Genomic DNA, 90248 nt, shown 5'->3' with positions numbered 1-90248 from the left:
TAGGAGAGGTGCCAGAGCGGTAATGGAGCAGATTGCTAATCTGTCGACCTTTACGGGTCGCCAGGGTTCGAGTCCCTGTCTCTCCGCAACAGATAACCGAATCGGGGTGTAGCGTAGCCCGGTTATCGCGCCTGCTTTGGGAGCAGGAGGTCGCAGGTTCGAATCCTGCCACCCCGACAAAATAACTTAAGTGTTAGGTTAGGTCCAATAGCTCAGCTGGATAGAGCAACTGCCTTCTAAGCAGTAGGTCTCAGGTTCGAATCCTGATTGGATCACAAATTATTTATTGTAATTAGGAGAGGTGCCAGAGCGGTAATGGAGCAGATTGCTAATCTGTCGACCTTTACGGGTCGCCAGGGTTCGAGTCCCTGTCTCTCCGCAACAGATAACCGAATCGGGGTGTAGCGTAGCCCGGTTATCGCGCCTGCTTTGGGAGCAGGAGGTCGCAGGTTCGAATCCTGCCACCCCGACAAAATAACTTAAGTGTTAGGTTAGGTCCAATAGCTCAGCTGGATAGAGCAACTGCCTTCTAAGCAGTAGGTCTCAGGTTCGAATCCTGATTGGATCACAAATTATTTATTGTAATTAGGAGAGGTGCCAGAGCGGTAATGGAGCAGATTGCTAATCTGTCGACCTTTACGGGTCGCCAGGGTTCGAGTCCCTGTCTCTCCGCAACAGATAACCGAATCGGGGTGTAGCGTAGCCCGGTTATCGCGCCTGCTTTGGGAGCAGGAGGTCGCAGGTTCGAATCCTGCCACCCCGACTTGACGGGACAAAGTAGAAAAATCTACTTTTGTCTCGTTTTTTTTTGCATATAACTTTTTGTTTATCAGGTTGATATGTTGTATAAAATCATTGCGCCGAGCGGTTCGAACTTGGCTTTCTGAAAAAATGATTTTTTCAGGGTAAATTGAACCAATATCTTTTGATATCTCTGCAAGTTCTCCCTTCATTACATTTTTCTCTATCTCAATTATCTTGTTAATTCCTTGTTTTATAAGGTCTTGAATGTTATCTGAATCATAATTAACTCTATTTAGCTTTGCTTCCAGAGCAGAAATCTTTGAACTATAGACTGATTTCATTTCTCTATAGTCTTCAGCTTCAATCTGACGAGTAGCAAGCAGGTCTCGCGTGTGAGATAATCGATCTTCATAATCTTTAATTTCTGCCAAAATCTCCTTTTTTTCTGATTGTACTTCTAGTGTTCCACCTAGGTAGTCTTTCGAAATGGTTTCTTCATAGAAAGATACATTTTGGATTTTAGGAAGAAATTCAATTAAGTCTTCTACAATAGCCGCGTTGACTTTTTCAGCATTCACACGATGCGTACATCCTCCGATACAATGGTAATATGCATAGTAACGGCTTCTACCTTTTGATTTACTTCCAGTCAATAACTTACTGCATTCGGGGCAAACCAAATATCCTCTAACCGGAAACTCATCAATGGTTTTTATCTTGGGGCGATAGTTTCGTCCGCGTCCATCTAATACGTCCTGTACTTCATAGTAGAGCGATTCAGATATGATCCCCTCGTGTTGCCCATCAACGAAACGGCTTTCTTCGTCTTTGAACTGGGGAACGAATATTTTACCACAATACAACGGATTTCGTATAACCTGCCAAAAAGCATTCTTGCTACATTTCAATCCCTTTTCTTTCGCTTGCTTAAACACCTGCTCAGTATTGAAAATACCTTTCGCAATTTCTTTAAATGCGTACCTTAAAACGGAAGCGTCAGGCTCTTTCGGTGCAATAAATTTCTTTCCATTTTCGGAAGTTTTATTTTCATATGCTACAGGGGCTAATCCCATATAGCGACCCTCTTTCTTCGCTCGGCGCATGCCGTAAAATACATTCAATGCACGACGGTCATTTTCTACTTCTGGAGCCGCAAGATAAAATGCCAGCATCATTTTATTTTCAGGGATAGACAGGTCAAGTGGTTGCTCTATCGCCTGCGGTTCTACGCCCAACCCACGAAGAATGTTAATCATTTGATAGGCATCACCAGCATTTCTGCTGAAACGGTCCCATTTCGTGAAAAGGATAAGGTTTACATTATTCTTTTTCTTTTTCAATGTTGTGATAAGGCTTTTCCATTGCGGTCTGTTGAATGTTTTTGCTGAGTGATCTTCATAAATAACATCCCTTATCTCAATTGACTGATTAAGACAATATTTACGTAGCATCTCTTCCTGATTTCTTTGGGAATAACCTTTATCAGCTTGTTCGTCTGTACTAACTCGTATGTATATGTCTGCTATATAACCCATTTCTTTAAATATAAAATTGCACAAAATATGACCTAGGAGTTACCCGATAAAAAACTGCGTTGCAAAGCATTAAACAGTATCTTTCGTATATAGTAGCACTCTTTGGCTTTTATTGGTACTAATTTACTAAATCAATAGCATCTAATCCCTTATTTTTCAGGAATATTGGTATAAAATAGTCGTTTTATTTAAAAATGATTTTCAGGATTGTCAGCGATAAATCTCCTGCAATCCTGTACGGAATAAGCCAAAAAAAATGCCCAAATTGGGCATTTTTGATAAGTGTTTTTTCTACAGTAATTTTTATAGTTGGGATAATCAGATATAACTATAACCTAGTTTAACAGCGGTGCAGAATTTTGATTTTGAAAACGATATCCCATCGAATAGCAACTTTTCTGGAAAGATCAGGTTTAAAAATCCCCTGAAGTCTTCACTGTTGCTTTGTTGCAAAACCTTATCGAGCTTGAGAAATTCTGCGATGTCATTTTTCAATAGCTCGTCTATATCTGGTATTCGCCCACAAACTTCCTGAAACTTTTTATTTAGCTGGTCAATAGACGTACTGTATTGGTTCTTTATCTCATGATATTCCGAAGCGTCTATCTTGTCAGTGGCCAACAAATCCCTAATATGCGATATCCTGTTTGCTAAATCCTTAAGTTGTACAGAAATCTGTTTTTTTGAAGTTTGAATATCCTTGGTCTGTTCTAAATAGCTCTCTAATAAAATATCTTTATAGACTTCTATTACTTCTTTTGAAGGTGCATAGCGTCTTAGCTCATTTTTAAATAATTCAGTTAACTCTTCTGCACCGATTCGCAAAGAACATCCCTTATAGCAATGATAATAATTGTAATATTTGTTTCTACCTTTGGAACGACTTGCTGTTAATAATTTTCCACATTCTGGACAGATCAGAAATCCTCGTAATGGAAATTCATCACGAGTTTCAATCTTTAAGCGGTATTTTCTGCCTCTGCCATCCAAAACGTCTTGCACTTGTTCAAATAGTTCTTCACTTAATATCGCTTCATGTTGCCCTTGTACAAAATAGCTCTCTTCATCTTTAAATGTCGGTATAAAGATTTTTCCGCAATAAAGTGGATTTCTTATTACTTGCCAAAAAGCGTTCTTGCTGCATTTCAGACCTTTTTCCTTTGCTTTCTTCCAAATTTGCTCGGTGTTGTATGTTCCCTTTGCTAATTGCTCAAACGACCACCGCAAGGTGGAAGCATCTGGTTCCTTTGGTGTAATGTATTTAGTTCCGGCCTCATCAATTTTGTTCTTATAACCAACCGGAGCCAACCCCATATACCTTCCTTCTTTCTTCGCCCGTCGCATACCATAAAATACGTTTAATGCCCGCCTGTCATTTTCAACTTCTGGAGCTGCAAGGTAAAATGCGAGCATCATTTTGTTTTCTGGTATTGATAGATCCAATGGTTGCTCAATTGCCTGTGGTTCTACATTGAGATCTCGGAGTTGATTTATCATTTGGTAAGCATCACCGGCATTTCGGCTAAAACGGTCCCATTTTGTGAAAAGGATAAAATCAACGCTGTTCTTTTTCTTTTTGAGGTTCGTGATTAACTTTTTCCATTCTGGCCTATTGAAGGTCTTTGCAGAATGATCTTCGTATATAACATTGCGAATTGATATAGAATAATTCTCACAATATTTGCGTAACATTTCTTCCTGATTGCGCTGCGAATAACCTTTATCAGCTTGCTCATCTGTGCTTACACGTACATATAGATCTGCAATGGGGTCTCTTCCTGCTTTCATTTTTCCAGATATTTTTTTACAGTGATGCGTGCCAGCTTTTTTAAAAAGTCAAGCATTTTGGAGGCATCTTCGTTTGACATTTCAGTTTTATCACCTTTCATAATTTTTCTCAATTTCTCTGCTGTCATTCTAGTTTTCTGCAAATTTTCTTTCATATCAAATCCATTTAGAACATTAATAGAATCTGAAATTATCAATGTTTGTAAGATGAAGGTTTAACAATGTTCTGTTTGTCGCCTAGAGGCAGTATTTGACTAAATGCAACCACAATTATTTTAGCTACAGACTAGGTTGCATAGTCGTATTATTAAAAAGTATTTAAAATTCAGCCTAGATGGCTGCATGCTTTGTTACCACATCAGGCCATTACCCAATGCCATTTTCACCGCCTTCCACATAGTTTTTTATTCAAGAACCGGTATGCTGTTTTTGTTCCATTTCAAGAGCAAAGGTATTTCAGTGTTCTTAACGCAACAGCAAGGTCATGCCCTCCGGGTTTGCAAAATAATCTCCACCCAAGGGTAGTATTTTTTTGCAAAACCTTGCTGTTGCTAAACACTAACCTTTTATGCTCGTGAAACGATACAAAGCATACTCCGGCTCTTTACACGAATAAAAAAAATGTCAGAATTGAAAATTATCAGCATTAGAAATGGAAAAAGTGAAACGAAAACAAGCACCTCCTCTCATTGCCGAATAAATCAAATCAAAAAAAAATCAAACAGGAATTTAACAACGTAAAAATCGAAAATCATGAACATCACAGGAAGACTGACAAGAGATGCGGAAGTACGCACAACGTCACAGGACAAACAAGTAGTAAACTTTTCAGTAGCAACAAACGACAGCTACAAAAACAAGCAGGGCGAACGCATAGAAGAAACAACCTATTTCGACTGCTCGTACTGGATAACTCCCAACGTAGCCAGACTACTCACAAAAGGCACATTGGTAGAACTGAGAGGCAGAGTAAGTACAAGAGCGTGGACAGGAAATGACGGAGAGCCAAAAGCAGGACTGAATTTTCATACCTCGCAAATCAAACTGCACGGAGGTAGCAGGAAAACAGAAACCGCACAGGCTACTGACAATAACAACAAAGGCAAGGCTAAAGCGGAGCAAACCGAAGATGACCTACCATTTTAACAGCTATCAAATATTCATTTTTCAAACTTTTAAAATTTCAACAACATGGCACATAATATCAATTTCAACAGCAGAACAGGACGTTACTCATTTTTTAGTGTAAAGGAAAAAGCGTGGCACGGTTTGGGGCAAATCGTACAGGATTACCCAACAAGCGAACAAGCAATCAGACACGCAGGGTTAGATTATGAAGTGGTAAAATCTCCACTCTTTACAAAAAGCTCAGGCATTATAGAAACTGCTAACGGTATCGAGATTGGAAATAGCGAACTGGAAGTACCTAGTTATTTCGCCAACATACGCACCGATAACAATGCAGTTTTGGGTGTGGTCGGTAAAGACTATCATATCGTACAAAACAGGGATGCTTTTTCATTCTTTGACAGTATTGTAGGCGGTACGGACGGCATTTTATACGAAACAGCAGGAGCTTTGGGTAATGGGGAACGCATTTTTATTACCGCCAAATTACCGAGTTATATCCGTGTGGGCAATGGCGATGATGTGACAGAAAAATACATCTTCCTTACGACTTCGCATGACGGTAGCGGTAGTATTACAGCCGCTTTTACACCTATCCGTATCGTTTGCCAAAATACCTTAAATGCTTCTTTGCGTAATATGAGCAATGTTGTACGCATTAAGCACACCGCAGGAGCAAAACAACGTTTGGACAACGCACATAAAGTTATGGGAATTGCTAACCAGTTCAGTCACCAATTAGAAGGGATTTTCAATGAGTGGACGAAAGTAAAAGTTTCAGACCAAGAAGTTAAAAAGCTAATCCAACTGGCACTTTGCCCAAATAAGGAAACATTGGAACTGCTAAAAAAAGGTGCGGAAGATGAAGTTTCCACAGTATTCAAAAACGTGGTTGAAGATGCTTTTGCATATGCAATGGTAAGCGATACCCAACAGATGGACACCACCAAAGGTACATTGTTCGGAGCATACAATGCGGTGACAGGCTACTATCAGAACGTAAGAAATTACAAAGACGACGAAGCCAAATTGCAGAGTATTGTAATGGGCGGTACTGCTCAACTCAAATCACAGAAAGCATTTGAATTATGTACCTCTTTTCAGAAAGTCGGTGCAGACGTTTTCCAACTCAATTAATTAAACCACAGGCTACCGCCTTGCAAACGGCAGTAGCCTTAAAAACTAAATATTATGGCGAATTGTTGCAGTAATACGGTTGTATTCGAGGGAAAACCCGAAGCAATCTAGACAGATACAACAACTTTTCCAAACCCTAAAAGAAAAGGAAGAACAAGCCGAAGAAGGGCAATTGCCCGACTTTTCAGACAGTACAAACGGTGGGTATTTCTTCAATATCTATTGGAACGAGGGCGATGAAGGAAATTTTCAGTACGAAACAAAATGGTCGCCAAACTCCGAGATACTGCGGAGCATAGCAGACCAATACCAAGTTGATTTTGTACAGGATTATGAGGAAATAAGCAACGGAATATATGGCAGGGCAACTTATCAAAACGGCATATTGGACGATGTATGTTTGAGCGATGAAGATTTGGAAACCTACGAATTTGACGAAGATACAGACACCTACCATTTTGAGGGGGAAACTTATGAAAGTGATAGCGAAATACTGGAAACGCTTTTGGAACGCAAATTATCATTGCTATGAAAGTAATGGATTTAAACGGATGCTCTATCGAAGTCACTGACCTTGATGAAGCCATAAAGATTAGTAAACGGTTCACTGGTTACAGGCACGAGGACGAAAGTTTTTCCGAGTTCGACAAAAGACAGAACGCCTACTGGACGGATATGTACAATAAACTGACAGCAAAGAAAAAACGATTAGAGGACAAACAAAAAAATTAGAACGATGAACACAAATTTTTTCAATCAGATACAGCAGTTGGACTTTACAGGAGTATTGCAACTGAACATTTCAAAGGGAGCAGAAACCAAGCTAATCGTATCGGTTATGCTCAATAACGAACAATGTGGAGATAATGCCAAAAACCTTATTCCGCCCCTTACACTCAACGCTACTGCACAGGAATTTGACGAGGAATTTTTTGAGCAGATAACCGTACCAGTACAAACCGTTTCGGGTTTGATGGTGGATATGGAAAAGTTTCTAAAACAAATGGAGGAAGTCAAAAAACAATCGGCAATGGAAAAGGAAAAAGCCGATAAGGAGAAGAAAGAAAAGGAAGCCAGGGACAAGAAGTATAAAGAAGCTATGGCAAAGGCAGACGAACTGGAAAAAGAGGGCAAATTCCGTGAAGCGTGGATGAAAGTGCCGAACCCTGCCGATTTTCCCGACTATGCAGAAGCCATACGCAAACGCAAAACTTCACTATCGGACAAATTTGCCACACCGAGCCTTTTCGGCACTACGGAAGAAGCAACACCCGAACCGATACAATCGGCAGAAGTTACAGACGATTACCCCATAGATGAAGCAGGAGAAGAAGAATAAAAGTACTAACCCAAAAATCAAATGCTATGTTATTAGCAACGCAATTACAACGAGTTTTCATACTGAATGATAAGGGGCAGGAAATCAAACTCAACGACCCCGAACCGCAATGGAGTGTACAGGCAGTAATGAATTTTTATTCCAATACATACCCCATTCTGACCACCGCAAAAGTATCAGCACCACAGATTAAAGATGATACAATACAGTACCGCTTTGAAAGTGCTATGGGAACAAAAGGTTAAACCAAAACAGTAAAACAATGACTTATGCAACGACATACCGTATCGGGAACATTCCAAATGCCCCAAGAACCCAAGCAAAAGAAATTGCACCGTCAGTTAAGCGAGTTCGCCAACTGGATGCAACGACCGAAAGACGCAAACGAAATCCAAAAGGACAAACAGCAGTCCGTACCAGTAGCCATGTTGCCAATGGTTTTTTAAGGACTTCGTTTCTTCCAAGACTGAACGAAACAGAAACTGTACAGGCTTGCAGGGATAATGCCAAAATGGAAAGGGATTTTTATCGCTCCCTTTCTCAATTGGTAGAGCATTACGGTATCATTCCGAAACCAACGCAATCTTATGGCTATCCCTACAATATTGCATTGGCTTTAAAAGATACCGAAGAACAGCTAAAACTTAAAGCCAGTGATTGGGAAGAAATCAGACTGATACAGGATAGTAAGAAAGTATTTTTTACAAGTGAGGAAAGATATGATACTGGTGCAACCCTGTATTACATTCCCGTAGTACCCCTATTTCGTTGGTTGAAAGACCCAAAGCGAAAACATACCGCTCAACTGCTTTTGTCGGTTTGCAGTTATTTGTACCACATTGCCGATATACCATATTACAGACAACAAAGCAGTTATCTGTACTGGATGTATGAAATGCACAAAGATTGGGTAGCCGAGGATGATTACGGAGAAGATACAGAAGCCTGTCTCCGTGAATTTGCACAAGCAGAATGGATTGGCGACCGTATGGAACAGAAGATTTACAACGAAGCCAATTTAAGGTTCTTTAAAGAACGTTTAAACCGTTTTAAATCGAAAGATAGAATTGATGCTGATTGCTATAAAGTAGCACAGGAAGCCTATGCCATTTACCAGCAATACCCTAATGCTAACGTATTCCGCAATGCCCGATCCAATGGCGAAGCCAACGAAGAAGATATGGAAAATATCATTTCAATGCAGAAGTATGTTTCATTCTGTGCAGATGGTACAGGCTGGCTAATGGATAATATAGTAGAATCCGTAAACAACGAATTACAGGAATACGGACAGATGGAAGAACCCATTATTATCAAACGGTTTGACGGAAGTGATATAACCGCCAATACATTGGAGTTTGAAAACCGTTTGTTGCCGATGATAAACGAATTGACCTACATTTTGAATAATTTTTAAAACAAAAGCTATGAACGATATAACACAGGATTTCGGAACACTGTACTATCCAAAATCGGCATTGGTATTTTATCAGACTACTGGAAAGGGTAACGATACTTATGTAGAGCATTTTGATATGGATAAAAACGGTATGCCCATTAATGCACACCCTCTGACCGTAAAAGAAGCTAACCAACTGGCAAAGGCTTTGAAAACTGCCAAAGAGGAAAAAGAACTGTTATTGAAACCGCAGGGAATATTAAGCAATGAGGTCTTATACTTTGAGCCGACAGGAAACAAAGTGGTTTGGTTTACCAAAGCCACACAAAGGGAAAAGTATTTTACCGAAAGTCTTGGCATACCTAAAGGCAAAGCCAATGTACCGCCTATGTTGTGGGTAGCAAACCGAAACGGTTTAGCCGTTTTTGCCTTACCAAATGGCAGAAGACCTACCATAAAAACAAAGCTGTACAATGCTCCCTTTTTTAACGTGTATGAGGATGGCAATGTATGTATGGGTACAGTTGATGTACGCATAAAGAAAACCGCTTCATTGGAAGAATTTACAAACAAATGGGAAAACTTTTTCTTTGACAGCTATTTCAGTCATTTAATGCACGGTCATAACCCGATAAAGGGAAATTGCGTAAGCCTTTGGGAGAATTTAATCGCCACAGGCGAAGCCTTTCCAATGGAAGTATTGACAAAAAGTAACCTAACCTTAAAAGACATATTGCGATGAATACCGAAAAAATAAAAGTCCATTTTACGGACAATAGCTTAATTAACGCTACCAATCCCATATCGGTAAACCTTATCGGTGCAGGTGGCACAGGCTCAAAGGTTTTGACCGCCTTAATGGAAATGAACCACAGTTTAATTGCGTTAGGACACGCAGGATTGTCTGTTCGCCTTTGGGATGATGATGTTATTACAGAAGCTAATTTGGGTAGACAGCGTTTTGCAGAGTGTGAGGTCGGGCTATATAAATCCGTTGCTCTCATCAATCGAGCCAACCGCTTTACAGGTACAAACTGGAAAGCTGAAACGCAGAGGTTTGAAAAGGACAGTTTCGGAAAAGTTCCCGAAAACGTACTGGCTACAATCTTTATTACCTGTGTAGATAGTGTAAAAGCAAGATTTAGTATTGCCGAAATATTTAAAGCATTGGATAACGGAAAGTATTACCACCATAAACCAAAGTATTGGTTGGATTATGGAAACAGCCAATATACAGGACAGGTATTATTATCAACCATTGGAGAGATAAAACAACCTAATTCCGACAGATACGAAATAGTATCTAATCTTCCAATGATCACAGATGAATTTGGTGATTTGCTGAAGCAGTCCGAACAGGAAGACGACACACCAAGTTGTAGTATAGCTGAAGCATTGGAAAAACAGGATTTGTATATCAATTCGTCATTGGCTCAAATGGGTAGTTCTTTGTTATGGGGTCTATTTCGCCACGGATTGATAGAATACAGAGGCTTTTTTCTCAATTTGAAAGATTTTCGTTCACAACCTATTGCAGTCGCCCGATAGCCGGAATCGGGCGGCAAAAAGACACTCCCTCCCAAAGGTCGGGGCAGTCTTTTTGCATCTAAGCGGACCAACCACTTTGCCAAAATGTAAGGCTACGCACCGTCCTCACTTCACATTTCATCAAACAGGTTGCGATCTGTTTTTGCAGGGATATTCGGTATCCCTTTCGTTGTTTTAGCTAACTTCTTTTCTTTCCACATCTGCGACCAAAGAAAAGAAGCAAAAGAACGTCGCACTATTATTAAACATTTTCATTTATGTCTATCTATCGATAAGTTTATTTATTATAAATTTGATAACTTGTGAACTTAAATAATTTATTCATAACTTATTTAAGTTATTGAATTTTAATCAGCTTAATTACGCTTTTAATGAATTTAGTAGATATATCAACCTTAAATGTCGAGGTTGAATTAGATGTATTGAAACGTGACACTCAACGTAATAGTCTTTTTCTTTATCAGCATAAAGGTGTGTTTTTTGCTGACAATACACGTATTGGAAATAATAACCAAGAAGAAGCAATAACCAAATTTACAAATGTATTAATTAGGGCTAAAGATGATAATACCGCTTTAGTTTTGTCACCAGAGTACTCCTGTCCCAAAAGAGTGATAGAAGAGGTAATTTTAAATGGGAATATATATCCTCCTCAAGGGAAAATATGGGTTTTAGGAGGTGAATCTTTAAGTAAGGTAGAATTAACCGCTTTGAAGGGATTAAATAATGATAATCATTACATATATTTTGAAGATTGTTATACAAATTCAGATAAAAATTATGTAGATCCTTTGTATTACATTTTTAGAGGTATCCATGAAGGTGTTGAGAAACTGATTATTCTAATCCAGTTCAAAAGTCGACATATGGGAGGTTTGCGTTCTAGTCAGTTAGAAGCAGAAAATCTTATTGAAGGAGAAAATGTATATATCATTAAAAATAATCATAATTCAATCCGCTTGATGTCCTTTATATGTTCACAGGCAATAAATTTTGATGCATCTTATAAAGAACAATTAATAAATCATCATAGCTGGACGGATTCGCCATTTTTGGTGCTAAATTTACAGTATAATCCAAATCCATCTCATATTGATTTTATAGCCTTTAAAAAATTTGTTTTAGAGAAGGAGAAAAGAGAATTAATTACTTTAAATTGGGGTATTGAAACAACTTTTATAAATGGTAATAATTTGTATAATGAAACGAATACACCTAGAAGTGCAATTTATTTCAGAACAACTGATGATGATTTAGATTTCAGGACAGTCAATATTGAAGAAAATCACAAAAAAGGGTTATACTTTTTGCAAATTCTTCGAACTAAAAGAGTTTATTTTTTAAACGGAAATGTTGAACTTTTTAAAATTTACAATAAACCTGTTAGTATAGATGACGGACAAGATGTACAACAACGTAGAGAAGGACCAACTATCGGTAATATATTTATTTTTAACGAAGACTTGAACTTATCAGAAATAAATCAAATTGAAGACAATCATATTAATTTTCTAATAGAGAGAGGAATTCAAAATTCTTTTTTGCTTAATACAGATACGTCGATAATAGATAAAGAGAGATTGATAAATATATCTACAGGTAAAGTGAAAAGCAAAGTGAAAGACAATTGGTCAGATGTAATTCATTTAAATAGCTTTATTTTAAATGAATCTGACGAATGTAATAATAGGCTTACTTATATAGAAGATCGATATCCGTCAAGTGAACAAGTAAGAATGATAAATTGCTCTAATATCTTTGAATTAGATCAAAATATAATTCCTACTGCATCACATTACCCTCACAGTATAAAGCATTTAGAAAATAAAAATATTTCCCTAGCTTATGCAGATAACGCTCAAGTTTTTAATTATAAATACAATTTGGTAAGTGATAACAGAACTATTGAAAAGGCCACCGTTTGTTATGTTGGAAGTGCCGTTAGTCCTCGCGAAGTAAATAAAGTTTATGATGCATTACAAAACTTATTCGATGAAGAGTCTCCTGGCAAGTATACAATCGTCGTTTTTTATAAACAAGGTAATACAATTTTAAATAAGTCAAATCCTGAAGCAGGAAGTATTACGGAAACGCCAAACAGTAATAATTCTATTTCATAAAATTTATGATGAATACTCAACAACTTTTAGATCAATCTAGAAAACTTTTTAATGGGTTTTCTGAAGTAGATAGTAACTTATATAAAGGGAATTTATCAATTGATGATAAAATAGCAGGAATATATTACTTGAATTTCAATCAAGAAATTTCTGAAGAAGAATTTGATCAGCTACAGTATAAATATTTAGCAGAAGAGTTTTACAATCAAGATGAAGCACTTCAATGGAATATTTATTTATTATTTATCAATAGCAATATTTCAGATAGTTTAAAAATAAGAATTCTTAAAGATGACAAATATGCCCGAAAATTAATATTTAGTGATAAAGAATTTCTGGATTATTTTGAGTTAGAGAAATCTGAAAAATCAGAATTGCCTGATATTGTTGCTACATGGAAGGACGAACTAAATAAAGTCGGTTTACAAGAAATATATAGTCAAGCATCTTATGATGGTATCGTTAGAAATTTTCTTAACAATACTATACCCAATATTGTAGAAAAGAAAGATAAAAACTTAGATGATGTTCCTGTTATTGAAAATATAAGTTCTATAAGTTTAAAAGATACTTACAGACCATATCCAAAGCTAAGAGACTTTAATTTTGGTTCTGTAAACTTATTTACAGGTTCGAATGGTGTCGGCAAAACAAGTCTATTAGAATCGATAGAATTAATTCTTACTGGAAGAACACAGAGAAATCAAGATAAAACTGAGGACTCAAACTCTATATCGGCTATTTTGAATGAAAATTTAAATGAGACTTATACACACAATAATAGATTATATAAAGAGAGAGGATCTAAATGGTATAACAGAAGAATTTCTGAACAAGGAAACCAAACTTTTAAATCTTTTAATCAATTTAATTTTTTTAATACTGATGCGGCACATCAATTTTCAAATTCAGAAGAAAGAGATGTGATAAATGATTCTCTAAAGCAAATAATATTGGGAGAGGAATACACAACTTTAAAAGATAAAATTCAAAAAATTCAAACTAGATTAAAACCTGAATTAAATAAGACATCAAGATCTATTAAAGAAAAGAACGAGGAGTTTAAAAAAAATTCTGATCGAATAAATGAATTAAGGAGCAATAACAGCTTCGAGGAGGTAAAAGATAATATCAAGTTTAATATTAGCAATCTAAATTACAGAACATCTATTGAAGAGTCTAAATTTTCTGTGACTAATTTATTTATTAACGAAATAAAAAATGAAATAGATTTTATTTTACCAAACAAGTGGCTAACAAATTACAAAAAATTCCTAAGCGTCAAAGAGAACATTTTGACACGAAATAAGCTAGTTGCTGAGGCAAAAGAATCTTACTATGAAAATATTCAAAATTCAAATAAAAGCATTCAAAATAGACTGCAAATAGATGACGTTCTTAGCAAAGCGAATAACTTTTTGAAATACTCTGAAATTGAAGATAATTTTAGAATTGAGTTATTAGAAATCAACAGTAAAAAAAATGATACTCAGCTTTCAATTATAAAAAAGCTTATCGACTTAAATAATTTACAATTAGATATTCTAAAATTAGCAGAAGATTACAAAACCTTGCCTGAAGCTATTTCGTCGAAAGAGTTGATATTAAGTACTAAAGCAAGTTCTCTTAAAGATTTGAAAAATGATGTTCATGTATTACAAGAGAATTTGTCTCAAAATGAGAAATTAATCAATGAGCTCAAACAATTAGGGAAAAAGATATTGAATCAGAATTCTCATTCCAATAGCTGTCCACTTTGTGAGCAACAAATTTCACATTCTAACCTTTTACAAAAACTTGAATCTGAATTTAGAAATGATACTGTAAAAAAAGCCATCAATGATAAGAATGTGTTAATTGACACCTTAGCTTTAGAAGTTGCATTTTTAGAAAAAGAATTAAGTGACTTAAAACATTATGATGTTGTTGTATCAAATTATTTAAGTACGAATGAAGTTATAAGTTTGGATCAAATAGATAAAAATATCCAGGATACGATAAATAAAGAGAAAGAGATCTTGATTGAAAAGGAATCCTATGATAGATTATTTTTTCGATTAGGAACAATTAGTGGGTCAATATCTGAATATTCAAAATTAAAATCTGAACTATTATCGAAGTTTCCAAATCAAGATATTTGCAATGAACAAATATTAAGAAAGATCATTGTTGAGCTAAAGAATCAATTAGCAACATACACAACTGACATAGAAAATTTAAAGTTCACAAATAATAAAATTATTAGTGAACTAAACAGCTCGCTGAAGTTAAAAGAATACACCGATAGATTCGATAAAATAGAAGAAATAGTTAATTCTAATAATACTAAAATCGAATCTCTAAATTTTAGTTTTGAAAATTTAAACCGCTACATTCAGATTCCCGAGGATAGAAATATTGTAGAGATCTCAAAAGATTTAGCTCTCTTGAATGAGAATTTGAACACATTAAGAATTATAGAAAACAGCCAGAATGAAATTAAAAAACTTTTAATTGTTAATGAAGATATAGAGAAATCACTACCTCAAATTAAGGAACTTAGCAGGAGGTTGAATATTGCAGTTGAACTGTTAGAAAAGCTAAACAACAATAGTGAAGACATAATTTTGGAGGATTTTTTTAAAAACAATCTTAATGAAATAAAGGATATCTTTAAAACGATACATTCACCTCAAGAGTTTTCAACGTTGCAATATAAAGACAATAAATTGATTTTATTTAAAGAAGATAAGGCATTTGAAATTTCACAAATTAGTACAGGTCAAAGAGCTGCATTAGTATTGTCAATTTTTATAAGTTTAAATAGAAAACTACAGAATGGACCAAATATTTTAATCTTTGACGATCCAGTAACTTTTATTGACGATTTCAATGCATTATCTTTCTTGGATTTTTTAAGATATTTTATTGTCAAGGAAAAAAAACAAATATTCTTTGCAACCGCCAACAAGAAGTTTTCAAATTTATTTAGAAAGAAATTCGAATTTCTAGGCCAGAATGAATTTAGAGAATTTCAGCTAGAGCGTTAGTGCTTTATATATTAAAAATGATAGCCATTGGCAGTCTTGTCAATGGCTCTTTTAAAATCATCTATGTCACTACCAAGAATTAGATAGTTTGAAAAACCAATATTTAAAAGAGCCTTGCCTACTTTATCATCATCAATATCACTGTGAGCAATTAGTTTTATTGTTGGATAATGTGTTCTCAATTTTTTAATTATTGCTATTATATCCTGACGATGAAAATTCAAATCGATAACACATACTTGGGGAAGAGTGTTTAATTCTGATAATTTATGTAAACAATTTTCGACGGTTTCAGTCCTGAACATAACCTCAATTCCTGAAGCAATGAGATCGTTGCAAATAAGATCTAAAATTGGGCTCTTATCATTGATAAAGGCTAGGGTAAATTTTTGTTGAGCTGTAACGGTTTGCATATCATACTTTTTTAAGATGACGTAGCCCTGCACAAAAAAGAAGCGCAGGCAACTACACTTACCGATACTGAGGCACTGGTATACCCGACAACGAATAAGCGAGCGCCCACGCCTATAGCGTGAGCGTTCTTCCTTATCGTCTTGTTGTCTTAAAAATTACCAGTTTTCAGTACCAAGACTTAAAGCAAAAACACTTTAAGATTTTCTATATTTTACTAAGCAAATATACTAAAGTCGTTTTAATTGATTAGCATACTCTCTATAATTGTAATCCTTTATCAATCATTATCTCTTTTAAAAAACAAAAAATCGGATAACCTTTTAGATATCCGATTCTCCTAAAAATGTAATTAGAAATTATTTTTGATTTGATTGCTCTGTTTTTATTTCTTTTTTTTCACGGGAATAAACCCACAATGACAACAGCCCGAAAATAATTAGTGCATAAGCTATCCATTTACCAATTCGTTCAAGAAACTTAATAGTAACCTGCTTTTCATAAGACGAAAAGCCCTCTGCTCCAGTGTGGCTTCTTCTATAAAACTTTCTCCGGTTAATCCAATAGCGAAGTGCCAAGCCTACGATCAAAAATATTATCCCTATAACCAATGATGAAATCATAACAAAAGCACTTTAAATTCACATTTTAAATTTACAAAATAATTTTCCCACTCATTATCTTAAAAAAGAATTCCTGCTTTTATGGCAGGAATTCTTCTAAGTTTAATCTCTACTATTGAACTGAAAACTCACTTGCTTTTCATTACCAAAACTGTCCGAAATCCAAACGTCAAAGGATTGTGAAACCGCTGAAGTCGAAGTATAATACAATCGAAATTGTTCCGATGTCAAAGGATACAAATCATTCGGAAGATACGGAGGTTCATTATAATACTGCAATGTACCTTGTCCGTCGAATTGGAAGTAGCGTAGGAAATATTGTGTGTTGCTGTAATTTCCTGTACGCTGTATGTTAATGCGGATCTCAACGGTATTTCCATTAGCAATGTCTTTAGGAACTGGCATTACATTGACCTCAAAAGGAAAATCATTCTGTATTTCTAGTTCATCATCTTTGCTACAAGATACCAAAGAAACCGAGGCTGTCAGGATCGCCATCATTACATATATAGGCAGTAATCCTATTCTGAATTTATTAAATATTGCTATCATCATTTTACGTTTTAAAAGTTAAATCTTAATCCCACACCTGCGGACGGTCGGAACTGTCGCAAATTTGTACCCCATAACACCTTTGTACGCCCTTGTAAAACCAATACAAATCTGTCAGACAGGTACGTTTCAAAGGTCAGCCGACCACCGGCACCATAGATGAAATTATCCTCGCTCATTATTTTCGCACCATCATACAGCATCGTTTCGCCACGGTTGATGTTTTCGTAACCAACAACACCTGTTATCCCTGCATTCAGCGTGATATTCTTACGGGCATCACCCAATAAAAAGAAACTGTAACCTCCTTCAGCCGTGTAGGTTTCCTGTGGTATTTGGAGCGATTTATACTTGTGGTATTGGTGTGTGTATTCCAAAGCCCAAATCTGGTAATTGCCATTTTTACCATTCACGGTCATACCCAGACTGATGTAATAATCGTTACCGATTTTATCATCAGACAAAATGCCTGTGCTTATCTCCAAACCTTTTTGTTTAGGTAGCATTCTTTGTGCCTGTGTTACTGTAATGGTCATAAAGAGCAACATCACGGTGTAGATATATTTTTTCATTGTAATTGCTTTAAAAGGTTATTAAAATTTCAGGTGCATATCATTGATTACACGGGCTTTGATCAAGTCCGAATTTTCCACCTGAAGCGTTTGGTGTCGTCCGCCGTTTTTCTCAAAGATTTCAATCAGCAACACCTTATTGTCGGCAATGGTAAACTGGTCTAACAGAAAAACATTTTGCTCGGTAGATTGTCCGTTTATTCCGTCTTCCAAAGGCTTATAAGTGCGAAGCGGTATCATAGGTCGTTCCTGTACTACGGTACGTTTGGCTACCTTTTTGTCTACTACCTTGAAATTGATAAAATCAATATTGAACGGTACATTGCTTTTGTTTCGTAATTCTGTATGGAAATAGTATTTCCCGTTGTGGATATAGATACCTTTCAGGATAAACTGAATACCAAAGCTCTTTGCCCCGATGTGTTTTACAATACGCTTATCTTTCTTGTAAATGGTTTCCAATAACAAGCCAGCCAAAGACGGAGAATTGTTGCCCAATTCTTCAAACAGCACATCGTTTCCATTGGATTTATCTACAGCTTTTTGCATTGTTAGCAGGTCGTAGCTCAACGCTACCGGGTAAGAACTGTAATATACATTGAAAGAGTAAAAACGACCATCATTGGTAATGACGGAAAAGTTGGTTTCGGCTTCAAAATTCCGAACCGATGCTTTTACACGCAATACGTTTTCTGCATCTTCTGCTTTTCCAGCAATCAGGTACTCACTTCCCAAATCCACATAACGAATTGCGGTAGGGAAAATCAAATGTGAAGTTTTATCGTAGGTAACTTCCATACGATAAGGTTCTATCTTGCCCATTGCAAGCGGTGTTTTTGTATTTGCACTATCCTGTGCAAAAGAGGTTACGGCAAAGCCGATAGTCAGGGCAACCGCCCAAAAGGTTTTAAAAAGATTTTTCATTATTTTATTTATTTGAGTTCAACATTATTGTTTGGAAACGAGAAAGACCTGATGACCTGCCTTTAAGGTAACTTTTGGCGTTCGTACTTTCTTGGCGAAATAGCCCGAAATTCCTTGCACTACACCACGGCTCAAATCGGCAGCAACTTGTTGTCCGGCATTCTGCGTGAGCATAAGACTTGTCCCTGATTGCTGACTCATGTTGCCAGCCATTTCAGTAAGGGCGTTCATTTCGGGAGAATATGGAACATACAGGCCTTGTTGTCCGTCTATATCATAGATAGTGATATCAACCGGAATGATATTACCTTCCAGTTCAACAGAGGTAATTTTAAGCTGTAAACGTCCGCTTTGAAACTTGGCATTAGCGGTTACAATCGTTCCCTGCGGAATAGTACGACTTGGTGTTTTTGCTGGTTCTAATAATCGCAAACGAACACCCGTTTCGCCAACCACTGTCTGCGCATCGTGTACACAGGCTTTGATACTGTTTTTGGGCTGTACTACTTGTTCGGTAGTACCTGCGGTATAAAACCCTCTGTTTCGAGTTTCACTCCAATTTTCCAAAAACTCACTATCTGTAGGCTCCCGATATAAAGCAGATACGGTATTCTTCCTTGCAGCAGTAAATGATACAAAATGCTCTTTTTTACTAGCACCCGAAGCCACTGAAGTGGTACCATTTGTTGCGGGTACAGGTTGTTCTGCTGTGTTGGGATTCGTATTTGTCGGGAGATATTTTGCCGCCATCTGGTAAGATTTTTCCATTAATGCAATCTGGTCATCTACGGTTGTAGGCTTTGGCATATCTCTATCGGCTAGTTGTTCTTTCAACTCGTCCAATTGCTTGCGAAGCTCCATTGTTTCCGAATTGTTGTCCTGATAGAAATTGTCCAATGTGCTTTGTGCATTTCGATAGCTGTTTAATGCAAGACTACTGTTTCTTCCCGAATTTCTACTACCACCTCCATAGCCGGTGCTTTCATCATCATCTTCGGTAAATTCATCCGCAGGTTCTTTCTTGTCATCTGTGTTCCAATAATCTGAAAGCGTTGCCAAACCATTACGTTTCTCCTGTTCTTTGCGTTCCAGCATTTCAAGTTCATACGCCTTGCCTTTGTCGGCAGGCATTCCTGCTCCGGTAGCTTGTGGAACGGCATCGTTCAGCCCGATGTTTTCGATTTCCTTTTTGTCTTCCGACGGTTTGAAAATTAAATACATACAACCAACGAAAACAATACCCATCAAACCAAAAATCAAAGGTTTTTTAAGCTTTTTCATTTTATTCTCCTTACCGTTTTGCAGTAAATCGGCGGTTTCTTTCGGGTTACCCTCTGTTACCCGAACAGCCGACTTTTTGTTCTCATTTTCTTTCATAAATCTGATTTTTTAAAATTGTTGATAATGTGTCCTGCAACGTTGCAGGACTTTCGTTCTTTTTAAGGACAGGGTTTTCAATATGCTCTATCTGCATATCATTTTTTGAATTGCTTGTATCGTACCATACTTTGGCAACAACGCCTACAGTAACCAGCAGATAGCCAATAAAGAAGTACAGCGTGTATAGGTGTTGCTTCCTCAATGGTAGAGCCCTCCAACGGTCGTCCAGCTTGTCAAAAAACCTCTCCATATTTTCCCTGATTTTTTTCATATATCCTGTTTTAGCGTTCGATGACCTCTATATCCTTGTTCTCTACCACCGCAAATTTTTCGATGTTAAAACCTTGTGGATTGTTGTCGGAACGAACGGAGTTTACGAGATAGCAGGAAGTAACCAGATTACGACGTGTTACATTACTAGACCTTATGATGAACTGCTTTGCGTAGGTACGCACCGCATATGGATAACTGTCAAAGTTGCACACGACACTATCCACCTCTATGCGTTGCTGTACATTACCCGAAATGATACGGCTGTAGTAACCTTTTTCCGATAGGTCTTTGTAATAATCGAAAGCACTTTTATCGGCAAGATTGAATGCCCTGCTCATATTGCTCTCGATTGCATTCTTATCTGGAGCAAGGGTAAAGAACAGCTCGTGAAAACGCCTTACGTGTTCCCGAGCCTCAACAGGTCGGTTAATATTGGCATCTTGCGACAGGGCAAGCATTAAGGATTTACCGTTATCCAGTACATAGATTTTTTGGCGTTGCTCATCGGCAAAGCTGTAGGATTTCCATACGGCATATCCTACAATACCAATACAGAGAACTGCAAATACTATGGCATACAAACGTATCTGCCTAAAGCTGTTTTCTATATTTCTTAAAGTTTTAAATTCCATTTTTAACTGATTTAATTATTTTATTTTCCCATTAATTTTCCACCGATATTTCCTGCTGCTGAACCAGCTCCTGCACCTGCAATATTTCCAGTTTTCATAGCTGCTTGGTTTACGTTGCGTGTAAAGTTTCCTGCACCTCCGGCTTGGATTACCCATCCTGTAACTGTTGGTATAGTGAAGTATCCGATAATGCCGATAATCATAAAAATGATGTACACTGTATTGCTCGTATCGGGTATATAAGTTGGGTCTACTAGCATAGCTATATCCCGTTCTAATATGAGGGATTGTATTCTTGCCAGCATAGAGCTGAACAAATCCGAAACGGGAAGCCAGAGATATACACTGACATACCTGGTGATCCATTGTGTGAGCGTGGACTGAAAACCGTCCCATACGGAGATGGCAAAAGCAATTGGACCAAGAATGCTTAAAACAATCAGGAAGAACGTTCGGATAGTATCGATGACTAAAGCCGCAGCTTGGAATAGTATTTCAAGTAGGTTACGAAACCAATCTTTGATAGCTTTTTCGATCTTGTAAGCTTGTCTGTCCATATACATTCCTGCCATTGTTCCAATATCCGATGGCGACCAACCCAGTTCCTCCAGCTTTTTATCAAACTCTTCGTCCGATACCATATAGGCTGTTTCGGGGTTTCTGACCATTGCTTCATATTCCAATTGGTCTTTCTGCTGTTGTAGCTTGTTCAGATCAAGTACCTGGTCTTCGATTATTTGATGGGTTCCTGTTACAACAGGACTTAATACCGCATTAATGGTTCCCAACACAATAGTTGGGAAAAACATAATACAGAGTCCTAAGGCAAATGGGCGAAGTAATGGGAAAACATCAATAGGTTCGGCACGACTTAAAGCCTGCCAAACCTTTAATGCTACATAGAACAAAGCTCCCAATCCTGCCAAACCTTTCGCAACCGCAGCCATATCACCTGCAAGAGGCATCATATCATCGTATAGCGAACGCAGAAGTTCGTGAAGATTATCCCATTCCATAATTTACCAGTATTTTTGGTTAGAAGTTCCGTACAGATCAAGCACTCTTTTAGCATCATTTTTCTTTTTTGCTCTCAGGTAACTTACTGATATGTTCTTATTGGTGTAATAGCGTACAAGGCTGTGGTATTCTTTTACTTCTTTGTACACACGATCAATAATATCCATACGCTCTTTGTCATTCAGTGAAAGACTTGATGCACTGATGATCTGTTTCAATTCCTTTAGCAGTTCAGTACTTTCGTTCAGCAGTGCTGAATACCCGTTACCAATGGCTACTAATTCATTTGGTTTGAAATTCGGATCGTTCATCATCTTACCGAAATTGGTCACATACATTTCGGACACATCGCCCACCAGTAAAACTGTTTGTTGCACCTTACGTGCATCTTTTACAAGGTTGTTGATAGCTTGCAGTTTATCGTAGTATTCCTTGCCTTGTTTGTACACTTTTTCAACCTCTTTGAAGTTCTTTACGACATTGCTTACCGTAGAGGAAGTCTGTACAATTTCGTTCGCACTGTTGAGGATACCTGATGCTAAATTTGCGGGGTCAGTCACGACAAATTGAGCTTTTGCTGACGGTGCTACGACAAACATGATTGCCGTGAGCATCATTAAAAATATTTTTTTCATTGTCTTGAAATTTTTGATTGTTAATTACTATTGATTTAAGTTGTCGCGCCTTTGCATAGCGATATGCTTAATTGCGAGTTCCACGTTACCGCCCAGTTCGGAAGCGAGCTGCATCACTTCCATTTTTTCGGTTTCTTCTGTCGTATAAGCGTAGGATAAGGACCCGGCGCCTTGCCATATTGACTATGGTAGGTTTCCAAGAACTCTCCCCCGAACCGTACGTACCTGTCTCCAGGTATACGGCTTTCCATCAATTTATTCAGTCTAACTTGCCTGCGTGTATCTTATCGTGGAATTTTGAGCATACTGCCAAGGTTTTTCTTCTCCTTGCACTCATTCGTTTTTCCCAGTCTTGCTTACCTTTCAGGTCTTTCAATTTGCGTATATGGTGCATTTCCAATTTCTCGTTGGCACCGCATAATTCGCATTTCTGGTTTTGCAACCTTGCTACAAGGCTGTTTCTTCCTCCTGTAATGGTAACTGTGACAGGTAAACTATCCACGTAAGCACCACGGGCAGCTTTTTGGCGTTTGAAACCCTCTTTGTAAAAGCGTCTGTACATTATATCTCCTTTCCTGTTTTTGTAGGGAATGGAAAACACTCCGTTGATACATCTTTTAGTCTTTTCCTGACTGATTGAAGTTTGGTATTTAAGTGCATACGTTTTGTACATACTGTACTCCAAGATGTAAGATAATGACTGGACAAACGAGCTGTTGTTGGCAATTGAGTAATAATTGTAAAAGCCCCGTATTTCAGCGTTGTACTGACTGATGATTTCTAAGTCATCCAAGTCTTTCATGTAATAGCGTGAGCGTGGTTTCCAAACTTCTGTGCCTTTTTCATTTACCAGTTTCATGGCATTATATCTCAGTAGCTTTTTCTTCATCACGTCTGCTGTGACACGGAGTACAATCTTATCTCCGAAACATCTTACGGATCTACCGTGCTTATCTCTCTTGGATTCATCGGAGTTTCGCACGGAGACATCAAAGCCTAAGAATTTGGCTGGTTTCTTAGCATTAGTCACCAAGGTTTTTTCATCAGACAGTTCAAGTTTCAGTTTTTCATCAAGGTAAACCTTGATGTCTTCCTTTATCTTTTTGCAGTCTTCTTTGCTACCTATGACCCCGATAAGAAAATCGTCCGCATACCTAACGTATTTTAACTTTCTGAAACTGCCATCCATCTTGTCATAGGCTGGATATTTGTTTCTTTCCTGTCTCAACTCTTTGATGTACTTAATCATCTGCTCTCTGACAGTTTCGTCTGTCTCACATTTGAGTTTCTTGGCCAAGCGGTATCGTCTCTGTTCGTGTAGCCTGTACTGGCGTGTAGCCGTAGTTCTTTTACCCTTATCGAAGTCCTTGATATAATCCTTGACATATTTATCGAGTTTATCAAGATAAATGTTGGCAAGGATGGGGCTTACAATCCCACCTTGCGGTGTGCCACTGTATGTTTTGTGGTACACCCAATCTTCAATATACCCTGCATTGAGGAACTTTCGTATCAACCGAATGAACCTGTCGTCAGCGATACGCTCCTTTAGGATACCAATCAATATTTCGTGATTGATATTGTCGAAGAAGCCTTTTATATCGCCCTCGATGAACCACCGTACAGCAGTGAATGACTGTTGGACGCTTAATAGGGCTGTGTGACAGCTTCTATTGGGTCGGAACCCATGTGAAGTATGCTCAAAGCTACCCTCATAAATTGCTTCCAATATCATTCTGATAACCTCCTGCACTAATTTGTCATCAAAAGATGGTATACCAAGCGGACGTTTCTTCCCGTTCTTTTTCGGAATGTATGTCCTCTTGGATGGGTTTGGCTGATAGGTCTCGTTTCGCAACGATGCAATCAACCTTTCAATGCGGGATATACTCATTCCGTCGATGGTCTTTCCATCAACTCCTGCCGTCATATTGCCTACTTTACTGTAGATTTTCTGATAGGCGATAAAGTACATCTCTTCATTGAACAGAACCTTGTACAGCCTTTCGAACTTATAGTCCGTGCTTCCGCTGTGCCTTATTAGACTGTTCAATACTTTTTCTGGATTTCTCATAATGTCTCTCACATTTTCCGTTAATCGTATTAAACTAAATTGACTGTCTCCCTTCGCCATGTACAGGGCTTTCCCCTGCTCGGACTACTACGGAGACTCCGTTGCCGTATCGGATATTCAGGAGCTTTTTCCATAGCCACGCCTGTGGCATTCCGACTTAGGCAATCCCCATTTAGACATATAGCAACGATTGGCACGTTAGATTGTCGGATGCGATGTTCGCCCTTTTCTGCTTATTGCAGTTACGTTGTGGTCTGTTTATGCTATCACTACTACCTGTCATTAGGATATTACCACAAAGTGACGTTGGTAACTGTCTTCCGTCACTGCCTAAGAACTGACCGTTCGGACTGTCGTTCAATCAATCAAGACTTCATCCTTATATCTAACTTTTCAACTCGCCATTCAGTCGCAACACGACAATTAGTTGACTTATGGCTTTTCCGACATGCTACACTCCCCGTCGGGTTTCCCGTTCGGATAAGTCGGCTGTTGATGGGCGTTATAAACACTTGCCCAGTGGTTGCCAAACCACATTCACTATATGCCCTTATGGGCGCACCAAATATTCTTCAAGGCTTACTTCCGTTGCGTACACTGCCGAGTGTGTTCCGCCCAATCCAATCCAAACTTCCTTGTACAAGCGACTGGCATCGTTGTTCATATTGATGGAGAGAACCTGTGCTTTTTCTTTCTCAGTAAGCCCCAGCATTGCCTGTATATCATCAAATTTGTTCATATACTTACGCTGGTCGAGCAGGATTTTGCAATCGGAATTGTTGATGATACTCTCTTTCACAATCGGAGATTGGATAATATCATCTACCTCCTGTGTTACGACTATGGCTTCGCCAAAAAACTTTCTAACCGTTTTAAAGAGATACTTTATGTATTCCGCCATTCCTTCCTTTGCGATTGCTTTCCAAGCCTCCTCAATCAGTATCAGTTTGCGAATACCTTTCAGTCTTCGCATCTTGTTGATGAATACCTCCATAATGATAATGGTAACTATTGGAAAGAGGATTTTGTGGTCTTTAATCGCATCAATTTCAAACACGATAAAGCGTTTGGATAAAAGGTCTAACTGCTTGTCCGAGTTCAGCAGATAGTCATACTCGCCACCTTTATAATAAGGTTCTAAAACATTGAGGAAATTGGCTATATCAAAGTCTTTTTCACGAACCTGTTTTTCTTCGAGTACCTTGCGGTAATCTCCTTTCACATATTCGTAAAAGCCATTGAACGATGGGAAAAAGCCCTCGCTTTTTATTCGGTCGATATAACCTGAAACGGCATTGGACAAGGCAACTTCCTCTGACCTTGTAGGTGGTTCATCGTCACGTTTCCAAAGCGTGAGTATCAAAGTTTTGATACTCTCACGCTTTTCAATGTCGAACACACCATCATCGGTGTAAAATGGATTAAAGGCAATCGGGTTATCTTCGGTATAAGTGAAGTAAACACCGTCTTCGCCCTTGGTTTTTCCCTTAATCAATTCACACAATCCTTGATAAGAATTCCCTGTATCTACTAGCAATACGTGAGCACCTTGCTCGTAGTATTGCCTAACCATGTGGTTGGTAAAAAAAGATTTTCCCGAACCTGACGGACCAAGTATGAACTTGTTTCGGTTAGTGATAATCCCTCGTTTCATCGGCAAATCCGATATATCCAAATGGATAGGCTTTCCTGTAAGCCTGTCAGCCATTTTTATCCCGAATGGCGAAGGCGAATTGTGGTAGTTGGTTTCTTCGGTAAAGAAACATAAGGCAGGTTCTATGAATGTGTAAAAACTTTCCTCGCTCGGAAAATCACCTGCATTGCCTGGCATTCCTGCCCAATACAAGGTGGCGACATCCGTTGTATTGTGCCTTGGTTTACATTCCATCAACGCTAACGCACTGCCGCAATCGTTTTTCAACTGTTTAAGCTCTTTCGGGTCTTCCGACCAAGCCATTATGTTATAGTGCGCCCTCACAGATGAAAGCCCGAACGAATGCGCTTCATTAAGGTACTTCTCAATCCACTCTTTGTTGATTTGGTTGGCACGGCTGTACCGAGCCAAAGAGTGCATGTTTCGGGCAGATTTCTCAAACTTTTGCAGGTTGTCTTCGCTGTTATCCAAAAACAAATATTGATTGTAAATATGATTACAACTCAACAACAAGCCTACGGGAGCAGCGAATGACAAACGGCAGTCACTTCGGTCGGTGGAAAGTTTTTCAAACCGGGTATCTGCCGAAACGGTTGCAGGCAGGTCGTCCGTATCAGACAAGGTGTGCAGAGATAACCTTTTATTTCCGATACGGACTTCTTCAGAACTTAGTGCTATGTCCTGCATTGCCGTTCCGTTTTCTCTTGATAGCGTTAGGTATTGCTCCAACAATCCCTGTGTTTCGTCCGTACCGATGATTTCGTCTTCGGTCAAACGTCGTAGGCTTATAAATCCGCTATCATTCACAATCCGCTCAAACTGTGCCACCGCTTCCATAAACCGGTGTATCGTTTCCTTATTGATTTCCTTTGGAATAAGTGTACCCTTACAAAGCGAACTAAAGTTGCTTTGCATACGCATTCTATTCTTGGTCGTCTTGGTCAAAAACAGATAGCAATAATGGTTCAGAAACGGTCGCTCATTGAAATGCCGTTGGTAGGATTTTGACAAAAAACTCTGATCTTCCTGTGCCAGATCGGGAGCGTAGTTTTCTTTGATGTACCAATCCTGTTTGTGAATGACGGTAAAGTCTGGTAAAGTTTTGATTGCTTTATGCCAAGCGGAATGGATAGCTTCGTATTCTGCCGACGCAACGGTAAACAGTTCTGGCAATCGTACTTCAAAGCAGGCGGTAATGTCCGCATCTTTAGAAAGAATGCAGTTGTTCTCTACTGCCAACAAAGGAAATTTGTTTTCCAATGTGGCTGTCTTAGCTACATTTCTCATACGGTTTTGGGTTTAGGAGTGAATTTTAAATACCTGTGTATAGGCTTGCGACAGATGATGTAACGGGGATGCCTTTTTATGGCTCCCAATTTCATCAGTCCATGTTCGCCATATTTTCTGTTCAGTGAAAAAGTCTGCCATACGATGAGTGAAGCACCTCCGGTTCCGAGGAATAGACAGATGTAAGAATTCACACCTGCCATATACATTATCATAATGAAGATTAAGGTACCGAGCAATCCACCTGCGAAGATGAACAGATACTGTGCTTTCAGCCCTTGAAATTCGACTGTCCTGCCGATGCCTTTATTGATATTGTAATTCATAAGGCAATAGATTAAAGGAAGAATGAACGAAGAATTGTAGCCGCTACAATCAGGAAAATACACGCACCGAACCAGGAAGCTGCAGTCTTGGATGTATCAGGGTCTCCTGAACTGAATTTGTTATAAACCTTAACACCCCCGATTAATCCTACGACCGCACCGATAGCGTAAATAAGCTGTGTGGCTGGGTCGAAATACGACGTTACCATTTGGGTAGCTTCGTTGATACCTGCCGAGCCATTTCCCTGTGCAAATGCACCAATTCCTGACAACATTGTCGCTGCTATCAGCAAAACTTTTTTTCTTTGTTTTTCCATAATTGAAACACATTAATTTGTTTTTGTTATCCCACACCTTGTGGGCTTTCGGGACAAATGTCTTATGGAAATTGAGGCGTTGTAAGAATGTGGCAGTCAGAGGAATTGTTTGGCGGTGAATGGCTTATCTAAGTAAGAATTGTTTTATATTAGTTGCGTTGAAAAATGGGCAGGTAAGTTTTTAATTAAGATAGTAGTACCATACATTCTTCAAACCAAACTCAAACATTCAATCTTAAAAAAGATCTTAAAGCAATGCAAATACATTATATCTGGATAAAGGAATTCAATGCCATTAAAGAATCAGGAATAAATCTATCTTCGAAATTCTTAATCCATATTGAAAAAAAACATGATTTTTTTTCAATGATTATCATGCAAAATCCCGACTACATAAGTAATTTCTTCAAGGAAGAAAATGTGACTGATGTATGTGCAATTATTGGAAAAAATGGAACAGGAAAATCTAGCGTACTTAAATATATTAAAGAGAATATGCCTAACGGATTAAGCAGCAGAATAGAGAATGATATTATTGTCTATTCAGTCGATGAAAAGCATTATATATCTTGTCCTAAATCAATAAATCTAAAGTTAGAAAATAATACAGATGTTGATTTCAAAACGCAAAAATATACCAAAATACGTTCTTCCTCTGGATTAGGTAATGCTGACTACATTTATTACAATTATCTTCTAGATTACAATGAAGACAATACTAACTGGCATGGATTACAAAACATTTCTACAACTTCACTATTACAAAAAGAACGCAAAAGGATATTAGAAGAAATACAATCTGTAGAATTTAAGAAAGTATTGCTAAATAGTACAAGTGATATACAGTATTTGCATATGATGGAAGTTTATCAAGCTGTCATTTTTATTAATAATACAGAGGAAGAGTTACCTTTTTTAAAACCCAAATCACTCCATCTAATGCTTGATAGTAAAGAGGAAAATTATTTTTTTGGAGATCATGAAAAATATTCGGATGTGATTGATTTGATAAACTCTCTGAAAAGCATAGTTCCTCATTACAGTAGTCCAGAAGAAAATTTTATAGGTAATTTGTGGTACTCTGTGTTTATTAATTTCCTTATAACAGAAAGGAAATACAGCGTAAATAACCCCTATCAACATATTGTCAATCTTGAAGAAGGGGATACAAGAGACCTTTTTATAGAGCGTTTTTTTACCACTATGAAAGGTGTAACATTTCCTCATTCTCTAAATGGTAAAATATATGATGTTGGTATTCCTAAATTAGAGAATTTATCAATATTGATTCCTTCTTTTATCGCATTAGCTTCGGAATTAATTGAAAATAAAACGATAAATATAAAAAATGAAACCGAGGCTTTTTTTCAATTAAATACTGGTTCTGAACTAGATTTTAAAGAATTTCAGGATTTATATGTTAAGATAAAAGGGATTACTTCATTTATACAATTTAGATGGCATTCTTTAAGTTCGGGCGAGCAATCTTACTTATCCTTGATGTCCAGATTTTACTCACTGGTTCATGAAGAATCGGTTCGTCTACAAAAAAACCTGATTATTTTGATTGATGAGGGTGATACTGGCTATCATCCAGAATGGCAAAGAATATTTTTTAAAAATACGATATGTTTTTTAAGTTCGCTGTTTCACAAACACAGCATACAGCTTATTTTTACATCTAATACTCCCTTCTTGACATCTGATCTTCCTAAGACAAATATACTATTTGTGCAGAAAACAGAAGAGGGAATACCTTTCTTCCTGGACAAACAGAATCATAACTCAAATACATTTGCTGCAAATATACACACCCTCTTTTCAGATTCCTTTTATATGGATGGAATGCTGATAGGAGAATATGCAAAAGATAAGATAAATGAAATCATAAAATACCTAAATGACCCAGAAGTAACTATGAGCAATCAAAATTACAAGAAAATTATTGACAGCATTGGAGAACCATTACTACGCAAAAAGCTACAGGACATGTGGTTTGAAAAATTTGGATTGCAGGAAAAATTAGAAGTATTAAGAAAACAAGTCGCAGAAGTAGAACAGAAAATTAAAGATACTAATGATAAAAATTCCCTATAGCTTATCAGAATTAGATACAATGGCAACTATCTTTTATAAAGATTTGGAAAAAGAGTTTAACATTAAAAATAATTTGCAGAATTGGCCAAATGATGAACTAAAGCTTGTTATGGATTATTTGGCAAAAAATCTAAAAAAAATTATCTGCGGGAGGCCACATGAACTTGAATCAGAGATAGGGTCATTAAAAAACCTTGTTGACACTGCGAAACAAAATTATAAAAGCAATAATCCAAAAAATTCTAAGGGGAAAGATATTACGAATTCAGATTTACATTCGTGGTTTAAACGTGAAATTTTCAAGGTTTTTGATTATGATATTAGCAAAGATTCTTTTACAAAAAAAGATTCGGGAAGATTGGCATACAGGCATGCAAAGAGGCTTGGTATGAATACCTGTCCTTATTGTAACGCAAATTTCACTTTCACCATAAGAAATAAAAGACTGAAATCCCGACCGCAGTTTGATCATTTTTATAATAAAAGTAGACATCCTTATCTGTCACTATCATTTTACAATTTAATCCCAAGCTGTGTACTTTGTAATTCAGGGGCTTTAAAAGGACAGAAAGAATTTTCATTGGCAAAAAATAGTCATCCCTTCATAGAATCAATAGATAACATCTATCAATTCAGAACAAAAATCACTGCTGTAGATTTTCTTGTTTCAGCTGGCAGTTTTGAATTAAAAATGGTTTTATGTGACAAAGTGAAATACAAAAACCCTGTCGCAGTCAAAGTCAGAAATAACATTGAAATATTTGCTTTGAATGACCGTTACAGATACCATAAGGATATTGCAGAAAGTGTTATAAGAAATTCTCATATCTATTGCAATACGGCTATTTTAGACCTTTACAAAACATTCCAAATAAATGGAAAAAGCATTTTTAATTCTGAACTTGAAATAAAAGAACTCATTGTTGGCAATTATTTAAGTAAAGCAGATTCTCACAAGCGGATACATACAAAAATGGTAAGAGATATAGCAGAAGAATTTGGACTTGTAATTTAAGTAAAACATTGGGGAGTTAAACGAACTCCCCAATGTCAAAATCATTCAAATCATTTTTCCGCAAGGTGGAAGAACTGGGGTCCGTTTCAGAAGTGAGTGTGCTATTCAAAAGCTCGGCAATTTTTCTGGATGCACCGTCTATGGAATTTTCCAGTAGGCTGAATAATTCGGTTCCCTGTATTTTATGAACTATAGCTATCGCTGTTTCCTTTTGGGCTGTTTCCAATTTTTCTTTTTGGAGCAATACTCCCACGGAGCTTAGTTCTTCAAAAGTAACCCCTTGGGCTAAACCATTATTGCCACCGGATATTCTATACCTGTTCCATTCTTCTTCCTCTTCCTCAAAATCAGGCATCTTACTAAAAACTTCATCCAGCTCTTCCTGCGGAATTTGAATACCTAAGTTTTCATTCTCGTCGTATTCTATGTCTAAATTAGCAGGGTTGAACTGCGGTTCCTCAATTTGGCGTTCATTGGCGATGTTTGGCACTAATTGGCTTCTTTTCGGTTGCCCCATTATATCTGGAAGATTAGGATTGACTTTTTCCTGTTTAGACTTTTGCTCCGACCTCTTTTTGATAACAATCTTATCATGCAACAATAGCCCAATGACTATCAGCAGGCATATTACAATTAATGTTTCCATAACTATTAAATAGGTTTATACTTGTCGTTATAACTTTTGGTAATCTGTTCGCTAAATTCCTGAAAATGATAATCCAGTAAGTTGTTCAAATAAGCATAAATAGTAATCTTATCTTCGCCGATCACCTGTATGATGCGTGTCAACTTTTCATGAAATTCTGGTCTGATATAAACTGTTTTTCCGTCACGGGCATTGGTATCTGATTTCTTAAAAAATACGCTTTCGTAATCTACTTCAGAATTTCTCTTACTACGGCTTTTATCCTTGACAGTCTGTTTCTCCTGTGACAGTTCCTTTGGCTTAATGACCTCCGTTTCGGTTATTTTTGGTTCAGGTTCCTGCGGAAGCTGTAACCCTTCTTTCTTTACACCGTCAACCATCAGGTTCATCATTAGCTCCTCGTCAATATCAGGAGTAATTTTTTTCTTATTATCTTTTTCCATAGGGATTATAATTGAATGATTTTTAAAAATTCGTTCATAAAAAGGTCTAGTTGGCAGGCGTTCATCAACCTTTCGTCCGGAGGCATCAGCGTTGAGCGAAAAATAGCTTTGCTGTTCACTTCGCTTTCTTTGCGAAAGCGTGTGCTGTTTTTGACTTGGCTTTGCATCAGGCTAAATCCTAAATCATTGATAAGGTTGTTATACACATCGTATAAAGGTGTGCTCTCCCTGCCATCAACCTGGTTCCAGAACAGGTTGATCGTTTTTATGGAAGTTTCACCTTTTTTCATAATCACGTCTTGCAAGAGCTGTGTGAAAACGAGAGTGCTTTCCATTACTACACGATCTGCCGTGATTGGCGTAAAAATGTGGTGCATTCCCGCCAATGCTTTCAGAATACCCGGCGTGTTTACCGTTCCCGGAAGGTCAAAAAATACAGCATCAATTGAAATCGGAGAAGCCTCAACAAATTCGTTGGCTGCTTCCAGTACGCTATCCGCTCTGTGTTGAATAATCTCGTACGCCTTTTTGTTTATGGTGGTAAACTGTTTGTATGCCAGCTTTTTCAAAGCCTCGTTTTCCATCACCATTTTCAAATCACGCTCTTTCATTTTCAACAGGCTATGCTGTGGAAAATCTGCATCAAATACAGCTACATTGTAGCCCAAACGATAATGCAGAATGCTTGCCGCAAGTGTTGTGAACGTACTCTTACCTACGCCGCCTTTTTGAGAAGAAAAGGCGATAAAAACTGTTTTGTGTTTTGCATTCATCTTTTTAACTTTTTTTAAATTATTTATATACACATTTACCTATTTGCGTAGGTGCCTATGTTTGCAGTCTGCTACCTATTTATCTCTACATATAGGTATGTTGCTCAATACAGATATATTTAGGCAGGTATTTATGCACCTAAACACATACCTCTGTAGGTGTGCAGGTAAGTAAGTCTGTATCGAAAAACCTACTTACTGATATGCCTGTATCTCCACAGATAGAACTACACAGATAAGTATCTGAACATGTACTTGTACTTTTATCTATCTACCTCGATAGTTATATACTTAGGTTGTTACGTGCATAACTATTTATGCACTTATATCCTTTTGTTGGTACAAATAAAAAGAGATAAACAAGCAGTTCGTTCAATGTGGCATTGTTTGGCGTTCAAAGGCATTGTTTGGCACTGTGCCACATTGCAATGCTTTAAAAAACAGGTCTTTACTTTGTGTAATGATTTTTATTAACGGATTTATGCAAAATCGAATTGACAAAATAGAGTTTAACAGCCACGGCATCGAGCCGTTTTTCCCTGCTAAATCCAATCCGGCCCTCAGGGCGGATTTTTGTGTTCACCGGAACACGGCAAGTTGTGTTTTAAGGCACTCGAAACCGAGTTAGTGCCTAAAACAACTTGCCCTGCCGGGAGCTAAAAAACACTCTCCGAAGTCGAGGTTTTGTGTAGATTAAAAATGGATTAGTGATGAACGACAACAGTAACAAAAAACAGAATAAGGGCGGACGGATACCTAAGACCGACCCAAGCATCCACCGCCACGTTTTTCGTCTTACGGACGAAGAAAACGCCAAATTTTTATCGCTTTTTGAAGGATCAGGAATGCCCAACAAAGCAAAATTTATCATTACACAACTGTTCGGAAACAAAATGAAGTCCGTTCAGATTGACAAAGGAACGGTTGATTTCTATATGCGGTTGACTTCGTTTCACAGTCAGTTTCGTTCTATTGGTGTCAATTATAACCAGATTGTAAAGCTATTGTACAAGAGCTTTTCGGAGAAAAAAGCATCGGCATACCTGTATAAATTAGAAAAGCAGACGACAGAAATGGTTGAGCTGTTTAAAAAAGTGCTGGAAATAACCGAGGAATTTGACAAGAAATACCTCAAAAAATAACCTTAGAAATGATAGCAAAAATCGGTAGAAGTGCAAATTTGTACGGTGCGTTGGCATATAATAATCTAAAAGTAGAGAAAGAAAACGGACAAATCTTGTTTACAAATAAGATTATTGAAACGGCAAGCGGGCAATATTCCGTTGCGCAATTGGCACAATCTTTTGCTCCTTATCTTCTGGCAAATCAAAAAACCGAGAAACATACTTTGCATATTTCACTCAATCCCGACCCGAAAGATAATGTTAGTGATGATAAATATCGGGAAATAGCACAACAGTATATGCGGGAGCTGGGTTATGAAGAACAGCCTTTTGTGGTATTCAAGCACACTGATATTGACCGAAGCCATATTCATATTGTATCGGTTTGTGTTGATGAACAAGGCAAAAAGATTTCGGACAAATTCGAGAAAATGCGGTCTATGAACCTGTGCCGTGAACTGGAGCAGAAACATGGATTGATACCCGCAACCGATAAAGAGCGTAACCAAAATGACAATGTTTTCCTCCCGATAGATTATAAGGCAGGCGACGTAAAGAGCCAAATCGCTTCGGTTGTTCGTCACCTGCCAAACTATTACCAGTACCAGACTTTGGGCGAATACAATGCCCTGCTATCCCTGTTCAATATTACCACCGAAAAAGTGGAGGGCGAACTACACAAAAAGATGCGGCAGGGTTTACTGTACATCCCCTTAAATGAAAATGGCGAAAAAGCCGGGCATCCGTTCAAGGCTTCCTTGTTCGGAAAGAGCGCAGGGCTTCCGGCTTTGGAATTGCATTTTGCGAAATGCAAAACGGCTTTGAAAGACCACCCAGGCAAGCAGACCCTAAAAGCTGCCGTTACCGTTGCCCTGAAAACCACGAGCGACGAGCAGGCTTTTAAAAAGCAGCTAATTGAACAGGGCATTAACGTGGTGGTACGACAGAACGATACAGGTCGTATTTATGGTATCACATTCATAGACCATAATTCCAAAGCAGTTTGGAACGGTTCACGTTTAGACAAGGAGCTTTCTGCCAATGTCTTTAATGATTACTGGAATAATAATATCAAACCGGATATAAAAGAAGCTGCTGTACCAATCCCCAAACTATCCACATCAAATGATGCGGATCTTCCTGCGGAAGAACCACACCATTTGTTCGACTTCTTAACTACGGAAAAACACGAAGATGGTTTGATTGAAGCATTGGGCGGTTTGCTACCCGAAGCCCAGGGCGAGGATTATGAGGAACAGGATTTTGCTAACAAGATGAAGAAGAAAAGGAAGAAAAAAATGTAATTCTTCCTTTTATAGTTCACTAAAAATATATTGGATTCGTTCTTTAACATTACGCTGACCTTTCTGAAAGACAGTATATTGCAACATAGTGAATGAAAGAATGGTAATCAGAATTATTTTTCTCATTATCAATAATTATCTATCTGCGTATAACAGCTATCTACTCAACTTCAAAAATTGCCTGAATAGATACAGAAGAACCAACTGGTAAGGAATATGCCCCCGATGTATTTCGTGTATGCTTTCCCTTTTCTCCGAATATTTCCACTGTCAGGTCAGAAGCTGCATTCATCAACATAGCGTGCTGCGTATATGTTTCAGGAGTATTAAAAACGCCAATCAATTGCACACATTTTTTTACTTTGTTCAAATCGCCTCCCACTGCCTCTTTCAAAATTGCAATAATGTTGAGCATAGTAACTTTGGTCGCTTCTTCTACTTGTTGTTCAGTAACATCAATACCGACTTTTCCAGGATATAAAATCTTTCCGTCTTTAAGTGAAACCTGATTGATAAATACTAAATTCCCGGAACGCGAAAAAAGCTCGTAGTTTCCTACAGGTTTTGGTAATTCAGGTAAAACAATATTTTTCTGTTTCAATACCTCGTTGATATCCACTGTGTATGCAGATTTAGTTTCGATTGACTTTTGTTTGAAAGTTCCTTTTAATGCCGTGGAAACTTTAGCAAAATTTTCTCCCTGTAATTTGGCAAGATAACGCTCGCTTTTGCTTGGTCTTGTCACATCTTTTAAGGAAGCCAGACTAGTTGTACCTAACACCGAGTTCCCTTGCGGTATATTTTTTTCTATGTTTTCATATCCACGAATACCATTTGATACCAGTATCATACCGTGTACTGCCAGACTATTCCAGAAAGATTGCAATGCCAGTTCTTTTCCGGCTCCGCTTCCTGCAGACATAAAAACAGTTGCAGGCATACCTTCTAATTCGTGTTTTGTCCAGACATCTACCGTTTTTGATAAAAATTCGCTCATTGCCGTACTGATATTCCCGAAGTACACAGGCGAGCCAAAAGCTATGCCATCGTAGGAACTTAATTCATCAACGTTGGCTACGGGAATGTCTTTCAACTTGACATTATCTGATGCTTTCACCAACTTTATAGTAGCATTAGCATCGCTATTTTTCTCAATTCCTTCGGTAATGTTCTTTGCCAGTTCATAAGTGCCGCCATTATCAGAATGGATAAGCACCAGTATGTTTGTTTTCTTATTTTGAGCCATAGCAGTAGTGTTGATTGATAATAAAAAGGAGAGCGTGAAAACTAAAAATGAGATTGTTTTATTCATTGCACAGGAAATTTTTCTAATAATATTGCAAAATTAAATATTTCGTTTTTATTAGCTTTGCCAAAAAGTATATTTAAAACGCAATGCTAAAATGTGGTCTTAAGGAAACAACTCCTGGCAATTATTCAGATGATGTTATAAGCGATGCTTATATATGGCAGCAACAAAACTGGAAACATGATGATTACGAGCATTCTCACGCACGTTATCAGCTATCCTATGTTACAGAGGGTTTTCAGTATTTTTACATAGAGAATAAGGTTTATTTTGTACCTCAAAATCACGCAATATGGATACCGTCAAATATAAAACACCGCATATCATCATCAGCAGAAACCGTTAATCTGACAGTATTGCTCTTTAAGTATATTCCGCAAAATCAATTTTACAATTCCGTAAAGATTTTCCGTGTTCCTATTGTCTTACACGAAATGCTCAATTATGCAACTAAGTGGAATAAACAACTTATTGAAGATGATAATCAGAAAGTCTTTTTATTAGCCATTTTGCAAAACCTTCCAGATTTTTATCAGAAAAATAATGCTTTGGAAATCCCTGTACCTTCAGACGAGCGACTAATTCCGATTTGCAGTCATATCAATGAAAATTTCAGATATGAGTTTAAAGTCGAAGATTATGTAGAAATTGCGAATATGTCGGTACGCAATTTACAACGTATCTTTAAAAATGAAACGGGGATAACCATACAGAAATATATACAGCTTACCCGTATTTTGAAGAGTATTGAACTAATTGATACTAAAAAATATACCCTTACAGAAGTAGCATTCAAAGTAGGATACAAGAGTTTGTCCGCATTCCTTACTTCCTATAAATCATTAATGAAATCCGCTCCTAAATAAATACACTGATTAAGCCAAATACCGCCACGTACTGCCTTAGACTACCACAATCTTATAACTATTCCGAACAGACTTTAAATTCACGCCCGAACATTAAAACTCAAAATAATGCAGGGAGAGGACGATTTAAGAGGCTTAGCCAAGATAATGGCTTTTATGCGGGCAGTCAGTATTCTATTGGTACTGATGCACCTTTATTGGTTCTGCTACGGGTTCTTTTTAGAACGTGGCTGGACACTGGAAGTAATCAACAAGATTTTAGGCAATTTCGACAGAACGGCGGGTTTGTTCTCACATACCCTATATACCAAAGCCTTTGCTTTGGTATTGCTCGCTTTAAGCTGTTTAGGCACTAAGGGCGTAAAGAATGAGAAGATAACCTGGACTAAAATTTACGTGACTTTGGGTATCGGTTTCGTGCTGTTTTTCCTGAACACACCATTGCTAAAGCTATCCCCGGCAGTAGGCACGTTCCTGTATATCCTGACTATATCGTTAGGCTATATCGCTTTGCTGATGGCGGGTGTATGGATGAGCAGACTATTAAAGAACAACCTGATGGACGACGTTTTCAATAATGAAAACGAGAGCTTCCAACAGGAAACAAAGCTGATGGAAAACGAATATTCCGTCAATCTACCCACAAAGTTCTTTTACAAAAACAAATGGAACAACGGTTGGATTAACATCGTGAACCCTTTTCGAGCCTCGATTGTGTTGGGCACACCAGGTTCGGGCAAGAGCTATGCAATTGTAAACAACTACATCAAGCAGCAGATAGAGAAAGGGTTTAGTATGTACATCTACGATTTCAAGTTCGACGACCTTTCTACTATTGCCTACAATCACTTACTGAAGCATCGGGATAAGTACGAAGTACAACCCAAATTCTACGTGATAAACTTCGACGACCCACGCAAGAGCCACCGTTGTAATCCACTCAATCCCGAATTTATGACGGACATATCGGATGCCTACGAAGCGGCATATACGATAATGCTAAATCTTAACAAGTCGTGGATTTTGAAGCAAGGGGATTTCTTCGTGGAAAGCCCAATTATATTGCTTGCAGCCATTATTTGGTATCTCAAAATCTACGAAAACGGGAAGTATTGCACTTTCCCGCACGCCATCGAATTGCTGAATAAAAAGTATTCGGACGTGTTCACGATTTTAACTTCCTATCCCGATTTAGAAAATTATTTGTCATCGTTTATGGATGCGTGGCAAGGCGGCGCACAAGACCAATTACAAGGTCAAATCGCATCTGCAAAAATTCCACTATCAAGAATGATTAGCCCGCAGCTTTATTGGGTAATGACTGGCAACGACTTCACGCTCGACATTAATAACCCGAATGAACCTAAGATTTTATGTGTAGGTAACAATCCCGACAGGCAAAATATATATTCGGCAGCTTTGGGTTTGTACAATTCAAGGATTGTAAAGCTCATCAATAAAAAAGGACAGCTAAAGAGTTCGGTTATAATTGATGAGCTGCCCACAATTTATTTTAGGGGACTGGACAATCTCATCGCAACGGCGAGAAGTAATAAGGTGGCGGTATGTCTGGGTTTTCAGGACTTTTCGCAATTAACAAGAGATTACGGCGATAAGGAAAGCAAGGTTATTCAGAATACCGTCGGTAATGTTTTCAGCGGGCAGGTTGTAGGCGAAACGGCAAAGAGCCTTTCCGAACGCTTCGGTAAAGTGTTGCAGAAACGCCAGAGTATGACCATCAACCGAAACGATAAATCTACCTCTATATCTACCCAGTTGGATAGCCTGATACCTGCCTCTAAAATTTCGACCTTAACGCAGGGGATGTTCGTAGGTTCGGTATCAGATAACTTTGACGAGCGTATCGAGCAAAAGATTTTCCACGCCGAAATTGTGGTAGATAATGAAACAGTTGCTGCCGAAACAAAAGCCTATCAGAAAATACCGGAAATCCTGTCCTTTGTTGATAAGCAGGGTGAAGATAAAATGAAGCAGGAAATTGAAGCCAATTACAAGCAGATAAAATCAGATATACTAAATATTGTTGTAAGTGAAATGGAACGCATCAAGAATGACCCCGATTTACAGCATTTGGTACAGGAGTGATAAAATAAAAGGGAGGTCTAACACCTCCCTTTTATTTTGCCCGTATGCTATATTACTACAATATACCACGGGGCATATGAACACCTTTTACCCGCACAATGCTTTCCTGAACCGTCGGGGTTTCTTTCTTCTTTTCTTCCTGCTCCGGAGCATCTGTTTTTGTTTCCGGCGTAATGGATAGCTGTATCTTCCGTTCTACCGCAGCCAGTTCCGTTTTGAGTTCGCTCAATCGGCTTTCCTTAGACCACGTACCGCTAAGCACTTCCTGAAGTATAGGCAGGTCTTTTTGTATTTCAGAAATTTTCTCCTGCTCCTGTTTAATAAAGCCCGGCAGCTTTTTTAAAGCCTTCAAAAAGTTCATTGCTGCGGTTTCAGGGTCTTTCGCCATTAAACCGTTGTTGTAGGTGTATTTGATGTTGCCCTCGCCCTGAACCAAAAAACGGTTTACCCTAATATCTGCCCCCTCTTTTTCAGACATTTCAGTTTTAACCAACAGCGTAAAACCGTACAAGCTGCCGATTTCTTCATATTGCCCTGCGGTACGAGCCCTATCCGCAATCTCATTAAGTTTCGTGCCGATTTGTTTCGGGTTTGCATTGGGCGGTAAGCCATCCAACAGCACAGGATTTGCGATTGTTCCGTCTGAATGCTTTTGTAGGCGTTGCTGCAAGTTTTCCCAGTCTGTACTCATCCGGTTCAAACGGGATTGAGCTTTGCTCAGTTCATCTGTAAAATCTTCCAGCTTGTATTTGGCACTTGACTTGGAACGGTTAAACGCCTGTTTTTCACTTTCCAATCCGGCAATCTGTTTTTCTACTTTGGCTTTATCCAGCAGATCGGTATTTCCCGACAGGATTGCCACATACTCGGAGAAGTTCATACCCGATTTTTCGTCCATACTGCCTTCATCTATGGTTCGCTTGCCGAGATTGTTGGATTTTAATTGGTCGATAAATAACTGTTTGTTGAAGAGCAGATTAAACTTATAACTATCCAATGATTTTTCAACGGCATAGATAACTACATCTACTTTATTATCGGCAAAGAACTTGGCAATCTCATTGCCTTTGCGGATTGCCCGACCGTCACGCTGGGCAAGGTCGCTTGGTCGCCACGGTGTATCTAAATGATGAATGGCAACGGCTCTTTTCTGTGCATTGACACCTGTACCGAGCATACTCGTTGAGCCGAACAGCACACGGATTTTGCCCTCGTTCATTCCTTTGATAAGCTCCTTGCGTTGGTTATCTGTTTTGGCTTCCTGAATGAAGCGTACTTCGTGTGCAGGTATACCGTGATCTTCCACGAGCTTACGTTTGATTTCGGAGTACACATTCCATTCGTTAGGTTTGTACGTACCCAAATCCGAAAAGACGAACTGCGTTCCTTTCTGTGCATTGAATTTGTTGTAATACTTGGCAATATTAGCTGCACAATGCGAAGCCTTGCTATCGGGATGATCTTCATAAGCTCCGCTTACCATTCGCATATCTAATGACATCTTACGAGCATAGTCCGTAGCAATCAGCATCTTTGCTTTTTCTTCTGTTGGAGATAAGGGCGGTCGTTCGAGCAAGACTGCATTTCCTGTTTTAGCAAACTCCATCAACTTTTTGATAAATACGCCCTGGTCGGGCGTTGGTGGAATGTTGTACAGGATTTCGTTTTTTACAGGTCGGTCAATGCCAATATCCTTTGCAGTACGGTAATCCGTAATTTCCGAGTAAAACTGTGCAAGCTCGGGTACTTTGATAAAGTATCGAAAACGTTCTTTCGCCACAATATTGTTGGCAACTGAAAACTCATAATCGGTCGTTTTACGGGCATAGATTGCTGCCCACGCATCAAAACAGTTAATACCTTGTTTTTCCAATGCCCGTGGTCGCAGGTATTTAAAGAGCAGGTACAATTCCGTCAATGAATTGCTGATGGTTGTACCCGAAAGAAAGGTTGCACCCATATCTGCATCGGTACGCTCCTGTATGGTTCTGATTGCAAACAGCAGGTTTAACGCTTTTTGGCTACCGTCCACGTTACCCAATCCAGCTACACGGCTGTGACGGGTGTTAAACATCAGGTTTTTAAACTGGTGGCTCTCGTCGATAAACAAATGGTCTATGCCCATCATTTTAAAGTCCACAATATCATCTTTGCGATTTTCAATATCGTGCTGTAAAGTCTTTAGCTTTACTTCGAGGTTTTCTTTCCGTTTAATGGACCCGGCAAGCATACCTCTTGTTACTTCAGCTCCCTGCGACTGCATCGCATCGAGGTTTCGCTCCACATTATCCAATTCTATTTCGAGGATTTCCTTTTGAATTTCTGGCGATTGCGGTATCATACCGAATTGGTCGTGTGTTAAAATCACACAGTCCCAATCGTTGTTTTTAATATCTCCGAAAATTCGCAGGCGTTTTTGCGGTGTAAAATCTTCTTTGCCCGGAAAGAGGATTTTAGCGTGCGGATAGGCAGTGCGATAGGCTTCGGCGATTTCGTGCACATTACTTTTCAGCCCGATTATCATTGGTTTATGAGCAAGTCCCAAACGCTTCATTTCCTGTGCTGCCGTACACATTATCAATGTTTTTCCTGTACCTACTTCGTGATCGCAGATAGCACCGTTATTGAGTTTAATCATCAATACGGCATCTTTTTGACTTCCGTACAGGTCTTCAATGCCCAATGCTTTACGGTCTAATCCCGGAAACTCCTGATGGCTTCCATCATAGTTTGGGCGAACAAAACAATTAAACTTATCATTGTATTGGTCGGTTAGCCTTTTTTTAAACTCATTGCTCTGTGCGTGTAACCAATCGGTAAAAGCGGTACGTATTTCGTCAATCTTAGTGTTTGCCATCTGTATGGCTTCCATATCCTTTACTTTGACTTCCTTGCCGTCTATTTCGACTTTTTTGGTGATATCGGGCGTCGTATTGACAAGAGCGTGTTTGAGCAGAGCAACGCCATCAAACGTCCTGCTTTCAGCCTTTACCGCATATTTTACCCATATATTTTGATTGCCCCGATTACAGATTACGGAAAAATCATCGGAACTGTCGGAATAATGGATATTCACTTCCGCATCGAACAGGTGCGAAGCAAATTTGGCATAAATACCTGTGGGTATCCAGCGTTCACCAAGGTTAAAGTCCAGTTCCTCAAATTCGATACGTCTTGGTCGGGCTTCTTCCAATACCATAAGGCTGTGCTTTGCTTCGGTATTTTCGGGATTGCTTTCTACATATTCTATTATTTCCTGTGCTTTTTCTACCACGTTACCGGCTATCCAGCGTTCGGAAATTTCGTATTCACTTTGCAGGGGATTATAAAAAATACGACCGTGCAGAGCATCTTTCAAGGCATCTGCAGACATACTGCTGATTTCGGACATATAGTCCAAATCAACACTTCCGTATTTATTCAATGAGGATGCTAATGCTTCTTCGGGATTATCGGTTGCTAATGTTGTCGTGGAAAAACTTACAGGATGGCTGAAAATATCCGCTTTATGGATAACACTCCCTTTTACACGCTCCAAATAAGGGATTTCTTTTCCGGCACTATCCGTCTTAATCAGCTTGATATTATCGGCACTGTTCAGACTACCGTACCTTTTTACAAAAGCATCGTACAGTTGGTTTAAATTTTCTCTTTCTGCCTTATGTTCGGTTTGTAGTTCCGCTTCTTTATTGTAAAGCTGTTGGTAAATATCACGTACTCCGATATACGCTTCGGCTCTTGCTTTCTGTAAAGAAGGTAATTGCAATGGGTAGAACATTGCAGTTTTATCCACTTTATCTACTTCCTGTAAATGACCTACCCAACCATTATCAACCACAAGGCAATCGTTACGATGGAACGATTGCAATTCGCCACTATACGGAGCAGGCTTAGGAATGGCTGCAAGAACAGGTACGGAAATAGCTGGTTTATCAGCCTGGTCATTTCCGTTAGACTGCGAAAATAAATCGCGAATAATTTCCTGTTTTGTTCCGTTGGGTGGAACGGTTCTATTGACCGAGCCATTGGAAACTGAAGGCGTATAAGGTTGCTGCATTGCTGAACTGAACAGGTCGATTTGGCGACCAATGTTAGCCCGTTGTTTTTTGGTAGTTTGCTTTTTAGATTTCGTTGCTTTCTTTGGTGGAGTTAAAACCGCTATGTTTTCATCATCATTTTCAAACAGGTCGAAAATGCTTAACTGTTTTAATTCCTGCGGACTTTCCAGTATGATGGCTGATTGTGTTAAACGATGTTGTTCCGGCTGAATGATTTCACGCTCTTGAATTTCACGTTCAATAACTGGAGGTGTAACAATGGGCTGTGTCGGAATTTGAACAATAGGTTCATCATTCCGTTTTTCTTTGTACAAAGACAAGTTTAAATGCTTTCCAAAATCATCGGAAAGCATCTGTTCAAGGCTATTTGCAATGCCCTCAACACCCTTGTTGTGTGTATAGATTAAAGCAGGTTGCCCGTAAGGGTCGGTAGCTACTTTCCAATGTGTATGTACAATTTGTCCACTTTTATCTAACAAAGCATTGCTTGGCGTACCGTAGCCTGTTTTCGTACTTTGGCAAAATAAATCTTCTCTTTCGGTCAGATTTTGTTTTGCTGTATTCTTTTGGAGAATGATAAGATCACTGCCGACCTCAGTACCTGCATAATCAGTAAATAGATTATTGGGTAAGCGAATTACGGATACCAAATCGTTGTTTTCCATCAACGCTCTGCGTATAGGCTCGTTATTCGGACTGTTTAAAATCCCTTGTGAGGTAATAAAAGCCTGTAAACCGCCCTCACGGAGCATATCGTTACCTTTCAGAAAGAAATAATTGTGAATGCTTCGGGCAGCCTGAACTTTTGCACTCTCTTTACTACGAGAATACGAAAGGTCAAAAACAGAAGTATCGCCAAAAGGGATATTGCTGGCAACAACATCGTAACTGTTTTGTTCTTTTTCGGGTATTTCTTCAAAACCGCTTATACGGACAGTGCTTTCGGGATAAAGCTGTTTTAATATTTTTCCTGTGAGCACATCTTTTTCATAGGCTGTAACTTTGGTTTCGTTCCCTGCAAAGGATTCGACAAATGATCCGATACCTGCCGATGGTTCAAGGAACTTGTCAATGTGCAAACCCTTATCACGCATTGATTGCGAAATGGCATCTATCACCTGCGGTGGTGTATAAAAAGCGGTTAGTACCGAGCTTTTCATACTGTCCACGTACCTGCGGTATTGCTTTTCGTCTTGGGGATTTTCTTTTAGCAGTTGGTGGAGTTCCTGCACAATCGGGAAAAGGTTATGTTCGGTTTTTCTCCAATGGTTGATGTCTATATCATCCGCTATGGGGTTCAGCACGAATTTAAGACCGCCAAATCCGCTGTATTGCATCATTAGCAGTCTTTCGCCTACGGTGGCTTGACGGTTCTCCTTTTCCAGTTTAAAAGCAATTCGTAAGGCATCAATGTTTTGTTGGAGATGTTGCTTTTTACTGAAGCCCATTTTTCTCTATCCATATTGCAATGGTTCCAGTTACTTCGGTATAAAGAGCATCAAACTCATAGGTGTAAGCGAAATCATCAGTTAATTTATAGTTGGAGAAAACAGGCTCACAGACGGTGAACATTTTAAGAGCGAACGGTCGTAGTTCTTCGTCTGCCATTAGGGTATCAAACTCATTGCATACGACTTGGAAAACCGTATCGAATTTGGAGAAATGCAGATTTTCAAACAGGATATAATTGGCAATCTCGTTGCATTGCTCAACTACGTTTCCCCAACGGAAAGCCACCTCATAAGCATTGGCAGCCCACGATGAACGTTGGTCGATAAACTTTTGGTCGTGTGCCTTTTCAGGGAAGCTGCTGTTTAATAATTCTTGCAGTCGTAACCTGAAATACGATAGGTCTTTTTGCTGTGTACTCATACTATAATTTTGTTTAGAATTTTGCTTGAAGCCTAAAATTATAAGCGGAAGCAAATGCCTTTGTGAATGTTGCAGGGTTTGGCGTTGAGAGGCGGTATTTGGCGTAATAGAATGAAAAGACAAAAAGGATATTTCTTTACGGCAGATATATTATAATATTTTTTTAATACATTTGTCGTTCCAAAAGGAAATGGTGTTCTTCCTTACCCAACCGCTTTTAAAAGCTGATGACGCCTGATTAAATTAAATGTTTAACATTTTAATCGGGTTGGTTATGTCAATAAATAACAAAAAGTCATTCGGTCAAAAAATCAATTTATCTACGAAAGTATTTTTCAGAAAGTATCCTTCAATTTCCTACATCCTTAAATGGACATTTTTATGTTTGCTTATCGGACTTTGTGTTGGTAGTGCTTCAGCAGGTTTTCTGCAATCATTGGACTGGGTTACAAATTATCGTGAAAATCATTTATGGTTAATTGCATTATTGCCAATTGGTGGTTTTTTCATCGGTTTGCTCTATTACTATTTGGGCAAAGACATTGAAGCAGGAAATAATTTGCTTATTGACACCATTCACAATCCAAAAGAAATTATCTCGTTCCGAATGGCTCCGTATGTGTATATCGGAACTATTGCTACGCATTTTTTTGGCGGCTCGGCAGGACGTGAGGGGACGGCTTTACAAATGGCGGGTGCTATTGCCGACCAATTTGTCAAACCTTTTCGATTGACAGAGAGCGAACGAAAAATTTTAATTATTTCGGCTATTTCCGCAGGTTTCGGCTCCGTATTCGGAACACCATTAGCAGGTGCAGTCTTTGGTTTGGAAGTTTTTCTAATCGGACGACTGAAATATGATGCTATTTTTCCTGCATTTGCCGCAGGAATTATTGCCGATTTAGTTACCAAACTTTGGCAGACACATCACACACATTATCACATCAATTTTGTACCCAACATTTCATTTCTAAATATTATATATGCAATTATTGCAGGGATTATTTTTGGGTTATGTTCCGCAACATTTAGCAAGGTCATTCATAAAACAAGTGCGATTTTTAAATCAAAAATTGAATTTGCTCCTTTTCGTCCCTTAGTTGGCGGAGTGATTGTGGCTTTTGCGGTTTGGGCAATCGGCACAACAAAATACATTGGGTTAGGTATTCCAACTATTGTTCACTCGTTTGACCAACAATTACCTGCATATGATTTTGCGTTGAAAATGGCTTTTACTATTATCACACTTTCGGCAGGTTTCAAAGGCGGCGAAATAACGCCGTTATTCTTTATCGGAGCAACTTTGGGAAATACTATAAGTTTATTCATTCCGTTACCAACAGGACTTTTGGCAGGAATGGGATTTGTTGCTGTATTTGCAGGAGCAACCAATACACCATTAGCTTGTATTATTATGGCAATTGAACTATTTGGTGTTGAATGTGGTGTATATGTAGCTATCGCTTGTGTAATTTCGTATCTCTTGTCAGGCCACACTAGTATTTACGGTAAACAAATGATTGGCGAACCAAAGAACCGCAGATTTTCAAATCACCAAGGAAAACGCTTAACTGAACTCAATGGAAATCATAAATAAACAATTTGTAAAGGATAAAAATATTAAATCCACTTAAATTGCTAACACACTTACTGACTACCCAATATTTGAAGCATCCTGCCGACTTCAATATCCATTCGGGAAGAGGCAAACCATTTTTTGCCGAGGTCTTTGAGTGATGACCCGATGTGGTAAAGCTCTGTCTTGTCAATAATTTAAAAACGGTCGTTGATATAGAGAAATTTTATACTTATTTTTTCGGTTACAACAAAGATAGATTTGGTTACATCCCGGATTTTTAAACCACTGAACTTTGTCAATAATTAAATTTTAAAATATGAAAATTGTATTGACAGGTTCTTTAGGGCATATCGGAAAACCACTTGCAGAAGGGTTGGTAGCAAAAGGACATTCCGTAACGGTTATCAGCAGTAATGTCGGCAGACAAAATGAGATCGAAGCTATTGGGGCAGTTCCTGCTGTTGGCTCGCTTGAAGACGTAGGTTTTCTTGTGAAAACTTTTACAGGTGCAAACATCGTTTATCTGATGGAACCGCCCGCAAATTATTTCAATAAAACTATCGATGTTTACGCACACAGGATAAGGATAGCTAATATTTACGTACAGGCTATTCTATTGGCAGGTGTAACCAAAGTGGTGCATTTGAGCAGTATCGGTGCACATACAGATCACGGAAACGGAATGCTCCGAATTCATTATGAGGTAGAGCAGATTTTAAAAGAATTACCGGAATCGGTTTCCCTGAAAGAAATGCGACCTGTTGGCTTTTACTATAACATGTTTGCATTTATACCTGCTATCAAATCACAGGGGGCAATTATCCAAAATTATGGTGGCGATAAAAAAGAACCTTGGGTTTCGCCTTTAGATATTGCCAGTGCCATTGTAGAAGAGATGGAAAAACCATTTAACGGCAGGACAATTCGTTATATTGCCAGCGATGAAGTTTCTCCAAACAAAGTGGCTCAAGTGCTGGGCGAGGCAATTGGAAAACCCGATCTGAAATGGCAGATGGTTTCTGATGAACAATTTTTAAATGCTCTGTTGGCTATTGGTTTCAATCCACAGGTTGCCAAAGGTTATACAGAAATGAACGCCAGCCGAAGAACGGATGCCTACGAAGATTACAATTTGTACAAACCGCAATCATTGGGTAAAGTAAAATTGACCGATTTTGCAGGCGAATTTGCAACCGTCTTCAATAAAAAATAAATATCTTTATACTGTGCAAAATAAGCCTACATATCGAATAAAAACCATTAGCGAATACCATAAGGTCAGGGAGTTGCCCAAGCCACAGCACCCTCTTATCAGTGTGATTAATTGTGCCGACATTCGACATATAGGCAACGTATGTGATTATAGATGGATGCTCGATTTTTATTCCATATCGCTCAAACGGTCTTCGTATTCTAAGGCAATATATGGGCAACAGGAATATGACTTTGATGAGGGGATTATGTATTTTTCTGCACCGAAGCAGTTATTTAGTTTTGAAATAGATAAAGAGGCAACGCCCGATTTTTCAGGGTGGATATTGCTTGTTCACCCTGACTTTTTATGGCATACGAGCCTCGCTGATAAGATCTTAAAATACGAGTTCTTTGGTTATGATGTACACGAGGCATTATTCCTATCGGAAAAGGAAGAATTACTATTGAAGAATATTATTCTGGGTATTCAGCAGGAGTATCACACGAATATGGATAAGTTCAGCCAGCATATTATTATTTCACAAATAGAAACGTTGCTCAATTATGCCGAACGGTTTTATGAGCGGCAGTTTCTGACAAGAAAAATCACTAATCATCAAATCCTGGACAGACTGGATAAATTATTAAACGATTACTTTAACGACAACGATCTGGCTTCAAGAGGACTTCCTACAGTTCAATATGTATCGGATAAATTAAACGTGTCGCCAAACTATTTAAGTGGCTTACTTAAAATATTGACAGGACAGACCACGCAGCAACACATTCACGATAAACTGATTTTAAAAGCTAAAGAAAAACTTTCAACAACAGATTTGACGGTTAGTGAAATTGCATATGGATTAGGTTTTGAGCATTCTCAATCTTTTAATAGAATATTCAAAAGTAAGACTAACCAATCTCCTTTAGAATTTAGAAAATCATTCAATTGAAATTTGAGAATGGTATAAACAAACTCTTTATAGAAACGAGAGGTTTTTATTGTTTATTCAATATTTGAAGCATCCTGCAAACTTCAATATCCATTCGTGAAAAGGCAAACCATTTTTTGCCCAGGTCTTTGAGTGATGCCCCGATATGGTAAAGTTCCGTATCGTCAATAATCAAAAATCGGTCGTGAGCATCGGAGAAAATCTCAATCTCAATAATGGGAGGATATTGGATGTTGTACCGTTGTAAATCCAGCCGTAATTGATTGCTGATAGATTTGGTATGTATGGTGGAGGCTACATTTGTATTGCGCTTACTCAATAAGGTCAGCACCGTATCATCCACATAATTATCAAGCAGGATAATGGAATTTCCAGCACTACGGATAATATCAGAAACAAAAGCATCGGCATCAAAAACCTGTCCGTTGTAAAGATACCTTTTTCGCTGTGGAGCTTGTCGTTTTCCAAAGCCTTAAAGATTTTCTCAAATTTTTGATCGGCTTGTAATTGCTTCAATTCAATCTTATCCAAACGATGAAATAAAGAGGCGTTACTGATTAGCATTCTTCTCATTTCTACGAAAGCTTCCATAATTTCAACGCTCACTTTAATAGCAATATGTGAACGAAGTATAGCAGATGCCATTGCAATACCTTGTTCGGTAAAAGCATAAGGTAGATAACGTCTTCCACCATAGTTTAAACTTGAGGTTCCAAATTGGAACCTCAAGTTTTCAAATTCTTCATCTGTCAATTGAAAGCAAAATGAAATAGGAAACCTTTCATATTTCTTTTTACCGCTTTGTTGAGGTTCTTTGTTTCCACTTGGTGTAAGGAAGCGAGGTCGCTATCTAGCATTACTTGCTTTCCACGTAAGGAATAAATCAGGCTCTTGATTTCCATTGTGCTAATGGTAGGTTTGTTTTCCATTACTTTTTGTAACTTTTGTTTTTTTCAAATTCAAAAGAGGTTTTGTATTCTTCATCCAATATGATAAAGGCATCGAACTTCTTTCCTGCCTTGCTTTTCATTCCTTTAATAAGTGAAGTTTTACCTTTATTGATAAGACTTTCAATATCGGCTATCCTGATTTGTACGCCACACACATTACGGAACTGTATCCAATTACAAACTTCATCAGGACACTTTACAATTTTATCCCGGATGATGAGTTGCTGGCTTTTACATTTCGGGCAATTCAGTTTAGGCAGGTTGTTTTGAGCAATGGAAGTTTGCAATAGTTCATCGGTAATAGATATTGCATATTTTTCCATTTCTGTTTGAAATGCTCCGACATCAGCTTCATTGTTTTCTATTTTCTGCAAGGCAAGTTCCCATTCAGCGGTCATTGCCACATCTGCAATTTTGCGGTCTTTTACTAGTTCATATACCTGCAATCCTTTTTCAGTGGGTATCAGGGATTTCTTTTCTCGTTGGATATAGTTGCGGGTAAACAGCGTTTCGATTATCGCTGCCCTTGTAGCAGGCGTGCCAATACCGATATTTTGCAGGGCTTTCCGTTCGTCCTCGTTTTCAATTTCCTTTCCTGCATTTTCCATTGCCGACAATAGCCCGGCTTCTGTATAAAGCACAGGCGGTTTGGTTTTCTTTTCTAAACAAATGGCTTCCTTAATGTTCAGTTCGTCACCTTTTTTTAAATCGGGTAAGTCCTGAATTGGTTCAGTGTCTTCGTCCGAGAAAGTTCCCTTTATCAAACGCCAACCTGCTTCCAAAACTTTACAGCCTTTCAACGTAAAATCGTAATGCGATACTTGCAACGCTATATCTGTTACTTCTTTGATACAAGGTTGTGATATGGCTTCGAGCAGTCGAAAGGCAATCATATTATAAACTTTCGTTTCGTCCGTTTTGAGAGCAGACGGAATTTTGTCGGTAATAAGTAAACCGTGGTGGTCTGTCACACGTAAATCGTTTACGATACGCTTATTAAACCGACCCCATTTTACTTTTGATACCGCTTGTTTAAATTGCTCATTATTCTGCAATGCTCTTACAAGGTTGGGAATTTCAGCCCACATATCTTCAGGGATATATTTACTTCCGGTGCGTGGGTAAGTGATAAACTTCTTTTCGTAAAGGCTTTGGGCAATATTCAGGGTTTCTTCGGCAGAAAGGTTGAGCTTTTTATTAGCTTCCTTTTGCAGTCCTGTAAGGTCAAACAACAAAGGCGGTTGCTCTGTAACGCTTTTGGTTTCTACCGATGTAATTGTTGCCGTATCGCTTCGCTGAATGGCTTTCAATGTATCATCGGCAAGTTTTTGGTTTTCCCATTTGGTTTTGGAAAGGCTTTTGAAATCAACATTTTCTTTGTTGTGTGATAGCTGAATTTGCCTATACTTCTTAATAGAGAAATTTTTGTTTTCCAAATAGCGTTTACAAATAAGAGCCAATGTAGGCGTTTGCACCCTACCTAACGAATAAATACCATTGCCTGCCGAAATACTCAATGCTTGTGTAGCATTGATGCCCACCAACCAATCGGCCCGGCTTCTGCCTTGCGCAGCCTGATACAATCCGTCAAATTCTTTGCCGTCTTTCAAGCTATCAAAGCCTTGCTTGATTGCCTTTTCGGTAAGTGAACTAATCCAAAGTCGCTCAAAGGGTTTACAGCATTTTAGATGCTCGTAAATATACCTAAAAATCAACTCGCCCTCACGTCCTGCATCGGTAGCAACGATAATGCTGTCGCTTTTGTTGAACAATTCTTTGATGATTTTCAGTTGCTTTAATGCTCCCGTATCGGCTTGGTAGCCCTTGTCTTTTTTGACCTTTCTAACGGTCAATATGAACGGGTTCGGGAGGATAGGCAATGAAGTCTTATCAAACCCCGAAATCCCGTAATCTTCGGGCATTCCTAAGCCAATTAAATGACCGAATGCCCACGTAATAAAATAGCCATTACCCGTTAAGTAGCCGTCTTTTTTATCAGATGCTCCCAACAGGCTGGCTATTTCTCTTGCTACGCTTGGTTTTTCTGCGATAACTGTTTTCATAATTAACTCACTTTTTTACCTTTTGATTTTGCTGGAGCTTTCGGTTTTTCCTGTTGCTCCTGTTGCTTTTCATTCTTCGGTTTTTGCTGTTCTTTTTGCAAAGGTTCTTTCACATTTTTGGTTGCTTCGTTGGTTTTTCCTTCAGAATTAACCGCAGTTTGTGTTTTGTGAGCTTCGGTAGGTTTTACACGTTCCTTATATTGATTTGGGAACTCAAAATTGGTTTTTCCATCTTGTTTATTGAAAGTGATGTAACCCTGGTAGGGCTGGTCCTTTTTGTCTTTCAACTCAATATATACGGTTTGTCCGTCTTTGAATTTGTTGTACTGCTCATCAGTCAGTTCCTTACCTCTGAAAGTTCTCGGAGCTTCGTGCGATTGCTTTTGTTGACTGGTTTGCTTATTACTTTGTTGCTTATTTTGGGATTGCTGGTTATTGTTGTTTCTGTCAAACAAAAACTCAACAAATCTTTTGTCAGCATTATACTGAACATTTGCATCAAAGGTGGTTCCCTTTGTAGAAATCATTCCCTCGATAAACAGAGGTTTCCCCTCCATTAAGGTTTGCTTTTGCACATCGTTCAGTTTTATCCCCTTTAATTCATCAGGGATTTTGATAAATTCTGTTTTTAAAGCAATCAGCTCATTGGTAAGCCTGTCCACACTGATAATGGACGGCATCATTTCTTCTGTTTTGGGATTTTTCAAATCTACCACACGCCCCATATTACCCGTATCGAGCAAGTTCTTTTTGTCTTCTTCGTTAAACTTGTGTCCAAAGAACTCAAAGTTTAGGTTGGGTTCACGTCTGATACCATGTACTGCCGCCACGATACTTCCATCTGGTGTAGGCTGTAACGATAAACGGGCATCTGTGCGTACTACTGCACCGCCAAGATTAATACTAATAGGTACAAGCTCATTAGTCTTGTAACCTTTCAATAATGGTTCAAGGAGGTTCTTTTTTTCAAGGTATTCCTTGCTTAATCCGAGATTGTTCATTGTTTCCCAATCAATCTGTTCCGGCTTGAAACGGTATTCGTTTGTTTCTGGTGTTGTGTGTGTTGTTGCCATATCATTTTTATTTTCTTGTTTTTGTTCTTTTTCGGGTTCATTTTTCACCTCGTGTTTTTCCATTTCTTTTTTACCCTCCGGTGTAGGGTTATCTACCTGCTTTTGAAATTTTTTTGCCTTTTCTACAGCTTCTCCTGCCTGCACTTTAAAGAATGTGAAATTGGTAGGATCTTTTAGCTGTCTCCAAAAATTGGATAGGAAATTGGAAACGAAATCGCCGTGTTTGTCCACACGCATAAAATCAGATTGGTTCTTTTTGGTAGGGTCAACGGTTTCCATTTTGCCGTTTTCGTCAATGCTCTTTACGGCTTGGATTTTCATTTTTTCCTTATCCAATATTAACAGTATGTCCGACAGTTGTTCTGGTACGTTCTGAACAGATTGCTCGGAGGTTTCCTGTTTCTTTGTTTCTTCGCTCATAATCTGAAAATTTTAAAGTTTTTATGCCGAAAGTAAAGGAAGTGCTTCCTGCTTAGCCTAAAGTGGCAGTCAATGGAAATGTTTGGCTTTCATTGGCGTTCTGTTCTATTTATTAAAGCTCTCTCTGATAAACTGATGTACATCTGATAATTTATAATACAATTTCCCGCTAATCGTGTAATATGGGAGCTTCCCAATAGAGCGATAACGTTGCAGAGAACGATTACTGACTTTCAGCATTTGCAAAATATCCTGATTGTCGAGTAGTTCCTCTCCATCAATGGTATTTCGTTTCTTTTTTAAATCGTTAATATTGTCGCCCAACATATCAAATCTGTCCATGATGCGTTCCATCCACGATATAAATTCCATTCTATCAATATTCATAGCACATGTTTTTAAGGATTTATTTTTTTGTCTGTTTTCAGCTTTCTGCCTTTTGCCATAAGTCATCATAGCTTGTATCATTCAGCCTTTGTAGATAATCAGCAATAGTATTTATCCAGTTATTAAGCTGTATCCCTGCTGCTGCTTCAATAGTTATAATTTTCATCGCATTGCTCTTTAATGTTTACAATGCAAAATTGAGAAAGGTGGCAGTGTTTGTCTGCCAAGCCTTGCCAATTGGTTTAGCGGTTTTTTGAAAATTTTACAATTTGACGGAAAGCCTTATTAAATAAGGCTTTCGTTAGATTTTCCGATTTGAGCCATGGTAAAACAAGCCCTTATGCCAGTTGGCATATATGGGCAGATGCAAACACAAAAAAGCAATACGGGATGCGTATCGCTTTCAAACTCTTTATTGATTGGAGTGTTTATAAGTCTTTATCCATATATTCTTCCAATGCCTGTTTCAACTGATCTAAAAACAAGGTTCGAGAACCTGCACGGGTTTTCATCCGGTGGAATGCGTGATGCACATCGGTCAGTGGTATTCGAAACAACACTTGTGAAATAGCAGTGAGCTTCCGGATGCCTAACTTACCGTCCGAAATAGCACCAGATGCGTATAGGGCATACGTTAGCTCAATCAAAGCATTCTTGCTGTCCGTCCAAGATAGCTCTTTAATTTCGCTGGTGCTGCTGAAAAATGTATCAGAGTTTTCTTCGGGACTGATTTTGGTTAAGAGGTAGGCATATAACAGGTCGTTGGAGAGAATACGAGCTAATTTGTAATCGTAATAGGTTGAGAAAAGCGGGTCGATTTCAAACACATAACTATTAAGCCCTTCGAGGTAATTTATCTGCCCCCGTTTAAAATATTCTTGATCTTTATCTATTCTGCCTGAACGGTAGTATCGGTAAAAGTGGGAATTGCAGATATGTTCCCTGAACTCAATCTTCAGCTCTGTTAAATGTTTCGAGAAATAGTTGCGGTAGATTTTTCCATTATTGACCGGGCACGAGGTTTCTATCCGGTACAGTTTATTATAGTAAATTAGCTTTCCGAGGATTTGGGGCTTAGTCATTTTAAAGAATTCAATCTCTTTTGCCTCGTTCTCAAATCCCGAACTTAACACATATTCTTTTGCCGAAACCAATAGCTCCTGAAGAAAGACCGTCATTTGAAAAGCTTCTTCAATTAGTCCCGAGCACGTGACTGAGAGTTTCCGTTCTTGTTCCTGAATTTCGCTAACAATATTGTTTATTGACTTTCTCATAAAGGAAGATTTTACTATCAATATCGGTATCACACAAATTTTACCAATAAATAGTAATTTAATAACCAATGTGTCCCTACAATGGGAAAGATTTTAATCGTTTTTCATCGGCGGTTTATCACTTAACCACCCATAAACGATAAATACTAAATTATTAATCATAAATTTGTATTTGTGTATTTATGTAAATTAAAAACTGACTTTGTGATATATGGGGACATTGTTTATAAAAAATATGGTCTGCAACCGCTGTATTCTCGTTGTTCAGAACGAACTCGATAAGCTCGGTTTAGAGGCTAGTAATATAAAATTGGGAGAAGTTTCTCTCGTGAAAGATCTGACTACAAAAGAACGAGAAGCAATAGAAAGTGCGTTAGATCCCTTAGGTTTTCAGGTCATTGATGACAAGAAAAGTCGCATGATTGAGAAGATAAAAAACGTTATCATTGAATTGGTACATCATCAGGACAATGACGTAAAAACAAATCTTTCCGATGTTTTAAGTGATGCATTACATAATGATTATAATTATCTTTCTAATTTGTTTTCTGATATTGAGGGTACAACTATTGAAAAATATTTTATAGCTCAAAAAGTAGAAAAAGTGAAAGAACTTTTAGTTTATGATGAGTTATCATTAAGTGAAATTGCCGATCGCATGAACTATTCAAGTGTGGCTTATCTAAGTAATCAGTTCAAGAAGGTAACAGGTCTTACACCTAGCCATTTTAAACAAATTCGAGAAGACAAACGTAAGCCTTTAGACGAGGTTTAAGTAAATCTTACAAATCAAACCCATAATTTCACAATAAATATCTATCTATTTATTGTCAATTTTGTATTGTAAAATAAAGCAATCGAAATATGGCAACAAATAAAGAAATAATTTACATACCTCTAGAGGATGTAGAAAGCGAACACTGTGCATTGATAGTCGAAAAAGGACTAGCGCAAGTAAAAGGCGTTGAAAGTCAAAAAGTTGAAATCAATAATCGCAGAGCTGCTATTACGGTTAAGGAAGAAGAAGTAGTCGCTGATGCTGTAAATGCCATAAGAGATTTAGGTTATGGTGTACCAACAGTAAAAGCTAGTTTTCCGGTTTTGGGAATGACTTGTGCTTCATGTGCAGGTAGTGCAGAAAGTGTGGTGCGTTATGTACCTGGTGTTGTTAATTCTTCTGTAAACTTTGCTACTGGAAATCTTTCTGTTGAATATTTTCCAAATATGACAGATGCCAATGCTATTCGAAAAGCTGTTCAAGCTGGAGGCTATGACTTGTTGATTGAAGATGAATCTAAACAACAAGAAACATTAGAAGCCATCCACGAAAAGAAATTCAAACAGTTAAAAAATAAAACCACTTGGGCGATCATTCTATCATTACCTGTAGTTGTTATAGGAATGTTCTTTATGGATATGCCTTATGCCAATGAAATTATGTTGGTATTTTCTACTCCGGTAGTGTTATGGATTGGTCGTGATTTTTTTATCAATGCCTGGAAGCAAACCAAAAACAAATCTGCTAATATGGATACTTTAGTAGCGTTGAGCACTGGTATCGCCTATCTGTTCAGTGTTTTCAATATGGTATTTATGGATTTCTGGATGGCAAGAGGCATTCACCCCCACGTGTATTTTGAAGCTGCAGCGGTTATTATAGCCTTCATTCTTTTAGGTAAGTTATTAGAAGAAAAAGCAAAAGGAAATACTTCGACTGCTATCAAAAAATTGATGGGATTACAGCCTAAAACCGTTATCGTCATTCAAAAAGATGGTACAGAAAAACAAACGGCTATTGAAGATGTGAATGCTGGTGATATTATTTTAGTAAAGCCAGGTGAGAAAATTGCTGTGGACGGAATGGTGATATCTGGTAACTCTTATGTAGATGAAAGTATGTTGAGTGGCGAACCCGTTCCTGTATTGAAAAAAGAGAAAGAAAAAGTATTTGCAGGAACCATCAATCAAAAAGGTAGCTTCCAATTTGAGGCGGTGAAAGTGGGTAAAGAAACTATGCTTGCACAAATCATCAGAATGGTGCAAGATGCGCAAGGTAGTAAAGCTCCAGTGCAAAAATTAGTTGATAAAATTGCAGGTATTTTCGTTCCTGTAGTAATTGGTATCGCCATTTTGACTTTCGTTTTATGGTTGATTTTAGGCGGAGACAATGGAGTTGTACAAGGTCTGTTAGCCGCCGTTACGGTATTGGTTATTGCCTGTCCTTGTGCTTTAGGATTAGCTACTCCAACTGCGATAATGGTAGGCGTTGGTAAAGGTGCAGAGAAAGGTATCTTGATTAAAGATGCTGAAAGTTTGGAATTGGCTAAAAAAGTGCAAGCTATCATTTTAGATAAAACAGGAACCATTACCGAGGGTAAGCCAGAAGTAACCGGTATTACGTGGTTGAATAATGATGATACTACTAAGAATATTTTGTTGAGTATTGAAAAACAATCAGAGCATCCATTAGCGGAAGCGGTAGTAAAAAACTTAGAAGGTACATCAACCGTAAGTTTGAGTGGATTTGACAGTATTACAGGTAAAGGTGCAAAAGCCGACTACAATAACGAAACTTACTATGTTGGAAACAAAAAGTTATTGTTTGAAAATAACATTAGTATTCCTACTCAGTTACAATCTCAAGCTGATGAATGGGGTAAAGAATCTAAAACGGTAATTTGGTTTGCCAATAGTAAAGAAGCACTTTCTGTAGTGGCTATTTCTGATAAAATTAAAGAAACTTCAGTAGCCGCAATTAAAGAATTGCAAGGTATGGGTATTGATTTATACATGCTTACAGGCGATAATGAAGCAACAGCAAAAGCTATTGCTGAGCAGACTGGAATTGGTCATTATAAAGCAGAAGTATTACCACATCAGAAAGCAGAATTTGTAAAAGAACTACAGGCCCAAGGCAAAGTAGTTGCAATGGTCGGTGACGGTATCAACGATAGTACAGCTTTGGCAACAGCCGATGTAAGTATCGCAATGGGTAAAGGTTCCGATATTGCGATGGACGTAGCAAAAATGACCATCATCTCTTCCGATTTGACTAAGATTCCACAAGCGATCAGATTGTCAAAACAAACAGTAGCTACCATCAAACAAAACTTGTTCTGGGCTTTTATTTACAACCTTATAGGTATTCCAATTGCAGCAGGTATATTGTATCCAATTAATGGTTTCTTATTGAATCCGATGATTGCAGGAGCTGCAATGGCTTTAAGTAGTGTAAGTGTGGTGAGTAACAGCTTGCGCTTGAAGTGGAAGAAGTAAATCTTACAAATCAAACAAAAAATATCGAAATAGTTTAAAACGTTTTGCTGCTGATATTTGCAGTAGCAAAACAATAATTATAAAAATATGGGACAAGAGCATAACCACTCGCATAGCGCAAACAAAAAGACGCTAACCATTAGTTTGGTGATTATTACAGTTTATATGGCTGTAGAAGTTGTGGGAGGGTTTTTGACAAATAGTCTTGCTTTATTAGCGGATGCTGGACACATGTTAAGTGATGCCATTTCACTATTCATTGCATTAATGGCTTTTAAATTCAGTAGCAAAATAGCCGATTATGCTAAAACCTATGGATATAAACGCTTTGAAATATTGGCAGCCGTTATCAACGGTGCAACACTAATATTGATTTCTGGATATATTATCTATGAGGCTGTTGAACGTTTTCAGAGTCCGCCAGAAATCCAGTCTAGCGGAATGTTGATTGTAGCATTTATAGGATTACTGGTTAATATCTTAGTGGCCTGGATAATGATGCGTGGAGCGGATGTAAAAGAAAACCTCAATATGCGTGGTGCCTATCTGCATGTCATCAGTGATATGCTAGGATCTGTAGGGGCAATTATCGCAGCCTTACTTATTATGTTTTTCGGATGGGGTTGGGCAGATCCTTTAGCAAGTATTATCGTCTCTGTCTTGGTTTTAAGAAGTGGATATCTGGTTACCAAATCATCTGTTCATGTATTGATGGAAGGGACACCCGATAATATCGAAATTGAGAAGGTAACAGAAGAAATCTTAAAAACCGAGGGTGTCCAAGCTATTCACGATTTGCATATTTGGACAATTACAAGTGGGTTAAATGCGCTTACTTGTCACGCTGTGGTAGATGAACAAATGACAATTGGTCAAAGTGAGACACTTCTTCGGAAAATAGAACATGAATTGGAACATTTAGGTATTAATCACGTAACTATTCAATTAGAGACACCCCAACATCAACATGATAATTCAATATTATGTAATGTAAAAGCTGTTCCTTCAGCACATGACCATCAGCATTAAACTTAAAAATCATTCAATAGTACTTAAATAAGCTTTAATCTTTAAAAAATAAATAAAATGAAAATGAACAAATTAATGATATCGGCTTTAGCCTCTTTAGCCATTTTCTTTACTGCTTGTGGAGGTGATACAAAAGCAGGAAAAGATGGACACGCACACGCAGAAGGCGATGGACATAACCATGCTACAGAACAACAAGTTGAGAAGTCAGTCGATAAAATTGCGGGCAAAGACAGAAATGAAAAAGGTGAATTGATCGATGCACACGGACACTTGATTACCGGTTGTCCCGGACATAAAGAAATGGTAGGCTCTGAAGGTGATATGTGTCCTAAATGCGAGTATATGACGATGATTCCTATCACTTGGGATATTACTGGGGTAGATACGGTAAGGGTAACCTCTTTACCTGATTATAATCCGCCTGCGGACAAGTTGAAAAAATAATAAGGTCGAGTAGCTTTATTGCGTTTGCTAAAGCGGTGGTTTCTGAAAAGGAACTACCGCTTTTTATTTGCCCAAAATCCGTAAAAATTACAATTGTTAATAGTCAAATTGCACTTTTACGACCTTGCAGATAACTAGATTTGTGTATGGTCAAAATAAATGGAGGAATTTTTCATATGACGAATATTGATAGAAGAAATGCTAGCCTTGTATACCAAGCTATTGGAAATATAAGGACAGTTCTGATGAAAAAGAACATACAAGACGTAAAAATATCTGATATTACCTCAGTTGCCAACATTTCTAAAAGTAAGTTTTTTAGTTTCTTTGGTGGGATTAATACGGTATTGGAATTAGTAATAGCAGAGGAACTTGATAAGATTTATGAACTGATCAGATTAAGTATAAAAAATAAGAATGATAGGAAAAATCTGGTGTCTGAGATAAGTTTGTTGAGAACAATATATATTAGAAAAAATATCATACTCAAAAATTACTATCAAATTTCAGAACAATTACCCAGCCGATATGACAAATTGAAAGAGGCTATTTTTATTAAGGAACAGTATTTGCAGTTGAATATATTAAAGGAATGTTGATGTAGAACCTATAAAAATACCATTGAAGTTTATTAAAGTTAACTTAAAAAGAACTAAAATGACTTTATTTTGTTTTAAATTTAGTATTCACAAAAATATATAGATATGATACAGACAAAATTCCAATCGTGTATAGAAGCCTGCCTTGACTGTGTGGCGATCTGTAACCAGTGTGCTATTGCTTGCTTAAATGAGAAAGAAGTAGCTCATCTAAAAAAATGTATTCAACTCAATTTAGAATGTGTTGCAATTTGTCAGGCAGCAGCCAATATTCTAAGTCTTGACGGTAAATTTAGTAAAGACATTTGCAAACTTTGTATGGAAATTTGCAACGCTTGTGCTGAAGAATGTGAAAAACATGTTGCTATGGGAATGGAGCATTGTAGAGAATGTGCCGAAGCTTGTAGAAAATGTGCTCAAGCTTGTGAAGAAATGATGGCAGCATAATTTAATAAGTATTTTTCTAAAAAAAAGAGGGTATTACATCCTCTTTTTTTTATGTCTTGTACAATCAGTAAATATCATAAAACTAATAAAGAAAAGTATAATGGAAAGCTTGGTTGCAATACCGAAATTTGCAGTATAGAAGTTATAATTAAAGTAAAAACAAAATGTTGAACATTATTAATAGAATTATTTTTGGATTAACTCACTACCACAGTGAGAAATCTGATTGTTGTTGTCACTGTTGAGGACTATATTCAAACCCGATAAGACACTTTACTTTTTCTGGGTTTGGCAAATATCAATCCAACTCAAATTGATAAACAATTTTTTAATTCTTACAAATATTAATAATGAAACAAAATATTCAAGAGAGTGCCCTTGAGACAGGTTTGTCCAATCACTCTAAAACTAAAATAAAAAAATCCCCAGCCATTGTTATTGCATTAGCATTTATCGTCTTAGTATTTGATGGCTATGATTTAGTAGTATACGGAACAATAGTAAAATCTATTCTAGCTTATGAAGCATGGGGGTTAACTACCGCTGAAACAGGCTCTATAAATAGTCTAGCTCTTGTGGGAATGGCAATAGGGTCACTTACTGTTGGCTACCTTACAGATTTAATTGGACGTAGAAAAGTTTTAATTGGAGCAGTCACATTTTTTTCTCTCTTTATGATTGCGACGGCGTTGGCTCCTACACCGTTTCTGTTCGGGATTTTTCGCTTTATTTCTGGTTTAGGTCTCGGTGGTGTAATCCCTACAGCAGTAGCTACAACAGTAGAGTTTTCAAGAGCAGGGCGTAAAAATTTCAATAACGCTTTAATGTTTTCCGGTTATTCTATGGGAGGTATTTTCGCCGCATTGTTGGCTATCGGTTTAGTAGAAACAATTGGTTTCCGTGGAATGTTAGGGATCGGTGCATTGCCATTAATTACCGTTGTACCACTATTACTCTATTATCTCCCTGAAAGTCCGGTATATTTAAGATCAAAAGGTCGCATTAGAGAAGCAGATACAATTATAGCAGAATACGGCTTAACACCCATAGAACCAACTTCGCCAATTAAAAAAGAAGTTCAGCAAGTCGAAAAAAAACGCAATCCTTTATTGGCAATCTTTACAGGCCGCTGGGCATTGATTACAATTGTGTTTTTGCTCGCAGCTATTTCTGGTCAGATTTTAATCTATGGACTTAATACGTGGTTGCCTACGTTATTAACTATTGCAGGTTATTCGGCTACTTCAGCATTAACGTTCTTGTTGGTCACGAATGCTGGAGCAGTAGCAGGTTCGCTAATTGCTTCCCCATTGGCAGACAAGTTCGGAGCAAAAAGAGTTGTTTCAGCGGCATTTGCGATGGCAGGCATTGCATTATTCCTAATGGCTCTTGGCTTTAGTACAGGCGACGGTAATGGATGGTCTATGAGCCTTACTTACCTGCTTGTAGCCGTAGTTGGTTTCGGCTCCATAGGTGCACAAATTTTGTTGAATGGCTTTATCGCTACCTATTATCCCGATGCCACTCGTGGTACAGCTTTAGGTACTATCCTTGCAGTAGGTCGTATAGGTGCAGCAGTTGCAATCATTCTTGGCGGTATTCTTATCGCATCAGAACTATCCAACTTTGCTAATTTCGCAGTATGGGCAATTCCTGCAATTCTTGGTACTATTATCGTATTGAGCATTCCAAATAGTCAAAAGTAACCTTATAAAATTAGAGGAACAGACACCCGTTGTAATAATTACAATGGGTGTTTTGCATTGCATCAACAATACAATTTTACAATTCAGTAAATATCATAAATCTAAAAAGGAATTGCATAATATTTAGGATAACAAATGTACCGAAATTTGCAGTATAAGATAACAATTTAAAATTACATAGAAAATGAAAAAGCTAGTTTTAGGCTTGTCAGTAATCATATTTACTGCCTGTAACAATAATAAGAAAACAGAACAAAGTGCACAAGAAAACAATCAGCCTGTATTAGAACAAGCAACTGTCTCGACGGAACAAGCAAACGAAGTTGAGTTGACCATCAGTGGCGGTGATGATATGAAATTTGATAAGACCGAACTTAAAGTAAAAGAAGGACAAACTGTAAAGTTGATTCTTAAGCATACCGGAAAAGCACCAATTGAAGCAATGGGACATAATGTTGCTATTCTTGCACAAGGTACAGACTTCAATGCTTTCGCTAATGCAGCAATCAATGCTAAAGATAATGACTATATTCCAAAAGAAATGGAAAAAGCCGTTATTACCAAAACAGATATGATTGGTGGCGGACAAACTACCGAAATTACTTTTAATGCTCCTGCAAAAGGTTCTTATGATTTTTTATGTTCTTTCCCAGGCCACTACATCTATATGAAGGGTAAGTTCATTGTAGAATAAAATCATAATTTTAAAATCAGTAAAAGTCACAAATCTTACAAGGAATACCATAATAATAAGTATCAAATTAAGACGGAAATTTGTTAAACATTAAAAATAAGATAAAATGAAAAATTTGGAATTAAGCATACCAGACATGCAAAGTGCTCACTGCCAATCAAGAGTAAATGGAGCAATCAAAGATATTAATGGCGTTACTATTGAAAAATTAGAAGCAGGGAAACTTGCTGTTTCAATAGAGAATGATAGTGTGAAACAAGAGTTGGTCCAGGCTATTGAGAAAGCTGGCTACAAAGTAGATGGCGGAGATAGCGAAAAAACGTCAAGCTGCTCTTGCTGCGTGTAAGTTCAATATTGCTCGGGGATTTGCTGAATATATCCCTGGGCTTTTCTCCATTTACTCTTAGGGTACCAAAACAGTGTTTCCCAATCTCTAACATAAAAAGTTATGTTACATCAATTAAAATTAGGTGACTGTTCGGATGTAATAACGAAAGTACACCGGGTAGCAGATCAGATTATTCAGACCCAATTGGATACAGGTTCATCTGCTCCGTTTGCGATTCAGATAACAAGCGAACTCAATACGGATTATCAAGAACTGAACAATCTGTTTCTTTTAAAATGTGATGTCAGCCTTGAAATTATATTTACAAAGCGAATAATTGAAAAGGTAAAAGAATTGCTGGTATATACCGAGCAAACTATCACGCAAATTGCAAAATCGTTAGGTTATAAAAAAGCTTCGGAGCTTACCGAGCAATTAAAGACCTATACAGGATTAACGTCTGCCCATTTCAAACAGATAAGAAAAAACAAGCTGGCAATTATCAGAAGACAGCAAGAAAAATAAAACGAAATTTAATTATCAAATATCATGTTTTGATGAACCTCTCTTTGTGAACAACAAGTAGAGGTTTCCTTTTAAAGATAACAAAGCATATAGAAATCATTTAAAATGAAGAAATATACGTGGCGAACCCATAAAACTGTGAAGGAAACACAGGATACTCTGACCATATACTTTGAAACCGATCAACAACAATTTTCCTATTTGCCGGGTCAGTATCTAAATATCAGATGCAACATAGATGGAGAGATGGTAATTCGCTCGTATTCATTTAGTTCCAAACCCTCAGATCCTAATCCAGCTATTACCGTAAAAAGAGTAACTGGAGGAAAAATGAGCAACTATATTTTTGAAAATGCAGACCAAATAGAAATATGGGAAATCGAAGCACCGTTTGGGAATTTTGTTTTGGAAGATACAATAGCTGCACAATCCAAAATAGTCCTGTTGGCCGGTGGTAGCGGTATCGCACCTTTATTCTCTATGCTCAATAGTATTGATAGTAGTCGTCAAATTCCCTTACTGATATACAGTAATAAAACGCCCAGTGAAACTATTTTTTATAATGAACTGGAAACTTTAGAGATAAATGAAAGTCTCGAAATATGCTATTCCTTTACTGCCCCCGAATTTATCTCTACTAAAATCAATCATATTGCAGGACGATTCTCTCTATTGGTACTTCGTTCCATAATCAAAAGACTTGTTCCTGAAATAAACGACGCCCATTACTACATTTGTGGACCTACCGGCTTAATGGATTTATATAAAAATGCCTTAACAGGACTGAATATTCCAGAAGAAAATATTCATTTGGAATATTTCGACCTAGTTCCAGTTGATGTGGGAGATTTGGAAACTGACGGTGTTGTAAAAGATGTGATTGTAAATTACTATGAGGACTACTACGAGAATGATGAAAAGCAGACCTATGAATGCACATCACTCATTGAGGTGCAGCCGAAGCAATCTCTTTTGGATGCAATGAAAGAGCATCATATCAAAGTAGCGAGTTCCTGCAAAAACGGAACCTGTGGGGCTTGTTGGGCAGTAAAAACAGATGGCGAAGTACGGATGCTCCATAATGGGGCTCTGACAGAACAGGATATTGCCGAGGGAATAATTTTATTGTGCCAAAGCTATCCGACAAATGCGGATGTATGTGTAACTGTATCGTGAATAAGAAAAACGATATTGATTAAATAATATGCTGTTAAGCCTTTAATTTGATATTAAAATACTGACGACATATCGAAATAGCTAGAGATGTGCAACTTACTCTTTTGTAACTACTTTAATTCCGTTCATAAGCAATTCTAATGTTCGCTCAATGGCAGATTGACCAGACATCTGAACATATGCAACTGCGCCACCTACCATTGATATTAATATCAGTAAATCTTTTTCACAACAAAAGTCATCTCGTAATAAGTTGCTATTTTTTGCGAGTTGAATTGGTTTTTCGAAAATCTCAAACAATCTGGAAGAAGTCAAGGTTTGTTCCTGTCTGTTGATATAAGGTAAAAAGTTATGATATTCCACCCGTTGTATCAATACCTTTTTTAACAACAGATAGAATCCATTTTTGTTTTCTTGCAATGCTTTAGCGTATAAATCAAGTTGATCTAGATTGTAATGAAATACTGCCGACACAAGAGCTTCCCGATCCGGAAAATGACGATAAAAAGTCATTCTGGAAACATCAGATTCTTTGGCAATTTCAGTCAATGGAATATCTATTCCTTTCTCCATGAATAGATTCAAAGCAGTTTTTACAATTTTTACTTTATTTTGAACAGAATCGGATCTAGCTTTCAAATTCATATAATGATTTTAATTGGTGCAAAATTAATAATTTTTTAAATGTTACACTATGTAACATTTATTTGTTGTTTGTTTATCTTTGATAAGAAACAATAACTTCAATATCCTATGAATGCAATTAATCCTGATAAAGTATTTTCACCCGCAAAATTAGGACCCATTACTCTTCCGAATCGGGTTATAAAAGCGGCAACCAGTGAAGGCAGAAGCCCTGACGGAAAAGTTACACAATCATTAATAGACTTTCATGAGGGCTTTATAAAAGGAGGGGTTGGTATGACAACTATTGCCTACTGCGCTATTTCCGCAGAAGGTTTTGCAGCACCGGGAGAAATTTTGATGGTTCGTGAAAATATTTCAGGCCTCAAACAATTTACACAGGCGATGCATAAGGCTGGCGGAAAAGCCTCCGCACAGTTAGGGCATGCCGGTCCCGTAGCCACCAAACAAATCACAGGTGTACAACCAATTGCTCCGTCAAGGTTTAGAAGTCCTTCTAGTTTTCAGGTTTGTCGTGAAATCGGCCGAGAGGAAATGAAAACCATTATCAGGCAATTTGCGGATGCCGCAGAAGTTGCTGCCGATGCCAATTTTGATGCGATCGAACTTCATTTTGGGCATTTGTATCTGGTATCTTCTTTTTTCAGTCCTTGGATCAACAAAAGAAAAGATGAATATGGCGGTTCTATTGAAAATCGTACACGTTTTGCAAAAGAAATCCTTCTTGCCGTAAAAGAAAGGGTGAAAGACCGTTTGGCAATTATTGTTAAAATGTCTATGGATGATGGTATTAAAAACTCAATCTGGTTAGATGAGTCCACACAAACAGCAAGAATTCTGGACGAAACAGGCGCTGTTGATGCGTTTGAGCTAACGATGGGATCTTCGGTAAAAAATCAAATGTATCTGTTCAGAGGTGAAACTGATTTAGAGGGCATGTCAAAAACACAGAAAGGAATTTTCAGATTGGGGGTAAAATGGTTTGGAAAATTAGTGTTAGGTGAATACCCGTACGAACATCTTTATATGCTTAAATCGGCTCGGCAATTCCAGACAGTAGTGAAAAAAGCTCAACTGATTTTGTTGGGAGGAATTAATGATTATGTGCATTTGCAAACGGCTATGCAGGAAGGTTTTGACTTTGTTGCGATGGGAAGGGCATTACTTCGCGAGCCCGATATCATCAATAAATTAAAAGATAATCCGTTGGGAAGAGGAAGATGTATTCAATGCAATAAATGTATGTCTACTGTTTTTCAGACAACCAACTGTGTTTTTATACCCGAATACGCTACTTCGTCTAAACTACCTGTATAAATTATAATTAAAAAAGACTGAATATGAGCAAGAAAGAAATAATCCCGGGGCCAACAGCCACAGATATTACCGTAGATTTGGTAGTTGTAGGTTCGGGAACCGGTATGGCAGCTGCACTAGCAGCCCATGAATTAGGATTAAAAGTATTAGTTATCGAAAAAACAGCTTTGGTTGGTGGCTCTACTGCACGCTCCGGTGGTGCATTTTGGATACCGGCAAATCCTGTTTTGAAACAAGATGGTTCCGATGATACATTGAAAGATGGAGAAACATATTTAACGAATTTAGTTGGAGATAATGCTCCTAAATCCCGTTGGGAAAACTTCTTGCAAAATGGTTCAGCAGCAGTAGAAATGTTGGAGAGAACCACGCCTATGAAATTCTTTTGGGCAAAAGGATATTCAGATTATTTCCCAGAAGTTGCAGGTGGTAAAGTCTTAGGAAGAACATGCGAATGTCGTCCTTTCAATATGAACTTATTAGGAAAAGACACAGCAAGGTTTCGTCCCGGCCAACTTGAGGCACCTGTACCTGTACCCGTGACAGGCTACGATTACAAATGGCTCAACTTAATGAAAAAAACACCATTTAAGTCTATACCAATTATGCTGAAAAGAGGAATTCAGGGAATTGGTGGGTTATTGATTGGAAAAAGATTAGTTGGTGGTGGCCAGGCACTGGCTTCAGGGATGTTTGCTGGTTTAATTCGCTCAGGTGTACCGGTTTGGACCAATACTTCAATTACAGAATTATTGTTTGATGGTGATAAAGTAACTGGAATAAAAGCGGTTCAAAACGGAAAATTGGTTCAGATAAATGCGACGAAAGGTGTGGTTTTGGCAGGAGGCGGATTTGATCATAATATGCTAATGCGCCACCAATACCAATCTCCCTCTTTAAAAAATGTAAGTTTAGGCAGCGAAGGCAATACAGGTGATACCATTCTGTTAGGAGAAAAGATTGGAGCGGAAATTACCAATATGACTTCAACATGGTGGTTTCCTGCGATAGCTCCGTTAACAGAAGAAGGCGAACCACAAGTATTATTGGCAGAGCGTTCGCTTCCGGGATCATTTTTGGTAAACTATACGGGAAAAAGGTTTATAAACGAAGCGGTGGATTATATGAGTTTTGGACAAATCGTTTTAGAACAGGAAAAGTATGGAACGCCTATAAAAGATATGTGGTTGATTTTTGATCAGAACTACAGAAATAGTTATCTGCTTGCCGGCACACTTTTTCCGGGAATGAAAATTCCACAAGAGTGGTTTGATGCAAAAATTGCTTTTACGGCTGAAAATGCATCTGAACTGGCTCAAAAAGTGGGATTACCTGTCGAAGCATTTACGGAAACATTTGGCAGGTTCAACACCATTGCAGCTACAGGAAAAGATACCGATTTTGGAAAAGGAAACAGCGCTTACGACCGTTATTATGGAGATCCAACACAAATGCCTAATAATTGTCTTCGATCGCTTTCTGGAAAATTATATGCGGTAAAAATCGTTTTATCAGACTTGGGAACATGCGGTGGAATGATGACAAACGAACATGGACAAGTATTGAAAACCAATCAGACCGCTTTCCAAGGTTTGTACGCTTTGGGAAATAATGCCTCAAATATTTTTGGAAATAAATATCCCGGAGCTGGCGGAACCATCGGGCAGGGATTGGTATTTGGTTATATTATAGCACATCACGCAGCAAAAAAATAATAAGATATATGAGACTAAATAATAAGGTAGCAATAATAACTGGGGCAGCTTCCGGAATGGGGGAAGCTATGGCTTATTCTTTTGCCAAAGAAGGAGCAAAAGTAGTAGCGACCGATATTCAAAAAGATAAATTAGAAACTATTGTACAAAAAATCAAATCAGATGGTGGTGATGCCATTGCTCTAGTACATAACGTATCAAAACGGGAAGACTGGTTTGAAAAAGTGCTTCCAGAAACAATCAGCGTTTTTGGAAAACTGGATATTTTAATCAATAATGCTGGAATTTCAGTGGCAGTTCCTTTTGAAGATCAAACCGAAGACACCTGGAAAAAGGCATATGACATCAACATAAGCAGCGTGATGCTGGGGATGCAGGCTGTATTACCACACCTGAAAGAAAGAGGTGGGAGTGTCGTGAATATTTCTTCGATTGCCGCTTTAACCGGAATGTCAGGTCCCGGAGTTTATACGGCTTCCAAAGGTGGGGTTTCAGCAATTACCAGAGCAGCCGCCGTGGATTTCGGACCTTTTGGAATTAGAGTAAATGCCATTAATCCGGGCTATATCTTAACACCTATGAGCGAGGCATTTTTGAATAGTCCAGACTATCAAGCCTATTTTTTAGGAATTATTCCGATGAAAAAATTGGGAATGGCTGAAGATATTTCGAATGCTGCATTATTCTTGGCATCAGAGGAAGCAAAATACATTACAGGGGTAAATTTACCAGTAGATGGAGGAACAACAATCAAATAATGTAGCCCTATATTAATATTCAAAAGCCAGGTTACAACAATTTAACCTGGCTTTTTTATCTTCTCATTTATCAAAAAGTTATGTTAATAGTATTGTTTATGAAACAAGAACATAATTTTTTCTAATAACTTTCTATTAGGTCCTTAAATCAAATGGAAATACAATTTCTACTCATTTTTAAGCGATAATTTCCTAAGCATCGCAGCACTCATTCCATCTGTATAAGCACCGTAAGCAGTGACCAAAATTCCCTTTAAGCCATCTTTTGAGGCTATTCCATAAACAGTAGATTCATCACTGGGGTTGCTATCTCCCTCATATCGGTAGACTTGCTCAATTTCAAAGTCATCAATAGTATATTTATTGTTGCCACAAATTAAGCAGTTGTCTTCAAGATTAAAATCTACATCGTAACCTTCCTTGCGAAGATTTTCAATCGCTACCAACACTGTGGCATATTTGTACATTACATTTGTCATATCATAATATTATTAAGTTACTATTATTCTATCGCTGTACTTTTAGAAATCCTCCTGCAACAAATCTTTTAATTTTTGGTGTTGTACGGACAAGTCAGCATACATTATTTTTAATCGGCTATTTTCGTCGTTTAAATTTACCAATTCTAAAAGGATATCGGATCTTAAATCCTTATATTTTGATTTCAATTCAAAAATATTTGTACCATATATACCATATTTCTCAAAAAGTTCCAGACCGGTTTTACCTGCGTTATAATCTTTCAATATATCTAAAACTGGATGTTCGTTTATTTCTTTACTATTCATTTTAATGGATATTGTCTATTACAAAATTCGTTATGATTAATGGTACTGGATATATACTTTTCCTTGATTAGTTTATGATATTTAATGTTGTTGAATATACTTTCTTAAAATATCACAAAAGAAAACCGAAATATCATAAAGTCTTATTTTTAGTAAATGCTGAATTTTGTTTTTTAAATATAATATAGAGCTTATGACACTGTTAATAAAAGGAATGGTGTGCAATAGATGTATGTATGTTCTTGAAAAAGAGTTAACTATTTTGGGTTTTGAAGTAGTGGATGTAAAACTAGGAGAAGCGATAATAAAAGATACAGTAGCTTTTTCGCAAAAACTGGGAGAAATCGAAGCGATGCTGAAAAGTAATGGCTTTGAATTAATGTATAATAAAAACCAAAAAGCAATAAACAATATTAAAGAGTTGGTTGATAATGGTATTAATATGCAATTGGAAAGTGGAATACCTACAAAATTTACAGCTCTTATAAGTAATAAGTTAAACAAGAATTACGATACACTGAGTGCATTGTTTTCTTCAGAAGAAGGAATAACACTTGAAAAGTACATTATTCACTGTAAGATTGAAAAAGTAAAAGAACTTTTGATGAATACAGAAATGTCTTTGACCGAGATTGCTAATGTATTAGGTTATAGTAGTCAGGCATACCTTTCCAATCAATTGAAAAAGCATACAGGCTTTACATCAAGCTATTTTAAACAGCTAAAGGATAGGGATAATCAAACTTTGATTCTTTAAATCAAAAGACTGAATTATTCACGTCCTGTTATTTAAGTTAAATGTAACTGTGAAGAGCTACTGATCATTCAGTAGCTCTTCGTTTTATGTCAATTATTACACCTTATGAAAAGTAAATTTCACAACTTTTAGCGGTCATTTCGTATAGCTGTTTGTATGTTGTAAACCGACCTTTGTCCCTGAAATCTAAAGTTAAAATAAACGTAACAAAATAAATGTAAAGATGAAAACAGGTAAAATAGGTTTACTATTCCTTTTCCTAATAGGGATAGGTTTGATACAGAGTTGTAAACAAAAAGAAGAAAAACAATTAAAAGATGAGCCTCCGGTTGTAACAGTAGGTACGATCCAAAGTTCAGAAACAGAAGAATCTGTTGTTTATTCAGGTTCCATCGTTCCAGATAATATGACCACCGTGAGCTTCGCTGTTCCCGGAACAATCAATAATGTGAGTGTCAATGAAGGTCAAAAAGTTAGTAAAGGACAGTTTTTAGCAAGTATAGATGCTACAGAATATGAAGCGGCCTTGCAAATAGCCAATGCTACATTAGAACAGAGCGAGGATGCATTCAGAAGGTTTGATGAATTGTATAAAAAAGGAAGTTTTCCTGAAAAAGATTACATCGATATCAAAACTAAAGTTGCACAGGCACAGGCAAATAAAAAAATTAATAAAAAGCGTATTGCCGACAGCCGTTTAATGTCGCCTACTAATGGAATAATTACAGTTAAATCAGCTGAAATCGGAGGTATGGCAGCACCAGGAGTACCGGCTTTTACAATTGTTAAAACAGATCTTGTATACGCTCAATTCTCAGTACCTGAAAGCGAAATAGGAAACTTCAAACAAGGTATGCAGGTAGAAGTAAACATACCTACACTGCAACAAAATTTCACCGGTAAAATTACAATTATCAATCCTGTGGCTGATGAAATTTCCAAAGCATATACTTTAAAAGTACGTCTTGACAATTCAAAAGGTGTTTTAATGCCTGGGATGATTAGCGAAATATTTGCAGGTATTCCGGCTAAAGTTAAACAAGTGCGTGTACCACTTACAGCTATCATAAACAATGTTGATAAAATCCCTCACGTGTATGTGATAGACAAAAATAGCAATGCAAAACTGACAAGGGTTACTGTTGGTAAAATTGCAGGCGATGAGGTTATAATAACCAACGGACTTGATGAAAATCAAACTATTATCCTTGCCGGGCAAAATAATGTAAAGGACGGACAAAAAGTAAAAACCGAAACAGCTTCAGTAAATACAACTGCTTCAAAAACAGAATAATTTATGAAAAAAAAGATAAACCTCGTTGAGGCGGCAATGAAATATCCACAGGTACCGATAGCGATTACCGTTATCATGGTGCTTGCAGGTTTGATTTCATTATTGACAATGCCAAGGAGTGAAGACCCGCGTATAACAGTTAGACAAGGGCTTGTCGTTGCTTTTTATCCAGGAAGTGACGAAGAACAGATGGAGAAAGAAGTAACGGATAAACTGGAACAATATCTGTTCGGTTTTGAAGAAATAAAGAAGGAAAAAACACATTCAGAAAGTAAACCTGGACAGGTTGTAATCACAGTTGAATTACAGGACTATGTCAAGGATACTAAAAAATTCTGGAATACTTTACAGCACGGTTTAGATGCCAATATGCCTTTGATACTTCCGCGAGGCGTACAAGGGCCGTATGTGAACAGTGATTTTGGTGACGTGGTGGTTCAGATGATTGCTGTGTCTGCACCAGGACGTACATATGCCGAATTGGAAAATTATCTGGATGAATTGGAAGACGGTATTAAAACGATTCCTCAAGTTTCAAAAATAAAACGTTACGGAGGTCAGAAGCAACAGATATATGTCACACTTCGTGAAGATGTATTAAAACAATATGGTTTTGGCATCAATGAAATTGCTTCCACATTGAGCCAGCAGAATGTTACGATCCCAAGTGGAGATATTGAAATTGACAAAAATCGCTTATTGATTTTTACAGATGCTCAGTACCAAAATGAAAATGAAATCGGTAATCTGATTGTATATAGTTCTCCTCAAGGTGGTAATATCCGTTTGCAAGATATTGCCAAAATAGAACGAAGATATGAAGACCTAAAAAGTAAAATTACTGTAGCTGGTAATGATGTAATGATGCTTACTGTAGAAATGCAACCTGGTCAGAATATTGTTGACTTAGGTAAAGCATTGACCCAAAAAGTAACAGAAGTAAAAGAAGTTTTACCTGCAGATGTACAGGTCAATACCATTGTAGATCAGCCTGCTGTAGTAGATATGAACTTAGGGCATTTCTTTATTGAGTTTGCAATTGCCATTGGAGCCGTTATTCTGGTGGTAATGATTTTGCTTCCGTTTAGAGTAGCTACGATTTCTGCTATTGCGGCACCTGTAACCATTTTGGCGACATTTGCCATTCTGAATATGATAGGTGTAGAAATGCACCAGGTTAGTTTAGCTGCATTGATTATTGTACTTGGAATGGTCGTCGATGATGCCATAATTGTCGTAGACAATTATATAGAAAAAGTAGATGAAAAAGTACCGTCATGGACTGCTGCCTGGCAAAGTGCAACACAGCTTATGGTTCCGATATTCACTGCGACACTTACTATTGTTCTATCATTCTTACCATTAGCATTTACACTAACAGGAATGACACGAGAGTTCGTACAATGGATACCAATTACGGTTAGCATAGCCTTGGCAGTTTCATTCTTAGTCGCGTTGTTTCTTACACCATATATGTGTTATCATTTCCTTAAAAAAGGATTGAAAAACCATGATACACAAAAACCTAAAAAACGTAATTTCTTAGATAGAATGCAGGATGGTTTCGACAGAGCTATAGAGTTCTGTATGAAATATCAGAAAACGACTTTGTTTGCAGGTCTGGCGATTTTCTTCCTTTCATTTGTAGTAGGAAGCCAAGTGAAAACCGAGTTTTTCCCAATTGTGGAAAGAAATCAGTTTAATCTTGAATTGTGGATGGACAACGGTACAAATATTCACGAAACAGAAGCGGCAGTTAAAAAGATTGAAAAGGAAATCGCAGGAGACAAGCGTATTGTTACCACAGCAAGTTTTATTGGTACAAGTTCACCACGATTTTATTCAACATATTCACCGGAAAACCCGCGAGAAAATTTTGCGCAAATATTTATCAATACAGAAAGTAATGATGCCACAAATGAAATGATAGATGAATATGTTCAAAAATTCAATAATTTCCTGCCAAATGGATATGTCCGCGTTAGACAGTTAAGTAAAAAACAACAGCCTGCTCCGATTGAGATCCGTGTGATTGGTAAAGATATTACGCAACAGAAAAAAGTAGCCAAAGAAGTAGCTACAATACTAGAAAACACAAAAGGAGCAAACTGGGTACGTACAGATTATCAGGATGATTATGTAGGCCTTAAGGCTGTAGTAAAAGAAGATGTCGCTTTACGATTAGGTGTTACCAAAGCACAGATTGCACAGGCTTTAGGTGCTAAAATAAAAGGTTTTCCTATATCACAAATGTGGGAAGGTAACAAAGCCATAGATATACTATTGCGTACGGACGAAGCTGACAGGCAAGATCTGGATGCTTTGGGAAATATGTACATCACCTCATCATTTGGAGCTAAAGTACCTTTAAAACAAGTAGTGGATTTACAACCTTCATGGCATACGGGAGCTATTGTACACCGTAACGGATTGCGAACATTAACTGTTTCTTCTGAAGCACAATTGGGTAGAAAACCTGCTGAAGTGTTCGCCGAGGCACAACCGAAAATCGATAGCTTAGAACTACCTAAAGGAGTTAAAATTGCCTATGGAGGAGAGTATGAAGATGGTCTGGAAAGCGGTCCTAAAATGGGAAAAGCTTTTATGATAAGTTTCGTGTTGATATTCTTAGTTCTGCTATTCCAATTCAAACGAGTGGGCAAAGTGTTCATTGTACTGGCATCATTCCCATTGAGTTTACTTGGAGCGATGCTGGGATTATTTCTTACAGGTTATGAATTTGGTTTTATGGCAATTATCGGTATTACAGCCTTATTGGGTATTGTAGTTCGAAACGGAATTATCCTTGTAGACTACGCTGATGAATTGGTGCGTGATCATGGACACACGATTAAAGAGGCAGCTCTATTAGCGGCTAAGCGAAGAATGAGACCCATTTTTCTTACTTCTATGGCAGCAGCTATTGGATTGATCCCGCTAATGTCGAGTGGTTCTCCTGAGTGGGGTCCAATCTCGAGTACAATATCAATAGGTATTTTAGTCTCTATGGTTACTACCTTATTTATAGTTCCGGTATTGTATAGCAGATTCGTAAAACCGTCAAAGAAACCCTTGAATAAAGGTATACACGAGAAATATGATTTTCATCACGAAAGTTAATTGAAAAAAAATAAATCATGTTACAAAGAAAATATAAAATATTCGTAAAAGCTTTTGTATTTGCTTTTGCTGTTTTACAGGGAACAGATAACCTGTTTGCCCAACAGCAATTAACTCTTGCAGAAAGTAAAGAACTAACCCTGAAAAACAATTACAGGATTAGTAAAGCCAAAGAAGATGTTACTGCTTCCAGATCTGAGAAACAAATATCAGACGCGACGGCAAGACCCAAAATAGATGCTTCTGCAACTGCATTTTACTTTGGTGAGCCATTAAATTCCATGCTTCCTGAGTACGGTTTCGCCCCGATGGTAAGCGTTACTCAGCCTATTTATACAGGAGGAAAGATTAAGTACGGTAAACAAATGGCGGAAACCAATATAGAGATGAGCAATGCTCAGCAGAGATTGGTCGAAGACGATGTGTTGTTAGCTACCGAAACTGCCTATTGGATTGTAGTACAGGCTAAAGAAGAAATAAAAATGGAGAAACAAGTTAAAAGACAGTTAGCTTCCCATTATACTTTTTTAAATAATCAATTCCAGGCAGGTATTATTTATAAAAATGATGTGCTTCGGGCAAAAGTACTTCAAAATGAAAATGAAGCTCGATTACAGGCGGCTGAGAACAAACTAATATTAGCCAAAAAAAGATTAATCCAGTTAACTGGAATAGAAGAACAAACGGATATTGATGTAGTTGGTTCATTGAGTGATGATGAATTTAGAAACTATGAGATGTTACAAAGCGTACAAGTAAATCGTCCTGAAGTAGACTTAGCCACAAGTGCCATAAAAATGAGTGAACTTACAAAGAATATGCTCAGAGCCGATCTAAAACCGACAGTTGGCTTATCACTTAACGGAATGGCTGCCTTTGGAAAAGAAGGTATTAATTTTGGAGATCCAACCAAAAACAGTATGCTTACTTATTTCGGAATGTTAAGCGTAAAGATTCCCGTATTCGATTGGGGAAGTAAGCGAGAGAAAGTAAAGCAACAGGAAGCTAACATACGTTCGGCAGAATATGGATTGAGAGAACTTCAAAGCCAGATTAATGTGGAGATAGAACAAGCAACACTTAACCTTCAACTGCAGGCAAACAATATAGATTTAATGCAGGCTTCACTAATTGAAGCTGATGAAAATCTAAAATTAAGTAATGATCGTTTTCAAGCAGGAACTATCACTGGAGAAGATGTATTAATAGCAGAAACACTTTGGCAGCGTGCGTATAGCAGTATGCTTGATGCAAAAGTAAGATACAAAATTGCTGAAGCTGTTTATCACAAAGCCATCGGACAAATAAAACAGTAGTCATTAACAATATAATGTAGAGGCTCAATATGCCTCTACATTTTTAAAATTGAAATTATGATAAAATGATACAAGAACAGCATACTGATAACCCAAAAGGTGTATTGATGATACCGGATATTTCAGGCTTTACAGATTTTGTTGTCAAGTCGAATATGTTTGTTGGAAAATATATAACAGAAAATCTCCTGAAAGTAATAATGGATAGTAATATTCTGTGTTTTGAAATTTCTGAAATTGAAGGCGATGCAATACTTTTCTATAAGTACCAAAACTTACCGACGTTTGAAGAGAGTTTAATGCAGATAGAGCTTATCTACGGTAATTTTCAAAAGGAATTACAGCGCTTATCTCAACAGTTAGCAATAGAAATACCTCTTTCTTTAAAGACAATAGTCCATTACGGTGAATTTACCCAGTACAAAATCGGAAAATTTGAGAAACTTTATGGTGCACCTGTAGTAGAAGCACACAAAATGCTTAAAAATCATATTGCAGAATATCCCCCTTATGCTTTGTTTTCAAATGCTTTTTTACAAGCCAATTTTGAGCAACCTGAACAATCAACATTAGAATACGATAATTGCGAAGACTGTAAATATTTGCCCGAAATAGGCTACATTCACTATTTATAAGACAGTAACCAGTAAATCTCGTAAATCTATCAAAGAATATTACAAGATGGAATAAAATCGACTTCTATACTTTTACATTGGATTTATTAGCTCATTTAATCCATAAAAGCAAGATGAAAAGTTTAGAAGAAAGGTTAGAAAAAAGAAGTATAAAACCAACATCAGTTAGATTATTAATTTTTCAGACAATGTCTGAATTTAAAAAAGCATTTAGCCTGACCGATTTGGAAACGGAACTAGAGACGGTAAATAAATCTACTATTTTTAGGACCTTGACCCTTTTTCATGACAACTTACTCATTCATACGATCGATGATGGTTCCGGCTCAATGAAATATTCAATTTGTAGTGATTCATGTATGTGCAATGTAGGTGACCTACATGTACATTTCAACTGTAACCGCTGTAAGAATACTTTTTGTCTTGAAAGTATTGCTATTCCACCGATTCAGCTGCCAGATAGTTTTTTATTGGAAAGTATAAATTTTGTAATGAAGGGAATGTGTAATGAGTGTTCGAGATTTTTTAAGAAACAAATAACTCCAAATAAAACCGCATTTTAAAAAACAGCCATATGTAAATATGGCTGTTTTGCATTTGCAACCAGGTTCCCAAATACTACAGCTAATTTTGTTGTGTAAAAATTCATAATATAGATATGGAAAATAGATATAATAATAACTCGAAAATAAAATCAGGTTACGTAGATAACCCAGATTTTGAGGTAAAAAAAATTGAATGTGTAGTTTCTGAAAAAGAAACAATGTATACCTATACATCAATACTTCAATCTATGTCATCACACCCTATAGCAAGAGCTATTTTTAAAGTGTTGCCATCTGTACAATTATCAGACTATAGAATTGAAAAAGTTGAAGAAATACAAGGAGGAATTAAAGGTTTTATTGATAATCATGAAGTAATTATTGGAAATCTTGAATTGATGAAATGTTACGATTTTTATTATGATGAAAGCTTGAATCATATCAATGAAAAGGTGATTCTTGTAATGATAGATGATAGATATACAGGCTGCTTTATAATGAAAGAGGTGTTAAATGACTAAATTTATTTTAAATAAATTGCTAATTACATAATCTTTTATAGATTTCATTCATGAGAAAAATAACTTATTTGTTAAGTTGAGTGCTATTATATTTTTTGTAAGTTTGTACCGACTTATTGGAGGGATTATCAATCAATTAAAGTTTAAAATTAGAGAGGTGAAAATATTTGTATTTATATTCAGTGTTTATATGTTAGGGATGTCAATACTTCCCTGCACAGACGCTTTGTATGAATGTACAGCAAATAACAACCAGTTAGTAGAAATTGGACTATCACATGAAGATAATCATAAAACGGAACACAAAGATTTTTGTAGTCCTTTTTGTTCTTGCCAATGTTGTGGAACCATTACTGTAGCTATTTCGGATTTCAACATAACCGAAGTAGTATCCCCAAAACTTAAATTGAACGCTAAACAAAAGGTTTCTCTTAGAAATGTAAATCTCTATTCCCAATACTCCGGGAGCATATGGCAACCGCCAAAGATTAATGTTTAAAAAGTAATTACTAGTCTTTTCTCTTGCGCTTGTGAAGAATATTTCTTCGTGTGCGTCAGTAAAAATTATTGTACTATCATTTTAAATGATAGAAATCGTATATACTTTAAATATTAATACTAATCAAAAATGTTAGATAACATAATTAAATTCAGTATCAAGAATAAGCTCATTATTGGAGTAATGACTTTGCTGCTGATAATATGGGGCGTATGGAGTGCTACAAAACTTCCTATAGATGCCCAGCCTGATATTACAAATAATCAGGTACAAGTTATAACTCTATGTCCTACTCTAGCGGGGCAGGAAGTTGAACAATTAGTTACATTTCCAGTAGAGCAAAGTATTGTCAATCTTCCTGATGTGGAAGAGATACGAAGTATTTCCCGTTTTGGACTTTCAGTCGTTACCGTTGTTTTTAAGGATGAAGTAGACATCTACTTTGCTAGACAACTGGTTAATGAGAAATTGAAAGAAGCTGAGGAGCAAATTCCTGAGGGTGTAGGCACACCGGAACTATCCCCTGTTAGCACTGGCTTAGGTGAAGTGTATCAGTATATACTACATCCTAAAAAAGGTAGCGAAGACAAATATACCGCTATGGATCTGAGAACAATGCAAGATTGGATTGTTGCTCGTCAACTATATGGAACACCAGGAATTGCTGAAATCAATAGCTTTGGAGGGCTGCTGAAGCAATATGAAGTTTCTGTCAATCCAGATCGTTTAAGAGCTATGGATGTGAGTATTTCCGAAATATTTTCTGCATTGGAAACTAATAACCAAAATACAGGAGGTGCATATATTGACAAGAAACCCAATGCATATTTTATTAGAGGTGTAGGTTTGGTAAACACACTTGAAGATGTAGGGAATATTGTTGTAAAGAATATTTCAGGAGTTCCTATACTGGTAAAAGATGTAGCAGAAGTACGTTTTGGTAATGCCATTCGTTACGGTGCGCTCACCTACAACGGAGAGGTAGATGCTGTGGGAGGAATCGTCATGATGCTCAAAGGAGAAAACAGTGCCAAAGTGGTAGAACGTATTAAGGAGAAAATTCCGACAATACAACAATCTCTACCAGACGATATCGTTATCGAACCTTATCTCGACAGAACAGACCTTGTTGGACGTGCCATAGATACGGTTGAGAAAAATCTTATAGAGGGAGCTTTAATTGTAATTTTTGTCTTAATTCTGTTTCTAGGTAATTTAAGAGCTGGTTTAATTGTCGCTTCTGCTATTCCTTTGTCAATGCTATTTGCATTAGGTATGATGAGATTGTTTGGAGTGAGTGCCAATCTGATGAGTTTAGGAGCTATAGACTTTGGTTTGATTGTGGATGGTTCTTTGATTGTAGTGGAAGCAACAATGCATCATCTAGGGCTTAGAAAATCAAATAAGAGACTTACACAGGGAGAAATGGATGAAGAAGTGTTCGATTCTGCAAGAAAAATACGTACAAGTGCGGCTTTCGGAGAAATCATCATTCTTATTGTATACATCCCAATATTAACATTAGTAGGGATCGAAGGAAAAATGTTTACACCAATGGCTCAAACAGTCAGTTTTGCAATTATTGGAGCTTTAATTCTTTCATTCACCTATATCCCTATGATGAGTGCACTGTTCTTGTCAAAGAAACCTATCACAAAAAAGAACCTGTCAGATAAAATGATGGATTTTTTAAACAAAGTGTATCAGCCCCTTTTAGAAAAAGCTATTAGATTAAAATATGTAGTGATAGGATCAGCGGTAGGTTTATTTGCAATCAGCTTATTCTTATTTTCCCGAATGGGTGGTGAATTCTTACCGAAACTAGGTGAAGGAGATTTTGCAATGCATTGTATTCTACCTCAAGGGACTTCTTTAAGTCAAAGTTTGGAGACATCTATGCAAGCGTCTCGAATTCTGAAAGAATTTGACGAAGTTAAAATGGTGGTAGGAAAAACAGGTGCCGGTGAGATACCTACTGATCCGATGCCTCCGGAGGCTACAGATTTAATGGTCATTCTTAAGCCACAAAAAGAATGGAAAGAAAAAAAATCTTATGATGAGCTTTCAAACGAAATGATGGAAAAACTAGAAAGTATCCCAGGGGTTTTCTTTGAAGCTAATCAGCCTATTCAGATGAGATTCAATGAATTAATGACGGGGATTCGTCAGGATGTGGCAGTGAAAATTTTTGGAGAAAATCTGGATTCTCTATTGGTGTATGCTAATAAAGTTAATACTATAGTACAGACAATTCCGGGAGCGACTGCGCCACAAGTAGAAAGAGTGGATGGACTCCCTCAAATCAACATTGATTATGATCGGGCGAGAATTGCCAACTATGGTTTAAAAATTCAAGATATTAATGACATTGTGAGTACTGCCTTTGCAGGAAAAGCAGCAGGTGTAGTATATGAAAATGAACGAAAATTTGATCTGGTAGTTCGTCTGGACAATGAGCACAGAACCTCTATAGAAGATGTAAGTAATCTATTCATACCAACGCCTAGTGGAGAACAAATTCCGCTTTCTCAAGTAGCTGATGTCAACTATAAATTAGGTCCAGCACAAATAAGCCGTGAAGACGGAAAACGTCGTATATATGTTGGCTTTAACGTTCAGGGAAGAGATGTTGCAAGTGTGGTGAAAGATATTCAAGACAAACTCGCTCAAGAAGTGAAACTTCCGAGCGGCTACTATGTAACGTATGGTGGTCAATTTGAAAATTTACAAAAAGCAAGCGATCGTTTACTCATCGCAGTGCCGATCTCACTTCTTCTAATATTTGTACTTCTTTACTTTACATTCCGTTCACTTAAAGAAGCGGCACTTGTATATGCTGCAATACCTATGAGTGCCATAGGTGGAGTATTTGCATTGTTGTTGAGAGATATGCCATTTAGTATTTCAGCCGGAGTTGGTTTTATTGCTTTGTTCGGTGTGGCGGTACTAAACGGAATCGTACTTATAGCAACATTCAATAGGTTAGAAAAAGAAGGTTGGGATGACATAGTTGCACGGGTAATTGAAGGAACCAAAACAAGGTTACGTCCTGTTCTAATGACGGCATCTGTTGCCAGTTTAGGTTTTCTCCCTATGGCTTTAAGTACCAGTGCGGGAGCTGAAGTACAAAAACCTCTTGCTACCGTAGTAATTGGCGGGCTGATTTCAGCTACAGCATTAACACTCTTTGTTCTTCCGCTACTGTATTTGGTATTTATGAAAACAAATAAAGCAATGAATAATAATAAAATTAAATCGATAACTCCAATAATATTATTGGGCATATTTTTAGGTCTCTCACAAAATATTCAAGCACAAGATATTTCCGCAGATAAAGCTGTCCGAATTGCATTAGAAAATAATTCAGGAATTAAATCTAAAGATTTAGACGTAAGGGCAGCTGAAAGTCTGAAACGAACAGCTTATGAATTACCGAAAACCGAACTAAATATTCAATACGGAAATAACGAAGGATTTGAATATAATGATGGAGTTATGATTTCTCAAAACATTCCTTTTCCCACACTATTTGGAGCAAAAAAGGATCTTATTAAAGAAGAAATTAAAAGCAAAGAATGGGCAAAGGCTCTTTCAGAAAATGAATTAAAGAAGCAAGTACGTACCTATTATTATCAGTTGGAGTATCTTGAAAATAATGCTAAAAAACTTCAATACCTTGATAGCATTTATCTTGATTTTATAAGAGTAGCTAACTTGCGATATAAGACTGGTGATATTGGTAAAATTGATGTAAGTACAGCAAACACTAAACGAGGTGAAATCAACCTTCTTGCTCAACAAAATGAGGTATTAAGAAAAAATGCATACCTGAATTTAAAAAATCTAATGCAGATTGAGGAGGATTTCACCATCGAAAAAGCACTAGAATATAAGCCTGTATTTATAAGTGACATAATAGATAATGATGCTGTTAGGAATCATCCAAGTATTCAATCTCTGTATCAAGAAGCACTTGTTGCTGAAAAAAGTAAAAAGGTAGAAAGAGCGAATGGATTGCCAGACTTTACTTTAGGTTACAGCAATATCTCATTGATTGGTGAACATAGCAAAAATGGTGTAGAAAAGTTTTATGGAAGAGGTCAAAGATTTGGATTTGTCGATGTAGGAATTTCTATTCCAATTTTTACAACCACAAGATCAAGGGTTCGTTCGTTGGAAATTCAAAAAGAATCTGCAGAAATGAATGCGCAATGGCAGGAAAATGTTTTGAAAACAGAAATGAAAAATGCCATGACTCAATATGAGCAAAATGTGAGTCAGTTTAATTATTTTATTGAACAGGCAATTCCGAATGCAGAAGAAATTATAAATGCTTCACGTTTGGGATATAGCACAGGAGACCTTTCTTATGTAGAATATCTGTATGCCGTTCAAACAGCTACTGATACCTATTTAAACTATCTTAAAAGTATACAGCAAATAAATGAATCTGTGATTGTTATCTATTCATTAACAAATAAATAAACAAAATGAAAGTCAATATAATAAAAGTAACATCGGTGTTAAGTATTATTCTAGCATCCTTATTTTTGATATCATGTGGAGGTAAAGAGCATAAAGAAGGAGATGGACATGACCACTCTACTTCCCAAGAATCATCAAAAGAAAGTCACTCAGAAGAGGCTGAAAATATAGCAACGTTAACTGAAGACCAGATAAAGACGGCAGGAATTGAATTAGGAAGTATTGAGCAAAAGTCTCTAACGGCATCTTTAAAAGCCATCGGTAAACTTCGGGTTCCGAATAAGAGCAAAGCTAATGCAACTTCCTTGTTTGGTGGAGTTATTAAAACCTTAACTGTTGAACTTGGTGATTATGTAAGAAAAGGTCAGGTGATTGCAACTATCTCTAACCCTCAGTTTGTTCAGTTACAAGAAGAATACTCTTCCATCCAAAGCAGAATAACGTTTGCAGAACAAGAGTTAGAGCGTCAGAGAGAGTTGAACGAAGGAAATGCAGGAGCTAAAAAGAACTTACAAAATGCTACTGCAGAATTAGGTACTCTAAAAGCTAGAAAAGCTTCATTACAGCAACAAATTCAGATGATGGGAATTAACCCCAACAATATTGCTAATAATAATTTTCGTTCAAGTCTAACGGTAACAAGTCCAATTGATGGTACCATCAGTGATGTATTTGCAAAAATTGGAAGTTATGTGGACGTTTCCTCGCCTATTGTTGAAATTATTAATAATAGCTCTATTCATTTAGATTTACAGGTTTTTGAAAAAGATCTTCCATTAATCAAGGTAGGACAGAAAATTAACTTCACTATTACTAATAATCCGCAAAAAAGCTATGCCGCTAAAGTAACTACTATAGGATCATCTTTTAGTGGAGAAAGTAAATCAATTGCTGTTCATAGTGAAATTATTGGAGACAAATCAGGTTTAATAGATGGAATGAATATCACTGGGCTCGTAAGTCTTGATGATGTGTTGACTTCTGCTGTTCCAAATGAGGCAATTGTGGAAGCGGATGGTAAATACTACATATTTATTAAGACAGATAAGGAACCGGAAGAACATAATGAGGGAGGTCATGACGATCATGGTCATGGTCATGATGAAGGAGAAGCAACACATGGGCATAAAAATGAAAAAGAAGCTTCTGAGCATGCTACCCAAGCAGCACAGAAATCGAATTTTGAAAAAATTGAAGTAGCAAAGGGTACTTCAAACATTGGATATACAGCTATTACTCCGGTTAAAGAGATTCCACAAAATGCTCAGATTGTAACTAAAGGTGCTTTTTTTATTAATGCTAAGCTTAGTAATACAGGTGGTCATAGCCATTAACATAATTTAAAAAAAATCATGAAAAATAATTTTGATGTAATCATTATCGGATCTGGACCAGGTGGCTATGTAACCGCAATCCGTTGTGCTCAATTAGGCTTAAAAACAGCTATTATCGAAAAATATGCAGTACTTGGAGGAACTTGTCTAAATGTAGGATGTATTCCTTCAAAAGCAATGTTAGACAGTTCTGAGCGGTACCATGAAATCAAGGATAACGTAAATGTTCATGGGATCTCTGTTGATAATTTGCAAGTTGATTTGGAAAAAATGATTGCCAGAAAAGCAGATGTTGTTTCTAAAATAAACGGCGGTGTAAGTTATCTGATGAAGAAGAATAAGGTTGAAGTATTTCAGGCAACGGGATCTTTTGTGGATAAAAACACCATTCTTCTGAAATCCGAAAACGAAGAAAAAACAATTACCGGTAAAAATATCATTATAGCGACGGGCTCTAAGCCCGCTTCGCTTCCGGGAATTGACATTGATAAAAAAAGAATCATCAGTTCTACCGAAGCGTTGGTTTTAAAAGAAATTCCGAAACATCTTATCGTAGTTGGTGGTGGTGTAATCGGAATGGAATTAGGTTCGGTTTACGCAAGATTAGGAAGCAAAGTAACCGTACTTGAATATACAGGAGGAATACTTCCGAGTATGGACAAAAAAATGGGAGTCGAACTTCAAAAATCTTTAAAAAAGAATTTAGGTTTTGAATTTTTGCTAAATCATAAAGTTACCGGAGCAACCAATAATGGTGATAATGTAACCGTTACTGCCGAAGATAAAAACGGTAATACCGTAGCAATTGAAGGGGATTATTGTCTAATGGCAATAGGTAGAAAACCTTATACAACAGGTTTAGGTTTGGAAAATGTTGGAGTTGAATTGACTCCACGCGGACAGGTTGCCACCGATAGCAATCTTGAAACCAATGTAAAAGGAATCTATGCCATCGGTGATGTTGTTGTAGGACCTATGCTTGCTCACAAAGCGTCTGAAGAAGGTGTTTATGTGGCAGAAATCATCGCTGGGCAAAAACCTCACATTGATTATAATTTAATTCCTGGAATTGTTTATACCAGTCCTGAAGTTTCAAGTGTAGGGAAAACCGAAGAAGAGCTGAAAACTGAAGGGAAAAATTACAAAGTAGGACAATTTCCTTTTTCTGCATCAGGAAGAGCTATCACAAGTGGTAAAACAGAGGGTATTGCAAAAGTCTTGACAGATGCGGAAACGGATGAAATTTTAGGTTTTCACATTATTGGTGAAAGAGCCTCTGATTTAATAGGTGAACCGACTGTAGCAATGGCATTCAGAGCTTCAGCAGAAGATATTGCACGCATTTCGCACGGGCATCCAACGTATTATGAAAACTTGCGTGAAGCTTGCCTTGATGTTGATAAGATAGCTATTCATATTTAAATGAAAATTTTACAAGCCTTAATGTTTTTTTAGTAGCAAATTAAGGCTTGTATCAGTTTTTCGGGGAGTCTGAAAAGCAGTTTTGTATTTGCAACCAGGTTCCCAAATTTAGATTATAATTTTGCTGTACAAATAGGAATTAGTTAAAAACGACTACTAATACAGTTTACTAAAAAAATAATAATTATGTCAAAAATATGTTGCAGCACCGATGATGGTGGCCTGGATCTTACGGGTAAAAAACCGCACAAACATAAATATGATACTCAAGGTAATCAGTTGTGTTGTGTGAAAACAGAAAAAATTTATAAAAATGCCGGTGCGGCAGATTTGTTGAAAGATGTCAATCACGACGATCACGACCATAGTGGACACGATCATGGCGATGGTGATGGACACGATCACGGTAGCCACGACGATCATGACCACAGCGGACACAATCACGGAAAGAAAAAAGGCGGACACGATCATAGCGATGGCGACGGGCACGACCATAGCCACGATTTAGAAGATAAAACAGCTCTTCAGTTGTTTACTCCGGCAATCATTTCATTGGTATTGCTATTGGTAGCCATTGGTTTTGATAATTACTTTCCACAAACTTGGTTTACGGGTTGGGTAAGGATTATTTGGTATGTAGTTGCTTATATTCCAGTAGGTTTACCTGTTATTAAAGAAGCGATTGAAAGTATTCGTTACAAAGATTTCTTTTCAGAGTTTTTCCTAATGAGTATAGCCACTATTGGTGCATTCGCTATTGGGGAATATCCAGAAGGTGTTGCAGTAATGTTGTTTTACGCCGTAGGTGAAGTGTTTCAAACACTGGCTGTATCAAGGGCAAAAGGCAATATCAAAGCACTATTAGACCAAAGACCTGACGAAGTTACTGTTTTAAAGGACGGAAAAGCAACCATTATTCAAGCAGAAGATGCGAATATTGGCGATATTATCCAGCTAAAGCCTGGAGAAAAAGTAGGATTAGATGGTGAATTGGAGTCAGAAACGGGATCTTTTAACACGGCTGCCTTAACAGGAGAAAGTAAGCCGGATACCAAATCAAAAGGTGAAACGGTACTGGCAGGAATGATTAATTTGAATACAGTTAGTCAGATAAAAGTTACAACAGCTTACACGGACAGTAAACTGAGTAAGATTCTGGAAATGGTTCAGGATGCAACTGCACAAAAAGCACCTACCGAATTATTCATTCGAAAATTTGCAAAAGTATATACACCTATTGTTACTTTCCTTGCTATCGGAATTGCATTGTTACCAGCATTGTTTGTTTCCGAGTATGTGTTCAGTGAATGGTTGTATCGTGCTTTAGTATTTCTTGTTATTTCCTGTCCTTGTGCCTTGGTTATTTCTATTCCACTAGGTTATTTTGGAGGTATAGGAGCTGCGAGTCGCAATGGAATCTTGTTTAAAGGATCCAATTATCTTGACATTCTAGCCAGTGTTAAGAATGTGGTGATGGATAAAACAGGAACAATGACAGAAGGTGTTTTTAAGGTTCAGGAAGTGATTTTAAAACCTGAATTTGACAAAACTGAAATTCTGAATTTGGTAAACGCGATAGAAAGCCATAGCACACATCCTGTTGCGACAGCTATCTATAATTATGTCGGTGAAATAGATAATAATATCAAGCTAGAAAATACCGAGGAAATAGCCGGTCATGGTTTAAAAGCGACTGTAAATGGTAAAGAATTACTGGTAGGTAACTTCAAATTATTAGATAAGTTTAATATTAACCATGATGCTGATACCGCAAATATTGTTTATACCGTAATTGCAATAGCATATGGCGGAAAATTCGTGGGTTATTTGACCATTTCCGATAGTATTAAGGTAGATGCTAAGATTACAATAGACAAGTTGCGTAGTATGGGTGTAAGAGCAGTTATGCTAAGTGGAGACAAGAGCGCTGTAGTCGAACATGTAGCTGGACAATTGGGGATTGATAGTGCCTACGGAGATTTATTACCGGAAGACAAAGTAAGTAAGGTTAAAGAAATAAAATCCAGAAATGGCAGTGTAGCTTTTGTTGGAGACGGTGTAAATGATGCGCCTGTTATTGCGTTGAGTGATGCTGGGATTGCAATGGGAGGATTAGGTAGTGATGCCGCTATTGAAACTGCTGATGTTGTCATTCAGGATGATATGCCATCCAAAATACCAATGGCTATTAATATCGGAAAACAGACTAAAAAAATCGTCTTTCAAAATATAGCATTGGCATTCGGAGTAAAAGCAATAGTGCTTATACTCGGTGCAGGAGGATTAGCCACTATGTGGGAAGCCGTATTTGCAGATGTAGGTGTAGCTTTATTAGCTATTCTAAATGCGGTTCGAATTCAAAAGATGAAGTTCTAACTAAGAAGCTAGACTGCCGCAAGAAATCTTGCGGCAGTTTTTTATCCTAAAAATATTTGTGAAATGGCTAAAAAACAATCACAATCTTCATTAAGCGAAGTACATAATTCTGTAGACACGACTGTTCCTGGTCAATCTCGCTGGCGAAGAGTTTTGGCTTTTTTTGGACCGGCTTATCTTGTCAGTGTCGGATATATGGATCCAGGCAACTGGGCAACAGGCTTGGCCGGTGGTAGCCAATTTGGCTACTCATTACTCTGGGTTTTAGTAATGAGTAGTATTATGGGCTTGTTGCTACAAAGCTTGTCTGCCAGGTTAGGGATTGTTCGAAATAGAGATTTGGCACAGGCAAACCGGGAAACTTATCCTAAGAAGGTAAATTTTGTATTATATATACTTGCTGAAGTCGCTATTGTTGCGACAGACCTTGCAGAAATATTGGGGATGGCAATTGGTTTACAGTTGCTCACGGGAATGCCTTTGATTTGGGGTGTTGCTATTACAGCCTTAGATACATTCCTGTTGATGACTTTGCAAAAATGGG

The 90248-nt window shown here is 37.5% G+C and carries 74 protein-coding genes, 8 tRNA genes, 5 pseudogenes and 1 riboswitch (1 of these 88 cut by a window edge); of the genes and pseudogenes, 54 read left to right on the top strand and 33 right to left on the bottom strand.

The genetic code is table 11. The features are described from left to right. Positions 1-2: 2 nt before the first annotated feature. The 8 genes from HW119_RS16615 (at position 3) to HW119_RS16580 (ending at position 763) form a co-directional block, all read left to right on the top strand. Positions 3-86: transfer RNA gene (locus tag HW119_RS16615), tRNA-Ser, on the top strand. Between the two features lie 16 nt (positions 87-102). Further along, positions 103-177, top strand: a tRNA-Pro gene (locus HW119_RS16610). A 24-nt stretch (positions 178-201) separates the two neighbouring features. Further along, positions 202-275 (top strand) — tRNA-Arg (locus tag HW119_RS16605). Between the two features lie 20 nt (positions 276-295). Next, positions 296-379: transfer RNA gene (locus tag HW119_RS16600), tRNA-Ser, on the top strand. A 16-nt stretch (positions 380-395) separates the two neighbouring features. Then, positions 396-470: transfer RNA gene (locus tag HW119_RS16595), tRNA-Pro, on the top strand. Positions 471-494: 24 nt separating this feature from the next. Then, positions 495-568, top strand: a tRNA-Arg gene (locus HW119_RS16590). 20 nt (positions 569-588) lie between these two features. Further along, positions 589-672 (top strand) — tRNA-Ser (locus tag HW119_RS16585). Between the two features lie 16 nt (positions 673-688). Continuing rightward, positions 689-763 (top strand) — tRNA-Pro (locus HW119_RS16580). A 529-nt stretch (positions 764-1292) separates the two neighbouring features. Here the strand turns inward: HW119_RS16580 and HW119_RS16825 are convergent. From HW119_RS16825 to HW119_RS16565, 3 genes and pseudogenes are all read right to left on the bottom strand, one after another. Beyond that, positions 1293-2279: pseudogene (locus HW119_RS16825) on the bottom strand (recombinase family protein); the annotation flags it as partial. 318 nt (positions 2280-2597) lie between these two features. Continuing rightward, complete coding sequence (locus HW119_RS16570; RefSeq protein WP_177766469.1) at positions 2598-4067, bottom strand: recombinase family protein; 1470 nt, start codon at positions 4065-4067, stop codon at positions 2598-2600. After that, on the bottom strand, positions 4064-4222 hold the full coding sequence (locus HW119_RS16565) for a hypothetical protein (protein WP_165601776.1): 159 nt from the start codon (positions 4220-4222) through the stop codon (positions 4064-4066). The genes HW119_RS16570 and HW119_RS16565 overlap by 4 nt, the downstream gene beginning before the upstream one ends. Before the next feature lie 598 nt (positions 4223-4820). Between HW119_RS16565 and HW119_RS16560 the strand changes: the two genes are divergently transcribed. The 10 genes from HW119_RS16560 (at position 4821) to HW119_RS16515 (ending at position 15767) form a co-directional block, all read left to right on the top strand. Beyond that, the gene (locus HW119_RS16560) at positions 4821-5213 is read left to right on the top strand and encodes a single-stranded DNA-binding protein (protein WP_177766467.1); all 393 of its coding nucleotides are present in this window, start codon (positions 4821-4823) and stop codon (positions 5211-5213) included. A gap of 45 nt (positions 5214-5258) precedes the next feature. Continuing rightward, the gene (locus HW119_RS16555) at positions 5259-6332 is read left to right on the top strand and encodes a DUF932 domain-containing protein (protein WP_065720133.1); all 1074 of its coding nucleotides are present in this window, start codon (positions 5259-5261) and stop codon (positions 6330-6332) included. Between the two features lie 79 nt (positions 6333-6411). Continuing rightward, a complete protein-coding gene (locus HW119_RS16550) occupies positions 6412-6864 on the top strand; it encodes a hypothetical protein (protein WP_255497939.1) in 453 nt (150 codons plus the stop codon). 204 nt (positions 6865-7068) lie between these two features. Then, positions 7069-7671: a PRTRC system protein E gene (locus HW119_RS16545; protein ID WP_177766465.1), complete on the top strand. Its 603-nt coding sequence runs from the start codon at positions 7069-7071 to the stop codon at positions 7669-7671. Between the two features lie 26 nt (positions 7672-7697). Then, on the top strand, positions 7698-7916 hold the full coding sequence (locus HW119_RS16540) for a PRTRC system protein C (protein WP_177766463.1): 219 nt from the start codon (positions 7698-7700) through the stop codon (positions 7914-7916). A 17-nt stretch (positions 7917-7933) separates the two neighbouring features. After that, entirely contained in the window at positions 7934-9088 is a 1155-nt protein-coding gene (locus HW119_RS16535; RefSeq protein ID WP_177766461.1) for a hypothetical protein, read from the top strand. Positions 9089-9098: 10 nt separating this feature from the next. After that, a complete protein-coding gene (locus HW119_RS16530; RefSeq protein WP_177766459.1) occupies positions 9099-9812 on the top strand; it encodes a PRTRC system protein B in 714 nt (237 codons plus the stop codon). Then, the gene (locus tag HW119_RS16525) at positions 9809-10618 is read left to right on the top strand and encodes a PRTRC system ThiF family protein (protein ID WP_177766456.1); all 810 of its coding nucleotides are present in this window, start codon (positions 9809-9811) and stop codon (positions 10616-10618) included. The genes HW119_RS16530 and HW119_RS16525 overlap by 4 nt, the downstream gene beginning before the upstream one ends. Positions 10619-10989: 371 nt before the next feature. Then, positions 10990-12738 (top strand): hypothetical protein, encoded by a 1749-nt coding sequence (locus HW119_RS16520; protein ID WP_177766454.1) that lies wholly within the window; start codon positions 10990-10992, stop codon positions 12736-12738. A 5-nt stretch (positions 12739-12743) separates the two neighbouring features. Next, positions 12744-15767: an AAA family ATPase gene (locus HW119_RS16515; protein WP_177766452.1), complete on the top strand. Its 3024-nt coding sequence runs from the start codon at positions 12744-12746 to the stop codon at positions 15765-15767. A gap of 11 nt (positions 15768-15778) precedes the next feature. On the opposite strand, the gene HW119_RS16510 is transcribed toward HW119_RS16515, so the two are convergent. The 15 genes and pseudogenes from HW119_RS16510 to HW119_RS16445 form a co-directional block, all read right to left on the bottom strand. After that, positions 15779-16180 carry a DNA-binding response regulator gene (locus HW119_RS16510; protein ID WP_177766450.1) on the bottom strand — a complete coding sequence of 134 codons (402 nt, stop codon included), beginning with the start codon at positions 16178-16180 and terminating at the stop codon, positions 15779-15781. A gap of 357 nt (positions 16181-16537) precedes the next feature. After that, the gene (locus tag HW119_RS16505) at positions 16538-16801 is read right to left on the bottom strand and encodes a molybdenum ABC transporter permease (protein ID WP_177766448.1); all 264 of its coding nucleotides are present in this window, start codon (positions 16799-16801) and stop codon (positions 16538-16540) included. A 102-nt stretch (positions 16802-16903) separates the two neighbouring features. Next, positions 16904-17353: a DUF3872 domain-containing protein gene (locus HW119_RS16500; RefSeq protein WP_177766736.1), complete on the bottom strand. Its 450-nt coding sequence runs from the start codon at positions 17351-17353 to the stop codon at positions 16904-16906. A gap of 11 nt (positions 17354-17364) precedes the next feature. After that, on the bottom strand, positions 17365-17925 hold the full coding sequence (locus HW119_RS16495; RefSeq protein WP_177766446.1) for a conjugal transfer protein TraO: 561 nt from the start codon (positions 17923-17925) through the stop codon (positions 17365-17367). Positions 17926-17946: 21 nt separating this feature from the next. Then, on the bottom strand, positions 17947-18849 hold the full coding sequence (gene traN, locus HW119_RS16490) for a conjugative transposon protein TraN (protein WP_143884029.1): 903 nt from the start codon (positions 18847-18849) through the stop codon (positions 17947-17949). Between the two features lie 24 nt (positions 18850-18873). Next, a complete protein-coding gene (gene traM, locus HW119_RS16485; RefSeq protein ID WP_177766444.1) occupies positions 18874-20226 on the bottom strand; it encodes a conjugative transposon protein TraM in 1353 nt (450 codons plus the stop codon). Next, a complete protein-coding gene (locus tag HW119_RS16480; protein ID WP_143884031.1) occupies positions 20213-20500 on the bottom strand; it encodes a nitrogen regulatory IIA protein in 288 nt (95 codons plus the stop codon). Before HW119_RS16480 ends, traM begins: the two co-directional genes overlap by 14 nt. Positions 20501-20510: 10 nt before the next feature. Continuing rightward, on the bottom strand, positions 20511-21134 hold the full coding sequence (gene traK, locus HW119_RS16475; RefSeq protein ID WP_143884032.1) for a conjugative transposon protein TraK: 624 nt from the start codon (positions 21132-21134) through the stop codon (positions 20511-20513). A gap of 20 nt (positions 21135-21154) precedes the next feature. Continuing rightward, on the bottom strand, positions 21155-22150 hold the full coding sequence (gene traJ / locus HW119_RS16470) for a conjugative transposon protein TraJ (protein WP_177766442.1): 996 nt from the start codon (positions 22148-22150) through the stop codon (positions 21155-21157). A gap of 3 nt (positions 22151-22153) precedes the next feature. Then, positions 22154-22786: a DUF4141 domain-containing protein gene (locus HW119_RS16465; RefSeq protein ID WP_143884034.1), complete on the bottom strand. Its 633-nt coding sequence runs from the start codon at positions 22784-22786 to the stop codon at positions 22154-22156. Between the two features lie 27 nt (positions 22787-22813). Then, a pseudogene (locus tag HW119_RS16995) lies at positions 22814-22936 on the bottom strand (conjugal transfer protein TraG); the annotation flags it as partial. 109 nt (positions 22937-23045) lie between these two features. Continuing rightward, entirely contained in the window at positions 23046-24860 is a 1815-nt protein-coding gene (locus HW119_RS16460; RefSeq protein ID WP_177766441.1) for a reverse transcriptase/maturase family protein, read from the bottom strand. A 550-nt stretch (positions 24861-25410) separates the two neighbouring features. Beyond that, on the bottom strand, positions 25411-27801 hold the full coding sequence (locus HW119_RS16455; protein ID WP_177766439.1) for a TraG family conjugative transposon ATPase: 2391 nt from the start codon (positions 27799-27801) through the stop codon (positions 25411-25413). Further along, complete coding sequence (locus HW119_RS16450) at positions 27798-28127, bottom strand: DUF4133 domain-containing protein (RefSeq protein ID WP_177766437.1); 330 nt, start codon at positions 28125-28127, stop codon at positions 27798-27800. The genes HW119_RS16455 and HW119_RS16450 overlap by 4 nt, the downstream gene beginning before the upstream one ends. 11 nt (positions 28128-28138) lie before the next feature. Further along, positions 28139-28444: a DUF4134 domain-containing protein gene (locus HW119_RS16445; RefSeq protein ID WP_177766435.1), complete on the bottom strand. Its 306-nt coding sequence runs from the start codon at positions 28442-28444 to the stop codon at positions 28139-28141. Between the two features lie 255 nt (positions 28445-28699). Here HW119_RS16445 and HW119_RS16440 point away from each other — a divergent pair, with 255 nt between their 5' ends. Further along, a complete protein-coding gene (locus tag HW119_RS16440; protein ID WP_177766433.1) occupies positions 28700-30541 on the top strand; it encodes an AAA family ATPase in 1842 nt (613 codons plus the stop codon). 19 nt (positions 30542-30560) lie between these two features. After that, positions 30561-31556, top strand: a complete 996-nt coding sequence (locus HW119_RS16435) for a hypothetical protein (RefSeq protein ID WP_177766431.1) — start codon at positions 30561-30563, stop codon at positions 31554-31556. Positions 31557-31572: 16 nt separating this feature from the next. Here HW119_RS16435 and HW119_RS16430 read toward each other — a convergent pair whose 3' ends face one another. From HW119_RS16430 to HW119_RS16420, 3 genes are read right to left on the bottom strand one after another with little or no spacing between them, the layout of a single operon-like run. After that, a complete protein-coding gene (locus tag HW119_RS16430; RefSeq protein ID WP_177766429.1) occupies positions 31573-32202 on the bottom strand; it encodes a conjugal transfer protein TraD in 630 nt (209 codons plus the stop codon). 5 nt (positions 32203-32207) lie between these two features. Then, on the bottom strand, positions 32208-32645 hold the full coding sequence (locus tag HW119_RS16425; protein ID WP_177766427.1) for a DUF3408 domain-containing protein: 438 nt from the start codon (positions 32643-32645) through the stop codon (positions 32208-32210). A gap of 5 nt (positions 32646-32650) precedes the next feature. Next, the gene (locus HW119_RS16420) at positions 32651-33418 is read right to left on the bottom strand and encodes a ParA family protein (RefSeq protein ID WP_159333342.1); all 768 of its coding nucleotides are present in this window, start codon (positions 33416-33418) and stop codon (positions 32651-32653) included. Positions 33419-34128: 710 nt separating this feature from the next. Here HW119_RS16420 and mobA point away from each other — a divergent pair. Further along, a complete protein-coding gene (mobA, locus tag HW119_RS16415; RefSeq protein ID WP_177766425.1) occupies positions 34129-34560 on the top strand; it encodes a conjugal transfer protein MobA in 432 nt (143 codons plus the stop codon). Between the two features lie 8 nt (positions 34561-34568). Then, positions 34569-35846: a conjugal transfer protein MobB gene (gene mobB, locus HW119_RS16410; protein WP_038330880.1), complete on the top strand. Its 1278-nt coding sequence runs from the start codon at positions 34569-34571 to the stop codon at positions 35844-35846. A gap of 160 nt (positions 35847-36006) precedes the next feature. Here mobB and HW119_RS16405 read toward each other — a convergent pair whose 3' ends face one another. Next, entirely contained in the window at positions 36007-37158 is a 1152-nt protein-coding gene (locus tag HW119_RS16405) for an NAD(P)H:quinone oxidoreductase (protein WP_065720163.1), read from the bottom strand. Between the two features lie 83 nt (positions 37159-37241). Between HW119_RS16405 and HW119_RS16400 the strand changes: the two genes are divergently transcribed. Together HW119_RS16400 and mobC are read left to right on the top strand one after the other, a co-directional pair. Beyond that, positions 37242-38021: a helix-turn-helix domain-containing protein gene (locus HW119_RS16400; RefSeq protein WP_038330885.1), complete on the top strand. Its 780-nt coding sequence runs from the start codon at positions 37242-37244 to the stop codon at positions 38019-38021. 108 nt (positions 38022-38129) lie between these two features. Continuing rightward, positions 38130-40127 (top strand): conjugal transfer protein MobC, encoded by a 1998-nt coding sequence (gene mobC / locus HW119_RS16395; RefSeq protein WP_177766423.1) that lies wholly within the window; start codon positions 38130-38132, stop codon positions 40125-40127. Positions 40128-40182: 55 nt separating this feature from the next. On the opposite strand, the gene HW119_RS16390 is transcribed toward mobC, so the two are convergent. Beyond that, positions 40183-45633: an N-6 DNA methylase gene (locus HW119_RS16390; RefSeq protein WP_177766421.1), complete on the bottom strand. Its 5451-nt coding sequence runs from the start codon at positions 45631-45633 to the stop codon at positions 40183-40185. Further along, positions 45620-46057 (bottom strand): DUF1896 domain-containing protein, encoded by a 438-nt coding sequence (locus tag HW119_RS16385; RefSeq protein WP_177766419.1) that lies wholly within the window; start codon positions 46055-46057, stop codon positions 45620-45622. The genes HW119_RS16390 and HW119_RS16385 overlap by 14 nt, the downstream gene beginning before the upstream one ends. A 177-nt stretch (positions 46058-46234) precedes the next feature. Continuing rightward, a riboswitch (Fluoride riboswitch) is annotated at positions 46235-46301 on the top strand. Between the two features lie 30 nt (positions 46302-46331). Between HW119_RS16385 and HW119_RS16380 the strand changes: the two genes are divergently transcribed. Continuing rightward, on the top strand, positions 46332-47654 hold the full coding sequence (locus HW119_RS16380; RefSeq protein ID WP_084106827.1) for a voltage-gated chloride channel family protein: 1323 nt from the start codon (positions 46332-46334) through the stop codon (positions 47652-47654). Between the two features lie 50 nt (positions 47655-47704). Here the strand turns inward: HW119_RS16380 and HW119_RS16820 are convergent. Then, positions 47705-47830: pseudogene (locus HW119_RS16820) on the bottom strand (ORF6N domain-containing protein); the annotation flags it as partial. Positions 47831-47952: 122 nt separating this feature from the next. Between HW119_RS16820 and HW119_RS16375 the strand changes: the two are divergent. Beyond that, complete coding sequence (locus tag HW119_RS16375) at positions 47953-48849, top strand: NmrA family NAD(P)-binding protein (protein ID WP_038330895.1); 897 nt, start codon at positions 47953-47955, stop codon at positions 48847-48849. A gap of 13 nt (positions 48850-48862) precedes the next feature. Next, positions 48863-49783: a helix-turn-helix domain-containing protein gene (locus HW119_RS16370; protein ID WP_038331139.1), complete on the top strand. Its 921-nt coding sequence runs from the start codon at positions 48863-48865 to the stop codon at positions 49781-49783. Positions 49784-50107: 324 nt separating this feature from the next. Here HW119_RS16370 and HW119_RS16815 read toward each other — a convergent pair. From HW119_RS16815 to HW119_RS16345, 5 genes and pseudogenes are all read right to left on the bottom strand, one after another. Further along, positions 50108-50640, bottom strand: a pseudogene (locus HW119_RS16815) (ORF6N domain-containing protein). A gap of 71 nt (positions 50641-50711) precedes the next feature. After that, entirely contained in the window at positions 50712-52796 is a 2085-nt protein-coding gene (locus HW119_RS16360) for a type IA DNA topoisomerase (protein ID WP_038330896.1), read from the bottom strand. 2 nt (positions 52797-52798) lie between these two features. Beyond that, the gene (locus tag HW119_RS16355; protein WP_177766417.1) at positions 52799-54289 is read right to left on the bottom strand and encodes a DUF3945 domain-containing protein; all 1491 of its coding nucleotides are present in this window, start codon (positions 54287-54289) and stop codon (positions 52799-52801) included. A gap of 105 nt (positions 54290-54394) precedes the next feature. Continuing rightward, positions 54395-54676 carry a helix-turn-helix domain-containing protein gene (locus HW119_RS16350; RefSeq protein ID WP_038331140.1) on the bottom strand — a complete coding sequence of 94 codons (282 nt, stop codon included), beginning with the start codon at positions 54674-54676 and terminating at the stop codon, positions 54395-54397. A 428-nt stretch (positions 54677-55104) separates the two neighbouring features. Beyond that, positions 55105-55950, bottom strand: a complete 846-nt coding sequence (locus HW119_RS16345) for an RteC domain-containing protein (RefSeq protein ID WP_038330900.1) — start codon at positions 55948-55950, stop codon at positions 55105-55107. A gap of 211 nt (positions 55951-56161) precedes the next feature. Here HW119_RS16345 and HW119_RS16340 point away from each other — a divergent pair, with 211 nt between their 5' ends. The 11 genes from HW119_RS16340 to HW119_RS16290 all read left to right on the top strand — a co-directional run bounded on the left by HW119_RS16340 (position 56162) and on the right by HW119_RS16290 (position 66177). Then, positions 56162-56725, top strand: a complete 564-nt coding sequence (locus HW119_RS16340) for a helix-turn-helix domain-containing protein (RefSeq protein WP_038330902.1) — start codon at positions 56162-56164, stop codon at positions 56723-56725. 89 nt (positions 56726-56814) lie between these two features. Continuing rightward, positions 56815-59226 (top strand): heavy metal translocating P-type ATPase, encoded by a 2412-nt coding sequence (locus HW119_RS16335; protein ID WP_143884059.1) that lies wholly within the window; start codon positions 56815-56817, stop codon positions 59224-59226. An 87-nt stretch (positions 59227-59313) separates the two neighbouring features. Next, positions 59314-60255, top strand: a complete 942-nt coding sequence (locus HW119_RS16330; protein WP_177766415.1) for a cation diffusion facilitator family transporter — start codon at positions 59314-59316, stop codon at positions 60253-60255. A gap of 57 nt (positions 60256-60312) precedes the next feature. Beyond that, entirely contained in the window at positions 60313-60702 is a 390-nt protein-coding gene (locus HW119_RS16325) for a hypothetical protein (protein WP_038330908.1), read from the top strand. A gap of 146 nt (positions 60703-60848) precedes the next feature. Further along, complete coding sequence (locus tag HW119_RS16320) at positions 60849-61301, top strand: hypothetical protein (protein WP_177766413.1); 453 nt, start codon at positions 60849-60851, stop codon at positions 61299-61301. Positions 61302-61619: 318 nt separating this feature from the next. Beyond that, positions 61620-61748 (top strand): four-helix bundle copper-binding protein, encoded by a 129-nt coding sequence (locus HW119_RS16810; RefSeq protein ID WP_255497938.1) that lies wholly within the window; start codon positions 61620-61622, stop codon positions 61746-61748. Between the two features lie 350 nt (positions 61749-62098). Continuing rightward, a complete protein-coding gene (locus HW119_RS16310; RefSeq protein WP_177766411.1) occupies positions 62099-63454 on the top strand; it encodes an MFS transporter in 1356 nt (451 codons plus the stop codon). A gap of 184 nt (positions 63455-63638) precedes the next feature. Then, the gene (locus HW119_RS16305; protein ID WP_177766409.1) at positions 63639-64148 is read left to right on the top strand and encodes a plastocyanin/azurin family copper-binding protein; all 510 of its coding nucleotides are present in this window, start codon (positions 63639-63641) and stop codon (positions 64146-64148) included. Between the two features lie 106 nt (positions 64149-64254). Next, complete coding sequence (locus HW119_RS16300; RefSeq protein WP_038330917.1) at positions 64255-64494, top strand: heavy-metal-associated domain-containing protein; 240 nt, start codon at positions 64255-64257, stop codon at positions 64492-64494. A 102-nt stretch (positions 64495-64596) separates the two neighbouring features. After that, on the top strand, positions 64597-65001 hold the full coding sequence (locus HW119_RS16295) for a helix-turn-helix domain-containing protein (RefSeq protein ID WP_052217452.1): 405 nt from the start codon (positions 64597-64599) through the stop codon (positions 64999-65001). Between the two features lie 105 nt (positions 65002-65106). Further along, positions 65107-66177: an iron-sulfur cluster-binding domain-containing protein gene (locus HW119_RS16290; protein WP_177766407.1), complete on the top strand. Its 1071-nt coding sequence runs from the start codon at positions 65107-65109 to the stop codon at positions 66175-66177. A 96-nt stretch (positions 66178-66273) separates the two neighbouring features. Here HW119_RS16290 and HW119_RS16285 read toward each other — a convergent pair whose 3' ends face one another. Then, on the bottom strand, positions 66274-66822 hold the full coding sequence (locus HW119_RS16285) for a TetR/AcrR family transcriptional regulator (RefSeq protein ID WP_177766405.1): 549 nt from the start codon (positions 66820-66822) through the stop codon (positions 66274-66276). 108 nt (positions 66823-66930) lie between these two features. Here HW119_RS16285 and HW119_RS16280 point away from each other — a divergent pair, with 108 nt between their 5' ends. The 3 genes from HW119_RS16280 to HW119_RS16270 are packed head-to-tail and all read left to right on the top strand — an operon-like array spanning position 66931 to position 70612. Next, the gene (locus tag HW119_RS16280) at positions 66931-68139 is read left to right on the top strand and encodes an NADH:flavin oxidoreductase (protein ID WP_065720937.1); all 1209 of its coding nucleotides are present in this window, start codon (positions 66931-66933) and stop codon (positions 68137-68139) included. Between the two features lie 23 nt (positions 68140-68162). Then, positions 68163-69854, top strand: coding sequence for a 3-ketosteroid-delta-1-dehydrogenase (locus tag HW119_RS16275; protein ID WP_177766403.1), 1692 nt, complete (start codon positions 68163-68165; stop codon positions 69852-69854). 8 nt (positions 69855-69862) lie between these two features. Beyond that, positions 69863-70612 carry an SDR family NAD(P)-dependent oxidoreductase gene (locus HW119_RS16270; RefSeq protein ID WP_177766401.1) on the top strand — a complete coding sequence of 250 codons (750 nt, stop codon included), beginning with the start codon at positions 69863-69865 and terminating at the stop codon, positions 70610-70612. Between the two features lie 167 nt (positions 70613-70779). Here HW119_RS16270 and HW119_RS16265 read toward each other — a convergent pair whose 3' ends face one another. Both HW119_RS16265 and HW119_RS16260 read right to left on the bottom strand, forming a co-directional pair. Beyond that, on the bottom strand, positions 70780-71091 hold the full coding sequence (locus HW119_RS16265; protein WP_052217456.1) for a hypothetical protein: 312 nt from the start codon (positions 71089-71091) through the stop codon (positions 70780-70782). 42 nt (positions 71092-71133) lie between these two features. Continuing rightward, positions 71134-71400, bottom strand: a complete 267-nt coding sequence (locus HW119_RS16260; protein ID WP_177766399.1) for a hypothetical protein — start codon at positions 71398-71400, stop codon at positions 71134-71136. Between the two features lie 193 nt (positions 71401-71593). Between HW119_RS16260 and HW119_RS16255 the strand changes: the two genes are divergently transcribed. The 13 genes and pseudogenes from HW119_RS16255 to HW119_RS16200 form a co-directional block, all read left to right on the top strand. Continuing rightward, positions 71594-72157 carry a helix-turn-helix domain-containing protein gene (locus tag HW119_RS16255; protein WP_177766397.1) on the top strand — a complete coding sequence of 188 codons (564 nt, stop codon included), beginning with the start codon at positions 71594-71596 and terminating at the stop codon, positions 72155-72157. Between the two features lie 223 nt (positions 72158-72380). Beyond that, positions 72381-73451, top strand: a complete 1071-nt coding sequence (locus HW119_RS16250; protein WP_177766395.1) for an efflux RND transporter periplasmic adaptor subunit — start codon at positions 72381-72383, stop codon at positions 73449-73451. A gap of 3 nt (positions 73452-73454) precedes the next feature. After that, positions 73455-76571, top strand: a complete 3117-nt coding sequence (locus HW119_RS16245; RefSeq protein WP_177766393.1) for an efflux RND transporter permease subunit — start codon at positions 73455-73457, stop codon at positions 76569-76571. Positions 76572-76588: 17 nt separating this feature from the next. After that, positions 76589-77887, top strand: coding sequence for a TolC family protein (locus HW119_RS16240; protein WP_143884071.1), 1299 nt, complete (start codon positions 76589-76591; stop codon positions 77885-77887). 65 nt (positions 77888-77952) lie between these two features. Continuing rightward, entirely contained in the window at positions 77953-78522 is a 570-nt protein-coding gene (locus HW119_RS16235) for a DUF2652 domain-containing protein (protein WP_143884072.1), read from the top strand. A 113-nt stretch (positions 78523-78635) separates the two neighbouring features. Then, the gene (locus HW119_RS16230; RefSeq protein ID WP_052217463.1) at positions 78636-79085 is read left to right on the top strand and encodes a Fur family transcriptional regulator; all 450 of its coding nucleotides are present in this window, start codon (positions 78636-78638) and stop codon (positions 79083-79085) included. A 95-nt stretch (positions 79086-79180) separates the two neighbouring features. Beyond that, positions 79181-79588 carry a hypothetical protein gene (locus HW119_RS16225; protein WP_038330938.1) on the top strand — a complete coding sequence of 136 codons (408 nt, stop codon included), beginning with the start codon at positions 79181-79183 and terminating at the stop codon, positions 79586-79588. Between the two features lie 157 nt (positions 79589-79745). Next, complete coding sequence (locus HW119_RS16990; protein ID WP_350320026.1) at positions 79746-80087, top strand: DUF6660 family protein; 342 nt, start codon at positions 79746-79748, stop codon at positions 80085-80087. Between the two features lie 129 nt (positions 80088-80216). Continuing rightward, positions 80217-84572, top strand: a complete 4356-nt coding sequence (locus HW119_RS16220) for a CusA/CzcA family heavy metal efflux RND transporter (protein WP_084106824.1) — start codon at positions 80217-80219, stop codon at positions 84570-84572. 5 nt (positions 84573-84577) lie between these two features. Next, a complete protein-coding gene (locus HW119_RS16215; protein WP_177766391.1) occupies positions 84578-85906 on the top strand; it encodes an efflux RND transporter periplasmic adaptor subunit in 1329 nt (442 codons plus the stop codon). Between the two features lie 18 nt (positions 85907-85924). After that, entirely contained in the window at positions 85925-87328 is a 1404-nt protein-coding gene (gene lpdA, locus HW119_RS16210; protein WP_038330944.1) for a dihydrolipoyl dehydrogenase, read from the top strand. A 186-nt stretch (positions 87329-87514) separates the two neighbouring features. After that, positions 87515-89704, top strand: coding sequence for a heavy metal translocating P-type ATPase (locus tag HW119_RS16205; RefSeq protein ID WP_177766389.1), 2190 nt, complete (start codon positions 87515-87517; stop codon positions 89702-89704). Between the two features lie 63 nt (positions 89705-89767). Continuing rightward, positions 89768-90248, top strand: a pseudogene (locus tag HW119_RS16200) (Nramp family divalent metal transporter); its annotated part runs 623 nt beyond the window's last position; the annotation flags it as partial.

Origin of the sequence: Flavobacterium sp. I3-2, from assembly GCF_013389595.1 — a bacterium.
GTDB lineage: Bacteria > Bacteroidota > Bacteroidia > Flavobacteriales > Flavobacteriaceae > Flavobacterium.
The sequence above is the reverse complement of the archived record's forward strand: the minus strand, read 5'-3'. Positions and strand labels throughout refer to the sequence as shown.

Excerpts from the sequence above, each read along its gene's own strand:
- HW119_RS16570 (WP_177766469.1), bottom strand. The coding sequence starts at position 4,067 with ATGAAAGCAGGAAGAGACCCCATTGCAGATCTATATGTACGTGTAAGC.
- HW119_RS16565 (WP_165601776.1), bottom strand. The coding sequence starts at position 4,222 with ATGAAAGAAAATTTGCAGAAAACTAGAATGACAGCAGAGAAATTGAGA.
- HW119_RS16560 (WP_177766467.1), top strand. The coding sequence starts at position 4,821 with ATGAACATCACAGGAAGACTGACAAGAGATGCGGAAGTACGCACAACG.
- HW119_RS16555 (WP_065720133.1), top strand. The coding sequence starts at position 5,259 with ATGGCACATAATATCAATTTCAACAGCAGAACAGGACGTTACTCATTT.
- HW119_RS16545 (WP_177766465.1), top strand. The coding sequence starts at position 7,069 with ATGAACACAAATTTTTTCAATCAGATACAGCAGTTGGACTTTACAGGA.
- HW119_RS16540 (WP_177766463.1), top strand. The coding sequence starts at position 7,698 with ATGTTATTAGCAACGCAATTACAACGAGTTTTCATACTGAATGATAAG.
- HW119_RS16535 (WP_177766461.1), top strand. The coding sequence starts at position 7,934 with ATGACTTATGCAACGACATACCGTATCGGGAACATTCCAAATGCCCCA.
- HW119_RS16530 (WP_177766459.1), top strand. The coding sequence starts at position 9,099 with ATGAACGATATAACACAGGATTTCGGAACACTGTACTATCCAAAATCG.
- HW119_RS16525 (WP_177766456.1), top strand. The coding sequence starts at position 9,809 with ATGAATACCGAAAAAATAAAAGTCCATTTTACGGACAATAGCTTAATT.
- HW119_RS16520 (WP_177766454.1), top strand. The coding sequence starts at position 10,990 with ATGAATTTAGTAGATATATCAACCTTAAATGTCGAGGTTGAATTAGAT.
- HW119_RS16515 (WP_177766452.1), top strand. The coding sequence starts at position 12,744 with ATGATGAATACTCAACAACTTTTAGATCAATCTAGAAAACTTTTTAAT.
- HW119_RS16510 (WP_177766450.1), bottom strand. The coding sequence starts at position 16,180 with ATGCAAACCGTTACAGCTCAACAAAAATTTACCCTAGCCTTTATCAAT.
- HW119_RS16505 (WP_177766448.1), bottom strand. The coding sequence starts at position 16,801 with ATGATTTCATCATTGGTTATAGGGATAATATTTTTGATCGTAGGCTTG.
- HW119_RS16500 (WP_177766736.1), bottom strand. The coding sequence starts at position 17,353 with ATGATAGCAATATTTAATAAATTCAGAATAGGATTACTGCCTATATAT.
- HW119_RS16495 (WP_177766446.1), bottom strand. The coding sequence starts at position 17,925 with ATGAAAAAATATATCTACACCGTGATGTTGCTCTTTATGACCATTACA.
- traN (WP_143884029.1), bottom strand. The coding sequence starts at position 18,849 with ATGAAAAATCTTTTTAAAACCTTTTGGGCGGTTGCCCTGACTATCGGC.
- traM (WP_177766444.1), bottom strand. The coding sequence starts at position 20,226 with ATGAAAGAAAATGAGAACAAAAAGTCGGCTGTTCGGGTAACAGAGGGT.
- HW119_RS16480 (WP_143884031.1), bottom strand. The coding sequence starts at position 20,500 with ATGAAAAAAATCAGGGAAAATATGGAGAGGTTTTTTGACAAGCTGGAC.
- traK (WP_143884032.1), bottom strand. The coding sequence starts at position 21,134 with ATGGAATTTAAAACTTTAAGAAATATAGAAAACAGCTTTAGGCAGATA.
- traJ (WP_177766442.1), bottom strand. The coding sequence starts at position 22,150 with ATGGAATGGGATAATCTTCACGAACTTCTGCGTTCGCTATACGATGAT.
- HW119_RS16465 (WP_143884034.1), bottom strand. The coding sequence starts at position 22,786 with ATGAAAAAAATATTTTTAATGATGCTCACGGCAATCATGTTTGTCGTA.
- HW119_RS16460 (WP_177766441.1), bottom strand. The coding sequence starts at position 24,860 with ATGAGAAATCCAGAAAAAGTATTGAACAGTCTAATAAGGCACAGCGGA.
- HW119_RS16455 (WP_177766439.1), bottom strand. The coding sequence starts at position 27,801 with ATGAGAAATGTAGCTAAGACAGCCACATTGGAAAACAAATTTCCTTTG.
- HW119_RS16450 (WP_177766437.1), bottom strand. The coding sequence starts at position 28,127 with ATGAATTACAATATCAATAAAGGCATCGGCAGGACAGTCGAATTTCAA.
- HW119_RS16445 (WP_177766435.1), bottom strand. The coding sequence starts at position 28,444 with ATGGAAAAACAAAGAAAAAAAGTTTTGCTGATAGCAGCGACAATGTTG.
- HW119_RS16440 (WP_177766433.1), top strand. The coding sequence starts at position 28,700 with ATGCAAATACATTATATCTGGATAAAGGAATTCAATGCCATTAAAGAA.
- HW119_RS16435 (WP_177766431.1), top strand. The coding sequence starts at position 30,561 with ATGGCAACTATCTTTTATAAAGATTTGGAAAAAGAGTTTAACATTAAA.
- HW119_RS16430 (WP_177766429.1), bottom strand. The coding sequence starts at position 32,202 with ATGGAAACATTAATTGTAATATGCCTGCTGATAGTCATTGGGCTATTG.
- HW119_RS16425 (WP_177766427.1), bottom strand. The coding sequence starts at position 32,645 with ATGGAAAAAGATAATAAGAAAAAAATTACTCCTGATATTGACGAGGAG.
- HW119_RS16420 (WP_159333342.1), bottom strand. The coding sequence starts at position 33,418 with ATGAATGCAAAACACAAAACAGTTTTTATCGCCTTTTCTTCTCAAAAA.
- mobA (WP_177766425.1), top strand. The coding sequence starts at position 34,129 with ATGAACGACAACAGTAACAAAAAACAGAATAAGGGCGGACGGATACCT.
- mobB (WP_038330880.1), top strand. The coding sequence starts at position 34,569 with ATGATAGCAAAAATCGGTAGAAGTGCAAATTTGTACGGTGCGTTGGCA.
- HW119_RS16405 (WP_065720163.1), bottom strand. The coding sequence starts at position 37,158 with ATGAATAAAACAATCTCATTTTTAGTTTTCACGCTCTCCTTTTTATTA.
- HW119_RS16400 (WP_038330885.1), top strand. The coding sequence starts at position 37,242 with ATGCTAAAATGTGGTCTTAAGGAAACAACTCCTGGCAATTATTCAGAT.
- mobC (WP_177766423.1), top strand. The coding sequence starts at position 38,130 with ATGCAGGGAGAGGACGATTTAAGAGGCTTAGCCAAGATAATGGCTTTT.
- HW119_RS16390 (WP_177766421.1), bottom strand. The coding sequence starts at position 45,633 with ATGGGCTTCAGTAAAAAGCAACATCTCCAACAAAACATTGATGCCTTA.
- HW119_RS16385 (WP_177766419.1), bottom strand. The coding sequence starts at position 46,057 with ATGAGTACACAGCAAAAAGACCTATCGTATTTCAGGTTACGACTGCAA.
- HW119_RS16380 (WP_084106827.1), top strand. The coding sequence starts at position 46,332 with ATGTCAATAAATAACAAAAAGTCATTCGGTCAAAAAATCAATTTATCT.
- HW119_RS16375 (WP_038330895.1), top strand. The coding sequence starts at position 47,953 with ATGAAAATTGTATTGACAGGTTCTTTAGGGCATATCGGAAAACCACTT.
- HW119_RS16360 (WP_038330896.1), bottom strand. The coding sequence starts at position 52,796 with ATGAAAACAGTTATCGCAGAAAAACCAAGCGTAGCAAGAGAAATAGCC.
- HW119_RS16355 (WP_177766417.1), bottom strand. The coding sequence starts at position 54,289 with ATGAGCGAAGAAACAAAGAAACAGGAAACCTCCGAGCAATCTGTTCAG.
- HW119_RS16350 (WP_038331140.1), bottom strand. The coding sequence starts at position 54,676 with ATGAATATTGATAGAATGGAATTTATATCGTGGATGGAACGCATCATG.
- HW119_RS16345 (WP_038330900.1), bottom strand. The coding sequence starts at position 55,950 with ATGAGAAAGTCAATAAACAATATTGTTAGCGAAATTCAGGAACAAGAA.
- HW119_RS16340 (WP_038330902.1), top strand. The coding sequence starts at position 56,162 with ATGGGGACATTGTTTATAAAAAATATGGTCTGCAACCGCTGTATTCTC.
- HW119_RS16335 (WP_143884059.1), top strand. The coding sequence starts at position 56,815 with ATGGCAACAAATAAAGAAATAATTTACATACCTCTAGAGGATGTAGAA.
- HW119_RS16330 (WP_177766415.1), top strand. The coding sequence starts at position 59,314 with ATGGGACAAGAGCATAACCACTCGCATAGCGCAAACAAAAAGACGCTA.
- HW119_RS16325 (WP_038330908.1), top strand. The coding sequence starts at position 60,313 with ATGAAAATGAACAAATTAATGATATCGGCTTTAGCCTCTTTAGCCATT.
- HW119_RS16320 (WP_177766413.1), top strand. The coding sequence starts at position 60,849 with ATGGTCAAAATAAATGGAGGAATTTTTCATATGACGAATATTGATAGA.
- HW119_RS16810 (WP_255497938.1), top strand. The coding sequence starts at position 61,620 with ATGGAAATTTGCAACGCTTGTGCTGAAGAATGTGAAAAACATGTTGCT.
- HW119_RS16310 (WP_177766411.1), top strand. The coding sequence starts at position 62,099 with ATGAAACAAAATATTCAAGAGAGTGCCCTTGAGACAGGTTTGTCCAAT.
- HW119_RS16305 (WP_177766409.1), top strand. The coding sequence starts at position 63,639 with ATGAAAAAGCTAGTTTTAGGCTTGTCAGTAATCATATTTACTGCCTGT.
- HW119_RS16300 (WP_038330917.1), top strand. The coding sequence starts at position 64,255 with ATGAAAAATTTGGAATTAAGCATACCAGACATGCAAAGTGCTCACTGC.
- HW119_RS16295 (WP_052217452.1), top strand. The coding sequence starts at position 64,597 with ATGTTACATCAATTAAAATTAGGTGACTGTTCGGATGTAATAACGAAA.
- HW119_RS16290 (WP_177766407.1), top strand. The coding sequence starts at position 65,107 with ATGAAGAAATATACGTGGCGAACCCATAAAACTGTGAAGGAAACACAG.
- HW119_RS16285 (WP_177766405.1), bottom strand. The coding sequence starts at position 66,822 with ATGAATTTGAAAGCTAGATCCGATTCTGTTCAAAATAAAGTAAAAATT.
- HW119_RS16280 (WP_065720937.1), top strand. The coding sequence starts at position 66,931 with ATGAATGCAATTAATCCTGATAAAGTATTTTCACCCGCAAAATTAGGA.
- HW119_RS16275 (WP_177766403.1), top strand. The coding sequence starts at position 68,163 with ATGAGCAAGAAAGAAATAATCCCGGGGCCAACAGCCACAGATATTACC.
- HW119_RS16270 (WP_177766401.1), top strand. The coding sequence starts at position 69,863 with ATGAGACTAAATAATAAGGTAGCAATAATAACTGGGGCAGCTTCCGGA.
- HW119_RS16265 (WP_052217456.1), bottom strand. The coding sequence starts at position 71,091 with ATGACAAATGTAATGTACAAATATGCCACAGTGTTGGTAGCGATTGAA.
- HW119_RS16260 (WP_177766399.1), bottom strand. The coding sequence starts at position 71,400 with ATGAATAGTAAAGAAATAAACGAACATCCAGTTTTAGATATATTGAAA.
- HW119_RS16255 (WP_177766397.1), top strand. The coding sequence starts at position 71,594 with ATGACACTGTTAATAAAAGGAATGGTGTGCAATAGATGTATGTATGTT.
- HW119_RS16250 (WP_177766395.1), top strand. The coding sequence starts at position 72,381 with ATGAAAACAGGTAAAATAGGTTTACTATTCCTTTTCCTAATAGGGATA.
- HW119_RS16245 (WP_177766393.1), top strand. The coding sequence starts at position 73,455 with ATGAAAAAAAAGATAAACCTCGTTGAGGCGGCAATGAAATATCCACAG.
- HW119_RS16240 (WP_143884071.1), top strand. The coding sequence starts at position 76,589 with ATGTTACAAAGAAAATATAAAATATTCGTAAAAGCTTTTGTATTTGCT.
- HW119_RS16235 (WP_143884072.1), top strand. The coding sequence starts at position 77,953 with ATGATACAAGAACAGCATACTGATAACCCAAAAGGTGTATTGATGATA.
- HW119_RS16230 (WP_052217463.1), top strand. The coding sequence starts at position 78,636 with ATGAAAAGTTTAGAAGAAAGGTTAGAAAAAAGAAGTATAAAACCAACA.
- HW119_RS16225 (WP_038330938.1), top strand. The coding sequence starts at position 79,181 with ATGGAAAATAGATATAATAATAACTCGAAAATAAAATCAGGTTACGTA.
- HW119_RS16220 (WP_084106824.1), top strand. The coding sequence starts at position 80,217 with ATGTTAGATAACATAATTAAATTCAGTATCAAGAATAAGCTCATTATT.
- HW119_RS16215 (WP_177766391.1), top strand. The coding sequence starts at position 84,578 with ATGAAAGTCAATATAATAAAAGTAACATCGGTGTTAAGTATTATTCTA.
- lpdA (WP_038330944.1), top strand. The coding sequence starts at position 85,925 with ATGAAAAATAATTTTGATGTAATCATTATCGGATCTGGACCAGGTGGC.
- HW119_RS16205 (WP_177766389.1), top strand. The coding sequence starts at position 87,515 with ATGTCAAAAATATGTTGCAGCACCGATGATGGTGGCCTGGATCTTACG.